This is a genomic window from Lysobacter auxotrophicus (genome assembly GCF_027924565.1).
In the GTDB taxonomy this organism is placed as follows: Bacteria; Pseudomonadota; Gammaproteobacteria; order Xanthomonadales; family Xanthomonadaceae; genus Lysobacter_J; species Lysobacter_J auxotrophicus.
Genome location: NZ_AP027041.1, coordinates 738,438 through 851,184, shown reverse-complemented (window position 1 = coordinate 851,184; position 112,747 = coordinate 738,438). Strand labels below are relative to the sequence as shown.

Genomic DNA, 112,747 nt, shown 5'->3' with positions numbered 1-112,747 from the left:
CGGGTTCACGACGCGGTTGTTCTCCCACACCTCGAAGTGCACGTGGGCGCCGGTCGAGCGGCCCGTGGAGCCGGCCTTGGCGATCTCCTGCCCGGCGCGCACCAGCTCGCCGACCTTGCGGGTCAGGCGCGAGTTGTGGGCGTAACGGGTGACGTAGCCGTTGCCGTGGTCCACTTCGATGACGTTGCCGTAGCCCGAGCGCACGCCCGAGTAGCTGACCACGCCGTCGGCCACGGCGAGCACCGGGTCGCCGACGTTGGCCTTGAAGTCGATGCCCTTGTGGTTGGCATGCCCGCCACTAAAGGGATCGGCGCGGCCGCCGAAGCCGGAGGTGATGTAGCTGTTGGCGATCGGCTCGCGTCCCGGCACGGCGTTCATGTCGAGCTGGCGGTTGAAGAGCAGCGATTCCAGGACCGACAGCTGCTCGCCCGACGCCTTGAACTGCGCGCCCAAGGTCGCCATGCCCTCGTCCAGCTCGGGCTTGGTCATGTCGCGAACGGGGCCCACGCCGCCGACGCCGACCGGCTTGTCGAAGTCGAACTCGCCGTCCTGCAGCTGGCCGATGCGCGTCAGGCGCTCGCCCAGGGCGTTGAGGCGGTTGGCCTCGGCCTGGAGCTCGCCCATGCGGGCGGCCAGGGCGTTGATCTCACGCTGGGCGTCGCGACGGGTCGCTGCGATCAGCGCCTCCTGCCGGTCGGCCTTGCTGCGCAGCATGGCGTTGTCGGCCAGGGTGACGCCCGCGCCGAGCGCGGTGCCGGTTCCCAGCAGAAGCGCCATCGCCAGCGCCGGGCGCTGCGCGCCCCAGTAGCCCGCACGCTGCAGCAACGACGAAAGCTGCACGCGGGTTTTGTTTAGGATGGTTGAATACGTCATGTCCAGTTCTGATTCCAAGCCCCGGTCGCGCAAAGGCGGCCCTTCGACTCCACGCGCCGCGCTGGATGCGCTGCTCGCCGAGCCCGCTGGCGGTCCGGTGCGCCGTGCCCTTTGGCTCGACGAACTGGACCAACGGTTTCGCCCGCTCCTGCCACCTTCGCTGGCCGCGCATGCGCGACTGGCCAATTACGAGCGTGGCGGCAGGCTCGTGTTTGTCGTCGATGCCCCGGTGTGGCGGGCCAAGATGCGGCTCGCTGCCCCTGAACTGCTCGACGCGGCCCGTTCCGTCGGGCTGGATGCGGCTGAACTCATCGTCAAAACGACAACGCCGGTGACTGCCTCCCCGCAATCGGACCGGAAAGCCAAACCCATCTCCGCTACTGCACGCAAAGCCCTGCAGTCGGCGGTGGAACTGCTGAAGGAGCCCGGTTCCACCGGATCCAGCGGTTCCCCCTGAGATTTCTTCGCGTTGGCAGGTTTGTCGCCGCCACGTCGATACGCCAGGGTTCGGGGCATGCTAAAGGCCTAACCCCTTGAATTTGTTAAGAGGTTAGAAACCTTTCGGAAGAAATTCGTTAAATAAACGTTAAGGCGTCACGCGAAGTTCACGTCTGTGACGTCCGCCCAATTCATGAAAACGCTTGCGGCGCGTGGTCAGCCGCAGCGTCCGGGCCGCTCAGGCGGTGGCGGGAATCCCGTAGGTGACGGGCGCTTCGTACGCATCGGACTCGGTGAAAGTCACCTCGTCCCAGGCCGAACGTTCGGCGAGCAGGGCGCGAACGAGCTTGTTGTTGAGCGCATGTCCGGACTTGAAACCGACATACGCGCCGATGATCGGACGGCCCGCGAGGTACAGGTCGCCGACGGCGTCGAGGATCTTGTGGCGCACGAACTCGTCGGCGTACCGCAGGCCGTCGTCGTTCAGCACGCGGAACTCGTCCAGCACGATCGCGTTGTCCATCGAGCCGCCGAGGCCGAGGTTGCGTTCGCGCATGTATTCCAGGTCGCGCATGAAGCCGAACGTGCGGGCGCGGCTGACTTCCTGGATGTAATTGGCGGTGGAGAACTCCACCACGGCGCGCGACTGCGAGGCCGGGATCGCGGGGTGGTCGAACTGCACCGTGAAGTCGAGGCGGAAGCCGTCGTACGGCTCGAACCGCGCGACCTTGTCGCCCTCGCGCACTTCCACCGGCTGGCGTATGCGGATGAAACGCTTCGGCGCGTCCTGCTCGTAGATGCCCGCCGACTGCAGCAGGAACACGAACGGACCGGAGGAGCCGTCCATGATCGGCACTTCGGCCGCGGACAGTTCCACATATAGATTGTCGACACCCAGGCCCGCGAGCGCGGACAGCAGGTGTTCGACGGTCTGGATCTTGGCCGGGCCGCAGGTCAGGCCCGTGCACAGCGTGGTCTCGGTGACCAGCTCGGCGCTGGCCGGCACTTCCACCACCGGGTCGAGGTCGACGCGACGGAACACGATGCCGGTATCGACCGGTGCCGGGCGCAGGGTGAGAAAGACCTTCTCGCCACTGTGCAGGCCCACGCCGGTGGCGCGGATCACGTTCTTGAGGGTGCGCTGACGCAGCATGGGAGGCGACCTTGGGGGGCGGCGTTCTTCTTGATTACATGTGTGCGACCGCAGGCGGATGCAAATGGTTCTCGCCTGAACGGCCGGCAAGAATAGCACCGCGCACCCTGAACCATGACGGAAACATGTCACGGTCCCGTGAAGGCAAGACGGCCGGCCGGACCCGCTTCGCGGACCGGCCGACCCTGCCCCATCCGGGGCCAGAAGACGACGGCGACGGCCTTCCCCATGGCGAGGGAAGACCGTTTGAACCCGGTCCGACAAGGCCGCCGGAGCGGACTACATCAGTCCGCCTGGCGGCGCAGGAATGCCGGGATGTCGAGGTAGCTGCTGTCGCTGCCGAAATCGGCGACGGCCGGCGTCGACGACGGTTCCACGCTGCGGCTGCCGGCGCTGCCGCGCAGGCTGTTGCCGAAGCTCGGACGCGCGGTCGGCATTTCGTCCATCGCCGAGAACTCCGGCTGGCCGGTGGTCGCGTTGCGGACCAGCGAGATCGGGGCGCGCTGCGCCTCGCGCTCGTTGCCGCGGACCGACTGGCGCGCGACGGCACGGTTCAGGCCCGTGGCGACCACGGTGACCTTCACCTCGTCCTGCATGTCCGGATCCAGCACGGTGCCGATGACGACGGTCGCGTCTTCCGAAGCGAAGTTCTCGATGGTGCGGCCGACTTCGTCGAACTCGGCCATCGTGAAGTCCGGACCGGCGGTGATGTTGACCAGGATGCCGTTGGCGCCCGACAGGTTCACGTCGTCCAGCAGCGGGTTCTGGATCGCCGCTTCCGCCGCCGCCTGCGCGCGGTCATCGCCACGCGCCGCGCCGGTGCCCATCATCGCCAGGCCCATCTCGCTCATCACGGTGCGCACGTCGGCGAAGTCGACGTTGATCAGGCCCGGACGCACGATCAGGTCGGCGATGCCCTGCACGGCGCCGAGCAGCACGTCGTTGGCGGCGCGAAACGCCTGGATCATCGTCGCGTTGCGACCGAGCACGGTGATCAGCTTCTCGTTCGGGATGGTGATCAGCGAGTCGCAGTGGTGGCTCAGTTCCTCGATGCCCTTCAGCGCGACCTGCATGCGGCGGCGGCCTTCGAACGGGAACGGCTTGGTGACCACGGCCACCGTGAGGATGCCCATTTCCTTGGCGAGCTGCGCCACGACCGGCGCGGCGCCGGTGCCCGTGCCGCCGCCCATGCCGGCGGTGATGAACACCATGTCGGCGCCGGTCAGCGCGTCCATGATGCGTTCGCGGTCTTCCAGCGCGGCCTGGCGGCCGACTTCCGGATTCGCGCCTGCGCCCAGGCCCTTGGTGACGTTGCTGCCCAGCTGCAGCTGCAGCTTCGCGCCGCAGTTCTTGATGGCCTGCGCGTCGGTGTTGGCGGTGATGAATTCCACGCCATCGACGTTGCCGCTGACCATGTGCGCCACGGCGTTGCCGCCGCCACCGCCCACGCCAACGACCTTGATGACCGCGTTCGGGGCCATTTTTTCAACCAGTTCGAAATGTGCCATGTCGTCGTCCTCGTTATGTAGTGCTAGTTATTTGCTTTCGAATCGTCGTGTTGCCGGAACCGCAAGTACCGCGTCATCGCCTCGCCTGCTCACTGGACCCAGGCCCTGCCCGGATCGGGAACCGGCGTCGGCCCATGCCGCGTCGATTCCTTGAAGCCTTGCGCGCATCGCGTCGTCAGAACTCGCCGCGATACCAGTTCTTGAGCTTGCTGAAGAAGCTGCCCGCGCGACCGGTCGGAATCACCGGACGCCGCGGGTTCTCGATCTGGCTACCCATCAGCAGCAGGCCGACGCCGGTGGCGTGCACTGGATTGCCCACCACTTCGCCCAGCCCCGTCACGTGCTGCGGAATGCCCACGCGCACGGGCATCTGCAGCATTTCCTCGGCTAGTTCGACCACGCCTTCCATCTTCGCGGCGCCGCCGGTGAGCACCATGCCGGCGCGCACGTGCTGCTCGAAACCGCTGCGGCGCAGCTCGGCCTGGATCATTTCGAAGATCTCCTCGTACCGCGCCTGCACGGCCTGCGCGAGCGACGCGCGCGGCATGCGGCGCGGCGGGCGATCGCCGACGCTGGGCACCTGGATGGATTCTTCGGCCGTCGCCATCTGCGCGAGCGCGCATGCGTAGCGAACCTTGATCTGTTCGGCTTCCGGCGTCGGCGTGCGCAGCATGTGCGCGATGTCCTCGGTCACCTTGTCGCCGGCGATCGGCAGGCTTGCGCTGTGCGCGATCGCGCCGCCGACGAACACCGCGATGTCGGTCGTGCCCGCGCCGATGTCGACCAGCACCACGCCGAGTTCGCGCTCATCGGAGGTCAGCACGGCCTGGCTGGATGCGAGCACGCTGAGGATCAAATCATCGACCTGCAAACCGCAGCGCTGCACGCACTTGCTGATGTTCGCCGCCGCCGACTGCGCGCACACGACCAGGTGCGCGTGCACTTCCAGGCGCACGCCGGTCATGCCGACGGGGTTGCGGATGCCTTCCTGCGAATCGTCGAGCACGTAGTCGCGCGGGATCGCATGCAGGATCTTCTGGTCGGCCGGGATCGCCACGGCCTTGGCCGCTTCGAGCACGCGGTCCAGATCGCCGTAGGTCACTTCGCCGTCGCGGATCGGCGCGATGCCCTGCGAGTTGCGGCACTGCACGTGGTTGCCGGAGATCGACGCGTAGACCGAACGGATCTCGCAGCCGGCCATCAGCTCGGCTTCCTCGATGGCGCGCTGGATCGACTGCACCGTGGATTCGATGTCCACCACGACGCCGCGCTTGAGGCCGCGCGATTCGTGCGAGCCGATACCGATCACCTCGATCGGGTTGCCCGGCGAGTATTCACCCACCAGCGCCACCACCTTCGAGGTGCCGATGTCGAGGCCGACGATCAGCGACTTGTCACCCTTGCGATTCATGATTGTCCCTGCTGTTGCGGTACCGCCGCCGGCGCCGGCACGGGCGCCCACGTCAATGCAAAACCATTGGTGTAACGAAGGTCGGCGAGCTTGAGCACCTGCGCCTGCTGCGTGAGCAACTGCGGCAGCAGACGCACGAAGCGCGACAGCCGTGCGCGCGCTTCGCTGCGGCCGACCACGATGCGTGCGCCGTTGTCGAGGCCGAGCGTCCAGCTACCGCGCGGATCGAGCCCGACCTCGCGCACCTCAAGACCGATCGGCGCGAACATCGCGCGCGATTCGTTGTAGAGCGCCACGACCTCGCTCACGCGCGCCTCGGGACCGCCGAGTTGCGGCAGGCCCTTCGGCACGTCGATGCCCTTCGCCGGGAACAACTTGCCCTGCTCCGACAGCAGCAGGCCGCCGCTCCAGCGAGCGAACGGACGATGTTCGAACACCGTCACTTCCAGCACGTCGGGCCAGCGCTTGCGCACTTCCGCGCGCTCGACCCACGGCAGCTTGGACACCGCGTCCTGCGCGCCGGCCAGATCCACCGCGAAGAACCCGCGCTGCGCGTACGGCAGCAGCGTCTTCTGCAGCAGCGCGCCGTCCACGCGTTCGAACTCGCCGGTCGCGCGCAGCTTGGTCAGCGGCCAATGGGCCGCGCCGATCCAGCCGTTGAGCACGGCGACGACCGGCAGCACGACCAGTGCCAACGCGAGAATCCATCCGACGAGGCGAAGCATGGCGTTCACGCCACCGCACCTCCTCGTTCGGCACCGGCGAGGCTGGACTCGAGCACGCGCCAGCACAGCTCGTCGAATTCGATGCCGATCTGACGCGCGGCCTTGGGCACGAGCGAGTGGCTCGTCATGCCCGGCGCGGTGTTCACTTCCAGCAGGTACAGCTGGCCGGTGGCGCGATCGCGCATGAAATCCACGCGACCCCAGCCGCTGCACCCGGCGGCGATGAAGGCTTCCGACGCGATGCGCGCGATCTCGACCTCTTCCGCGCCTTCCAGTCCCGGGCACAGGTACTGCGTGTCGTCGGAGATGTACTTGGCGTGGTAGTCGTACCACTCGCCCTTCGGAACGATACGGATCGACGGCAGCGCGATGTCGTTCAACACCGGCACGGTGAGTTCTTCGCCGACGATCAGCTGCTCCATCAGCATCTCGCCGGGATAGTTCGCGGCGAGTTCGACGGCCGCATCGAGGTCGGCGTCGTCGAGCACGCGCGAAACGCCGACGCTGGAGCCTTCGCTCGACGGCTTGATGAAGACCGGGAGCCCGAGCGAACGCGCGGCCGCGTGGACGTCATCGCCCTTCGACAGGCGCACGTAGCGAGGCGTCGGCAGGCCGATGCTGAGCCACACCTGCTTGGTGCGGATCTTGTCCATGGTCAGCGCGGAACCGAGCACGCCCGAACCGGTGTACGGCACGCCGAGCGCTTCGCACAGGCCCTGCAGCACGCCGTCTTCGCCGCCGCCCTTGTTGCCGTGGAGGATGTTGAAGACGCGATCGACGCGGCCGGCGCGGATCGCCTCGAGCAGCGCGGGGATGCCGTCGATCGCGAACGCGTCGACGTTGCGCGAACGCAGCGCGTCGAGCACGTTGCGCCCCGAATCCAGCGAGACTTCGCGTTCGGCGCTGGTGCCGCCCATGAGCACGGCGACGCGGCCGAACGCGGCCGGATCGGTGATCCGGGTCGGACCAAGCTTCGCCGCTGCGGACTGCGCGCTCACTTCTTCTCTCCGTTGGAACCGTTGAAACCGTTCGCCGCGATCTGCTGCGCGGCGTAACCGATGTCGCCCGCGCCCATCATCAGCAGCAGGTCGCCGTCGTTGAGGACGTCGGGCAGCACGCTCGACAGATCGGCGGCGCCGCTGACGACGACGGGGTCGATGCGGCCGCGCGCGCGGATGGCGCGCGCCAGCGACTTGGCATCGGCGCCGGCGATCGGCGCTTCGCCCGCCGGATACACCTCGGTCAGCACGAGCACGTCCACCGTCGACAGCACCGCGGCGAACTCGTCGAACAGATCGCGCGTGCGGCTGTAGCGATGCGGCTGGAACGCGACGACCAGGCGCTTGTCGGGCCAGCCGCCGCGCGCCGCGGCGAACACCGCGTCGAGTTCCTTCGGGTGATGGCCGTAATCGTCGACCAGCTGCACCGTCGCGCCCTTCGACGTCGTCGGGCTGGCGAGCAGGTTGAAGCGGCGGCCGACTCCGGCGAAGTTCTGCAACGCGCGCGCGATCGCATCGGCGGCGACGCCGAGCTGCCATGCAACCGACGCGGCGGCGAGCGCATTGAGCACGTTGTGGCGACCCGGCAGCGCGAGCGTGATCGGCGTGCGCGTGGCATCGGGCAGGCACAGCGTGAAACGCATGTTCGGCCCGTCCTGCTGCACGTCCTCGGCGCGCACGTCGGCCTCCGTGCTGAAGCCGTAGGTCATCACATGGCGCGGCGTCTTCGATGCGAGCGCGGCGACTTCGGCATCGTCGATGCACAGCACCGCCAGGCCGTAGAACGGCAGGCGGTGCATGAACTCCTCGAACGCCGCCTGCACGCGGGCGAAGTCGCCGCCGTAGTTTTCCAGATGATCCGCGTCGATGTTGGTGACGATCGCGATCTGCGGATTCAGGCGCAGGAAGCTGCCATCGCTTTCATCGGCCTCGGCGACGAGCCATTCGCCCGTGCCCAGGCGGGCGTTCGCGCCGGCGGCAAGCAGCTGGCCGCCGATGACGAAGGTGGGATCGATGCCGCCTTCGGCGAGCACGCTTGCCGCGAGCGAGGTGGTCGTCGTCTTGCCATGCGTGCCGGCGACGGCGATGCCGCGCTTGAAGCGCATGAGCTCGGCGAGCATTTCCGCACGCGGCACCACCGGAATGCGCTGCGCGCGCGCTTCCATCAGTTCGGGGTTGTCGGGCTTGATCGCGCTGGACACGACGACGCAGTCGGTGCCGAGCACGTTCGCCGCGGCATGGCCTTTGTTCACGCTGACGCCGAGCGAGGCGAGACGCCGCGTCACGGCGTTGTCGGCGTTGTCCGAACCGGACACCTGGTAGCCGAGCGTGCACATGACTTCGGCCAGGCCGCTCATGCCCACGCCGCCGACGCCCACGAAGTGGACGCGCGGAAACGCCTTGGCGAGGTCGCCGGTGTGCTGCAGGCGGCGACGCAGGGCCGTACTCATTCGACTTGCTCCAGAACCAGTTGTGCGACGCGTTGTGCCGCGTCGGGTTTGGCGATCGCGCGCGCGGCCTGCGCCATCTGCAGCAGGGCGCCGCGTTCGCCAAGAATTTCGAGGGTGGCCGACAGGCGCTGGGCGAGATCGCCCGCCGTGCCTTGCGGCACGAGGTGCGCGGCGCCGCGATCGACGAGGTATTGCGCGTTCTTCGTCTGGTGGTCGTCAACCGCCTGCGGGAACGGCACCAGCACGCTGCCGACGCCCACGGCGCACAGTTCGGCAAGCGTGAGCGCGCCGGCGCGGCACACCACGATGTCGGCCCACGCGTATGCGGACGCCATGTCGGCGATGAACGGTTCCACCGAGGCCTGCACGCCCGCTTCGGCGTAAGCGCGCTCGGCTTCCTCGCGCAGCTTCTCGCCGCACTGGTGGCGCACTTCGCACTCGATACGGCCACGCAGGCCGGCGATGGCCTTGGGCACGGCGGTGTTCAGCGCACGTGCGCCCTGGCTGCCGCCGAGCACGAGCACGCGCAGCGCACCGGTACGGCCGGCGAAGCGCTGCTCCGGCGACGCGACGGCGGCGATCTCGGCGCGAACCGGGTTGCCGACGACTTCCTCGTTCGCGAACGTATCCGGAAAACCCGTCAGCACGTGACGCGCGAAACGCGCCAGCACGCGGTTGGTCAGGCCCGGCGCGCGGTTCTGTTCGTGCACGATCAGCGGGATGCCGGCGAGCTTCGCCGCGAGGCCGCCCGGCCCGGCTGCGTAGCCGCCGAAGCTGATCACCGCGCGCGGCTGGCGCTCGCGCAGCGTCTGCATGGCGGCGCGCACCGCACCGATGAGGCGGAACGGCGTCGCCAGCAGCGTGGCGATGCCCTTGCCGCGCATGCCGCGCACGGCGATGGTGTCGATTGCGATGCCGTGTTGCGGCACCAGGCGCGTTTCCATGCCGCCTTCCGCGCCGAGCCAGAGCACCGGCACGCCGCGCTCGCGCAGCGCCTTCGCCACGGCGAGGCCCGGGAAGATATGCCCGCCGGTGCCGCCGGCGAGGATCATCACCGGATGCAGATCGGAGTCGGTCGCGGCATGCATCACGCGATCCTCCCCAGGGTCGGCTCGACGCGCTGCTGCAGTCGGCTGGGGCCACGCGACGCGCTCGCGGCGACAGCCGGCGCCGGCTTGCGCGAAGGCATCGGCGCAGCGTTCGGCGTCGGCGCGCTCGAATCGTTCGCGGCCACCGGCGGCGACGAGATGTCGTTGCGCACGCGCGCCACCTGGCGCTGCGCACGGTCGAGTTCGTACGACACGCGCAACAGGAGGCCGAGCGCGACGCAGGTCATGATCACGCTCGAACCGCCGTAGGAAATCATCGGCAGCGTCAGGCCCTTGGTCGGCAGCAGGCCGAGGTTCACGCCGATCGACACGAAGCTCTGCAGGCTCATCCACAGCGCGATGCCGAACGCGCAATAGCCGGCGAAATGGCGGCGCATCTCCACGCACTTCAGGCCGAGCCAGAACGCGCGACCGGCGAGGGCCGCGTACAGGCCGACCACGACACACACGCCGATGAAGCCGAATTCCTCGGCGATCACCGCCATGATGAAGTCGGTATGCGCTTCGGGAAGGTACGAGAGCTTCTGCACCGACGCGCCCAGGCCCACGCCGAGCCATTCGCCGCGACCGACCGCCATCAGCGCGTTGGTCAGCTGGTAGCCGGTCTTGAACGGGTCCTGCCACGGATCCAGGAACGAGGTCAGTCGCACGACGCGATAGGGTTCGGCGATCGCCACGACCGCCAGCACCGGCAGGCCGATCAGCACCGGGCCGAACATGCGCGGCATGTTCACGCCGCCCAGCACGAGCATGCCGGCGGTGATCGCCAGCAGCAGCGACGACGAACCGAAGTCCGGCTGCAGCAGCAGCATCGCGACGAGCGCGACCGCCACGCCGATGGGCTTGAGCATCGCGCCCCAGGTGGCGGTGACTTCCTCGCTGTAGCGCTTGAGGTAGCTCGCCAGCCAGACGATGTAGAGCAGCTTCACCGCTTCCACCGCCTGGAAGTTGGAGACGCCCAGGTTCAGCCAACGGCGCGCGCCGTTGACGCTGCGGCCGATGCCCGGCATGAACACCGCGATGAGCAGCACGAAGCACACCAGCAGCAGCCACTGGTTGTGCTGCTCGATCGTCTTCAACTCCGTGCGCATGATCCACACCGCGCCGACCAGGCCAATGGCGAGGAACACGACGTGGCGGGTGAGGAAGTAGAACGGGCCGACATCGTGGCCGTCGGCGACGCCGATCGAGGCCGAGCCGACCATCACCACGCCCAGGCACGCGAGCGCGCACGAGATCCCGAGCAGCCACGGGTCGAAGTGGCCGCCGATCGCGTCGAGTCGTGTTGCCTGGCGCGCGGAGTCGCTCATCAACGTACCTTCAGCGTGGCCAGGCCGACGAGGACGAGCACGACGGAGATGATCCAGAAGCGCACGATCACGCGCGGCTCCGGCCAGCCCTTGAGCTCGAAGTGGTGGTGGATCGGCGCCATGCGGAACACGCGCTTGCCGGTCAGCTTGAACGACGCGACCTGGATCATCACCGAGAGCGTCTCGATGACGAAGATGCCGCCCATCACGACCAGCACGAGTTCCTGGCGCACGATCACCGCGATGGTGCCGAGCACGGCGCCGAGCGCGAGCGCGCCGATGTCGCCCATGAACACCATCGCCGGGTAGGTGTTGAACCACAGGAACCCCAGGCCCGCGCCGGCGATCGCCGCGCAGATGATCACCAGTTCGCCCGCCCCCGGCACCGCCGGAATCTGCAGGTACTTGGAGAACTCGGCGTGGCCGGATGCATAGGCGAAGATGCCCAGCGCGCACGCGACCAGCACGGTCGGCATGATCGCCAGGCCGTCGAGGCCATCGGTGAGGTTCACCGCGTTGGAGAAGCCGACGATCCAGAAGTAGGCGATCGCGACGAAGCCCACGCCCGCCAGCGGCAGCGCGATGGACTTGAAGAACGGCACGTAGAAGGTCGTCGCCGTCGGCACGTCGGCGAAGAACCACAGGTACAGGCCGGCGGCGAGACCGAAGACGGATTGCGCGAGGTATTTCCAGCGCGACTTCAGCCCGTTGGGATCGCGCCTGACGATCTTGATCCAGTCGTCGTACCAGCCGATCGCGCCGAAGGCGAGCATCACCAGCAGCACGACCCACACGTACTTGTTGCGCAGGTCGCCCCACAGCAGCACCGAGGCCATCACGGTGAACAGGATCAGCGCGCCGCCCATCGTCGGCGTGCCCGCCTTGGAGAAGTGCGACTGCGGGCCGTCCTTGCGGATCGGCTGGCCGCCCTTGAGCTGGCCGAGCTTGCGGATCACCGCCGGGCCCCACCACAGCGACAGCGCGAGCGCGGTCAGCGCGCTGAGGATGCCGCGGAAGGTGAGGTAGCCGAACAGGCCGAACAGGCTTTGCAGTTGTTCGAGCCAACGCGTGAGTTCAAGCAGCATGGGTGTCCCCTTCTTGCGGGCCCACGAGCGCGGCCACGATCCTGTCCATCGCGCTTCCGCGCGAGCCTTTCACCAGTACGCGCACTCCTTCGCGCAGTTCGTTCCCCAGCACGTCGGCGAGCGCCGCATGCGTCTGGAAATGCGTGGCGCCATCGCCGAACGCCTGCGACGCCGCCGCGCTGTACGGCCCCAGCGTGAACAACCGGCGGATGCCGCCGGCCTTCGCGCGACGACCGGCTTCGGCGTGCATGGCCTCGGCGTCCGCGCCGAGTTCGCGCATGTCGCCCAGCACCAGCCACGCCTCGCCGCCGCCGCCGGCGAGCGTGTCGATGCCCGCCGCGAGCGAGCCCGGGTTCGCGTTGTAGCTGTCGTCGATCACCACCGCGCCGTTGGGCAGGCGATGCGTGATCAGGCGGCCGGCGACGGGGCGCGCGGCGTTGAGTCCGTCGGCGACCTCGGCCAGCGTCGCGCCGACGCTCAGCGAAAGCGCCGCAGCGGCGAGCGCGTTGCTCACGTTGTGACGACCCGGCAACGTGAGCGAGATCGCGGCCTCGCCCTGCGGCGCGACAAGCGTGAAGCGCGACCCGTCGGGCAGCGCCTGGATGTTCCGTGCGGTGATCTCGGCGCTGGATTCCAGACCGAAGCGCAGCAGCCGGCGGCCGTGCGCGCGCTCGGCGAAGTACGGCGCGAACGCGTCGTCGGCGTTGATCACCGCCACGCCCTCGCCCGGCAGCGCGTCGTAGATCGCGGCCTTGGTGTCGGCGACGCCGAGCAGGCTGCCCATGCGTTCCAGATGGCCCGGCGCAATGTTGTTCACGATGGAGACGTCGGGACGCACGATGTCGGTGAGATAGGCGATATCGCCCGGCTTGCCGGCGCCCATCTCGTAGATCGCGAAGCGCAGGTCTTCCGGCGCGTCGATCACCGCCAGCGGCAAGCCGATCTCGTTGTTGCGGTTGCCCGGCGTCGCGTACGTCGCGCCGACGCGTTCGAGGATCGCCAGCGTCAGCGCCTTCACGCTGGTCTTGCCGTTGCTGCCGGTGATCGCGACGACCTTCTGGGCGCTTGCGCCCTCGATGCGCTCGCGATGCACCGCTGCAGCGAAATCGGCCAGCGCGCGTTCGGTGTCGGCTACCACGATCTGCGCCACCGGCGCATCGACTTCACGCGACACCAGCGCGGCGGCAATGCCGGCCTGCGCGGCGTTCGCGACGTGGTCATGGCCATCGAAACGTTCGCCCTTCAGCGCGACGAACAACGCGGCGCCGTCCTTCGGCAGCGCGCGCGTGTCGGTGGCGATGGCGTCGACCGTGCGGTCTTCGCCGACCAGCCGGCCGCGGGTCATGCGGGCGATATCGGAGAGCGTGCGCGCCTTCACTGTCGTGCCTCCAGCGCGGAGCGCGCGACCTGCGTGTCGTCGAAGGGATGCTGCACGCCCTGGATGTCCTGGTACGGCTCGTGGCCCTTGCCGGCGATGAGCACGATGTCGTTCGGCCCCGCCGTGCCCACCGCGTGCGCGATCGCCGCGGCGCGGTCGCGCTGCACGGTGACGCGCTCCGGATGCGCGAAGCCTTCCATGATGTCCGCCACGATGACGTCGCCGTCCTCGAAACGCGGGTTGTCGTCGGTGACGATGACCACGTCGGCGTGCTGCTCGGCGATGGCGGCCATCTGCGGGCGCTTGCCGCGGTCGCGGTCGCCGCCGCAGCCGAACACGCAGACCAGGCGCGCCTGCACGTGCGCGCGAAGCGAGCTCAATGCCTGCTCCAACGCATCGGGCGTGTGCGCGTAATCGACGACGACCAGCGGTGCGCGACCGTCGCCGCCAAGGCGGTTCATGCGGCCGTGGATCGGCTGCAGCGTCGCGAGCGTTTCGGCGACCTGCGACGGCGCATCGCCCAGCGCGAACAGCACGCCGGCGACCGCCAGCAGGTTGTCGACGTTGAAGCGACCCAGCAGCGGCGACTGCACCGCGTGCGACTGGCCATCGACCACGAGGTCGAAACCGATGCCGGCGTTGTCGAAGTGCAGGTTCGTCGCCTGCAGGGTCGCCGACGCATCGCCGCGCGAACTCACGCCGATCGCGCGCACGTCGCGCGGCAGCGTCGCGATGAGTTCCCGGCCGAACGCGTCGTCGAGGTTGATCACGGCGGATTTCAGGCCGTTCCATGCGAACAGGCGCGCCTTGGCTGCGCCGTAGGTCGCCATGTCGCCGTGGTAGTCGAGGTGGTCGCGCGTGAGGTTGGTGAACACCGCGACGTCGAAATGCACGCCGTCCACGCGACCCTGGTCGAGCGCGTGCGAGCTGGCTTCCATCGCGATGGCCTGCGCGCCGTCGTCGTGCATCCTCGCCAGCAGTTCATGCGTCTGCAGTACGAGCGGCGTCGTGAAACCGGTCGGCACCACGTGCCCGTACAAGCCGGCGCCGAGCGTGCCGACGCTGCCGCTGACGATGCCGCGCGCGTGCCACGCCTGCGTGAGCAGCTGCACGGTCGAGGTCTTGCCGTTGGTGCCGGTGACGCCGACGACCGTCATCGCTTCGGTCGCACGCCCGTGGAATCGATCGCCCATCTCGCCCAGGCGCGAACGCAGGCCCGGCACGGCGATGGCGTCGTCCGGTGCCGGCAGATCGTCCGGCGCGGGCGGCTCGAACAGGATCGCCGCGGCGCCGGCGGCACGCGCCTGGTCGACGAAGCGCAGCCCGTGCGCGCCGAAGCCGGCGATCGCGACGAACGCGTTGCCCGGACGCACGGCGCGGCTGTCGAGCACCAGGCCGGTGATGGTCAGCTCCGGCGGAATCCCGGCGACGTCGGGCAGCAGTTCGGCCAGCGGCATGAGGCGGCTCATCGCGCACCTCCGCTGGGAGCGGCGAGACCCGGCGCCACGACGCCGACCGGGGACGGCAGCGCGGCCGATGCGTGCGTCGGCGCCGGCAGCACGGTGCCGGTCGGCTTGCCGCCGTTGGCCTTCGCGCGCTTGGCTTCGGCGGCGGCCTGCGCGGCCATCCAGGTGTCGATGTCGTCGGGCGCCACGTCCATCAGGCGCAGCGAACCTTCCATCACGCTCTTGAATACCGGGCCGGACACATAGCCGCCGAAGTAGCCCTTCGCCGGATCCGGATCGTTGATCACCACCACCATCGAGAAGCGCGGGTTGTTCACCGGCACGACGCCGGCGAAGAACGACACGTAGCGGCGCGAATAGCCGCCGAATTCGTTGAACTTGCGCGCGGTGCCGGTCTTGCCGGCGACGTGGTAGCCCAGGATCGCCGCCTGCGTGGCGGTGCCGCCGGGCTCGGTCACGGTCTGCATCATGCGCATGATGGTTCCGGCGATCGCCGGGTCGAGCACCTGGACCGGCTCGTGGCGCTCGCCCTTCACGAACGTCGGCGCGATCAGCTTGCCGCCGTTGCCCAGCGCGGCGTACGCCTGCGCGATCTGCAGCGGCGTTGCCGACAGGCCGTAGCCGTACGACATGCCTTGTTTAGTGGTGCCGCTCCAGCGCGACGGCGGCGCCAGCACGCCGGACGACTCGCCAGGGAACCCGCTGTTGGTCTTGTGGCCGTAACCGAAGCGCTTGAGGAACTCGTAGTACTGCTGGCTCGGCACCTTCGCGACGATCTTCGCCACACCGACGTTGGAGCTCTTGGTGATCACGCCGGTGGTGTCGAGCACGCCGTAATTGCGGTGGTCGGTCGTGCGGTACTTGCCGTTCGGCATCCAGCCCGGGTTCGTGTCGAACGTGGAGTGCGCGGTGATCACGCCCGCTTCCAGCGCAGCGGCCACGGTGAGCGGCTTCATCGTCGAGCCCGGCTCGATCACGTCCGTCACCGCGCGGTTGCGCTTGGTGTCCAGGTTGCCGCTGGCGGGTGCATTGGGGTTGTAGGTGGGCAGGTTCGCCATCGCCAGCACTTCGCCCGTGGCGATGTCGAGCACGACGGTCGAACCGCTGCTCGCGCCGGTGCGCTCCAGCGCGCTGCGCAGTTCGCGCATCGCCAGGAACTGGATGCGGCGGTCGATGGTCAGCGTGAGATCGCGGCCGGGCTCGGCGCCCTTCACCAGGTCCACGCTTTCGACGATGCGGCCCGCGCCGTCGCGGATCACGCGCTTGGCGCCCGGCCTACCGCGCAGCCAGTCGTCGAACGCGAGCTCCAGGCCTTCCTGGCCGAGGTCATCGATGTTGGTGAAGCCCAGGATGTGCGACATCGCCTCACCCTGCGGGTAGAAGCGACGGAATTCGCGCTGCGAGAACACGCCCGGGATCTTCGCCGCGAGGATGCGCTTGGCTTCATCCGGGTTGATGCGGCGCTTGAGGTAGACGAATTCCTTGCCGGCGCGCTGGCTCAGCTTGCGCGTGAGCGCGTCCGGGGAAACGCCCAGCGCCTTGGCGAGCTGCGGAATGCGCGCCGGGTTCTTCAGCAGTTCCTGCGGGTTCGCCCACACCGATTCGACCGGCGTCGATACCGCGAGCGGCTCGCCGTTGCGGTCCGTGATCATGCCGCGCGAGGTCGGGATCGGGATCTCGCGCAGCGAACGCGCGTCGCCCTGCTGGCGGTAGAAATCGTTGCTGATGACCTGCAGATCCAGGGCGCGGCCGACCAGCGCGATCGAGCACAGGCCGAGCGCGCCGCCGACCAGGATCAGCCGGTTACGCAGGTTGAACGACGCGCGGCCACGGCCCTTGCCGGCGACGCGATCGCCGCCGCCGAACTTGTCGCGCAGCGCGAGCACGGCGTCGAGCGGGCCGCTGCGACCGCTGCGCGAACCGGCGTTGCGCGGATTGCGGGAGGCGCCGTTCATGGACGGATCACCACGGTCTCGGCGCCTTCAGGGAACTTCATGCCGAGGCGGTCGCGAGCGACCTGGTCGATGCGGTTGCTCTCCGACCACGTGGCCTGTTCGAGCTGCAGGCGGCCGAATTCGATGTTGAGCTCGTCGCGCGCGCGCTCCAGGCGGCTGAGCTGCACGAACAGCTGGCGGTGTTCATGGCGCGCCTGCACGACGGCCAACGCCGAGACGACGTTGGCCACCACGAGCACGCTCAGCAGGAGGCGAAGGACGCTCATGCGCGCGCCTCCCCACCAGCCGGGAATCGGGTTCGGGGAAGGCGGACTGCCTGGAGGTCCGGCTCGCGGGGCGCCATCGCTTCCCACCGGTCTCCACGGCCCGTTGCCGGCTGTGCCGTGTCGGAGACGCCGTCCGATGCGTTCGCGCCTTCCTCGTTCCCGATTCCCAGCTTCTCCGCCACGCGCAGCACCGCACTGCGGGCACGCGGATTCGCCGAGGTTTCCTCATCCGCCGCCTTCTGCGCGGACCCAATGGCGCGCAGGACGGGCGTGAAGGCCACTTCCACCGGCATGCGGCGGTTGGCCGGCGGCGCCTTGCTATGGCGCGCGATGAACTGCTTGACGATGCGGTCTTCCAGCGAATGGAAGCTGATGACCGCAAGGCGGCCGCCGGGCTTCAGGCGCGCGAGCGCGGCGTCCAGGCCGGTTTCCAGATCCACCAGCTCGCGGTTGATGAAGATGCGGATGGCCTGGAAGCTGCGCGTGGCCGGGTGGATCTTCTGGTCGCCACGCGGCACGACCGATGCGATGAGATCGGCCAGCTGCGCGGTGCGCTCGAGCGGCTGCGCGTCGCGACGGGCGACGATGGCGCGCGCGATCTTGCGGCTCATGCGCTCCTCGCCGTACGTCCACAGCACGTCGGCGATCTCGCGGTCGTCGGCGCGCGCGAGCCATTGCGCCGCGCTTTCGCCGCTGTCGGGGTCCATGCGCATGTCGAGCGGGCCGTCCTTGCCGAAGCTGAAACCGCGCTCGGCGACGTCCAGCTGCGGCGAGGACACGCCCAGGTCGAACAGCACGCCGTCCAGGCCGGCGACGGTTTCGTCCCAGTGCGCGAGTTCGGCGAAGCTGCCACGGAAGACCGCGACGCGGGCGTCCTGCGCGAACTCGCGCATCGCCACCGCAATCGCTTCGGGGTCCTTGTCCATGAGCAGCAGGCGGCCTCCGGGGCCGAGTCGTTCCAGCACGCCGCGCGCGTGACCACCACGCCCGAACGTGCCGTCCAGGTACGTTCCATTCCCGCGCACGTTCAGGCCGTCGAGCACCTGCGCGTACATCACGGGAAGGTGGCCGGACAGCGCGCCGCGCTCCATGCCACCCACCGTCACAGCTGAAGGTCGAGCAGCTCCTCGCTTAGATCGGCGTCAGAGATCGTCTGACGGATCTGCGCGTGGTGCGCCTGCTCGCTCCAAAGTTCGAACTTGTCGCCCATGCCCAGCAGCACGGCCTTTTTCTCGATGCCGACCGCCGCGCGGTGGCTCGCCGGAATGCTGATGCGCCCATTGCCGTCGAGCTCGACGAACGCCGCGGCGCCCACGAGCTTGAGCTGCATGCTCCGGTTGACCGCCTTCGCCTTGGGCAGCGCATTGACCTGGTCGCGCAGCCGCTCCCACGCGGCCTGCGGATACAGGTACAGCGAGCCGGACTCGAAGGGGTTGTAGGTGATGACCAGGCGGTTTTCGCACTCGCGCGCGACGGCATCCCGGTAGACGGTGGGTACCGCCAACCGGCCCTTGTCGTCGATCGTGATGGCGGTCTCGCCTTGGAACATTGCGCACCTGTTGGGGGCCGCCTCTACGGACGGCTTGTTCACGGAAAACCACAAAAAACCCGGTTTTCCCTCAGATGCCCACCTTAGGCACGCCCCACAGGGTTGTCAACAAGTTTTGAAGGGGAAATTCACCTGTCGCGTCAATGACTTGCGAAGAACTTCACAGGTTTGTTCAAGACTTATCCACTAGCTATTGTTTCGTCTCAAATTTTGAGACGGACGGCTTGAATCGCCAGCAGCCTACGGCCACGATCCGAATGCCGGCCGGCGCATGCTGCCCCGCAGCATCCGCACGTCCATATGCGAAACAGATCGGAATCGACGAGTCGATAGGCCGGGGTAATCCGGCGGCCAACGGCTGCCTCGCCGAAGCCACAGCCCCCTTTAGTAAAGGGGGCGCGGCGGCAGCCGCGGGGAATTGGAAGCTCCGGAGCCGGGGCCCGAAGTTTTGCCGAGGCAAAACTTTGGGGCGTTTCGACGCCGCGAAGCGGCAAGAAAAAGCGCGAAGTCGGCCGATAAGCCGGGTTCTGTCGTGGACAGTCATTCCTCTAGGCGCCGCGTCACCGCGACGCTCAAGCAACCTACCCGGAGACACCGCGGGCCGCGGCATAGTCTCCCTATTTGGTTTTGCTCCCGGTGGGGTTTGCCGTGCCGGTCCGTTGCCGGACTCGCGGTGCGCTCTTACCGCACCGTTTCACCCTTACCACGCACGTCTTGCGACGCCGTTCGGCGGTCTGCTCTCTGTTGCACTTTCCGTCGGCTCTCGCCGCCCAGGCGTTACCTGGCACCGTGCCCTGTGGAGCCCGGACTTTCCTCGGCATCCTTTCGGATGACGCGACTGCCTGGCCGACTCCGCGGGCTGCATTCTACTGCTTTGCAGTTGAATGCCACCCCCAAAGTTTCGCTGGGCGAAACTTCGGGCCCCGCGCCGCTGCCTCCAAATCCCTGCCGCTGCCGCGGCGCCCCCTTTACTAAAGGGGGCTGTTTGCTTCGTTGGAGGCTCAACTTCGTTGTCAAGCTTGAGCCCCTCTCCCACCGGGAGAGGGGTTGGGGTGAGGGGTAACGAAGGGTCAACGGCAAATCATCCCTGCGGGGCCGCGCTGCGATGTTGCTCTCGCGCTATCACTCCTCGGCGCCGTACAACGCCTTGCGCGGTGCCCCGCTCAACTCGGCTGCGAGCTTCGCCGCCTGCGAGGGCTTCAGGTATTCGGTGAGCTTCGCGTACAGGCGCTTGCCTTCGGCGATCGACGCATCGGCGTCTTCGCCGGCGCCCTCGACGATCACGACGAACTCGCCCTTGCGCTGGTTCGGGTCGGCGCCGACGCGCTGGCGCAAGTCGGCCAGCGTGCCGTCGAGCACCGTCTCGAACAGCTTGGTCAGTTCGCGCGCGATCGTGCCGCGACGCGCCTCGCCGAAGGCGGCGGTGAGGTCGTCGAGCGATTCCTCGATGCGATGCGCCGACTCGTAGAAGATCAGCGTGCGGACCTCGCCAGTCAGGCGCGAGAGGCGTTCGCGTCGCGCGGAGGCCTTCGCCGGCAGGAAACCTTCGAACACGAACCGGTCGCTCGGCATGCCGGCGACACTCAATGCGGCGATGGCCGCACACGCGCCCGGCACGGGCGAGACGCGAAGGCCCGCGGCGCGTGCGGCGCGAACGAGGCGGAATCCGGGATCGCTCACCAGCGGCGTGCCCGCATCGGACACCAATGCGAAGCTTTCTCCCGACTGCAGACGTGTGACGAGCTGCGCGGCCTGCGCATCCTCGTTGTGCTCGTGCAGCGCGATCAACGGACGCTCCAGCCCGAAGTGCGACAGCAACTGGCGCGAGTGGCGCGTGTCCTCGGCGCAGATCGCATCCACGGTTTTCAGCGTTTCCAGCGCACGGGCGGAGAGATCGCCGAGGTTGCCGATGGGCGTGGCGACGACGTGAAGCGTGCCGGGGGCGTTCGAACCGCCCGCTTTCAGGGAGGCGGCGGGAACGGCGGACTGGGGCGTTTGCATCGTGCGTCTGCGGTGGGGCCGGGTAGAATCCTAACCGGTCCCACAGGAACGCCGCGTCGCGGCATTGCATGCAGATGATCCGAGCTTCCAACCGTTGGGCGATGAAGTGGATGTGCGCGGCGGCGCTCAGCGCGATGCTGCTGGGCGGTTGCGCGACCGTGTCCACCACCGGCACCACGGCCTCGCAGCAGAGCCGTAACGCGACGATCGCCCAGGCCGGCGAGCTCGCGCGGGGCGGCGCCGCCCTCTCCGGCGCGCAGCGCACGGCGAACGACCGCGAGATCGAACGCCTGCTGTCGACCCTCGACAACGCCACCCTGTCGCGCGAAGCGGCCTCGCTCGCCGCGGGCGATCCGCTCTACAACCACGCCGGCCAGGCCCTGTTGCGCCGCGGCCTGCCGCTGCCCCGTCCGTTCGATCGCACCGGCTGGAACTTCGACGCCGCCGGCCGCCCCGCCGCCGAACAGGACGGCTATCGGCCGCCGGTGAAGCTGGCCGTGCTGTTGCCGATGTCGGGCACTCTCGCCGTGGCTGCCGCGCCGGTGCGCGATGGTTTCCTCGCCGGCTACTACGGCGAACCGCGCCGGCGCCCCGACGTGAGCTTCTACGACACCGCCGGCACGCCGGGCGGCGCGCTGGCCGCATACGATCGCGCCGCGCTGGAAGGCAACGACTTCGTGGTCGGCCCGCTCGGCCGCGACGAAGTCAATGCGCTGTTCGCCAAGGGCGCGCTGCAGGTGCCGGTGCTCGCGCTCAACCGCGGCGACGGCGAACCGCCTGCCGGCAACGCCAGCTTCTCGCTGTCGCCGGAAGACGAAGGCATCGCCGCCGCCGAACACCTGCTCAGCCTCGGCGCCAAGCGCGTGCTGGTCGTGGCCGCGGTCGACGACACGCAGCAGCGTGCGGTCGCGAGCCTTCGCGAACGCCTGACCGCGCGCGGCGCCACGGTGACCGACGTCGCCGGCGAAGGCACGTCCGATTTCATCCCCTTCGCGCAGAAGGAAGGCGGCGTGGACGCCCTCTTTCTCGCGGTGAAGGGCAGCAGCGCGCGGTTGCTGATGCCGAAGCTTGCGCTGGCCGGTCTGGCCGGCAAGCCGCGCGTGGCGACTTCGCAGTTGCTCTCCGGCACGGGCAAGGCCGAGGAAGACCGCGTGCTCGACGGCATCGCCTTCCCGAGCGAAACCTGGACCACGCGCGGCGTCCCGGGCCTGCCGCCGGCGAGCATCGCCGGTTCGCAGCTCAACAACGCAAAGGGCCCGGCCGCGCGCCTGTTCGCGTTCGGCTTCGACGCGTGGCAGATCACCGCCTTCCTGCAGCGCCTGGCGACCACCGCCGATGGCCACGTCGACGGCGCCACCGGCACGCTGCGCCTGGACGGCTTCGGCAACGTGCAGCGCACGCCGTCGTGGTCGACCTTCAGCGCGGGCCTGCCGACGCCGCTGGCGGATGCCGCCCTTCGCTGATCGCCGCGCACGCGGTGCGGCGGTGGAAGCCGCCGCCCGCGCGTACCTGGGCCGCGCCGGACTTCGCGACGTCGCGGCGAACGCGAACTACCGCTTCGGCGAACTCGACCTGGTCATGCTCGACGGCGCCACCCTGGTGTTCGTCGAAGTGCGCTACCGGCGCGATGCGCGCTTCGGCGGCGGCGCGGCGTCGGTCGACGTGCACAAGCGCCGCAAGCTCGTGCATGCGGCGAGTGCGTTCCTCGCGCACCATCCCAAATATGCGAATGCCCCCTGTCGCTTCGATGTCGTCGAAGCCGACGGCGACCCTGAATCGCCCCGCCTGAACTGGGTAAAAGACGCCTTCCGCGCGGACGACGCGTAGGCGAATATCCGCCAACCCCGATGGGCGCGCACATGCGTTGGATATCCAGCGCGCCATCGGGCCGCGCAATTCCACGACGCGATCAGGGGACGATGATGCGAACGGCAATCCGGATGGCCGTACTGGCCTGTGCATGGACGTTGGTGCTGGGTGGTTGCTCCCGCAAGGAGGAAGCGGCGGACGCAGCGGCGTCGGCCGAACTCCCGCACGTCAACCTCGACAAGCCGGCAGGCGCGTGGCCTCCCTCGCGTCCCCAGACGCCAGTTGCGCCGCCCGATACGCAGACGCAACTGCAATCGGCGGCGAATACGCAGACGCAGGACGGCCGCCGCTTCATCCGCACCGCGAGCGTCGCCTTCAGCGTGCGCGACGTGTACCGCTCCGCGCTGTCGATCGAGGATCTGGTCGCGAAGTACGGCGGCTTCGTCGAGCGCAACGACATCCGCACCGAAGTGAACGACACGCGCTCGCACGCGCGCCACGACGGCATGCGCGTGGAACTGACCACCTACACCCTGCAGGGCGTGCTGACGGTGCGCGTGCCGAGCGATCGCACGCAGGAATTCCTCCGCGCGCTCGCCGGGCAGATCGAGTTCCTCGATACGCGCAACGTCGAGGCGACCGACGCGCAGTTCGACCTGCTGCGCCAGCAGCTCGCATTCGCGCGCCACCAGCAGGCGCAGCAGGCGCTCGCGCAGGTCGCCAGCGCGCCCGGAAAAACAGGCGAGAGGGTCGACGCCGTCAGCACACGCGCCGATGCGCAGACGCAACGCGACGAGGCGACCGTCGCGCGTGCCGAACTGGAAGACCGCATCGCATTCGCGCGCATCGGCCTCGCGATTCGCCAGGCCCCGCAACTGCGCCGCACCGAGCGGCCGGACCTGGAAATCGCGATCCGTCGCGAAGGGCCGGGCTTTTTTGCGCGCATCGGCGAGGCCTTGGCGGAAGGCTGGCGGCTCGCGCTCGACGTGATCGTCGGCCTCGCATACCTGTGGCCGCTGTGGCTTGGCGCCGTGCTGGCGGTGGCCGGCCTGCGCGCCTGGCGCGGGCGCCGTCGCTGACGTGCCGACGATCTTCACCCATGCGGTGGTGCCGTTGGCAGTCGGCATCGCCTGCGGCCAGCGGCTCGTGCCGCGGCGGCTTGTCGCCGCGGGCATGCTCGCCGCGATGCTGCCCGATGCCGACGTCGTGGCATTCAAGCTCGGCATCGCCTATGCGGACGACTTCGGCCATCGCGGCGCGAGCCATTCGCTGTTCTTCGCCGGCGTCGTCGCGATGCTCGGCGCGTGGTTGCATCGACCGCTGCAGACACGTCCATGGATCGCCGCGGCGTGGCTGTTCGCCTGCGTCGCCTCGCATCCGCTGCTCGATGCGCTCACCAACGGCGGCCTCGGCGTGGCCTTGTGGTGGCCGTGGTCGGACGCCCGCCTGTTCGCGCCCTGGCGTCCCATCGCCGTATCGCCCATCGGCGCCGGGTTCTTCAGCGCGCGCGGTCTGGCGGTGATGGCGTCGGAGCTGCGCTGGATCTGGTTGCCGTGCGCGTCGATCGCCGCGGCGGGCCTCGCGATGCGGCGGGCGGTATCCTCGCGGCCATGACGCCGTTGCCGCCCACGCTCGATTCCGAACTCCGCTCCCTGCTCGGCGATGCGTGGCGTACCGACGAAAGCGAACGCCTGACCTACGCCTACGACAACTCGCGCCGGCAGGCGCTGCCCGACGCGGTCGCATTGCCGACCACGCGGGAACAGGTCGTCGGCCTCGTGCGTGCGTGTCGCGCCGCGCGCGTGCCGGTGATCGCGCGCGGCCGCGGCACCAACACGACGGGTGCCGCGGTGCCGGTGGCCGGCGGCGTGGTGGTGTCGTTCGAACGCATGAACCGCATCGTCGACATCCGCCCGGGCGACCGCTGCGCGGTGGTCGAACCCGGCGTGCTCAACGGCGACCTGCAGGCGGCGTTGAAGCCGCATGGCCTGTTCTGGCCGCCCGATCCCACCAGCGCCGGCTACAGCAGCATCGGCGGCAACCTGGCGTGCAATGCCGGCGGTCCGCGCGCGGTGAAATACGGCGCCACGCGCGACAACGTGCTCGCGCTCACGGCCGTCACCGGCACGGGCGAGTTGATCCACTGCGGCACCGCGACGACAAAAGGCGCGACCGGCTACGACCTCCAGCGCCTGCTGGTCGGCAGCGAAGGCACGCTCGCGCTGATCGTCGAGGCGAGCCTGCGTCTCACCCCGGCGCCGAAATCGCGGCGCGCGCTGCGGGCGATCTATCGCGACGTATCGTCCGCCGCGCAGGCGGTCGCGCGCCTGATGGCGCAGCCGGTCACGCCGTCGATGCTCGAATTCATGGACGCCGACGCGGTGCGGCTCGCGCGCGACGTCGGCGGCGCCGACCTGCCGCGCGACGCCGGCGCGCTGCTGATGATCGAAGCCGATGGCGATGCGCAGACGCTGCCGCACGACATGGAAGCGCTGATGCGTGCGGCCGATGGCGAGGGTCTGGTGTCGCTGGACGATGCCGCCGACGAAGCCGCGCGCGAGAAGCTCTGGGCCGCGCGCAAGGCGTTGTCGCCTTCGCTGCGCACGCTGGCGCCGGGGAAGATCAACGAAGACGTCGTCGTGCCGGTATCGCGCATCCCGCAACTCGTGGACGGCGTGCATGCGCTCTCACGCGAATTCGACCTGCCGATCGTCTGCTTCGGTCACGCCGGCAACGGCAACCTGCACGTCAACCTGCTCTATCACCCCGACGACGCCGCGCAGTCCGCGCGTGCGCATGCGGCGATGGCACGCGTGTTCGCACTGACGTTGTCGCTCGGCGGCACGCTGTCGGGCGAGCACGGCATCGGGCTGGCGAAGCGTGAGTTCATGCCGCAGGCGATCGACGCGCCAACGCTGGCGATGATGCGCGCGGTGAAGGCGGCGTTCGATCCCGACGGCATCCTCAACCCGGGCAAGCTGCTGCCCGACTGAGCGTCAGAGGAACTGGTCGAGCTTGCGCATGACCAGCATCATGCCGACCACCCAGCACAGGATGACGAGCAGCACGGCACCCCAGTTGCTGCCGACCTTGCCACGCCTGCGCTGAACCCAGAAGCCGATCGCGAGCAGCACGGTCGGCACGATGAAGAACAGCATGCCGATCAGGAACCTCGTTTCCACGCGCATCCTCCTTGGGCAAGGGACACCGGCGATGGGCTGATCTTACGCTGCTGGCGGGACGCTTCAGCGACGGGCGCTTTCGCCTTATGGCCGCTCGGCCCGAGCCCCTCTACCCTGGGGAGACGGCTCGGTGAGGGGCAACGGAGTATTCGCGGTGATCGGTAGGCGCCGCGAGCGCGCCGCGATTCCCTCTTCAAGTTGAAGCGCGTTTCGTTTTTTTCCTCGCTTCAGCGCTCACGCGAAATGCTGATAGCCCACCTGCGCGGATTCCCACGGCGCACCGAGCGCATCGACCGCCCGCACGCCCTCGCCCGCCTCAATGCGACCGATACGCGCGACAGGCGTTCCGGTCTCACGCGCGATCCGCTCGATCTCTTCCCGCATCTGCGACGCAGCGGTGAAACACAGTTCGTAATCGTCGCCACCGGTGGCTTGCCAAGCGTGGCGCGTCGCATCGTCGAACGCAGCGCGCAGCGCATCCGATGCAGGCAGACGATCGAGTTCCACCCGCGCACCGACACCGCTCGCACGCGCGACATGCGCGAGATCCGCCAGCAGCCCGTCGGACACGTCGATGCATGCGTTCGCCACGTCGGCGAGCGCCGCGCCGAGCGCGAGACGCGGCGTCGGTCGATCCAGGCGCGCACGCAGGAACGCATCGCGCAGCGACCCTGCGCGCCATTGCGCCAACGCGCCGGCCGCATCGCCGAGCGTGCCGCTGACCCAGACGTCGTCGCCGACGCAGGCCGCCTCCCGTCGCAGCGCGCGATTGGGCGCGACGAAACCGTGCACGGTCACGCTGATCGAAAGCGGGCCGCGGGTCGTGTCGCCGCCCACCAGCGCGACGCGGTGCGCGTGCGCGAGTTCCAGGAAACCGTCCAGGAAACCGTCCACCCAATGCGCATCGCCGCCGGGCAGCGACAGCGACAAGGTGCACCACGCGGGCTCGGCGCCCATCGCGGCGAGATCGGACAGATTCACCGCGAGCGACTTCCAGCCGACGTCGGCCGGCGCGGTGTCTTCCGGGAAGTGCACGCCCGCGTTGAGCGTGTCCGCGGCGACGACCAGCCATCGGCCTGCCGGCACCTGCAACAACGCGGCGTCGTCGCCGATGCCGAGCACCACGTCATCGCGCGAATGCACGCGGCGACGGATGCGCTCGATCAGGTCGAATTCGCGTGCGTCGCGATGCGGATCACTCACGGGCCACTCCGGCGTGTGCGGTTCGACGCTGCCACCGCGACCGCGTTGCGCGGCCGCGGCGATGCCGCCCTCATCGCGGGCGCGGCGCCTTCACTTCGGTCGCGCGCCACTCCGCGGCCGCGTGGTCGAGCACGCCGTTGACGTAGGTGTGGCCGTGCTCGGCGCCGAAACGCTTCACGGTTTCGATCGCCTCGTTGATCACCACGCGGTACGGCACGTCCGGGCGCATGCGCAGCTCGTACGCGGCGATGCGCAGCGCGGCGCGCTCGATGGCGTCGACCTGTTCGATGTCGCGGTCGAGGAACGGCTTGAGCGCGTCATCCAGCGCTTCCACGTTCGTCTCCACGCCACGCACCAGGTCCTCGAAGTACTCAAGGTCCGCCTGTTCCTTGGCCTGTTCGTGGGCGAACTGCGCGATTACCTCGCGCGCGCTCGAGCCCGACATCTGCCACGCGTAGACGGCCTGCAGCGCGCGGCGACGCGCACGCGAGCGGGCAACGGGATCGATTCCATCCGGACGACGACGGTTCATGGCAATTGCCCCAGCAGATGACTCATTTCAAGTGCGGCCAGCGCCGCTTCCTCGCCCTTGTTGCCGTGCGTGCCGCCGGCGCGGGCCTCGGCATCCTCATGGCGTTCCACCGCCAGCACGCCGTTGGCGACCGGCAGGCCGTAGTCGAGCTGCACGCGCATCAGCCCGTCGGAACACCCATCGGCGACCTGCTCGTAATGACGCGTGTCGCCACGAACGACGCATCCCAGCGCGACCACGGCCGCGTGCCGACCGGCCTTGGCCAGCTGCACGGCGACCACCGGGATTTCCCAGGCGCCCGGCACGCGGATGACGTCGACCGCGGACTCGTCCACGCCGTTTTCGGCGAAGGTCTTGCGCGCACCGGCAACCAGCGTATCGGTGATGCGCGGGTTCCAGCGGCTGGCGATGATCGCGAATCGCGCGCCCGGGGGGCTGCGCAGGTCGCCTTCGAAGTGGGTCATGGGGCGTTCTTGGTGAAGGGCGGGGATTCTAACCCGGACGAGCCCGGAGGCTTTTCGGACTCCCCCCCTGCCTGCAGGGAAGGGCCGGGAGGGGTAGCGAAGCCGCCTTCGGGCGAGCTTCGCGCAGAGCGGGTCAGTGCGGCGTCTCGACGTACTCCACGACCTCCAGCCCGAAGCCGGCCAGGCCGATCTGCTTTCGCGGCGTGCCCAGCACGCGCAGCTTGCCCAGGCCCAGGTCGGCGAGGATCTGGCCACCCGCGCCGTTCCGACGCCATTCGGCCAGCGCATGACCGCGGCTGGAGGCCGCATCATCCGCGTGCTGGGGCGCGCGGATGCGGGCCAGCAGCGCGTCCGCATCGGCCTGGTCGGCCAGCAGGACCAGCGCACCGCGGCCTTCGGCGGCGATCGCCTTCAGCACGTCGCCCACCGCCGGGCCGAAATCCGGTCGACGCCAGTGCAGCGCGTCGGCGAGCGGGTTCTGCATGTGCACGCGGACCAGCGTCGGGGCGGCGGGATCAGGCGTGCCCCGGCGCAGCGCGAAGTGCAGCGCATGGCTCACGCGGTCGCGGTACGTGAACAGCTCGAACGCGCCGTGCTCGGTCTCGATCTCGCGCGCATCCACGCGCTCGACCGTGTGCTCGGTCTCCAGCCGATAGCGGATCAGCTCCTCGATCGAGCCGATCTTCAGACCGTGCTCGGCGGCGAAGGCCTCCAGCTCCGGCCGGCGCGCCATGCTGCCGTCGGGGTTAAGGATCTCGACCAGCACGCCCGCGGGCTCCAGGCCGGCCAGCAGGGCCAGATCGCTCGCCGCCTCGGTATGCCCCGCGCGATTGAGCACGCCGCCGGGCTGCGCCTGCAGCGGGAAGATGTGGCCGGGCTGCGAGAGGTCGCTGGCCGACGCATCCGGCCGCACCGCCGTGCGCACGGTATGCGCGCGATCGTAGGCGCTGATGCCGGTGGTGACGCCTTCGGCCGCCTCGATGCTGACGGTGAAGTTGGTGTGGTGCGGCGAGGTGTTGTCGCGGACCATCGGCGGCAGGCCGAGCTGGCGGCAACGTTCGCGCGTGAGCGACAGGCACACCAGGCCGCGCGCGTGCGTGACCATGAAGTTGATGTCCTGCGGGCGCACGAGTTCGGCGGCCATGATCAGGTCGCCTTCGTTCTCGCGGTCTTCGTCGTCGACGATGACCACCATGCGGCCGTTGCGGATCTCTTCGAGCAATTCGGGAATCGGGCTGAAAGGCATGTCGTTCCCCTTATTCCGCGCGACCGGCGAGCAGCCGTTCGACATAACGCGCCACCAGATCGATTTCCAGGTTCACCGCATCGCCCACGTTCGTATGCGCGAAACGCGTGTGCGCGACGGTATGCGGGATCAGCGCGACCTCGAAGCCGGCGTCGTCGACTTCGTTCACCGTGAGGCTGACGCCGTCTACGCAGATCGAACCTTTCTTCGCGATGTAACGCAGCAGCGGCGCAGGCGCGGCGAAACGCCAGCGCTGCGCACGCGCGTCGGGTTCGATGCGTTCGACCCGACCGAGTCCGTCGACGTGGCCGCTGACCAGGTGCCCGCCGAGGCGATCGGTCGGACGCATCGCGCGCTCCAGGTTCACCGCGTCGCCGACGGCGAGCGCGCCGAGCGTGGTGAGCGCGAGCGTTTCGTTCGACGCATCGGCCGCGAAACCGCGCGCGTCGAATTCGACGACGGTGAGGCACACGCCGTTGACGGCGATGCTCTCGCCAAGCTGCACCGCGTCGAACGCGAGCGTGCCGACGTCGACGGTGAGGCGGACGTCGCCACCGCGGTGTTCGAGGGATGCGAGGCGGCCGACGCCTTCGATGATGCCGGTGAACATCAGCGCGCCTCCATCGGTCGATGGCCGGTGCTGCAGGCGGACGATGCGTTTCCTGGAATTCCCGCGCTTGTCCGTGCGGGCTGTTGCAGAAGGAGCTGCATATGAAACGTTTCCCGTTCAAGAAGATGAGCGAAAAACGCCTCAAGGCATGAGGCAGGCGCACGGCGCGGGGCCGTGTGCGGCTGTCTTCTTTCATCCGGACTTTCCGGGAAGCTCGCGCTTTCCGACCGTCGGCTCCGGCATTGGACCGGATCTGCTGACCCTCTTCGCCAGTGGCGACGAGGCGCTCGCGGGCTCGTGCGAACGCCGGAACCCGCGCGATCGCACCTACCGCCGGTGGGGAATCTCACCCCGCCCTGAAGACGTTACGTATTGTGGTTGCCGGCGAACCGGCGGGCGGATTCTAGCATCCGGGCCCGGGAAGGCCCGCCGGACGGAGTGTTCCGCGTCTGGCGCCCTGCCCGGCGCCGCTTGCCTTCAGGCCTTCTGCCGCAGGTGCAGGAACAGCGGCCAGCGGATCGTCCGCGTCTCGTCGGCGTCGCCCCACGCCGCCGCGAGTGCGGGACCATACCGGGCGACCGGGTCATCGAAGGTGTCGGCCGTGCAGCGCGCGACGGCCGACATGCTCGACAGATAGCGCAGGAAGTGCGCCAGCGACCACTCCGCCTCCAGCCAGAGCGACGGCGCGGGCAATGCAGGAAACGGCCAGTTGTAGCCGGCGTAGTGCGCGTCGATCTGTTCGCGTTCCGGCGGCCAGTACGGGTCGATGCGGCTGCGGAACGCTTCCACTTCATCGACCATGCCTTCCGGCGCGATGAAATCCGCATAGCCCCACGCGGCGAGCACGCCGCCCGGCGCGAGCACGCGCTCGCATTCGGCGAAGAATGTCGTGCGATCGAACCAGTGCAGCGCCTGCGCGACGGCGATCAATCCGACGCTCGCATCGGCAAGCGATGTGCGCTCGCCCGGCTCCACCGCGAGACTCACCTTGTCCGTGCCCGGTTGCGCCCAATGCTGCGCGAGCTGCTTCGCGCTGGGCTCGGTCGCGTGCACGTGCGCGAAGCGCGCGGCGAGCCCGCGCGTGGCCTGCCCGCTCCCGGCACCGGGTTCCCAGACGCGTGCCTCGCGTGGAACGACGGCGGCGATCGCATCGAACAGGTCGTCGCCGTACTCCGGGCGCGCCTGCGCGTACGCATCGGCGATGCCGGAGAAATGGTCCTTGAAGTTCGCGCCGCTCATGTGCGTCTCCTCGGCGAAATCTGGATCGACAGCGGTTACGCGGAAGGCCCCGGGCGCAGCAGCAGGCGGATGTCCTGCCCGATGTAGCGCGACTCCACGATCGCCATCTTCAACTTCTGCGTCATCGTGTCGATGGCGAGGCCGTCGAACATCGGCCGTGCGCGTTCGCCCAGCAGCACGGGCGCGACGTACAGCAGCACTTCGTCGACCAGGCCCGCGCCGAGGAATCCGCCGGCGAGCGTCGCGCCGGCTTCGAGCTGGATCTCGTTGACGCCGCGCTCGGCGAGCAGGTGCAACACGGCATGCAGGTCGAAGCGTCCGTCGCGCAACGGCACGGCCGCATGCTGCGCGAGCAGGCCGCGCGGCGGCTTGGCGTCGGGCGCATGCAGGTACAGCGTTGGCGCGTCGCCTTCGCGAACGCGGCCGCGCGCGACAGTGGCGAGACCCGGATCGAGCACCACGCGCAGCGGCGGCACGAACGGCGTGTCGTCGCCCATGCGCACGGTGAGTGCGGGATCGTCGGCCAGCACCGTGCCGGCGCCGGTGACGATCGCGCCGCTACGCGCGCGCCAGTGCTGCACGTCCAGGCGCGAGGCCTCGCCGCTGATCCACTTCGATTCGCCGTTCGCGAGCGCGCTGCGTCCGTCCAGGCTGGTGGCGAGCTTCACGCGCAGCCACGGCCGGCCGCGTTCGACGCGCGAAAGGAAACCGCGGTTGAGCGCGCGTGCCTGCGCTTCCATCAGGCCCGACGCGACGTCGACGCCCGCCGCGCGCAGCTTTTCGAAACCCGCGCCGTCGACCTGCGGGAACGGATCGCGCATCGCCGCGATCACGCGCGACACGCCGGCGGCGATCAGCGCATCCGCGCACGGCCCGGTGCGACCGGTGTGCGCGCACGGTTCAAGCGTTACGTAGGCGGTCGCGCCTTTCGCGCGTTCGCCTGCGTCGCGCAGGGCATGGACCTCGGCGTGCGGTTCGCCGGCGCGCTGATGCCAGCCTTCGCCGACGACCTCGTCGCCATGCGCGATCACGCAGCCGACCATCGGGTTAGGTTTGGTCGTGTACGCGCCGCGCTCGGCGAGCCGCAGCGCGCGCGCCATCATCGCGTGGTCGGTGGCGGTGAACGCCGCGATCATCAGCGCTTGCCCTTACGCGGCGACGGTTCGGCTTCCTCGTCGAGCAACGGCAACTGCCCTTCGGCGGACGCGTCGCTTTCCAGGCGGTCGAGTTCCTCGCGGAAATCGGCCACGTCCTGGAACGCGCGATACACCGAGGCGAAGCGCACGTAGGCGACGTGGTCGAGCTTGCGCAGTTCGGTCATCACGAAATCGCCGACACGGCGCGACGGCAGTTCGCGCTCGGCGGTCATGCGCAGGTGATGCACGACGGCGCGCACGGACGATTCGATCTGTTCTTCCGACACCGGACGCTTCTGCAACGCGCGGTCGAAACTCGCGCGCAGCTTGCGGGCGTCGAACGCTTCGCGGCGGCCATCGCTCTTGATGATCAGCGGCAGCTTGAGCTCGATGGTTTCCTGCGTCGAAAACCGCTCGCCGCAAGCTTCACAGACGCGACGACGGCGGATCGTCGCGCCGTCGTCGGACACGCGCGAATCGATCACGCGCGTGTCGGGGTGCTGGCAGAAGGGGCAGTGCATCAGAGAGCCGGCGAAGGAAAATGGGGAATGGAGAATCGGAAAGCGAAGCCGAAGCGGCGGACTCCTGCTCCAGCCATTCCCAAGTCCCGATTGCCGATTCCCGTATCAGCCATACACCGGGAACTTCGCGCACTGCGCCGTCACCTTTTCGCGCACGGCGGCGATGACGGTCTCGTCCTTCGGCGCGTCCAGCACGTCGCAGATCCAGTTCGCCAGCTCGATGCAGTCGGCTTCCTGGTAGCCGCGGGTGGTGACGGCCGGCGTGCCGATGCGCAGGCCGGAGGTGACGAACGGCTTCTGCGGGTCGTTCGGCACCGCGTTCTTGTTGACGGTGATGTGCGCGCGGCCGAGCGCGGCTTCGGCGTCCTTGCCGGTCACGCCCTTGCCGATCATGTCGATCAGCATCAGGTGGTTCTGCGTGCCGCCGGAAACGATCTTGTAGCCGCGCGCGATGATCGTCTTCGCCATCGCCTGCGCGTTCTTCACCACCTGCTGCTGGTAGGCGGTGAATTCCGGCTCGAGCGCTTCCTTGAAGGCCACCGCCTTGGCGGCGATGACGTGCATCAGCGGACCGCCCTGGATGCCCGGGAAGACGATCGACTGCAGCTTCTTCTCGATCTCCTCGCCGGCGCCCTTGGCGACGATGATGCCGCCGCGTGGACCGCGCAGCGTCTTGTGCGTGGTGGACGTGACCACGTGCGCGTGCGGCAGCGGGTTCGGGTACACGCCGGCGGCGACCAGGCCGGCCACGTGCGCCATGTCGACGAACAGGATCGCGCCGACCTTGTCGGCGATGGCGCGGAAGCGCGCCCAGTCGATCTGCTGCGAATACGCCGAGAAACCGGCGACGACCATCTTCGGCTTGTGTTCCAGCGCGAGCTTCTCGACCTCGTCGTAGTCGATCAGGCCCTGGTCGTTCACGCCGTACTGGACCGCGTTGAACAGCTTGCCGCTGACGTTGACCTTCGCGCCGTGGGTCAGGTGGCCGCCGTGGGCCAGCGACATGCCGAGGATCGTGTCGCCCGGATTGAGCAGCGCGAGGTAAACGGCCTGGTTGGCCTGGCTGCCCGAATGCGGCTGGACGTTCGCGTAATCCGCGCCGAAGAGCTGCTTCAGGCGGTCGATCGCGAGCTGTTCTGCGACGTCCACGTACTCGCAGCCGCCGTAGTAGCGCTTGCCCGGATACCCTTCGGCGTACTTGTTGGTCAGCACGCTGCCCTGGGCCTCCATCACGCGCGGGGAAGCGTAGTTCTCCGAGGCGATCAGCTCGACGTGGTCCTCCTGGCGGCGCGCCTCGTTGGCGATGGCCTGGGCGAGTTCATCGTCGTAACCGGCGATGCGGGCGGAGCTGGGGAACATTCGGCGAACCTCGGGCGTGGGTGGGCGGGGGCCGGCGAGGCCCGGGAAGCTGGCGCGGCCGGGTCGAAGATGGTAGCCCAGGCCTTAAAATGCGGCCAGCGAGCAGCCGGCCATGCGGCCGTCAATGCGAGCTTTCCGCTCCCACCCCACAGGGAATCCTTCGACCGTGAAATGGGTCTTCGTCCTGCTGTTCCTCGCCAGCGCGGTGTACGTGCACTACCGCGGCCGGGTACGGCATCGCCTGGGCCGGCAATTGCTGGACCACTCCACCTTCATGGCCCCGATCAACGTGCTGATGTACGCGTTCTCGCGCGTGCCGACCACGCCGTTCATCGCCGATCCGGGCCGCCACTTCCCCGAGCTGGAACCGCTGCGCCAGAACTGGCAGGCGATCCGCGCCGAAGCCCTGCGCCTGCGCGAGCTGCAGCAGATCAAGGCCGCCGACGGTTACACGGACGTGGGCTTCAACTCGTTCTTCCGCCGCGGCTGGAAGCGCTTCTACCTGAAGTGGTACGACGACGCGCACCCGTCGGCGGCCGAGCTGTGCCCGCAGACCACCGCCCTGCTGAAGCAGATCCCCAGCGTGAAGGCGGCGATGTTCACCGAACTGCCGCCGGGCAGCGAGCTGCGTCCGCACCGCGATCCGTATGCCGGTTCGCTGCGCCTGCACCTGGGCCTGGAAACGCCCAACGACGACGGCTGCTTCATCGAGGTCGACGGCCAGCGCTACAGCTGGCGCGACGGCGAGTGGACGATGTTCGACGAGACCTACATCCACAGCGCCCGGAACGAGACGCAGGGGAACCGGATCATCCTGTTCTGCGACGTGGAGCGGCCGCTGCACACGGCGCCGGCCCGCGCCTTCAACCGCTTCGTCGCGCGCAACCTCATCGCCGCCGGCGCCTCGCCCAATCAGGAGGGCGACAAGACCGGCGGGTTCAACCGGCTGTTCAAGTACTTCTACGCGCTGCGCCTGAAGGCCAAGGGCCTGCGCGAGCGCAACAAGTCGCTGTATTACGGGCTGAAATACGCCGCGGTGGCGCTGGCGGTCGGGTTCATCGTCTGGATCTGAGGCTGGCTAGCCCCTCTCCCGCATGCGGGAGAGGGGTTGGGGTGAGGGCGCCCCAGCCACGTGGCCGCCCTGCCCTCATCCGCCCTGCCGGGCACCTTCTCCCGCGAGCGGGAGAAGGGAGCACCTCCGGCGGACCCGGATTCGAGCTGAAGCCCGCCAGCGACCGCGCTGGGAAACCCGCCCCTTCTGCGGGATAATCGCCGCTTCCATCCGCCCGACCAGGCCACTCCCGGCCGGCATGGGCGCGTCCCGGTTCCGGAGAGCGCATGCAATACATCTACACCATGAACGGCGTCAGCAAGGTCGTGCCGCCGAAGCGTCAGATCATCAAGGACATCTCGCTGTCCTTCTTCCCGGGCGCCAAGATCGGCCTGCTCGGCCTGAACGGCGCCGGCAAGTCCACCGTGCTGAAGATCATGGCCGGCGTGGACACCGATTTCGTCGGCGAAGCGCGTCCGCAGCCGGGCATCAAGGTCGGCTACCTGCCGCAGGAGCCGCAGCTGGATCCCGAGATGACCGTGCGGCAGGCCGTGGAAGAAGGCGTGGGCGAAGTGCTCAACGCACAGGCCGCGCTGGAAGCCGTCTACGCCGCCTACGCCGAGGAAGGCGCCGACTTCGACGCGCTCGCCAAGGAACAGGAGCGCCTGGAGGCGATCCTCGCCGCCGGCGACGCCCACACGCTGGAAAACCAGCTGGAAGTCGCCGCCGACGCGCTGCGCCTGCCGCCGTGGGACGCGAAGATCGGCAACCTGTCCGGTGGCGAGAAGCGCCGCGTCGCGCTGTGCCGCCTGCTGCTGCAGAAGCCGGACATGCTGCTGCTCGACGAACCGACCAACCACCTCGACGCCGAATCGGTCGAATGGCTGGAGCAGTTCCTCGCGCGCTACACCGGCACCGTGGTGGCCGTCACCCACGATCGCTACTTCCTCGACAACGCCGCCGAGTGGATCCTCGAACTCGACCGCGGCCGCGGCATTCCGTGGAAGGGCAACTACACCGAGTGGCTGGTCCAGAAGGACGAGCGCCTGAAGCAGGAAGAGAACCAGGAAAAGGCGCGCCAGAAGGCCATCCAGAAAGAACTGGAATGGTCGCGCCAGAACGCGAAGGGCGGCCGCTCCAAGGGCAAGGCGCGCCTCGCGCGCATGGAAGAGCTGCAGTCGGTCGATTACCAGCGCCGCCAGGAAACCAACGAGATCTTCATTCCGCCGGGCGAGCGCCTGGGCAACAAGGTCATCGAGTTCAAGAACGTCAGCAAGAAGTTCGGCGACCGCCTGCTCATCGACAACCTGTCCTTCTCGGTTCCGCCGGGCGCGATCGTCGGCATCATCGGCCCCAACGGCGCTGGCAAGTCGACGCTGTTCAAGATGATCACGGGCCAGGAAAAGCCGGATTCGGGCGAGATCGACATGGGCTCGACCGTCAAGCTGGCCTACGTCGACCAGAGCCGCGACAAGCTGGAAGGCAACCACAACGTGTTCCAGGAAGTCTCCGGCGGCCTGGACATCCTCAACATCAACGGCATCGAGATCCAGTCGCGCGCGTACATCGGCCGCTTCAACTTCAAGGGCCAGGACCAGCAGAAGATGGTCGGTTCGCTGTCGGGCGGTGAACGCGGCCGCCTGCACATGGCCAAGACGCTGCTGCAGGGCGGCAACGTGCTGCTGCTCGACGAACCGTCCAACGACCTGGACATCGAAACGTTGCGTGCGCTGGAAGACGCGCTGCTGGAGTTCCCGGGCAACGCGTTCGTGATCTCGCACGATCGCTGGTTCCTGGACCGCATCGCCACCCACATCCTCGCCTTCGAAGGCGACTCGCACGTGGAGTTCTTCCAGGGCAACTACCGCGAGTACGAGGAAGACAAGAAGCGTCGCCTCGGCGCCGAAGGTGCGCAGCCGCATCGCCTGCGTTTCAAGGCACTGAAGTGACGAACCGGCGCGTCCGCGCGTAGCGCGGGCGCCTTTGCCGGTTCGTCATCCCGGCGAAAGCCGGGATCCAGTGTCGTTGCGGTTACGCGTCGGTCCTGCGGGCGCAGGATCGACGCGCGTCAACAAGATCCATCGAATGCCGAGGCCAGCATGACCTTCATGTCCTCCCTGAAACAGCGCTGGAGCGCCGCCGACTCGCTCGTCTGCGTCGGCCTCGACCCGGAACCGGCGAAATTCCCGGCGTCGTTCGCCAATGACAGCGATGCGGTTTTCGCCTTCTGCCGCGACATCGCCGATGCCACCGCGCAGTACGCCTGCGCGTTCAAGCCGCAGATCGCGCACTTCGCCGCGCTGCGCGCGGAGGACGCGCTTGAACGGCTGATCGCGCACATCCACGAACATCACCCCGGCGTGCCGGTCATCCTCGACAGCAAGCGCGGCGACATCGGCAGCACGGCGCAGCATTACGCGGCCGAGGCGTTCGATCGCTACGCCGCCGATGCGGTCACCGCCAATCCGTACCTCGGCCGGGATTCGGTGCAGCCGTTCCTGGATCGCGCCGATCGCGGCGTGGTCATCCTGTGCCGCACGTCCAATCCGGGCGCCGGCGACCTGCAGGATCTCGTCATCGACGGCCGCCCGCTGTACCAGCACGTCGCCGAAAAGGTCGCGCGCGAATGGAACACGCACGGCAATTGCTCGCTGGTGGTCGGCGCGACGTGGCCGGCGCAGCTGAAGGACGTCCGCGCGATCGTCGGCGACGACGTGCCGTTCCTGGTGCCGGGCGTCGGCGCGCAGGGCGGCGACGTGGAAGCGGTCGTCACGAATGCGAAGAGCACCGACGGCACGGGCCTGATGGTGAGCAGTTCCCGCGCGATTCTGTATGCGTCGAAGGGCGCCGATTACGCGGAAGCGGCCGCGAACGCGGCGCGTGAATTGCGGGACCAGATCAACCGGTTTCGTTGAACCGGCGTTTCGCTGTTCGCCTTTGTAGCCCGGGTAAGCGAAGCGCACCCGGGTCAGGCGTGACAGACCTCGGGTGCGCTTCGCTTACCCCGGCTACAAGAGCCGGTTGATCCGTTATTGGAACCCACTTGCTTTGCACGGTGCTAATTGCGTCGGACGAGGCAACTGCAGCGCTGCCCGGCACCGCCGATTCAACACGTTCGCTTCGTTGCCCCTCACCCCAACCCCTCTCCCGGCGGGAGAGGGGCTAGAGCGCCATGCCCCTCCTTCCGATGGAAGAGTGGCCCTACTGCGCCTTATCCCAGGAATCCCAACTTTGAGTTGAAGTTCTCGATCCCCGGGAAGATCGTGCCCACCTCGCCGGCCGGCAGGCCGAACCACTGCGCAAGCGTCGAGCCCATCTGGCTGACCGACATCGTCGGCACCATGCGGCCGCGGCCCACGGCCTGCGCGCCGTCGAGTTCCAGGATCGGGTAGTTGCCCCACACCTGCTGTCCGCGCAGCGCGCCGCCGTTGTTCGACGACCCGCCCATCACCAGCTGCACGCCGCCCCAGCCGTGATCGGTGCCGTTGCCGTTGCTGTTGAGCGTGCGCGCGAAGTCGCTCATGGTGAAGGTCACCGTGTCGTTGAGCGCGTTGATCTCCGACAGCGCGGTGCGGAACGCGGCCAAGCCTTCGGCCAGCTGCTGCAGCAGGCGACCGTGGCCGTTCGGCGCCATCTGGTTCTGGTGCGTGTCGAAACCGCCCAGGCTCACGAAGTAGATCTGGCGGCGATGGTTGATCGCCGAGGTACGCGCGGCCTTGATCATGCGCGCGACCATGCGCAGCTGCGAGGCGACGCCGCTGCCCGTCGGGAACACGGTGGCGATGTCGCCGCCGTTCTCCGGATCCAGCGCCACGCGCAGCGTGTCGTTGAGGTTGATCGCGCTGTCGCCGATGACGGCGTACTGGTCCTGCAGGATCGGGCTGTGCGAGGACTCGATGATCCCGCGCAGCGACTCGTAGCGGATGCGGTCGGCGGTGCTGTTGTTGTTGCGGAAGCGGTTGATCGTCGTCGCGCCGCCGGAGCCCATGGCGAACGGCAGCGTCGTGCGACCGAACTGGAACAGGTTGCTGCCGGCGATCGAGATCGACGGCGGCAGCGATTGCAGGCCGAGGTTGGACGCCTCCGCGCGATCGCCGAGCAGGCCGCCCCAGCCGGTGACGCCGGCGCGGTTGGTGTGGCCGCGCATCCACTGCTTCTGCTGGTCGTTGTGCGAATACAGGTACGGCGGCAGCGTTTTCAGGCGCTTGGTGACGTCTTCCTTGGTCAGCGGCACGGTGAGCGAGCCGACGTTCGCCAGGAACGACAGCTCGCCCGCGTCGAACAGCGGCTTCATCGCCGCGCACGAGGGGTTCAGGCCCCACACCTTGCCGTTGGTGTCGGCCACCTGCACCAGCGCGTCGCGCGCATAGCCCAGGCCGAACGGATTGGTGGTGGCGTCGTACACGCCGCCGCGGCTGGTGAGGTACGTCGCATGCTCGGCCGCTTCGTGCGGGATCAGCATGTTGAACGAATCGCTACCGCCGAACAGGAAGATGCAGACCAGCGCCTTGTAGTCGTTGCCGGGCAGCGGCTCGGCGGCGAACGCGCGGCCGACGAGCTCCAGCTGCGGCATCAGCGCGTACGCGGCGCCGCCGGCGATCACGGCCTGCACGCGACGCAGGAACGCGCGGCGGTCTTCGCGAATGGGACGGGACATGACGGGCTCCTAGCGCTGGATCGCGAATTCGGGAGAGGCCATCGCCAGCAGCACCAGCGACTTGGCGCGGTTGGCGGCGGAATCCTTGGCCGTGGCGAGGCGGTCGAGCATGGACACCATCGCCTGCGCGTTGGCGTTGCTCAGCGCTCCGTGGAACATCAGCAGGTTCACCTGCTGCACCATGCCGGCGTGGTCGTTCGCCTCGGCCAGCGTGGTCAGCTTGCTGAGGTCGAGGTACGGCGCGTTCGTCGTCGCGGTCGGCGCGGCGGCGGCGTTGTTCCACACCAGCGAATCGTGCTGGTTGAGCATGCTCAGGTACGTCGCCTCGGTGAGGATCTGGAACTCCGGCGCGAACATGCCCTGCACGCCGTCGGCGGCCGGCAGGCGGTAATCGGGCTCGAAGAAGTTGAACACCGACGGCGCGCGCTGCGAGTCCTGCTGCAGCGAGTTGGCGAGGTCGCCCGCGTTGGAGAAGGCGAACTTCACCTCCCCCATCGCGCTGGGCACGTACTTCGCGTCGAACGCGCGCCACAGCGTGGCGAGCTTCACCAGCGGCTCGCGCGGCTTGCCGTACGACGCGTCGGTCGGCGGCATGCGCGCTTCGGTGTCGAGCAGGATCGCGCGGATCACCTTGCCCATGTCGCCGGTGCTGGTCGTCCACACGTTGGCGACGCGCTCGACGTACTGCGGGCTCGGGTTGCTGGTGACGAAGCGCTGGATCAGCTGCCGGCTGATGAACGGCGCGGTGTTGCTGTGGTTGGCCAGCGCGTCGAGCGTCTTGCCCATGCTCGCCACGCAGTTGTTGCCTTCGCTGACGACGATGCCGTCGAAGATCTGCTTGGGCTGGTCGTCATGAAACGCGGTGTGGCATTCCATCGGCGCGTAGCTGGTGTTGTCGCCGCGGCCGAACTGCGCATCCGTCTGGCCCGCGTAGGTCCAGCCGGTGAACACGCGCGCCATCGCGCTCACGACCTGCTCGTCGTAGGTCGGGATGGTCTGGCCGTTGGCGTCCAGCACCGGGCTGAAGTCCTTGTTGCGCTTCACCAGGCCGATGGAGAACAGCTGCATCACCTCGCGGCCGTAGTTCTCGTCCGGCGTGATGTTGCGGCGCGGATCGGCCTTGCGGTTGCCGACGTGGCTGAGGAAGTAGCCCATCGCCGGATGCACGGAAACCTTCTCCAGCAGCGCGCGGTAACTGCCGAACGCGCCGCGTGCGAGCGTGTCCTGGTAGTCGGCGATGCGGAACACGGTCGCATTGCCGTCGGCGACTTCGCGATCGGACACCACCATGATCTCGCTCAGCGCGAAGGCCATGCGCATGCGCAGCTGGTCCGGCGCATTCGCCGCCTGCCACAACCAGTAATTGCGACGATGCTGCGGCGTCGGCGTGGTCACGCCGTTGGCGACCAGCTGCTGCAGGTGCGGCAGCATGAGCGTCGGCGTCTGCGCGAGCTGTTCGTCGATCCAGCGCTTGTAGCCGATCTGCTTCAGCCGCGCGATCTCGGTCGCCGTCGGGCCGAACGTCGCCTGCGTCAGGAAGCGCGCGGCGTCGGCGTTGGTCGCCGGGATGTCGGGATACGGCGCCGGCGGTTTCGGCGCGGTCGGCGTACCGCCGCCGCCACCGCCGCTGGCCGGCGGCGGCGTGCCCCCTTCGTCGCCGCCACCGCCCCCGCCGCCGCACGCGGCAAGCACGCACAGCGCGAGCGCGAGCATGCCGGCCCGCGCACCCTGCCTGATGTTCATCGGTTTTCCCCTGTCGGCCGCGAGCACGCGGCGAGCGGTGCGCAAGGTAGCGCCCGCCTCGCTTCCACAATCGGCGGTCCGTCCGCTTTTGAAGATGCTGAACGTGACGGCGTCCACAAGTCCGGCAGGAAATGTGTGCAACGCGTGACGAAGCCGCCATCCAGCGACAAGAAACTGGAGCGGACCCATCTCCGGCCTCACGCCGCGCGGGCGACGATTTCCCGATGCTGGGCCCACCGGCGCGGGCTAACCTCCCCGGTTCCCCTGCACTTCCCGCCCCAGGATTCCGCCATGGCCCGCCCCGCTCCGCTGGACTCGCTGTTCAGGCTGCGCCAGCACGGCACCGACGTGCGCACCGAACTGGTCGCCGGCGTGACGACGTTCCTGACGATGTCCTACATCGTGTTCGTGAACCCGAGCGTGCTGGGCAACACCGGCATGGACACTGGCGCGGTTTTCGTCGCGACGTGCCTGGCCGCCGCGATCGGTTCGCTGGTGATGGCCTTCGCCGCCAACTACCCGGTCGGCATGGCGCCGGGCATGGGGCTCAACGCGTTCTTCGCCTTCACCGTGGTCGGCGCGATGGGCTACACGTGGCAGCAGGCGCTGGGCGCGGTGTTCGTCTCCGGCGTGGTGTTCCTGCTGCTCAGCATCACCGGCGCGCGCGCGTGGCTGATCGCGGGCATCCCGCATTCGCTGCGCAGCGCGATCACCGCCGGCATCGGCCTGTTCCTGGCGATCATCGCGTTGCAGAAATCCGAGCTGATCGTCGGCGACCCCGACACGCTGGTGGCGCTGGGCGATCTGCGCGAACCCGAGCCGCTGCTCGCGGTCGCGGGTTTCCTGCTGATCGCCGTGCTCGAAGCCTGGCGCGTGCGCGGCGCGATCCTGATCGGCATCCTCGCCGTCACCGCCGTCGCGCTGGTGTTCGGGCGCGTGCAGTACCACGGGATTATCGACGTGCCGCCGAGCCTGGCACCGACGTTCATGCAGCTGGACATCCGCGGCGCGCTCGGCGGCGGCGACGGCTTCTCGATCGCGGCGATGCTGCACGTGGTGATCGTGTTCGTGCTGGTGGAGGTGTTCGACGCAACCGGCACGTTGATGGGCGTCGCGCGCCGCGCCGGCCTGCTGCCGCCGGATGATGCATCGGCCGCGCAGCAGAAGCGGTTCGGCCGCGCGTTGTTCGCCGACAGCACGGCGATCCTGGCCGGCTCCATGCTCGGCACCAGCAGCACGACGGCGTACATCGAAAGTGCGTCCGGCGTGCAGGCCGGCGGCCGCACCGGGCTGACGGCGCTCGTCGTCGCCGCACTGTTCCTGCTTGCGCTGCTGTTCTCGCCGCTGGCCGGCATGGTGCCGCCCTACGCGACCGCGCCGGCGCTGTTGTTCGTCGCCGGGCTGATGCTGCGCGAGCTGGGCGACGTGCACTGGGACGACCTCACCGAAGCGATCCCTGCCGCGTTGTGCACGCTGGCGATGCCGTTCACCTACTCGATCGCGAACGGCCTCGCCTTCGGCTTCATCGCCTATGCCGTGCTGAAACTCTTCACCGGTCGCGCGCGCGAAGTGCACGCGGCGGTGTGGGTGGTGGCGGGGCTGTTCGTGGTGCGGTTCGCGTTGGAGTAGACCTCAGCGCCGCGCTTTCGCTTTCAGGTACGCCACCGGGAACCGGAGCCAGATCGCCGCGAACACCGCCGCACTCATGCCCGCGCTGCGGCGCGGCGCCTCGAACTTGCGGTAGTAGCGCCACAGGCCACGATGCTTGTGCCATTCGACGAAGAACGGTCGCGAGCGGCTCGACACGCCACGCACGTGCAGCACGCGTACGTGGTTGGCGACGGCGACCAGCGCGCCGGATTCGCGCGCACGACGCGAGAGGTCGAGGTCTTCGGCGTGCAGGCGATAGCCTTCGTCGAAACCGTGCAGGCGCTCGAACAGCGCGCGCGGCATGAGCATCAGCGCACCCGACACCGCCTCGACCTGCTGGAGCGCGCGCGTGTCGTCGATGGGAAGTTCGAGCTTCGGCGCGGGCGTGCCGCCGAGCGCGGCGGAGAGCATCGCGCCGAAGTCGGGGTCGCGGCGTCGTGCGGCGCCGTCGCGCACGCCACCGTCGTCGACGAGATCGGCACCGAGCAGCGCCTCGCCCTGGTGCGCGGCGAGCGCACGCAGGCGCGATAGCGTGTCGCGTTCGACCATGCAATCGGGATTGACGAACGCCAGCCATTGCACGCCCGCCTCCACATCGCGCGCGCCCTGGTTGCAGGCCATGCCGAAGCCGGGGTTGTCCGGGTTGGCGATGAAGCGCACGCGCGCGTCGCTGCTGGCATGGCGCTGCACGATCTCCAGCGTGCCGTCGTCGGAGTTGTTGTCGACCACGCGGATGGCGTCCACGCCGTCCGCCGCGCGCAGGCGCGCGAGGCAGTCGTCGATGGTGTCGGCGCTGCGGTAGGTCACCACCACCGCGGCGATGCCGGCGCTGGCGTCAGACGAAGAGATCACGTTGCGGTTCCGGTGGTCCGAGGTGTTCGAGCAGCGTCGCCAGCTGCACGCGCGAGGCGCGCAGCGGATCCTGCATGAGGTAATGCGCGAGCCGCGCGTGCCAGTCGGGCCAGCGCGCGGCGAGCGCGTCCATGTCGCCATCGAACGGCCCGCCCTCGCCACGGCGTGCGACGAAGGCGGTATCGCACAGCGCGTTGCGCCAGCCCAGGCCCGCGAGCCGCAACGACAGGTCGATCAGCGCGGCGTACCACGACGCGTAGCTGCTCGCGTCCAGGCCGCCCGCACGACGTCGCGCCGCGCCGCGGATGAGCACGGCGTGGCTCACCGCGGCGGGAAGTTCGGGATGCAGCGCGGGCATCGCCTTGGCGGCGCGCGCGATGCGTTCCAGGTCGTCCGGCACCGGATCGATCTCGCCGATGCGCGGCCACGCGGCGGCTTCGCCCGCGTTGCTCCACGGCGTGGCGGTGGCGATCGCGCCGTCGCTCGCCAGCCCGGTCGCCAGGCGCGACAACCAGCCCGGTGCGGGAATCGCATCGCTCGCGAGCACGGCGACGTCGGCATCGCCGCACGCGGCCAGCACTTCGTCCAGGTGTGCGACTTCGCCGACGCTGCGCTGCCGGCGCGTGTAATCGGCCTTCAGCGCGGTGCGCGCGATCCAGCGCTCGATGATCGCGTAGCCACGCGGGCCCGCCTGCGCGTCGTCGGCCAGCCACACCGGAGTGCCCGGCGCGGTGGCGGCGTCGAGGGCGGCCAGGCAGGCATCGAGCGCTTCGTCGTCCGTGCCGACCGGGACGACGACGATGGGCCCGACGACCGCCGGCGAGGCGGCCGCCTGGGTCACTGTTGCTGGCCCGGGCGGCGCGGTTTCTTCTGCAGCGGTTCCATCGCACGGAAGCGGCGCGTGTAGTCGTCCGTCAGGTCGCGCGTCTCTTGCGGATTGCGCACGATGGTCGGCGTGAGCAGCACGATCACCTCGTTGCGCGTCTTGCTGGAACGCTGCTGGCCGAACAGGCCGCCGATCACCGGAATGCGGCTCAGCCCGGGGAAACCCGACGCGCCCCGCTCGACGGAGTCGCTGATCAGGCCCGCGAGCATCACCGTGTCGCCGCTCTGCACGGCCGCTTCGGTCTTCAGGCGGCGCGTGTCGATGCGCACGTTGCCGTTGCGATCCGCCGTGGACTGGGCGCCGGGTGAACTGACTTCCTGCACCATGTCCAGGAACACCATGCCGTCCTTCGCAACACGCGGGCGCACTTTGAGGATGATGCCGGTATCGAGGTATTGGACTTGGCTGTAGGTGTTGTCGCTTCCGGTGGTCGGGTTGAACGTCACCGACGAAATCGGAATCTTGCTGCCGACGTTGAGTGTGGCTTCGGCGTTGTTTCGCACCATCACCGACGGTGTCTGCAGGAGTTGCAGGTCGGTGATCTCGTCCAGCGCGCTGATGATCGCCGCCGCGTTGCGGCCGAGGAACGTCCAGGACAGACCGCCACCACCTTCCCCGTTACCCGGCACGATGCTGCCTGCCAGCGTGCTCCACGTCGTGCGGCCCACCGCATCCGGCAGGCCCGCGTCGGTGACGGCGCGTTCGAAATACCAGTTCACGCCGTACTTGAGGTCGCCCGCGAGCTGCACTTCGACCACCTGCGCCTCGATGTGCACCTGCATCGGCATGACGTCCAGGCGCTCGATGACGTCGCGGATCGACTTCCACGCCGACGGGCTGCTGCGCACGATGATCGAGTTGGTTTCCTCCACCGCCGACACGCCGACGCGATCGCCGTTGACGTCCAGCGTGAGGCTCGCGTTGCCGGTCTGCTGCTGGTTCAGCGCCAGCGTGCCGTTGCCGCCGGTGCCGCTTCCGGACCCCGTGTCGCTGCCCAGCGTGGCGGTGCTGCCGCTGCCGTCGCTGCTGTCCTTCAATTCGACCGATTCCAGCCCCGGCATCAGCGACGGCGGACCACCGCCCTCACCCGACGTTCCGCCGCGTCCGGAGCCGAACACGTCGGCGAGACGATCCGCGAGGTCCTTGGCCTTGATGTACTTCAGCTCGTACGAATACAGCTGCACCGTGCCGCCCGCGCTGTCGATGCGCTCCAGCCACTGCTGGATGTCGTCCAGGTAGTTCGGCTGCGAGGTGATGACGAGCACCGCGTTGGCGCCGTCCAGCGGCATGAAACGGAACATGCCCGCGACCGGCGACTTGCTCTGCTCGCCGAACACTTTTTCCAGGTCCGCGACGACCTTCGTCGCCTTGCCCGACTGCAGCGGGAACACGCCGACCGACATGCCCGACAGCCAGTCGACGTCGAACACTTCGATCGTGCGCAGGTAGTTCTCCAGCTCGGCGCGGCTGCCGCCGACGGTGATGACGTTGCGCGAGTTGTCGACGTTGACGATGGCGTTCGGGCGCGCGTACGGCTTGAGGATCTTCTCCATCTCCGTCGCCGACACGTACTTCAGCGGCACGGTGCGCACTTCGAAACCGCGTGCGGTGCTCGCCTCGCCCGTGCGGGCGGCGACGTTGCCGGGCAACGCCTGGTCGCCCGGCACGATGTTGTAGCGGCCGCCGCTGTAGACCAGGCGCGCGTTGTTCCAGCCCAGCACCATCTCCAGCAGGTTGAGCGCTTCGGCCGGGCTCACCGGCTTAGGCGTGGCCAGCGTCACGGTGCCCTGCACGCCCGGCGCGATGACGTAGTTCTGGCCGAGCATGTCGCCGAGGATCGCCTTGACCACCGCGTGCAGCGACTCGCCTTCGAAATTGAACGTCGCCGAGCCGGTCGTCGCGCCCAGGCCCGGCGGCGGCGAGGCGGCGGCGCTGCGGTTGATCACCTGGCCGGTGCCGCGACGGATCTGCGGGCGTGCATCGCCGGCGTCGGTGGATTCGGGCAGCGGTTCCTGCGCCGTCGCGCCGCGCGTGCCGCTGGCGGCGCCGGGCTGCGCGGCGGAGGTGTCCGCTCGCCGGATGTTCGGCACCGGCGCGGTCGCGCACGACGCCAGCAGGCTGGCGATGGTCGCAATCGCGATCGCCTGCGCTAGGGGGCTTTGGCGGGTCTTGATCGAAGGGGAATTCATGCGGTCTCTCAAGGCGTCTGGGCCGGGGGTTGCGCGGATTGCTGCTGCCGCATCTGTGCACGACGTGCTTCGATCCGCTTGCGGATGGCTTCCATCTGCGCCTCCGGCGTCATCGGCGTGTTTTCGCTGGGCTCCGGCGCGGGCGGCGGCGCCGGCGTCTGGGCGTTGTTGTTCGCGTTGCGGTTGGGCGAGGCGTTGTTGCCGACGGGCCGTGCGTTGGCGGGAACGTTGCGGCCACCGTTGGCCGCCGCCGCGTTCGCCGCGGCGGGCGGCACCGGCACGCCTACCGGCTGCGTGCGGTTCGCGCCCGGCGCATTGCTCACCGCGGTCGGCGGCTGGCCGCCCTGGCCGTCGAACACGCGCAGGGTCATCTCGCGCCGGCCTTCCGGACCTTCGAACACCGCACTGCGCGCGTCGAGCGAGGTCAGGCGCCACGCGGGATGCGATTCGGGCACTTCGCCGAGCTTCACGCGCACCGATTCGCTGCCGTCGGCCGGCTGCAGGATCGCCATCTTCAGCGTCGGCGTGATCAGCACGCTGGTCAGCACGTAATCGAACGCCGTCTGCTGGCTTTCGCCTTCGCCGCCGCCCTGCAGGAAGAACGGCTTGGGCTGGCGATCCTGCGAGAACAGCGGGCGCTGCGCGATCGCGGCGTACTGCGACAGCGGGCCGAGGCGCTGCGCCGCCGGCGGGCGCGCATTGGGCAAGGGACGCAGCAGGCCGGGATCGGCGTCCAGCGCCTGCGCATGCCGGCCCATGCCGAGCACCGCCAGCAGCCAGGCGATCACCGCCCAGCCCGCGACGGTGGCGAGCAACCAGGTGCGCGGACCGGCGTCGTCAAGGCGCACGCGGTACCTCCGACACGTTGGGCAACGGACGCAGGTAGCCGTAGAGATCGAACGTCACGTCCAGGCCGCCGTCGCCGCTGGGCTGGTTCGCGCCCGGCAGGAAGTAGCCGCGCGAGGACAGCAGGTTGAGGTTGCCGACGAACAGCCGCGGCGAACCGCTTTCCAGCGCGTAGAGCACGCTCATCAGTTCCGGCGTGCCGCAGCGCAGGCGCACCTGCACGATCACGCGCGCATAGCGGTCGCGACGCGGCTCGCTCAGCGGCGAACGGTTGCTGATCGCGCAGCTGCGGTTGCCCGGGCTCGCTTCGGCGACGACGCGCTCCAGCCGCTGCACGAGCCCGGCCGTCGCCAGTTCCGCGCTGCTTTCCGGAAGGAAGCCCGGCGAACGCGCCTGCTGCGCGCGCACCTGCGCGAGTCGCTGCTGCACCTGCGGCGCCTGCTGCAATTGCATGCGCTGGCGCAGTTCGCGCTGCTGCAGGCTTTCGACGCGGTCGTTGGCTTCCAGCATCGGCGCGGTGAACCACGGATGCACGAGCACCAGATAGCCCAGCAGCAACGCGGCGAGCAGCAATCCGAGCGCGAGCCACTGGTCGCGACCGATGCGGGGCGGCGCTGTGGCCGACGGCGCCTGCGGACGGGCGTGCGTCGGATCAACCGCCATCGGCGTCCTCCGGTTGCGGCGGCGGCGTGGTGCGCTGTCCGGTGGACGTGGGCGCGCCGAGTTCGGCGGTCAGCGTGAAGCGGTCGCGTCCGCTGACCGGATCGGGCATCAACGCGCCGGTGAGCGACGGCGCGCGCCAGAGCTTCGACCCTTGCAGGCGCTGCACCAGCGACGGCGCCTCGCGACTGAGGCCGATCATCAGCAGGTTGGTGTCCTCGATGGCGAGCTTTTCCAGGTACGTGCTGTCGGGCAGGCGCTGGGTGAGTTCGTCGAGCACTTCCACCGTGGTCGGTCGCTGCGCGCGCTCGCGGTCGAGGAAGGCCTGGCCTTCGATAAGGTCGATCAGCGCCTGCCGTTGCGCGGCGGCAGCGCGCGCGGCGGTCGCCTGGCTGGCGATGCGCGCTTCGAGTTCGTCCGCGGCGGCCCGGCGATTGGCGAGCAACTGCCACATCGTCGCGGCGACGGCGATGACCGCCAGCGCGGCGAGCGCGAGGTTCCAGTAGCGGAACGCATCGCCATGGCGGCGGCGCAGCGCCGGATCGAGCAGGTTCACGCCCAGCGGCTGGCCGTTCTCGGCGCACAGGTCGATGCCGGCGAGCGAGCCGGCCAACGGGCCCAGCGCCGCCACCGGCGCATCCAGGCGCTGGCGCGGAACGACGACGAGCTCGGCCTCGATCATGCCGTCGGCCTCGCGACGGCCGAGCAGGCGCGCATCGAAGGCGACGTTGTCGGCAGTGAACGGCGTCTGGCGGTCGATCTCGAAACCGACGACGTCGCGAAGGCGGTCGCCGGCAGCGGCCGGCAGGGTAAGCGGTCGACGCAGCCCGGCGGCGGCGGGCAGCAGCAGCCAGCGCGGAAGATCGGTGAGTCGCGGCGGAAGCAGCGTCGCCAGCGGATCGACGGGGGCGACGATGGCATCGCCATCGGGCAGCGCCAGCTGCGGGACGGCGCCGAGGTCGCGAAGGTCGCCGGCCTGCTGGAGGCGCAATTGCACCGCATCGCCCTGCACCTGCAGCAACAGGCGGCCGCGGTCGAAACCGAGCACGCGGCGCACGCGCGCCGGCAGCCACGCGGCGAGGTTGTGCGCCCACCAGTGCGCGAACCCGCCCGCGCCCGGCGCGAGACGCGCCCCCAGGCGACGCAGCCGGTCCTGCGCCCAGTCGGCGGCAGGCCGGTTCTGTGGCCGGCTTTCGCTCCTTGCGTTCATCGCGGTGATGCTCCCTCCTCCCAGCGCAACGGCACGTACGCCATGCCAGGCAAGCCCCCTCCGCCCGTGCGAACCACCGCTCGCAGCAGCGACTGTCGACCGTCGGGGAGCCGCGCGCGGCTGTCGATACTATAGGTGCCGCTGCCGGCGCCGACCATGCTTGCGCCTGGCAGGGCGCCGTCCACCGGCAAGGCGCCGGCCGGTCGCCCGCGTTGTGCGACCAGGTCCGCGCCGTTCAAGCCCATCGCATCGAGCAGTTCTGCAGACGCATACGCCGGATCCGGCTGTGCGCGGCCGCTGTAGACCGTCAGGTCCGGCTCGAGTTTCGCGAACAGCGCCGGCGTCATGCCCAGCACCTGCAGCAGTTCGGCCACGCTTTCGAAGTCCGCGTCCTTGGCGCCGTACGGCCGGCCGGCGGCCTCGTAGTCGCCGTCCTCCGCGCCACCAGCGGGCTGCGTCAGCGGGTCGGGATCGCGCCAGTCCACGATCGCCCCGGCGATGCGCCCAGCCTCGGACGCCTCCACCCCATGGCGCTGGATCAGCGCGGCGATGAGCGGATGCGGCGCCTGGTTGAGGTCGAGCTTGCCGTTCTCGTCGACGATCTTCACCTCGACCTGCGCGTCGCCGAAGCGCCAGCGATGCGCCGTGCCGTCGGGCTTCCATTGCAGGCGCGCGTCCGGCAGCGCGACGCGCGTGAGCGAATACTCCAGCCCGGCACGCGCGGCGTTCGACGCGACCAGGCCGCGCACCAGCACGCGACCCTGCAGCGATTCCACGCGTGCGGCCAGTGCGAAGCCGCCAATCAACGCGGTGAGCAGCACGATCAACCACAGCACGAGGATCAGCGCCGCGCCGCGCGACGTCGATCGCGCAGTGGTCATCCGATGCACGGCGGTCATTGCGTCTGCACCGGCTGCGCGAAGCCGCTGATCGCCGGCGCGAGCGGCAACGACACCACCAGCGGCGGCCACGCCGCGCCGTTGCGGTCGATCATCGTCACTTCCACCAGCAGCGGCAGTTGTTCGGTGGCTTCCCACGTGTCGAGCCAGTCGCCGAGCCGGCCTTCCTGATCGAGCGCGCGATAGCGGAAACGCACCTCGCGCAGGCCTTCGACCAGCAGTTCCGGCGGACGAGGATCGCGTTCCTCCACGGTCGTGCCCGCCTGCACCATATTGAGCGCGAGCGTCATGCGCACGCCGTCGCCGGCATCTTCCACCTTGAAGTCGTGCAGGTACGGGCCGCCGCGCCCGAGGTAATCGGGAATATCGGCCACGAACCGCATGCGCTCGCGTTCGCCGATGAACCGCACGGCGATCGCGCGCGTCTGGTCGATGTCGAACGGAACCGGGCGCGCGCCGGTGAGGCGCGTTCGCAGAAAGCCTTCGACCGCGCGCATGCGCTCGCTGTGGTCGGCCATCGCTTCACCGCGCGCGGCGGTGCGCGTCGCCGCGCCCAGCGTGGCGAAGGCGAGCGCGAGGCCCGCGACGAGCAGCACCATCGCGATCAGCACTTCGATCAGCGTGAAGCCGCGCGATGAACCATGCACGCGCGTCATTGCAACGTGCCTCCGCTGCCGGCGGCGGCGATGCGCAGCGTGCGCAATTGCAGGCGTTGGCCGGGGCCGTCGCCCCACTGCATCGCCAGCGTGATCTCGAACAACTCCGGCCCACCGAGCGCCATCGGCTGGCCGCTCGCGGCGATCGCCGGGTCGCGCCACGGCGACACGCGCAGGCGCCAGCGGTAACGGCCCTGTTCGAATTCGCCATTGCGTTCGCTCCCGGCCAGGCGTTCGCCGACGCCGACCTGGTCCATCAGCGATTGCGCGTACATCGCGGCACGTCCGGCGTCCGCCGATTGCCGCACCTGCCGCGCCGAGCCGGACAGGATGCCCAGCAGCAGCGTCAGCGCCATCGCGAGCAACGCGAAGGCGACGATGACTTCGAGCAGCGTGTAGCCGCGTTGATGCGAGGAAAGGGAAATGGGGAATGGGCATCGCGGCGGCGCGTGTCCGCCTGCGCGTTGCGCCTGCTCGATGCTGCGCTGCGCGCGTGCCTGCTTCACGGCGAAACCTGCGCGCGTTTCAACTTCACCTCGCCCGTGAGCCACGCGACGTCGATGTTCCAGGCCGCCTGCCGCGCACCGAGCTGCACGCGGCCGCCGGTGCTCGCGCCATCGGGAAAGAACACGATCGCGCCTTCGCCGCGCGTCGGTTGCACTTCGCGCGCGCCGGTGAAGGTGATGCGCAGGTTCGGCGGCACCTTGCCGCCGCGGCCCATCGGCGCGGTCCAGGTGTGTTTCGCCGGATCGATCGTGAAGCGCTGCGGCGCGCCCGAGCCGATGGCATGGGCGCGGGTGAAGCGCAGCGCGGTGGAGACTTCCTTCGCGGTGGATCGCAGCTGCATGCCTTCGCGGCCGCCGCTCATCGCCGCCAGCGCGAGCACGCTGATGGCGGCGATCAACGCGATCACCAGCAGCATCTCCAGCAGGGAAACGCCGCGTGCGCGATGCATGGCAGCTCCGACGGGCCGCTTACTCGTACTTGATGTCGCCATCGACGCTGGTGCCGCCGGGCTTGCCGTCCTTGCCCAGGCTCACCAGGTCGAACGGGCCGCCTTCGCCCGGCGCGCGGTACTCGAGCGCATGGCCCCACGGGTCCTTCAGTTCGGTCGCCTTGGCGTACGGGCCGAGCCAGCCGTTCACGTCGCTGGGCTGGGTGACCAGTTCCTCCAGCGAGGTCGGCAGCCGGCCGGTGTCCATCTGGAAGGACTCGATCTTGCCGGCCATCGTCTGCACCTGCGCCTTGGCGATGTTGTAGTCGCCGCGATCCTTGCCGCCCAGCACGCGGCTGCCGACGAAGGCCAGCACGGCGCCGATCAGCACGATCACGATGATGATCTCGATCAGGCTCATGCCGCGCTGGCGGGCGGCCGATGGCGAACGGGTCAGGGAACGACGGTTGCGCATGGGGGTTCCTTTGGAAGGTGCATCTGGAAACAGGGGATGTTTACCCGAAAACGGTTGCCAGTGGTCTGACTGCGGGGGCCGATGTTCAGTTCCTGCGACGCGGGTGTGAAGGGGGGAATGTCGCCTGGGGTGGCCGGGGCGGTTCGTTCGGCGATCCGGTCCTTATAAGCGGGACATCGGCAGGCCGCGCGGCAGTCCCGCGTGAACCGCTCCGATGCACTCGCGCACGGCCATCCATGACGGGACGTTACCGGCTCCGGAATGCCCTGCCCGGCCATCCATGGCCGGGCGTTCGGCAGGCCACGTGGCAGTACCGCGTGCAACCGCTCCGATGCACACTCGCACGGCCATCCATGGCGAGACGTTACCGGCTCCGGAATGCCCTGCCCGGCCATCCATGGCCGGGCGTTCGGCAGGCCACGCGGCAGTGCCGCGTGCAACCGCTCCGACGCTCTCGCGCACGGCCATCCATGGCGGGACGTTACGGCTCCGGAATGCCCTGCCCGGCCATCCCTGGCCGGGCGTTCGGCAGGCCACACGGCAGTGCCGCGTGCAGCCGCTCCGATGCACTCGCGCACGGCCATCCATGGCGGGACGTTACCGACTCCGGAACGCCCTGCCCGGCCATCCATGGCCGGGCGTTCGGCAGGCCACGCGGCAGTGCCGCGTGCAAGCGCTCCGATGCACTCGCGCACGGCCATCCATGGCGGGACGTTACCGACTCCGGAATGCCCTGCCCGGCCATCCATGGCCGGGCGTTCGGCAGGCCACGCGGCAGTGCCGCGTAAGCGGCCTGCCTCACCCAATCGCATTGGTTAGGCCGTATAGCGGCATGAGCACGGCCATCACGACGATGCCGACCACCCCCGCCAGCACGATCGTCACCACCGGGACCAGGGCGGCGAGCATGCGGTCGAGGGCGATGGAGGTTTCCTGCTCGAAGGTTTCGGCCGCCTTCACCAGCATGGTGTCGAGCGCGCCGGATTCCTCGCCGACCTGGATCATCTGCAAGGCCAGTCGCGGATAGCGCTTGCCGCGGCCGAGCGCCGTCGAGAGCGCGACGCCGTTCTTCACTTCCTGCGCGGCGGCATCCACGTCCGCCGCCAGCACGCGGTTGCCGAGCACGTTGCGGCCGATGCCCAGCGCGGTGATCAGCGGCACGCCGTTGCGCACGAGCGTGCCGAGCGTGCGCGCGAGGCGCGCCGTCTCCGCCTTGGCGACGAGCCCGCCGACGAAACGGCGCTGCAGCAGCCATGCGTCGAAGGCTTCGCGGAACACCGGATCGCGGCGCTTGCGATCGAACCACCACAAGCCCAGCGCCGGCACTGCGAGCAGCACGATCCACCAGTCGCGCACGAACAGGCCGATGCCGAGCACGATCCTGGTGAACAACGGCAGCTCGGCGTCCAGGCTTTCGTACATCGCGCCGAATTGCGGGACGACGTAGCCGAACAGGAACAGCAGGCTGCCGCCGACCATCACCAGCAGGATCGCCGGATAGATCAGCGCATTCACCACGCGGCCCTGCAGCGCGCGCGTGCGTTCGAGGTAATCGGCCAGTCGCGCGAGCGTTTCCTGCAGGCTGCCGCCGGCCTCGCCGGCGCGCACCATGTTCACGTACAGGCGCGAGAACGTGCCGTGCTGGCGCTCAAGCGCCGTCGAGAGCGAACTGCCGCCGCGCACCGCATCGCGCACGTCGCCGATCGTGCGTCGCGCGGCTTCGTCTTCGGGCAGTTCCAGCAGGATGGTGAGCGCGCGATCCAGCGGCTGCCCGGCGCCGAGCAGCGTTGCAAGCTGCTGCGTGAACTGAACCAGCCGCGCGCCGGCGAACGGCTTGGGCTTGAACAGCCCTTTCCAGACCGACGCACTGGATGCCTCGCTCGCGAGCTTCGCTTCGACCGGCAAATGCCCCTGCTCCTGCAATCGCGCCACGACCTCCGCGCTGCTGCCGGCTTCCATCTGGCCATCGAGCAGCTCGCCGCGCGGGTTGAGGGCTTTGTAGTGGTAGAGGGGCATGGGTGGGATGGGAGTCGGGAGTCGGGGACCAGGGTTCTGCGATCCGGGATCTGGGTTTGCTTTTGCTCGTCATTCCCGCGAAGGCGGGAATGACGACCGCGAAAGCGCGAATAGGCTCGTCCCGCTACGCATCCTCCGTAACCCGCAGCACTTCCTCGATCGTCGTCTCGCCGCGCAGGGCCTTCGCGATGCCGTCCTCGTACATCGTGCGCATGCCGTGCTGGCGCGCGATCTGTTCGATCTCGCCCATGCCGGCGTGGCGCATCACCGCGCGGCGCAGTTCGTCGTTCATGACGAGGAATTCCATGATCGTCGTGCGGCCGTGGTAACCGGTCGGCGCGATCGGCGACGGCATCGGGTGGTACAGGAAGATCTCGCCTTCGGGCTGGTAACGGCGCAGGTCGAAACGTTCGATTTCCTCCGGCGACGCGGGATAGCGGCGCGCGTGCGTCAATTCCAGGCGACGCACCAGGCGCTGCGCGAGGATGCCGTTGATGGTGGAGGTCAGCAGGTAGTCCTCCACGCCCATGTCGAGCAGGCGCGTGATGCCGCCCGCGGCGTTGTTGGTGTGCAGCGTCGACAGCACCAGGTGGCCGGTGAGCGCGGACTGGATCGCGATGCGGCACGTCTCCAGGTCGCGCATTTCGCCGATCATGATGATGTCCGGATCCTGTCGGACGATGCTGCGCAGCGCGTGCGCGAAGTCGAGCCCGATCTGCGGCTTGGCCTGGATCTGGTTGATGCCTTCGATCTGGTATTCGACCGGGTCCTCGACCGTGATGATCTTGACGTCCGGCGTGTTGAGCTTGCTCAGCGCGGTGTACAGCGTGGTCGTCTTGCCCGAGCCAGTCGGGCCGGTGACCAGCAAGATGCCGTGCGGCTGGTCGAGCACCTTCTGGAACTGCGGCAGGAACGCGTCGGTGAAGCCCAGCCGCTTGAAGTCGAACACCACCGTTTCGCGATCGAGCAGTCGCATCACCACGCTTTCGCCGTGCGCGGTCGGCACGGTGCTCACGCGAAGGTCGAGTTCCTTGCCCTGCACGCGCAGCATGATGCGGCCGTCCTGCGGCAGGCGGCGTTCGGCGATGTTGAGCTTGGCCATGATCTTGATGCGGCTGATCACGGCGGCGGTGAGGTTGGCCGGCGGGCTTTCGCCTTCGCTCAGCACGCCGTCGATGCGGTAGCGCACCTTCAGGCGGTTCTCGAACGGTTCGATGTGGATGTCGGAGGCGCGCAGCTCGACCGCGCGCTGGATGATCAGGTTCACCAGCCGGATGACCGGCGCTTCGGATGCCAGGTCGCGCAGATGCTCGACGTCGTCGAGGTCGCCGCCGGCGCCTTCGCCTTCCGCGGTTTCGATGATCGCGCCCATGGCGCTGCGGCCCTGGCCGTACCAGCGTTCGACCAGGTCGCCGATTTCCGAACGCAGCGCCACGGCGGGGCGGATGTCGCGACCGGTCGCCAGGCGCAGCGCGTCGACGGTGTAGGCGTCCTGCGGGTCGGCCATGAGCACGTCGACCGCGGTCTCGTTCTCGCCGACCGGGCACACCGCGAACTGCTTCATGAAACGCGTCGACAGCGCGACGCCTTCAGGCGGCAGTTCGGGCGCGTCCTTGATGGCGACCAGCGGCAGGTCCAGCACCTCGGCGCAGGTCTCGGCGTGGTCGCGCTCGGACACCAGGCCCAGCCGTGCGAGCAGGGCCAGCAGGCTGCCGCCGGTTTCCTCCTGCAGGCGGCGCGCGCGGGCGAGGTCCGCATCCTTGAGGCGGCCGCGCGCGAGCAGTGCATCGACGATACGGGCCTCGGCGTCCGAGGGGGGAATGAGGTCGTTGGCGACGGCGTTCACGCTAATCAGGTCGTTTCCGACCTCCTCCGCGACGGGTCCGGGGACTGTAGCAGGCCGGCGTTTATGCCAGCGCGTACGACCCGTTCGGAACGGCGGTTTTGTCTACGCCGTCCGTTTCGACCGTGGCGCCCGCCGATCGTTTAGCCTTGCCGCACTCACAGGGGAGTCAACGCATGAAGATCCGCCACGCCGCAGCCGCGGCCGTTGTCGTGTTCATCGCCGGTGCCGGCGTCGGTTACACCGCGCAGAAGCAGCAGAAGACCACGACGCAGATGTATCACGCCAAGGCCAACCAGGACGCGGCGAAGGAACTGCTCGCGGTCGCGAAGCTCCAGGCCGGCAAGGGCAGCTGGGAACAGATCGCGGTGGGTCGCGTGTACTACCTCGGCGGCTTCAAGGCCGAAGGCCAGGCGATCTTCGACGCGATCCTGGCCGGCAAGCACGAGGACAGCGACGTGTTCCGCATCGCCCGCGTCTACAGCGAGGCCGGCGAATGGGACAAGGCCAAGCCGCTGTTCGCGCGCTATTTCCAGGGCACCGACGACGACGGCACCGGCTACGCCGAAGTGGGCGCGCTTTACGTCATGCGCGGCGACCGTGCGATTGGCGAGGAGATGTTCGATCGCTCGGTCGCGCTGGAATCCAACGACCTGTGGGCGACGCTGCACATGGCCGGCGCCTATCTGAACGTCCGGCCGCAGGAATAACGCGACGCGTCCGCCGGCGATCGCATGCGATGCGGTCGCCGGTTATCCACGTGGTCGCTGTCCTCGCGTGGCGATCGTAGCCCGGGTAAGCGAAGCGCACCCGGGGAGCTTCACGCACGAGATCGCTGCCGATACTCGCATTGCCAACGCGTACCGCGTCGCGGTGAACGCAACAGGCGCCTTCGCCTGTCGCGTTCATCGGCCCATCAGCCGACCCACACCCGCGCGTTGCGGAACATCCGCATCCACGGCGAATCCACGCCCCAGTCCGCCGGCGCCCAGCTCAGGTTGGCCGTGCGCAGCGTGCGTTCGGGATGCGGCATCAGGATGGTCGCGCGGCCGTCGCGGCTGGTGAGGCCGGCGATGCCGTCCGGCGAGCCGTTCGGGTTGAGCGGATAACGCGTGGCCACGTTGCCGTTGCCGTCGACATAGCGCAGCGACACGTTCGCGGCCGTCTGGTCCAGCGTGCTGTCGAAGTCGGCGCGTCCCTCGCCATGGGCGATCGCCACCGGAATGCGCGAACCCGCCATGCCGCGCAGGAACAGCGACGGCGACTCGACCACTTCCAGCAGGCCCGTGCGCGCCTCGAACTGCTCGCTGCGGTTGCGCAGGAACGTCGGCCAGTGTTCGGCGCCCGGGATGATCGGCTTGAGCTGCGAGAGCATCTGGCAGCCGTTGCACACACCCAGCGAGAAACTGTCCTCGCGCGCGAAGAACGCCTCGAAGGCATCGCGAAGCGCGTTGCGTTCCAGCACCGACGTCGCCCAGCCGCGGCCCGCGCCGAGCACGTCGCCGTAGCTGAAACCGCCGCAGGCGGCGATGCCCTTGAAGTCGGCCAGCGCGACGCGGCCGGCGATGAGGTCGCTCATGTGCACGTCGACCGCTTCGAAGCCGGCGCGCGTGAAGCCCAGCGCCATCTCGATCTGGCCGTTGACGCCCTGCTCGCGCAGGATGGCGACCTTCGGCCGCACGCCGGTGTTGACGAACGGCGCGGCGACGTCGTCGGCCGGATCGAACACCAGCTTCGGCTTCAGGCCCGGCGCGTTGAAATCGCGCGCGACGGTGCGTTCCTCGTCGGCGCCTTCCGGGTTGTCGCGCAGCTTCTGGATTGCGTGGGTGGTGGACCACCACGCGTCGAAGAGTTCTTCCCAGCGCCATTCGACGAGCGTCCGGCCGTCGTCGCGCACGCGGATCGCCGGCGCCGTGGTCGGGCGGGCGATGCGCTGGGCGCAGTCGATCAAGCCGTGGCGCGCGACGAGGTCGGCGAATTCGGCGCGATCTTCCAGCGAAACCTGCACGATCGCGCCGAGCTCCTCGTTGAACAGCGTGCGGAACGGATCGTCGCCCCAGCCGTCCAGCGTAATGTCCAGGCCCACGCGCGAGCAGAACGCCATCTCGCACAGCGCCGCGAACGCGCCGCCATCGGAACGGTCGTGGTACGCGCGCACGAGGCCGGCCTCGCGCGCATCGCGGATCAGTTCGAAGAAATCGCGCAGGCGCTGCGGGTTGTCGAGGTCCGGCACGCCGAGCGGACCGGAGAACGCGGGCAACGAGCCCTGGCCGTCCGCGGCCTCGGGATGGCACTGCGCCAGCACCGAACCGCCCAGGCGCTGCTTGCCGGCGCCCAGGCCGATCAGCCACAGCTCGGAGTCGTCCTCGCGCGAAAGCAGCGGCGTCAGCTGCGCGCGCACGTCGACGACCGGCGCGAACGCGCTGACGATCAGCGACACGGGCGACACCGACTTGTGCGCTTCGCCGTCGGCATGCCACTGCGCCTGCATGGACAGCGAGTCCTTGCCGACGGGAATGCTCAGGTCGAGTTCGGGGCACAGCTCCAGGCCGACGGCCTTCACCGCATCGAACAGGCGCGCGTCCTCGCCGTCGTGGCCGGCGGCGGCCATCCAGTTGGCGGAGAGCTTCACGCGGTTCAGCGATTCCACCGGTGCGGCGCACAGGTTGGTGATCGCCTCGCCGACGGCCATGCGTGCGGCGGCGGCGGCATCGATCAGCGCCAGCGGCGTGCGCTCGCCGATCGCCATCGCCTCGCCGACGAACCCGTCGAAGCCCGACAGCGTGATCGCGCAGTCGGCCAGCGGCAGCTGCCACGGGCCGATCATCTGGTCGCGCGCGGTCAGGCCGCCGACGCTGCGGTCGCCGATGGTGACCAGGAAGTTCTTCGACGCGACCGAAGGATGCGCCATCACGCGCAGCGCGGCATCGCGCAGTTCCAGGCCGTCCCAGCGCAGCGCGGGCCACGGCGCGGCACCGGGGCGGCGCGTGTCGCGGTGCATCTTCGGCGGCTTGCCGAACAGCACGTCCATCGGCAGGTCGATCGGCCACTCACGACCGGCTTCGCGCGCGGTCTCGCGCGTGGCGCCGTAGCCGACGACCAGGCGCTCCTCCGCCGTGGCGAAACCGACCGCGGCGAACGGGCAGCGCTCGCGCTCGCAGATGGCGGCGAATTCGGCGACGCGGTCGGCCGGAATGCCGAGCACGTAACGCTCCTGCGATTCGTTGCACCACAACTGCATCGGCGACAGGGACGGATCGTCGCTGGGCACCTTCGCCAGATCGATGATGCCGCCCAGGCCGGAGTCGTGCAGCAGTTCGGGGATCGCGTTCGACAGGCCGCCCGCGCCGACGTCGTGCGCGGTCGCGATGGGGTTGTCCTCGCCGCGCGCGACGCAGCGGTCGATAACTTCCTGGCAGCGACGCTCCATCTCCGGGTTGTCGCGTTGCACGCTGGCGAAATCCAGTTCCTCGTGGCTCTCGCCCGAGGCGACCGAACTCGCCGCGCCGCCACCCAGGCCGATGAGCATCGCCGGGCCGCCAAGCACGATCACCGCATCGCCCGGCTGCAAGCCGAGTTTCTTCACCTGCACGCGGTCGATCGCGCCCAGGCCGCCGGCGAGCATGATCGGCTTGTCGTAGGCGCGCGCCTGCGTGCCTTCGTCCAGCTCGAAGCTGCGGAAGTAGCCGGTGAGGTTCGGGCGGCCGAATTCGTTGTTGAACGCGGCGGCACCGATCGGGCCTTCGATCATGATCTCCAGCGCCGAGGCCATGCGCGGATTGAGCGCGCGCGGGCGCTCCCACGGCTGCGGCAGCGTCGGAATGCGCAGGTGCGACACGCTGAAACCGGCCAGGCCGGCCTTCGGACGACCGCCGCGACCCGTCGCGCCTTCGTCGCGGATTTCGCCGCCGGCGCCCGTCGAGGCGCCCGGGAACGGCGCGATGGCGGTGGGGTGGTTGTGCGTTTCGACCTTGATCGCGAAGGCCGAATCGACCTGCGCTTCCTCGCGGTACGCGTGCGTGTGCGGGTCGGGACGGAAGCGGCGGCTCGCGTAGCCTTCCACCACCGCCGCGTTGTCGCTGTACGCCGAGAGCGTGTGCTCGGGCGTGGTCGCGTGCGTGTGCTTGATCATCTTGAACAGCGAGGTCGTCTGCTCGACGCCGTCGATGGTCCACGATGCGTTGAAGATCTTGTGGCGGCAGTGCTCGGAATTGGCCTGCGCGAACATCATCAGCTCGACGTCCGACGGTTCGCGGCCCAGCGCGGCGTAGCGCTCGCGCAGGTAGGCGATTTCGTCGTCGGCCAGCGCCAGGCCCAGGCGTGTGTTGGCCAGTTCGAGGTCGGACAGCGGGATGCGTTCGAGCTCGCCGCGCACCGGCACGGAGAACAGCGCGATGGCGTCCTCGCGCGCTTCCAGCAGCGACTGCGTCATCGGGTCGTGCAGCACCTTCGCCAGCGCGCCCTGCGTCGGCGCGTCCGTCGGCCAGCCGGCCAGGTCGTAACGCGTGCCGCGCTCGACGCGCTTCACCGGGAGTTCGGCGCCGTGCAGCAGTTCGGTCGCCTTGCTCGCCCAGGGCGACAGCGTGCCCAGGCGCGGCGTGACGTAGCGGGACACCGCGTCGTTCGCGCGCGGCGCGGCGTCGGGTTCGGCCTGGAGGATGCGGCGCAGCGCATCCGCATCGGGCGTTGCGCCGGGCTCCGGCTCGACCCAGTAGACGGGCCACGCGCCGAGGAGGCGGACAGACGGATGGAGGGCTTGCAGTCGGGCTTGGAGCCGTTCCAGTCGGAACGGCGACAGGGCGGAAGCGCCCTCGAGGACGATCATGTCCGGGGAACCGTGCAACGTCGGGCCCGACATTGTACCCAAGCGCCCCGCGCCCCGCCGCCGGAACCGGCCGATCCGGGGTCCGAAAACGCCGACGCCGCCCATCGGGCGGCGCCGGAGCGGCTTGTCGGAACGCTCAGGTGCCCGGCTTGGCGGGCGCCGCGGACGCGGTGCGGGCGTTCTCGGCGGCCAGCTTGTCCAGGGTCTCGCGCAGCGCGGCCGGCGGGACGTAACCGCCGACCTGGACGCCTTCGGCGGTCACGATCATCGGTGTGCCCGTCAGGCCCACGCGCTGGCCGACGTCGTACTGCTGGTTCACGCTGGTCTTGCAGTCGGCCTTGGTCGGGCCGTGGTCGCTCTTGGCGGCGGTGAGCGCCTTGCGGCGATCGGGCGCGCACCAGACCGCGACCATCTTGCGGTAGTCGTCGCTACCCAGGCCCATGCGCGGGAAGGCGAGGTATTCGATGGCGATGCCTTCGCGGTTGTATTCGGCGATCTGGCTGTGCAGCTTGCGGCAGTAGCCGCATTCCACGTCGGTGAAGACGGTGACGGTGTATTTGGGCTTGGCCGGCGAGAAGACGATGCGCTCGCTGGCGGGGATGGTGGCGATCAGCTGCTTGCGCAGGCCGGCCATCGCGTCTTCGCTGAGGTTCTTCTTCGCGGCGACGTCGAACAGGGCGCCGCCGGAGCCGGGCAGGAACAGATAGCGGCCGTCGTCGCTGACGTAGACAACCTGGCCGGCGACGATGGCTTCGCGGAAGCCGGGCATCGCCGCGGCGGCGACGCGTTCGACTTCGACCTGCGGATTCAGCGCGCGGACGGCCTCGATGGCGCGCGCGTCGGGCGTGCCGGCCGCGGGCTTGGGGGCGGCGATCGGCGCGGTGGCGGCGGCGGTGGTCGCCGCGGGGACGGGGTCCGTGTTGCCGCCGGGGGCCTGCGCGCATGCGGAGAGGCTGATGGCGCCGAGCACGGCAAGGACGAGTCGTTTCATTCGCAATCCTGTCGGGCGGCCGGGGCCGCGAGGGGGAATGGCCGATTGTGGCACGGGGTCGCGGTGGGTCGAGTGTCGTAGGTCCCGGTGTGGGGACGGGGTTTGGGTGGGGTTATGGGGTGGCGTTTCGGGGCCATGGCCGGGTTGTCGCCACAGCCCTGCCGCACGAGGCCGATGTTCGGCTGGGTTTTGGGCTGTTGCCGTGGTAGCCCGGGTAAGCGAGGCGCACCCGGGGCGCGGTCGCCTCCCGTCCCGGGTGCGCTGGAGGAACATCACCCTTGGAACGTCATCCCAGAAGATCGTCATCCCGGCGAACGCCGGGACCCAGGCTCGCAACGTTCGGGCACTCCCTTCCCGGTGAACCATTCCACCGTCATTCCAGCGAACGCTGGAACCCCTTGCTGTTGCCGCTGTTGCCGACCCCGCCCTTGCCGGGATGACGATCAAGCGCAAGGCAACTGCAATGCAACTTGCAACTTGCAACTGCAAACGCAACCGCAAAAGCGCAGCTTCGATGCGCGCTTCGCTGCCATCCATGGCGGCACGCCGCCGGCTCCGGGCCGCCCTGCCCGGCCCTCCATGGCCGGGCGTTCGCGGCCGCGCGGCAGTGCCGCTTGGCACGGGTTCGATGGTGGTGCGGCTGCCATCCATGGCGCGACGTAGTGGGCTTCGGATGGCCCTGCCCGACCCTCCGTGGTCGGGCGTTCGGCAGGCCACGCGGCAGTGCCGCGTAAGCGGCCTGCCTCACCCCCTCGGATGGTGCTTTGCGTGGAGTTGCTTGAGCTGCTCGCGCGCCACCAGCGTGTAGATCTGCGTGGTGGACAGCGAGCTGTGGCCCAGGAGCATCTGCAACGCGCGCAGGTCGGCGCCGTGGTTGAGCAGATGCGTGGCGAAGCTGTGGCGCAGGCCGTGGGGACTGATGCGATCGGGATCGATACCCGCCGCCGCGGCGTATTTCTTCACCAGCAGCCAGAACTGTTGGCGCGTCGGCGCTTCGCCGTTCGACGAGAGGAACAGCGGTGCCAGCGCGCGCTTGCCGGCCAGCTGCGGACGCGCCTTGGCGAGGTAGCGTTCGAGCCAGTGCTGCGCTTCCTCGCCCAGTGGTACCAGGCGCTCCTTGCTGCCCTTGCCCATCACGCGCAGCGCGCCCTGGCGCAGGTTCACCGCGGTTGCGGGCAGGTTCACCAGCTCGCTCACGCGAAGGCCGGCGGCATACATCAACTCGAGCATGGCGCGATCGCGAAGTCCCAGCGGCGTCGCGATGTCGGGCGCGGCGAGCAGCGCCTCGATCTGGCTCTCGGCCAGCGCCTTCGGCAGGGAACGCGGCAGTTTCGGCGGATCGAGCAACGCGGTCGGGTCGTCGGAACGCGCGCCGCGCCGCACCAGCCACGCATAGAACGCGCGCAACGCCGACAGCAGGCGCGCGTTGCTGCGCGGCGAATACCCCTGCTGCGAACGCCATGCGAGGTAGTCGAACAGCGCCGCGCGATCGGCTCCGGCCAATGCGCCGGCGCGCCCGCTGCGATAACGGGCGAGCAGTTCCAGGTCGCGGCGATAGCTGTCGAGCGTGGGCTGCGCGAGGCCGTTTTCGGCCCAGATCGCATCGAGGAAACGGCCGATCAGCACGGCGTCTTCGTCGGGAAGCGGCGGCAACGCCATGGCGATGGAGCGGCGTTGCGCGGGCGTGCGTGCGGTCATCGCCGCAGCTTAGCGGCTATCCTGATGCGATGGCATCGACTCCCGCATCGTCCCGCCCTTCCGCGCTCATCGGCTGGCGCGTGCTCGCGCTCGTCTACGACATGTGGCCGGTGATCGCGATGTGGATGGTGGCCTCGCTGGTGTTCACCGTCGGCTACACGATGAGCGGGCACGCGAGCCGCGAAAACATCGCGCCATTCAGCGCCGTGCAGTGGGTGCTGTGGCTGGTGTGCTGGCTGATCACCGGCGGCTACGCGCTGCTGAGCTGGCGCCGTGGCGGGCAGACGCTGGGGATGCGCCCGTGGCGTTTGAAGGTCGTCGCGGACGATGGGGTTTCCGCACCGCAGCTTCGTGCGCTGGTTATCCGGTTCGCCGTCGGCAGCGCGTCGCTGCTGCTCGCGGGGCTCGGGTTCTGGTGGGCGTGGGTGGATCGTGATCGGCTCACCTGGCACGACCGCGCGAGCGGGACGCGGATGGTGCGGTTGCCTAAGCGGTAGGTTTTACCCGGCGTTTGTAGGCTGGGTAGGCGGAGTGCAGCCCGGGTTTGCTTGCGTGTGGCTCGTCGTGCAGGGCAAGAGCGCTCACTTCGATGAGGGGCTTGCTGCTCTGCATGGCGTTTCGCAGCCGCGCGGAGCAAAAGCGCTCACTTCGATGAGGATGCCGCTGCCATCCATGACGTCACGCTTTCGCCTTCGGGTGGCCCTGCCGACCATTCCGTGGCCGGGCGTTCGCGGCCGCGCAGAGCAAAAGCGCTCACTTCGATGAGGATGCCGCTGCCATCCATGGCGTCACGCTTTCGCTTCGGGTCGCCCTGCCCGACCATTCCATGGCCGGGCGTTCGCGGCCGCGCGCGCCAGTGGCGCGCAAGCGCGGCCGCTCACCCACTCCTCCTTCTGAAGAGGAAGCTGGAGACACCGAGCATGATCATCGTCGGCAACAGGTACGCGATGCGGTAGTCGAACTTGTACACCGTCGCCAACTTCACGAATTGCGTCTGCAGCAGCCAGAAGCCCAGCGCGAACACGATGCCGATGAACAACCGTTTCCCCATGCCGCCGCTGCGCAGCGTGCCGAAGGCGAACGGCACGGCCGCCAGGCACAACGCGAGCACGTTGATCGGGTAGAACCAGCGGCCCCAGTAGTGTTCCTCGAACTCCGACGCGTCCAGCTGGTTGCGCTCGCGATACTCGATCGCGGCACGAAGGCTCGCCGCCGAGAGATAGCGCGGGCGCTCGGTCCCCGCCGACAGCGCGGCGGCATCCAGCTGCGATTTCCAGCGTTCCTCGGGCACCTTCACCTGCCGCACCGAGCGCTCCTCGAACGTGTTGCGCGTGACGTCGCGCAGCAGCCAGCCGCCGGGGCGATGCTCGGCGATGCGCGCATGCGCGAGGGAGCGAAGGTGCCCGTCGGGCGCGAACTCGAACAGTCTCACGTCCGTCAGTTCGAGGAACCGGTCGCCGTTGCGCTCGCGCTCCTGGCCGCCGGTCGCGCTGAGGATCGTCTCGCCTTCGCGCGCCCACAGACCCGTGTACTGCGCGACGACCGTGTTGCCCGACTTGGCGCCGGATTTCAGCGCGTCCGCGCGCTGTTGCGTCCACGGCGCGACGCTCTCGCCGTTGACCACCATCAGCGCCGTCAGCAGGGCCAGCGCGCCGGCCACCGCGAGGCCGAGGCGGCGACGGGACAGTCCCAATGCGCGTAAGGCGGTGAGTTCCGACGTTGCCGCCAACTGGCCCAGCGCCATCAGCGAACCGATCACCGCGGCGTAGGGAAACAGGTAATACAGCCGTCGCGGAATGCTCAGCGCCATGTAGACGAAGGCTTCGGAGATGCCGTACTTGCCCTTGCCGATGTCGCCGAACTCGCTCACCAGGCCGAGCATCACGTCGAGGCCGGCCAGCACCGCCCAGGTCAGCGCGACCGTGCCCAGCACGACGCGACCGACATACAGGTCGTGGATCTTCGGAAACGGCTTCATGCGGCCGCTCCATTACGCGTCGGCGCCGTCTTGCGACGACCCAGGCGGCCATCGGTGAAGTACAGCCACAGCGCGATCGCCATGATCGGCACCACCAGCCACCACAGGCCGAGGCCGCTGGCGATCTTGCCGTCTTCCAACCAGCCGCGGCCGGCGGTCATCAGGTTCTGGCCGATGAGGTACGCCAGGAAACCGATCAGGATGCGGCCGTAACGCGCCTGGCGCGGCATGCTGCGCGCGAGCGGCACGGCCATCAGCGCGAAGGCCAGCGCCAGCAGCGGCGGCGCGATGCGGTAATGCAGCTGCGCGCGCGCCTCGCGGCTGTCGTCGCCCAGCAGCGTCAGCGTGGGCTGCATTTCCGGCGCGTCGGGGTCGAAGCGCTCGTCGTTGGCCGGCAGCAGGATCTCGTTGCGCGCGTAGCGCATCAGGCGGAAATCCTTCGGCCCGTCCGAGCGGCCTTCGATCTGGAAGCCGCGGGTGAGCGTGAGGTAGCGATGGCCCGCTTCATCCACCGTGAGCTTGCCTTCGTTGGCGGTGACCACGTCCAGCACGCCCTGGCCGTTGTCGCGATAGACGAAGATTTTTTCCAAGCCGCTGCCATCTTTCGACATGTTCGACACGTAGATCACCCCACCGCCGCCCGGGATGCCGGTGAACGTTCCCGGCTCCAGCCCGGCCATGACCAGGCTGCGGTTGGCGTCGTTGATCATCTGCTTGGATACCCGGTCGGCCCACGGCCCCAGCCACAGCGAACACGCCGCGACGATCGCGACCAGCGGCCCGACCACGTACAGCAGCGGCTTGAGCATGCGGCGCGGACCCACGCCGATGGAGGCGATCACCGGCATTTCCGAATCGCGGTACAGCCGGCCGACGCCCATCATCAGGCCGAGCATCAGGGCCAGCGGCAGGATCAGGGGCAGCCACTTGAGCAGCACCAGCCCCAGCTGGGCGAGCATCAGCCCGGCCGGCACGCGGCCGCGGGCGATGTCCTGGAGGACGTCGGTGAAGGCGCCGCCGACGGTGACGATCAGCAGGACGATCAGCGTGGCGAGGATCGCCTGCGCGAATTCGCTGATGAGATAGCGGTCCAGCTTGGGCATCGGGTCGGTCGGGCCTGGGCGTTTCGGGGGTGGACGGGCCAGTGTGAAGCAGGAGCGGTGAAGCAGGCGGACGCAAGCGTCGCGCGGACGTCGTGCGGGCCGTGTCGCGCCCGCCGTCGTCGCCCCGGCCGCCCCGACGGCCAGCGGGCCGTTGGGTGCGGCCTGCTAGAATCGCAGTTTCGTCCGAGGGCGTGAGGTGGCAGCGCGATGCGCGGCCCGGGATCGGATCCCCCTCACCGCCCAATTGTACGGAACTGTCGTACTCCGTACGGAACTCCCGTACGGAACCGCCTCTCAATCTGCTTCGGGAATCTGTTGGATGGCCCTCGAATTCGACCTGAACCGCGACGCGCCTGCCGGCGCCCACACCGACTGCATCGTGGTCGGCGCCTTCGCCGACAACAGCCTGACGCCCGCGGCGAAGGCCCTCGACGAGGCCAGCAACGGCCGCATCCGCGCGCTGCTCGAACGCGGCGACGCCAGCGGCAAGACCGGCAAGACCGCACTGCTGCACGACCTGCCGGGCGTGACCGCGCCGCGCGTGCTCGTGATCGGGCTGGGCGATGCCGCCAAGTTCGGCGTGCCGCAGTACCTCAAGGCCGTCGGCGACGCGGCCCGCACGCTGAAGAGCGGCCCGGTGTCGACCGCGCTGTTCACGCTGTCCGAACTCGACGTCGCCGGCCGCGACAAGGCCTGGAACATCCGCCAGGCCGTGATCGCCGCCGACCACGCCTGCTACCGCTACACCGCGACGCTCGGCACCTCGCGCAAGAAGGACGAACCGGGCCTGCGCGCGTTCTCCGTGCTGGGCGACGACGCCGTCGCGCTGGCGCAGGGCCAGGCGATCGCCGCCGGCGTGCAGTTCTCGCGCGAGCTGGGCAACCTGCCGCCGAACATCTGCAATCCGGCCTACCTCGCGCAGCAGGCGCAGGAATTCGCCGGCCGCTTCCCGACCACGTCGTGCGACGTGCTCGACGTGGCGCAGATGCAGGAACTGGGCATGGGCTCGCTGCTGGCCGTCGGCCGCGGCTCGGCCAACCCGCCCAAGCTCATCGTGCTCAAGTACACCAACGGCGGGGACGCCAAGCCGTACGTGCTCGTCGGCAAGGGCATCACCTTCGATACCGGCGGCATCAACCTGAAGACGCAGGGCGGCATCGAGGAAATGAAGTACGACATGTGCGGTGGCGCCACCGTCATGGGCACCTTCGTCGCCGCGGTGGGCATGCAGTTGCCGGTGAACCTGGTCGTCATCGTGCCGGCCGTGGAGAACATGCCCGACGCCGACGCGTACCGTCCGTCCGACGTGCTCACCAGCATGTCCGGCAAGACGATCGAAGTGGGCAACACCGACGCCGAAGGCCGCCTGATCCTGTGCGATGCGCTGACCTACGCGCAGCGTTTCGAGCCGCAGGCGCTGGTAGACGTGGCCACGCTGACCGGCGCATGCATGGTCGCGCTGGGCAAGTTCGCCTCGGGCCTGATGAGCAAGCACGACGACCTCGCGAACGAGCTGCTGGACGCCGGCGAGAACGTGTTCGACCGCGCGTGGCGCCTGCCGCTGTGGGACGAGTACCAGACGCTGCTGGAATCCAGCTTCGCCGACGTCTACAACATCGGCGGCCGCTGGGCCGGCGCGATCACGGCCGGTTGCTTCCTCGGCCGTTTCGCCGAAGGCCAGCGCTGGGCGCACCTGGACATCGCCGGTTCCGCATCGGATGAAGGCAAGCGCGGCATGGCGACCGGCCGTCCGGTCGGCCTGCTGAGCCAGTGGCTGCTCGACCGGGCCGGGAATTGAGAAACGGGAATCGAGAATCGTGAAACGCACGCACCACGCAGGTGGACTCGCTACGAGTCGTGAGGCCTGCCGCTTCCACGATTCCCCGTTCTCTTCTGCCCCATACCGATCCTGATGGCACGCGCCGACTTCTACCTGATCCAGAAGGACCGGTTCCGCGAGGAGCCGCTCCTGCTGGTGTGCGAACTGGCGCGCAAGGCGCACGACGCGAACCTGTGGACGCTGGTGCTGGCGCGCGATGCCGAGCAGGCCGAGCGGCTGGACGAGCTGCTGTGGGAGTTCGACGAGGACGCCTACATCCCGCACCAGCTGGCCGGCGACGAAGAGGACGAACTCGCGCCCGTGCTGATCGCATCGCCCGAGAGCGACACGCCGATGCGCGCGCTGGTGATCAACCTGCGCGACGAACCGGTCAACGGCAGCTTCGAACGCGTGCTGGAAGTGGTGCCCGCCGACGACAGCGCACGCGGCCCGCTGCGCGAGCGCTGGAAGCAGTACCAGTCGCGCGGGCTGGAGTTGAAGAAGTACGACATGTGAGGAGCCGTGATGGGCGATTCGTGATTGGTGATTCGATAAAGCCAAGCCGCACGCCGATCCTGCTCCCGCTTTTGCGAATCACGAATCACTAATCACGAATCACGGCCCCATGTCCCTCGCCTCCTCCTACGATCCCAAGCAGTTCGAAACCCGCCTCTACCAGGAGTGGGAATCCAGCGGCGTATTCCAGCCGCGCGGCGAAGGCGAGCCGTATTCGATCCTGCTGCCGCCGCCGAACGTGACCGGCACGCTGCACATGGGCCACGCGTTCCAGCACACGCTGATGGACGCGCTGATCCGCTACCACCGCATGCGCGGCTACGACACGCTGTGGCAGATGGGTACCGACCACGCGGGCATCGCGACGGAAATGGTGGTCTCGCGCAATCTCGCCGCCGAAGGCGCGGGCGAGACGCGCGATTCGCTCGGCCGCGACGGCTTCATCGCCAAGGTCTGGGAGTGGAAGCAGCAGTCGGGCGACACGATCGAGAAGCAGATGCGCCGCATCGGCGCGTCCGGCGACTGGTCGCGCAGCGTCTTCACGATGGACCCGATGGCCGCCGACGCGGTGATCGAGGCCTTCGTGCGCCTGTACGAGGAGGGCCTGATCTATCGCGGCCAGCGCCTGGTCAACTGGGACCCGGTGCTGAAGACGGCGATCTCCGATCTCGAAGTCGTCAACGAAGAAGAAGATGGTTTCCTGTGGTCGATCAGCTATCCGCTGACCGACGGCAGCGGCGAACTCACGGTCGCCACCACGCGTCCGGAAACCATGCTGGGCGACGTCGCCGTCATGGTGCATCCGCAGGACGAGCGCTACACGCATCTGATCGGCAAGACGGTCACGCTGCCGCTGACCGGCCGCGAGATTCCCGTCATCGCCGACGACTACGTCGATCGCGAGTTCGGCACCGGCGTGGTGAAGGTCACGCCCGCGCACGACTTCAACGACTACGCCGTCGGCCAGCGCCACAACCTTGCGCTGATCAACATCTTCACGCCGGTCGCGGCGGTGAACGACAACGCGCCGGAAAAATACCGCGGCCTCGACCGCTTTGATGCGCGCAAGGTCGTGCTCGCCGACCTTGAAGCCGAAGGCCGCCTGGTCGAAACCAAGCCGCACAAGCTGCAGGTGCCGCGCGGCGACCGCACCGGCCAGGTGATCGAGCCGTACCTCACGGACCAGTGGTTCGTGAAGATGGACGGCCTCGCCGCGCGCGGGCTTGAACTGGTCGAGAAGGGCGATGTGAAGTTCGTCCCGGCGAACTGGATCAACACCTACCGCCACTGGATGGAGAACATCCAGGACTGGTGCATCAGCCGCCAGCTCTGGTGGGGCCATCGCATCCCGGCGTGGTACGACGACGAAGGCAAAATCTACGTCGGCCGCACGGAAGAGGAAGTCCGCGCGAAGCATTCGCTTGCTTCGAGCGTCACGCTCTCGCAGGACAGCGACGTGCTGGAGACGTGGTTCTCCTCGCAGCTGTGGCCGTTCTCCACGATGGGCTGGCCGGACGAGCAGGCGATGGCGCAGCGCGGTTTCGACCGCTACGTGCCGTCGAGCGTGCTCGTCACCGGTTTCGACATCATCTTCTTCTGGGTCGCGCGCATGATCATGGCGACCGACCACTTCACCGGCCGCGTGCCGTTCCGCGACGTCTACGTCACCGGCCTGATCCGCGATTCGCACGGCCAGAAGATGTCGAAGTCGAAGGGCAACGTGCTCGATCCGCTCGACCTCATCGACGGCATTTCGCTCGACGATCTCGTCGCCAAGCGTACCGGCGGGCTGATGCAACCGAAGATGGCCGAGAAGATCGAGAAGGCCACGCGCAAGGAATTCCCGGACGGCATTCCCGCCTTCGGCGCCGACGCGCTGCGCTTCACCATCGCCGCGCTGGCGACGCACGGCCGCGACATCAAGTTCGATCTCGGCCGCGCCGAGGGCTACAAGAACTTCTGCAACAAGCTGTGGAACGCCACGCGCTTCGTTCTGATGAACACCGAGGGCGCGAACTTCATCGGCGCGCCCGAGCCGAAGACGGATGCGGAGCGCTGGATCCTCTCGCGCCTGGCGAAGGTGTCGGCCGAAGCGGAACAGCATTTCGCCGGCTACCGCTTCGACCTGCTTTCGCAGGCGCTCTACGAGTTCGCATGGAACGAGTTCTGCGACTGGTTCGTCGAACTGGCCAAGCCCGCGTTGCAGGGCGACGACGCGATCGCCGCGAACGGCACGCGCCACACGCTGCTGTTCGTGCTCGAACGCCTGCTGTCGCTGCTGCACCCGCTGATCCCGTTCGTGACGGAAGAGCTGTGGCAGCAGGTCGCGCCGAAGCTCGGCGTGACCGAGAAGACGATCATGCTGCGCCCGTATCCGCAGGCGTCGGACTTCGCCGGCCAGGATTACACCGCGGCCGAGAGCGACGTCGAGTGGCTCAAGGCGATGGTGACGTCGCTGCGCAAGATCCGCAGCGAGCTCAATGTCGCCCCGTCGAAGACCGTGCCGCTGCTGCTCGCCGATGCGAGCGCGAGCGACCGCGAACGCGTGGCGCGTTTCGATTCGCAGCTGCGCTTTCTGACTCGCCTGGACAGCATCACGGTGCTCGACGACGCGAACGCCGCGCCAGCCGCCGCCACCACGCTGGTGGGCGAGCTGAAGTTGTTCGTGCCGCTGGAAGGCCTGGTCGACCTCGGCGCCGAACGCACGCGCCTGGACAAGGAACTCAAGCGCGTCGAGGGCGAGATCGCCAAGTGCCACAACAAGCTGGCGAGCGAGACCTTCGTCGCCAACGCCCCGCCGGCGGTGGTCGAACAGGAGCGCAAGCGCCTGGCCGACTGGAACCTGCAGCGCGATGCGCTGGCCGTGCAGCGCGCGAAGCTCGGCTGACGCGTTCGACCGGCTGCGTCATCCCGGTGGAAGCCGGGATGACGAGCGGCGCCACGAAGCGCCGCGTCGCCGCTACTTCGCCGTTTCGTCTTCGAACGCCGTTCGCGAACTGACGTTCTGCGGCTTGCCGTCGCGCGAGCGCGCCTCCAGCTCGGCGACGGACAGCGGCGTCAGCGAACACTGCGCCAGCGCTTCCGGCGACAGGTGGATCGCGGCCCCGCGCAACTTCACGTAGACCGGCTTGCGGCTCTGCTTGCCCGAACGGGTGAAGTACACGCCTTGGTGCATCCGCAGCACGACGGCATTGGCGCCGCGCTGCTGCGCCGCGGCCGCCAGCTTGTCCATGGCCCGCCCGTAATCGACGGTCGGCACGTTGGTGTCCTGCGTGATCTCGCTGACTTTCTCGCCGATCGTGATCTCGATGGCGCCGAGCTTCTCGTGCTCGCACGCCGGCGATTCAAGGATCAGCGGAACCTGCGTCGCCACCGCTTCGACCCGCTCCGCGTTGGCGGGCGCGCGTTCGTGCTCTCCGGCGTGCAGCGGCGCGACCAGGGCCAGCGCAAGGCACGCGGGCCAACTCGACAACAGGTTCATCCCTACCCCCGTCAGGCGTCCTGATCGCAGGATGCCACACCCGGACGGGGATCTATGCGCTCACTGCTCCGGCGGCAGCAGCTCGATCGCCATCACCAGTGCGTCCTCCCGGCCGTCGCGCGCCGGGTAGTAACGCGGCCGGCGGCCGATCTCGTTGAAGCCTTCCGAGTGGTACAGCGCGATCGCGCCGGCATTGGACGGGCGCACTTCCAGGAAGACGCGCTCGGCGCCGCGACCGCGGGCAACCCGCACCAGCGCGCGCAGCAGCTGCCGGCCGAGGCCCTGCCCCTGGAAACCGGGGTCGATGCAGATGTTGAGCACGTGCGCCTCGTCGGCGGCGATGCTCATCAGGAAGTAGCCGATGATGCGGCTTTCGTGCTGCATCACCCACGCCGGGTAATCGGCGCGCAGGCAGTCGCGGAAGATGCCGACGGTCCACGGGAATTCGTATGCGCGTATCTCCACCGCATGGACGGCGTCGAGATCGTCCTCCCGCATCGGACGCAGCGCGCCGGGAAGCGGGCGATGGCCGGCGTCGGAGGCGAGCGCGTTCATCCGCGCGATTCCCGGCGCAGTGCGCGCAGTCGCGGCCACAGCGCACGTTTGGCGGCCGCGTTGCCGCGCAGCGCCGCGATGTCGCCGACCAGCTCCATCACGCGTGCTTTGTCGACGCCGCCGGCCGCGCGCAACAGTGCGTGCGTCAGGCGGTCGCCAGCCGGGCGTCCTGGCGCGGGGCGGGCCGCCGCAGAGCGGGCCTGCACCGGTGCCGGACGCGCCGGGCGTTCGTCGCGCGCGAGCAGCGCCGCCGCTTCGCGCATGGCGCCGCGGGGGCCCGAGGATGCGGACGCGTCAGCGCCGCGGGTGTCCGGCTCGCGCTCCGCCGCGAGCGCGTCGGCTGGGGCGACGGACCACACCGTGTGGCCCATGGCCTGCAGCCATTCGCGCTGTTCGGCGGTCCACGGCTCGCTCATGGGGCGGCCTCGGTCACCGGCGCGCGGCGCAGGCGGCGGAACGCCGCGTAGGCCGGGCCCGACAACGCATACAGCGCGCCGATGGCCAGCAGCACGCGCGGCGGATCGATGGCGATGCCGACCAGCACCGCGAGCACGACGACGATGGCGAGGAACGGCACGCGATCGTGGCGCGGACCGCCGCCCTTGAAGCTGAAGTAGCGCAGCCGGCTGACCATCAGCAGGCCCGCGGTGACGGTCACGCCCAGCGCCAGGTAGCGCAGCTGTTCGCCGGTGAACCCCAGGTCGTCGCAGGTCCACACGAAGCTGGCGACCAGCCCGGCGGCGGCAGGGCTGGCCAGCCCGATGAACCAGCGCTTGTCCACCGTGCCCACCTGCGAATTGAAGCGCGCCAGCCGCAGCGCGGCGCACGCGGCGTACACGAACGACGCGACCCAGCCGATCTTGCCGGGGATCGCACCGTCCAGCCGCATTTCCTGCAGCGCCCAGTGGTACATCACCAGCGCCGGCGCGAGGCCGAAGCTGACCAGGTCGGCCAGCGAGTCGTACTGCACGCCGAACTCGCTCTGCGTGTTGGTCAGGCGCGCCACGCGCCCGTCCAGGCCGTCGAGGATGCCGGCGACGAACACCGCGATGCACGCGTCGTCGAAGCGTCCCTGGGTCGCGGCGATGATCGCGTAGAAGCCGGCGAACAGGCCGCCGGTGGTGAACAGGTTGGGCAGCAGGTAGATCCCGCGGCCGCGTGGGCGCGGGGTCGGTTGCGTGTCGTCCATGTGGGGGGCGTTGACCATTCGGATCGGGAAAGCGGCGGACCGCGACTGGAAAGTGTAAGTCCATCGGCGGGCGACCCGGCATTCCCCTTCCGCCGGCCCGGTCGCGCCGACAACGAGACCGCCTCCACATATGTCGACGCTCCCGTCACGCGGCGCTTGCCTGCGGCCGGGCGCGGTGCTGCAATCCCGGCCATCCCCTGCCCTTTCCGAGCCCGGAGCCCCGCATGTCCAAGCTTGTCCGCCTGCTGCCCGGCCTCGTGGCCGGCCTGAGCCTGCTCCTCGCCACGCCGGCCTTCGCCGCGAAGGTGTACCAGTGGAAGGACGACAAGGGCGTCACGCACTACTCCGACGCCCCGCCGCCGGACCAGAACATCAAGGGTCGCAATGTCGCCGACAAGGGCGGCACGCAGCCCCAGGGCGCCCAGCAGGCGGCAGCCAAGCCGGTCGCCAACGCCAACTGCTCCAACGCGCGCAGCAACCTGTCGGTGCTCCAGGGCGCCGGCGACGTCGGCGTCGACGAGGACAAGGACGGCAAGCCCGATCGCAGCCTCAACCAGACCGAGCGCGCAAACCGCACCGCGCTGGCCGAAGCGCAGATCAAGACCTACTGCGATGGCCCGGCGGTCGCCAGCGGCGCCTGACCGCCCGATCGTCCGCTCCACCGATGCACGAACGAAGCCGGCCTCGCGCCGGCTTCGTCGTTTCGGAAGGCCGGCCGCCGCGCGCCGGCGATGCGGGGAACGCATGGCAGAATGGCCGCCTCCCTTACGTTCGAAAGCCCCACGCCGATGCGCCTGTCGCAGTTCCACCTCCACACCAGCAAGGAAACCCCCGCCGAGGCCGAGATCGCCAGCCACAAGCTGATGCTCAAGGCCGGCATGATCCGCAAGCTCGCCGCCGGCCTGTACACCTGGTCGCCGCTGGGCCTGCGCGTGCTGCGCAAGGTCGAGCGCGCGGTGCGCGAGGAAATGAACGCCGCCGGCGCGATCGAAGTGCTGATGCCGGCCGTGCAGCCGAAGGAACTGTGGGAAGAGACCGGCCGCTGGGAGAAGTTCGGCGGCCAGCTGCTGAAGATCAAGGACCGCAAGGACGCCTGGTACTGCTACGGCCCCACGCACGAGGAAGTCATCACCGACTTCGCGCGCAACGAGCTGTCCAGCTACAAGCAGCTGCCGGTCAACTTCTACCAGATCCAGACCAAGTTCCGCGACGAGATCCGCCCGCGTTTCGGCGTGATGCGCGCGCGCGAGTTCCTGATGAAGGACAGCTACTCCTTCCATGTCAGCGAAGAGGACCTGGGCCTGGAATACAAGAACATGTACGACACCTACGGGCGCATCTTCACGCGCCTTGGGCTGAAGTTCCGTGCCGTGGCGGCCGACAGCGGCGCGATCGGCGGTGCGGTGTCGCATGAGTTCCAGGTGCTGGCCGATTCGGGCGAGGACGCGATCTTCTTCTCCGACAGTTCCGACTACGCGGCGAACGTCGAGCTGGCCGAGGCGATCTCGCCCGGCCCGCGCGCGGCCGCGAGCGAAGCGATGCGCCGGATCGACACGCCCCACCAGAAGACCTGCGAGGACGTCGCCGCGCTGATGGGGATCACGCTCGATCGCACGGTGAAGTCCGTCGCCCTCATGGGCGCCGATGCCGAAGGCAACCCGCAGTTCGTGCTCGCGCTGGTGCGCGGCGACCACGTCGTCAACGAAGTGAAGCTCGGCAAGCTCGCGGGCCTGGCGGCGTATCGCCTGGCGACCGAGGCGGAGATCGCCGAACACCTCGGCAGCGAACCGGGTTTCCTCGGTCCCGTCGCGCCGAAGAAGGCGATCCGCGTCATCGCCGACCGCAGCGTCGCGGCGATGGCCGACTTCGTCGTCGGCGCCAACGAGAAGGGCTACCACCTCGCCGGCGTGAACTGGGGCCGCGACCTGCCCGAGCCCGATGAAGTCGCCGACATCCGCAACGTCGTCGAAGGCGATCCCTCGCCCGACGGGAAGGGCACGCTGCAGATCGCGCGCGGCATCGAGGTCGGCCACGTGTTCCAGCTCGGCAACAAGTACGCGCAGGCGCTGAAGCTCACCGTGCTGGACTCCAACGGCAAGGCCACCACGCCGGTGATGGGCTGCTACGGCATCGGCGTGTCGCGCATCGTCGCGGCGGCGATCGAGCAGAACTTCGACGAGAACGGCATCGTCTGGCCGGAACCCATGGCGCCGTGGCAGGCCGTGGTGTGCGTGATCAATCCGAAGAACGATGCCGCCGTGGCCGAGGCCGCGCAGTCGCTGTATCGCGACCTCAACGCTGCCGGCGTGGAAACCGCGCTCGACGATCGCGGCCTGCGTCCGGGCGCGATGTTCGCCGACATGGAACTGATCGGCATCCCGCATCGCGTCGTCGTGTCCGAACGCGGCCTGGCGGCCGGGACGTTCGAGTATCGCCATCGCCAGGCGAGCGAGTCGGAAAACCTCGATCGCGCCGGCGTCTTCGCGAAGTTCGGGAAGTAAACGCCTCGCCCATGCCCTGTCCCGCACGCGGGACGGGGCGGGGCGAGCTATCCACGCGGGTACGCGGGAAAGCGTCTTCGTTTACGCCGCCCGAGCCCGGCGATTATCATCGGGAAAATGCGCCGGTTACCCGGCCGCGGTAAATCCGCGATTTTCATCCTGATTTTCCCCCGATATTCCCGCAGGCTCCGGAGGTCATATGTCGATCGATCTCGATTCCCTCTCCGCGAAGGAACTCGACGCGCTGATCAACCAGGCGAAGAAGCGCAAGACCACGCTCAGCAAGCGCAAACCGATCGCCGTGGTGCGCAAGAAACTCACGCAACTGGCGAAGGCGGAGGGTTACAGCATCGCCGAGCTGTTTGGTGGAGCCGCTCCGGCTGCGCCGGCCCGCGCGCCCAAGGCCGCCGCGCGCAAGGTGTCGAAGAACGCCGGAAAGTCGGTCGCGCCGAAATACCGCAACCCCGCCAATCCCTCCGAAACCTGGGCCGGCCGCGGCAAGCAGCCGCGCTGGCTGGCGGCGCAGACGAGCGCGGGGAAGAAGCTCGAGGATTTCCTGATCCGCTGATGCGGATCCGCTGATCCGCGCGGATCGCTCGAGTTGCCAGAACGCCGGCCACGTGCCGGCGTTTTTTCTTCGTGATGGAGCGTTTGTAGCCCGGGTAAGCCAAGCGCATCCGGGCAGAGCGCTAAGGCGCCATCACGGACAGGCCACCGGCCTGGATCCCGGCCTTCGCCGGGATGACGGCAAAGAAGCCTCCGGGAGTCGGCTACACAAATCCCGCTTCCCGCTTCCCGCTTCCCGCTTCCCGCTTCCCGCTTCCCGCTTCCCGATTCCCGATTCCCGATTCCCGATTCCCGATTCCCGATTCCCGATTCCCGATTCCCGATTCCCGATTCCCGATTCCCGATTCCCGCTTCCCGAATCACGAATCACGAATCACGAATCACGAATCACGAATCACGAATCACAAAAAGCAATCAAAGATTCCGCCGAGCCGGCAGCAACAGGTTGCCGAACAGGAGCCCCGCGATCAGCGCCAGCAGGATGTTGAGCACGCCGAGCATCGCGGCCTGGCCGGCGTCGATGTCCTGCTGCTGGATCAGCGTCAGCAGGCCGCGCAGGCTCACGCTGCCGGGCACCAGCATGATGATGCCGGGCACGCGCAGGATCGCGCCGGGGCGGTTCCACCAGCGCGCGTAGGCATTGCCCGCGGCGGTGAGCACGAGCGCGGCGAGGAAGATGCCGGCGGGACTGCCGAAGGCCTGCCCGCCGTAGCGTGAGATCAGGTACCCGCCGGCGGCGGCGGCCATCACCTTCGGGTAGTCGCGCCACTGTGCGCGGAACAGCACCGCGAAGGCGAACGACGCGGTCGCCAGCGCACCCCACTCCACCCACACCGGCTGCGGTCGCGACGCGCGCACCTGCGCGTGCAGGCCGATCACGTTCGCCAGGTACAACGCGATCACCGTGCCGATGGCGAGCTTGAGTACCGTGGTCACCGCGCCGGAGAACCGGGCCGTGCCCGACACCAGGTGCTGGCTGGTCAGTTCGTTCACTGCATTGGTCAGCGCCATGCCGGGCAGCAGGACGATGAGCGAGGCGATGATCACCGTGTTCTGGTTGAGCGGCGCGACGTACGACGCCACCAGCAGGGTCACCATCGCGGCGAACATCGCCGTCACCGCTTCCAGCGCTTCCTTGAAGCGCGGGTGGAGTTCGGACCACTGCACGAGCAGGCCGATCATCAGGCCGTTGATCCCCGCCACGCCGATGTCGAGCCACGGCAGGCGCAGCACGCCGGCGATGCCGAGCGCCGCCATGCCATAGGCCAGCACCTGCATCGCGCGCGAACGCCACGTCGGCGGCGTGTCGAGCGCGCTCATCTGTGCATGCGCGTCGACCAGGCCGAGCCGGCCGGCGAGCACTTCCTCGGCGATGCGGTCCGTTTCGGCCAGCCGATGCAGGTCGGTTTCGCCCGGCGGCATGCGGATCACGCGCGTGGTGTCGCTCTCGCCCGGCTCGCGCTGCGGATCGGAGAAGGTGAGGATCATGCCGGTCGGGTTCGACCAGGGTTCGCACTCCAGCCGCAGGCGATGCGCGACCGCGGTGATCGCGCCTTCCAGGCGCTGCGCGGTGGTGCCGTAGGCGTGCAGGCGCTCGGCCAGCTCGATCACGAAGTTCATCCGTGCGGCGTAGCTGGCGGCGCTCAGGGGAGGCGGATTCGACATGCGCGAAGCATCGCACGCGACCCCGCCGCTTGGCAGCGGGCCCGATGCGCGCCTGCGCCTTCGCGCCACGTTCGCGGCGGCCACGATACGCAGGCTGCTATTCTCCGCGAATTGCCCTGGCCCGCCCGATGACGGACACCACCGCGCACCCGCCGCAGATCGACGCCGACGGTTCCTCGCCGTCGCGGTTGCGGCTGTCCGGTTCCTGGACGCTCGACTACGCCGGGCAGATCGGCACCGCGCTGGGCGGCGCACCGGGCAGCGTCGATGCCATCGACGCCACGAGCGTCGAGCGCCTGGACTCGGTCGGCGTGCTGCAGTTGCTGCGTTTCGCGCGCCGCGCCAACCTCGACTTCGACGTCTTCACCTTCCACGAGTCGCACCAGGCGCTGGTGTCGGCCATCGAGGACGTCGCCGACGACCGTCCGCGCAAGAAGCGCGAGTACGGCGTGAGCGCCGCACTGGAACGACTCGGCCGCGCGGTGCACAACAACTGGCGCGAGGCGATGGCGCTGGTCGGCTTCCTCGGCGAGACGCAGATGAAACTGCTGCGCATGTTCAAGGAGCCCAGCCGCTTCCGCCCCACCGCTACCGTGCACCACATGGAGCAGGTGGGCCTCGACGCCGTGCCCCTGGTCGCGCTGCTGTGCTTCCTCGTCGGCGCGGTGGTGGCGTTCCTCGGCGCGAACATCCTGCGCGACTTCGGCGCGGAGATCTTCGTCGTCGAGCTGGTCAACATCTCGTTCCTGCGCGAATTCGCCGTGCTGCTCACGGCCATCGTGCTCGCCGGCCGCACCGCGAGCGCGTTCACCGCGCAGATCGGCGCGATGGTGAGCCGCGAGGAAGTCGACGCCATCCGCACGCTGGGCATGGACCCGATCGACCTGCTGGTGATCCCGCGCATGCTCGCGCTGCTGGTGATGCTGCCGATGCTCACCTTCATCGCGATGATCTTCGGCCTGCTCGGCGGCCTCACGGTCGGCGCGTACAGCCTGGACATCCCGCCGCAGCAGTACCTCACGCGCATGCACGAGACCATCGAGCTGCGCCACTTCCTCGTCGGCCTGGCGAAGGCGCCGGTGTTCGCGCTGCTGATCAGCCTCATCGGCTGCCTGGAAGGCCTGCAGGTCGAAGGCACGGCGCAGTCGGTGGGCGAACGCACGACGTCCAGCGTGGTGCAGTCGATCTCGATGGTGATCATCCTCGACGCGTTCTTCGCCATCTGGTTCATGGAGATGGGCGTGTGAGTAGGATGTCGAAGACCCCGCCCGGCACGATGCGCAACGGCGCGAACGCGATGCATCCGCTGTGCCCTACACCGCAGAGCGGCCGTCCGATCGTGAGCGTGCGCGGGCTGGTCAACCGCTTCGGCGAACAGGTCGTGCACGACGGACTGGACCTGGACGTGCGGCCCGGCGAGATCATCGGCGTGGTCGGCGGATCGGGCACGGGCAAGTCGGTGCTGATGCGCGCGATCCTTGGCCTGCGCGAGCCGCAGGAAGGCCGGATCGAGGTGCTGGGCCTCAACGCGCTCACCGACGATGCGACCCAGCGCCGCGCGATCGAACGCAACACCGGCGTGCTGTTCCAGGACGGCGCGCTGTTCTCCTCGCTGACCGTCGGCGAGAACGTGCAGGTGCCGCTGAAGGAGTACCACGGCGACCTGCCCGATTCGCTGCGCTACGAGCTGGCGCTGCTCAAGGTGAAGCTCGCCGGCCTGCCGGCCGATGCGCTGAACAAGTTGCCGTCGCAGCTGTCGGGCGGCATGCGCAAGCGCGCGGGTCTGGCGCGCGCGCTGGCGCTGGATCCGCCGCTGCTGTTCCTCGACGAGCCCACCGCCGGCCTGGATCCGATCGGCGCCGCCGCCTTCGACCGCCTGATCCGCACGCTGCAGCAGGCGCTGGGGCTGACGGTGTTCCTGATCACACACGATCTCGACACGCTTTACGCTATCTGCGATCGGGTGGCCGTGCTCGCCGACAGGAAGGTCGTGGTGTGCGCGCCGATCCAGGAAGTCGAACGATTCGAACACCCGTGGGTGCAGGAGTATTTCCACGGACCGCGTGCGCGCGCCGCACGCACCACCCGCGACGCGACGAGCTGAAGTCATGGAAACCCGGGCCAATTACGTCCTCATCGGCGCCTTCACCATCCTGGTGACGCTGCTGTTGCTGCTGTTCGCACTGTGGGCGGCGAAGTACTCGTCCGAGAAGGAATGGCGCACCTACGCGGTGCTGTTCAACGAACCGGTGACGGGCCTGACCGAAGGCAGTTCGGTGCAGTACAACGGCATTTCGGTCGGCACCGTGCAGAACCTGAGCCTCGCGCCGGACGATCCGCGACGCGTGATCGCGATCCTGCGCCTGCAGGCCAACGCGCCGATCAAGACCGACACGCGCGCCAAGCTGTCGATCCAGGGCATCACCGGCAGTCCCTTCATCCAGCTCACCGGTGGCGATCCGCGCAGCCCGTTGCTGGCCGACACCGACCATCGCGAAGTGCCGGTGATCCAGACCGAAGCCTCCGCGTTGCAGAACATCGCCGACACCGCGAACCGCCTGGTCGCGCGCATGGACCAGGTGCTGAGCGACGAGAACGTCAAGCGCGTGTCGAACACGCTGGCGAACATCGAATCGATGACCGGCTCCATCGCCGACCAGCGCGAGGACCTGCGTGCGCTGATCGTCAACGCGCGCAAGTCCAGCGAGCAGCTGTCGGCCACGCTCGACAACACCAATCGCGCCGTGCAGAGCGTGGATCGCGAACTGGTGGACAAGCTGCCGGGCCTGATCGCCAAGCTCGACAGCACGCTCACGCGCCTGGATTCGGCGGCCAACAACGCCAACGGCCTGCTCACCGACAACCGCGCCGCGATCAACAGCTTCGCCAACGACGGCCTGGCGCAGCTCGGCCCCACGCTCGCCGAACTGCGCGGGCTGGTTCGCGACCTGCGCCGCATCAGCGACCGCCTCGACGGCAACCCGACGCGCTATCTCCTGGGCCGCGACGGCCCCAAGCAGTTCGACCCCGCGGAATTCAAACCCGAATGACCACGCGCGCCGACATGACGACGACCGCCTTCCACTTCGCACGCCCCTTTGCGCGCCACGCGCGGCTCGCCGTGGCTGCCGGCATGATGCTGGCGCTGGCGGGCTGCTCGATCCTGGGCGACAAGCCCAAGAGCAACAACACGATCTTCGCGCCGGAGCCGGCCGTGCAGGCCGATCCATCCTGGCCGAAGGTGGACTGGCAACTCGTGATCGCCCCGCCCGCGGCCGCGCGCTTCGTGGACAGCCTGCGCATCGCCGTGCGCCCGACGCCGGGCGAGGTGCAGGTGTACCGCGATGCGCAGTGGGCGCGCCCGCCGTCGGACATGCTCGTCGACACCGTGCTGCGCGCGCTGGAGGACTCCGGTCGCATCGGCGGCGTCGCGCGCCAGGGCATGGGCGTCGCCGGCGAGTACAAACTCTTTTTCGAAGTGCGCCGCTTCGAATCCGACTACGCGGGCGGCCCCGTGCCGTCGGCGACGATCGAGGTCAGCGCCAAGCTGCTGCACGTGCAGCAGCAGAAGGTCGCCGCGTCGCGCGTGTTCACGCAGTCGACGCCAGCGGCGAGCACGGCCGTACCCGACGTCGCGCGCGCGTTCGAGCAGTCGCTGTCGAAGATCGGTGGCGAAATCGCCGGCTGGACGCTGGTCAGCGGCGAAGCCTATCGCCGCACCTTGCCGCCGCCCGCTGCGCCGTAAGCGTCGTTCGACGCGTCAGCGCGCTGGCGCGAGGATCCGCCGGAACGTCAGGTTGATGCGCGCGCCGATCGGCCGTGTCGTGCGCGGCAACGCGTGGCGGTAGTGGCGCTGCGTCGCGCCGGACATCACCAGCAGGCTGCCGTGCGGCAGGTCCAGCGCGAGCTTGCGCGTGGGATCGTCGCGGTGCTTCAGCGCAAAACGTCGTGTGGCACCCAGGCTGATCGATGCGATCACCGGCGCCGGCCCGAGTTCAGGCTCGGCATCGCTGTGCCAGCCCATCGCGTCGTTCCCGTCGCGATACAGGTTCGCCAGCACGCTGTCGAAGGCGATGCCGAGCGTGCGCTCCAGGCGCTCGCGCACGGGCCGCAGCGCATCCGGCCACGGATGCGGCTCGAACAGCGTCCCCGAATAGCGGTAACGCGCGTCGGGATCGCCGATCCAGCAACTCAGCCGGGGCGAATCGACCTCGCGGCCGAAGATGCGGATGCGGTGTGTTTCCCAGTGGATATCGCGGCCTAGCCCGGCGAGCAGCGCATCGGCCTCCAGCGGCCCGAGCCAGTGCGGATCGAACTGCAACTGCGCGTCGGGCAGCGGAACGGGGGCGAGCACCATACGCCACGCTAGCACGGCGTATCGCCGGTGCCACTGGATTTACCGGCCAAAACTTGGCGTGGGCCGCGCAAACCCGCGACAATCCACCCTTGCAACGTCCCACGCGATCAGCCAGCCGCTGTACGCCAGCCCGTCTTGGAGTCCCCCCATGAGCCAACCCGATCCGAACGCCGTCGAACGCGACGTGATGGAGTACGACGTCGTCACCGTCGGTGCCGGTCCGGCCGGGCTGTCGTTCGCGATCCGCCTCAAGCAGCTTAATCCGGAGCTGTCCGTCTGCGTGATCGAGAAGGCCTCCACCATCGGCGCGCACATCCTGTCCGGCGCGGTGATCGAACCCGGACCGCTGGACGCGCTGCTGCCGAACTGGCGCGAGAATCCGCCGCCGGTCTGCGTGCCGGCGAAGGAAGACGAGTTCTGGCTGCTCACGCATGAAGGCCATCGCCGCCTGCCGATTCCGCCCGGCATGCACAACCACGGCAACTTCATCGTCAGCCTCGGCGCGATGTGCGCGTGGCTCGCGCCGCAGGCCGAGGCGCTGGGCGTGGAGATCTACCCCGGCTTCGCCGCCGCCGAGACGCTGCACGACGACAGCGGCGCCGTGGTCGGCGTGCGCATCGGCGACATGGGCGTGGCGAAGGACGGCTCGCACAAGCCTGGCTACACGCCGGGCATCGACATCCGCGCGAAGGTCACGGTGCTCGCCGAAGGCGCGCGCGGCCATCTCACCAAGCGCCTGATCAAGCAGTTCAAGCTCGACGCCGACAGCGATCCGCAGGGGTATTCGATCGGCATCAAGGAGCTGTGGCAGGTGCCGGAAGACCGCGTGACGCCGGGCAAGATCGTGCACAGCTTCGGCTGGCCGGCGGACAACGCCATCTACGGTGGCGGCTTCCTGTACCACCTGGACAAGGGCCGCATCGCGCTGGGCTACGTCAGCGGCCTGGATTACAAGGATCCCGAATACAAGCCGTGGGAGGCCTTCCAGCAGTGGAAGAACCACCCGCTGTTCAAGCCGCTGCTGGAAGGCGGCACCATCCTGTCGGCCGGCGCGCGTGCGATCGTGACGGGCGGTTACCAGTCGCTTCCGAAGATCGACATGCCGGGCGCATTGCTGATCGGCGACACCGCCGGCCTGCTCAACGTGCCCAAGATCAAGGGCACGCACCAGGCGATCCGTTCGGGCATGCTCGCGGCCGAGCACCTGGTCGCCTCGCAGCTGTCGCCGAAGGGCTTCGACGCGAAACTGCGCGAGTCCAACATCATGGCCGAGCTGAAGAAGGTCCGGAACATCAAGCCGGGCTTCAAGCGCGGATTGTGGTTCGGCATCCTGAATTCGGCCTGGGAAACCGTCACCGGCGGCCTCTCGCCGTGGACGCTGAAGAACAAGCCCGACTGGTGCGCGCTGGAAAAGGTCGCCGATTACGAAAGCCCGAAGCGCGACTACATCGACCGCACGCTCGCACCGCGCGACCGCCTGCAGGGCGTCTATTACGCCGCCACCGAACACGACGAGGACCAGCCCGTGCACCTGAAGGTGCGCGACACGTCCATCTGCGTCACGCGCTGTGTCGAGGAATACGACAACCCCTGCACCCGCTTCTGCCCGGCGGGCGTGTACGAGATCGTGCAGGACGAGGCGGGAAAGCGCCTGCAGATCAACGCCGCCAACTGCGTGCACTGCAAGACCTGCGACATCAAGGACCCGTACGAGATCATCGACTGGGTGACGCCGGAAGGCGGTTCGGGGCCGAATTATCAGAATCTGTGAGGCACCGCGCCTGCGGGGAATTTCCTCGCAGGCGCCCGGCGGACATCAGTAGCGCGGATTGCGATGCCAGCGCCACGCGGTGTCGATGATGTCCGCGATATCCGTATAACGCGGCTGCCACCCCAGTTCACGGCGCGCCTTCCCGCTTGAGGCGACGAGCCGGTCCGGATCTCCCGCGCGCCGTGGAGCGATCTCGAACGGGATGGGTTGCTTCGCCACCTCGCCCGCGGCATGGATCATCTGCATCACGCTGAACCCCGCGCCGTTGCCGAGGTTGAACGCGTGCGCGCCTTCGTTCGATGCCATGAAATCCAGCGCGCGCGAGTGCGCATCGGCCAGGTCGTCGACATGCACGTAATCGCGCACGCAGGTGCCGTCGGGCGTGGAGTAATCGTTGCCGAAGACTTTCAGCGAGGGCGCATCGCCGTTGGCGGCACGCAGCATGTTTGGAATCAGGTGCGTCTCGGGCGAATGCGACTCGCCGATGTCGCCCTGCGGCGATGCACCCGCCGCGTTGAAATAGCGAAGCGCGACCGAGCGCAGCCCGTACGCGCGCGCCGCATCTTCCAGAATGGTCTCGACCATCCGCTTGCTCGCGCCGTAGGGATTGATCGGACGCGTCGGATGCGATTCGTCGATCAGCTCCGACTCGGGATGACCGAACACTGCCGCGGTGGACGAGAACACGAGCTTCCCGACGCTGGCATCGCGCATCGCCTGCAGAAGGTTGAGCGTACCGGCAACGTTATTTTCGTAGTACGCGTAAGGCTGCTGGACGGATTCGCCGACCAGCGAGCGCGCGCAGAAATGCATCACCGCGTCGAAGCGATGCTGCGAGAACAGATCGCGCAGCTGCGTCGCATCGAGCAGATCGCCGCGCACGAAGGCGGTGTCGCCGACCGACTCGCGATGACCGGTGGAAAGATTGTCGAACACCACCGTGGAAACACCGTCGCCGACGAGGTGACGCACCATGTGTGAGCCGATGTAGCCCGCACCTCCGCAAACCAGCACTTTCATGCAGCGGTCGACCTCACGCGGCGCGCGAGAACGACACGCCGGTCTTCTCGCGCAGCTCGTCTTCGCTCACGCCCGGCGCCAGCTCGACCAGCTTGAGCCCGTCGTCGGCCACGTCCATCACCGCAAGGTCGGTGATGATGCGATTCACCACGCCCACGCCGGTCAGCGGCAGCGTGCATTCGGGCAGGATCTTGTGCTCGCCGTTCTTCGCGGTGTGCTCCATCAGCACGACGACGCGCTTCACGCCGGCGACCAGATCCATCGCGCCGCCCATGCCCTTCACCATCTTGCCGGGCACCATCCAGTTGGCGAGATCGCCCTTTTCGGTGACCTGCATCGCGCCGAGGATCGCCAGGTCGATGTGGCCGCCGCGGATCATCGCGAACGAATCGTGGCTGCCGAAATAGCTGGCACCAGGACGGGCGGTGACGGTCTGCTTGCCAGCGTTGATGAGGTCGGCGTCGACTTCGGCTTCGGTCGGGAACGGGCCGATGCCGAGCAGGCCATTCTCGCTCTGCAGCCACACGTCCACGCCGTCGGGAATGAAGTTGGCCACCAACGTCGGCAGGCCGATGCCGAGGTTGACGTAGGCGCCGTCGGTGAGTTCCTGGGCGGCGCGCTGCGCCATCTGGTCGCGGGTCCAAGCCATGTCGTTAGTCCTGTGTTCGATGGGGTCAGTCGGCGCGCACGGTGCGCTGCTCGATGCGCTTCTCGGGCGTGGCGTTCAAGACGATGCGGTCGACGTAGATGCCCGGAAGGTGCACATGGTCCGGATCGATCTGGCCGGTTTCCACCAGCTCCTCCACTTCGACCACGCACACCGCGCCGGCCATCGCGCACGCCGGGTTGAAATTGCGCGCGGTCTTGCGGAACACGAGGTTGCCCGCCCTGTCGGCCTTCCACGCCTTCACCAGCGAGACGTCGGCCTTCAGCGCGGTTTCCATCACGTAGTGGTGGCCGTCGAATTCGCGCGTTTCCTTGCCTTCGGCGACGACGGTGCCGTAGCCGGTGCGCGTGAAGAACGCCGGAATGCCCGCGCCGCCGGCGCGCAGGCGTTCGGCCAGCGTGCCCTGCGGGTTGAATTCGAGTTCGAGTTCGCCCGACAGGAACTGCCGTTCGAACTCCTTGTTCTCGCCCACGTAGGACGAAATCATCTTCTTGATCTGCCGCGTTTCCAGCAGCAGGCCCAAGCCGAAACCGTCCACGCCGGCGTTGTTCGAAATGGCGGTGAGGCCCTTGACGCCGCTGTCGCGCAGCGCGCCGATCAGCGCCTCGGGAATGCCGCACAGCCCGAAGCCGCCGACGGCGAGCGTCTGCCCGTCGGCGACGATGCCCTCGAGCGCGGCCTTCGCGCTGGGGAAAAGCTTGTTCTTGCCGTTTTGCGTCGCGGCCACGTCGGACTCCGTTCGGTTCTGCGCAATGCCCCGGAGTTTACCGTGACCGCGGGCGCGTCCCCCACCGTACGTTCGGGCAGGTGGCGGCATGCGATGTGCGGACATCGCGCGGCGCGGGGCCCAGCGTCTAGACTCCGGCCATGACCCGCATCGCCCTCGTGACCGCCATCGCCGCCGCGGGCGTGGACGACGACCTGGATCCCCTGCTGGATGCCTGCGCCCGCGCCGGATTCGCGGTGCAGGTTCGCGCCTGGGACGACTCGACGGTGGGATGGAGCCGTTTCGATGCGGCGATCCTGCGCTCGCCCTGGGACTACGTGCCGCGCCTCGGGGAGTTCCTCGACTGGTGCACGCGCGTGTCCTCACAGACGCGGCTGATCAATCCATTGCCCGTCGTGCGCTGGAATACCGACAAGCATTATCTCGCCGACCTCGCGGCGCGCGGCGTGCCGGTCGTACCCACGGCATTCGTCGAGCCGGACGGCGAAGCGTTGCCGGCGCTGCAGGATTTCCTGGCCGCGCACGCGGATGCGGCGGAGTTCGTGGTGAAGCCCAGCGTCGGCGCGGGTTCGAAGGATGCGCAGCGTTACGCGCGATCGCAGGAGTTCGCCGCTGCGAACCACCTCGCGCGACTGCTCGACGCCGACCGCAGCGCGATGCTGCAGCCGTATCTGACGTCCGTCGACGAACACGGCGAAACCGCGCTGATGTACTTCGCCGGTGAGTTCAGCCACGCGATACGCAAGGGTGCGTTGCTGCGGCGGGACGAAGGCGCGACGAACCACCTGTTCGCCGCCGAGGCGATCACGCCGCGCGTCCCCTCGCAGGACGAACTGGCGCTCGCCGAACGGGTGATCGCCGCAGCGCGCGACGCGTTGGGACTGGACCAGGCGCCGCTTTATGCGCGCGTGGATCTCATACGCGACGAAGCGGGCAACGCCTGCCTGCTCGAACTGGAGCTGTGCGAACCGTCGTTGTTCTTCGCCCATGCGGCGGGGAGCGCGAACCGGTTCGCGGCCGTGCTGGCGAAGACCTTGGGCGGCGCGGCCACCTGACGAAACGCCTCAACAAAAACGCCCCGATGGTCGGGGCGTTTTCGATCGAACCGGCTGTTTCAGGAACGCCCGTAGACGTCTTCGAGCCGGACGATGTCGTCCTCGCCCAGGTAACTGCCGGACTGCACCTCGATCAGTTCCACCGGCTCGGTGCCGCGATTACGCAACCGATGCACGCTGCCCAGCGGGATATAGGTGCTCTCGTTCTCGTGGAGGTCGAACACGCGATCGTCGCAGGTGACTTCGGCGACGCCGGAGACGACGATCCAGTGTTCGGCGCGATGCGCGTGCTTCTGCAGGCTCAACGCGGCGCCGGGCTTCACGACGATGCGCTTCACCTGGAACCGCTCGCCCACGCCGATCGAATCGTAACTGCCCCACGGGCGGTACACCTTGCGGTGGAACAGATGCTCCTGGCGACCGGCCGACTTCAATTTGTCGACGACCGCCTTCACGTCCTGCACGCGGTCCTTGCGGGCGACCAGCGTGGCGTCGGGCGTATCGACGATCACGAGGTCTTCCACGCCGATGGTCGCGATCATGCGCCGCTCCGACGCGCGCACGAGGCTGCCCTGCGTGTCGACGGCGATCACGTCGCCCTCGTAGCGGTTGCCGTCGCCGTCGCGCTGCGCGACGGACCACAGCGACGACCACGAGCCGATGTCGCTCCAGCCGCAACTGACCGGCACCACCGCGGCGCGGTCCGTCTTTTCCATCACGGCATAGTCGATCGAATCGCTCGGGCTCGCCGCGAAGGCGTCGTGGTCGACGCGGGTGAAGTCCAGGTCGGCCTTTGCCGCGTCCATCGCCGCGCGCGCCGCGTCCAGGATGGCCGGCGCATGGCGCGCCAGTTCGTCGAGATACCGCTGCGCGCCGAACAGGAACATGCCCGAGTTCCACGCGTAGGTGCCTTCCGCGAGATAACGCTCAGCGGTGGGCTTGTCGGGTTTCTCCACGAAACGCTCGACGCGGAATCCACCTTCGCCCAACGCGTCGCCGCGCAGGATGTAGCCGTACCCGGTCTCGGCGTATTCGGGCCGGATGCCGAAGGTCACCAGCCAGCCTTCGTGGGCGAGCCCCGTTGCGGCCTCGACGGCGGCGCGAAAGGCCGCCTCGTCCTCGATGAGGTGATCGGCCGGCATGACCAGCAGCGTCGCTTCGCCGTCGCGCGCGAGCGCATGCAGCGCGGCGATGGCGATGGCCGGGGCGGTGCTTCGGGCCGCGGGCTCCAACAGGATGCCGCCGCTGCCGATGCCCACCGCCTGCAGCTGCTCGCCGACCATGAAGCGATGGTCGTCCGCGCAGACGGTGATCGGCGGTTGCGCCCCGGGGAGCTTGCTCGCCCGCAGGACCGTCTCCTGGTACAGCGAGCGGTCGCCGACCAGCGCGAGGAACTGCTTGGGCTGGTTCTGGCGGGACAGCGGCCACAGGCGCGTGCCGCTGCCGCCGCTGAGAATGACCGGATGAAGCATTTGGACTCCGCCTTTTGGGGAACGAGCGCGGTGAAGGTTAACGGATCGGGCTGCCCCGCCCGAAGCGGTGGGACTTCCAGATCATGAACGGAGAGCGGGCACTCGACCGTCCGCGCCGGCGACCGTGAACGACCACCATCCGCCTGCGTAGGGAGCGCCCTCTCGGCTAGAATCGGCGGTTCTCGGCCCGCTTCCGGCCGCGCAACCATAGGAATCCCCGCACGATGAAGATCCTCGTCGGCTACAAGCGCGTGGTGGACTACAACGTCCGCATCCAGGTCAAGCCGGACGGCTCCGGCGTGGTCACCGACGGCGTCAAGCTGTCGGCCAACCCGTTCGACGAAATCGCGCTCGAAGAAGCCCTGCGCCTTCGCGACAAGGGCATCGCGACCGAGGTCGTGGTCGCCACCATCGCCCCGGCCGACGCCCAGGCGCACCTGCGCAACGGTCTGGCGATGGGCGCCAACCGCGCCATCCACGTCGTGTCCGACCAGCCGATCCAGCCCCTGACCGCCGCACGCACGCTGCTCAAGCTCATCGAGAAGGAGCAGCCGGATCTCGTCATCCTCGGCAAGCAGGCCATCGACGACGACGCCAACCAGACCGGCCAGATGCTCGCCACGCTGTGGGGCCGTCCGCAGGCGACGTTCGCCTCCAAGCTGGAGGTCGAAGGCGGCAAGGCCACGGTCACGCGCGAAGTCGACGCGGGCCTGGAAACGCTGGAAGTCGACCTGCCGGCGGTGGTCACCACCGACCTGCGCCTCAACGAGCCGCGCTTCATCAAGCTGCCAGACATCATGAAGGCCAAGAGCAAGCCGCTGGAAACCGTGCAGTTCGCCGACCTCGGCGTGGACGCCGGCGAAGGCCTGAAGACCACCCACTACGCCGCGCCGGGCAAGCGCACCAAGGGCGTGATGGTGAAGGACGCGGCCGAACTGGTCGCCGCACTCAAGCAGAAGGGGCTCCTGTAATGAGCAAGATTCTGATCGTCGCCGAACACCTGGACGGCAAGCTCAACGCCTCCACCGCCAAGTGCGTTTCCGCCGCGCAGGCGCTGAATCCCGAGTCGATCGACATCGTCGTGCTGGCCTCCGATCCGGCCGCCGTCGCGGGCGACGCGGCGCAGATCGCCGGCGTCGGCAAGGTGCTGACCGTCGCCAACGCCGCCAACGCGAACGCGGTCGCGCAGGTACTGGCGCCGCAGGTGGCCAAGCTCGCCGCCGGCTACACCCATGTCTTCGGCCCGAGCACGACCTTCGGCAAGGACCTGATGCCGTGCGTCGCCGCGCTGCTGGGCGTGTCGCAGGTGTCCGACGTCATGGCCGTGGAGGGCAGCCACACCTTCAAGCGCCCGATCTACGCCGGCAACGCGATCATCACCGTCGAGGCGCCCGCCGGACAGACCGTGGTCGCCACCGTGCGCACGGCGTCGTGGCCGGAAGCCGCCAAGGGCGGCAGCGCCACCGTCGAAGCGGCCTCCGTCGACGCCGCCCTGCCCTCGCACACGCGCTTCGTTGGCCTCGCGGCCGGCAAGTCGGATCGCCCTGACCTGCAGTCGGCGCGCCGCGTCGTCTCCGGCGGCCGTGGCGTCGGTTCGGCCGAGAACTTCAAGGTCATCTACGCGCTGGCCGACAAGCTCGGCGCCGCAGTGGGCGCCTCGCGCGCCGCGGTGGACGCGGGCTACGTGCCGAACGAACTGCAGGTCGGCCAGACCGGCAAGATCATCGCGCCGGAGCTGTACGTCGCCGTCGGCATTTCTGGCGCGATCCAGCACCTGACCGGCATCAAGGACGCCGGCACCATCGTCGCCATCAACAAGGACGGCGACGCGCCGATCTTCGAGATCGCGGACATCGGGCTGGTGGGGGATTTGTTCACGCTGTTGCCTGAGCTCGAAAAGGCCATCGGCTGAAGCACAAGTCCACAAGGGAAGCGACCTTACAATGAGCAAGAAAGTGATGGTGGTGTTCGGCACGAGGCCGGAAGCCATCAAGATGGCGCCGGTGGTGGAAGCCCTCCGGAACCTGCCTGGGCTGGAAACCGTGGTCGCAGTGACCGCGCAGCACCGGCAGATGCTTGACCAGGTCCTGGAATTGTTCGGCATCCAGCCGGACGAAGACCTGGACGTCATGCAGCCGGGCCAAACGCTCGCACAACTCACAGGCCGGATCCTGCAGGGCATGACGGACCTTATCGCGCGTCAGCAGCCGGATCTCGTGCTGGTTCATGGCGATACGACGACGACGTTCGCAACCGCCCTGGCTGCCTTTTACAATCGAACCGCCATCGCCCACGTTGAAGCGGGTCTACGTACCGGCGACCTGTATTCGCCGTGGCCGGAGGAAGCCAACCGTTGTCTCACCGGAAAGCTCGCGCGCCTGCACTTCGCGCCCACCGATCAATCGCGACGGAACCTGCTGGACGAAGGCATGTCCGAAGCGGATGTGCACGTGACGGGCAACACAGTCATCGACGCGCTCCTGTCGGTGGTGGACCGCTTCCAGCGCGACGCAGAACTCTCGGGGAAATTGGCGGACCGCTTCCCGTTCTTGGATCCAAGCAAGCGGCTCGTGCTGGTCACGGGCCACCGGCGCGAGAACTTCGGTTCCGGGTTCGAGCAGATCTGCGAGGCGTTGAAGCAGATCGCCTCACGCGGAGACGTGCAGGTGGTTTATCCGGTGCATCTGAACCCGAACGTTCGGGAACCGGTCAATCGCATCCTGGCCGATGCAGACGACGTACACCTGATCGAACCGCTGGATTACCTGCCGTTCGTATACCTGATGTCACGCTCGTACATGATCATCACCGACTCTGGTGGCATCCAGGAGGAAGCACCTTCTCTAGGTAAGCCGGTGCTCGTCATGCGCGATACCACCGAGCGACCCGAGGCCGTCCAAGCCGGCACCGTCCTACTCGTGGGCACGGACAGTGCTCGCATCGTCGAGGAGACCAACCGTCTGCTCGATGACGCCTCGACTTACGAGGCCATGGCACGTGCGCACAATCCCTACGGCGATGGGCAAGCCGCGACGAAAATCGCAGCTATTGTGCGGTCCACCCTTGTGCCTCAATAACCGCGTTAAGGGCTAGCGAACATCGAATGGGGACAACGTCCCCATTCGAATGGTCTACACGCGCACGAGCTGGCGGCAGGACTCTCATAACCTAGCGAGAGGTCCCTCCGGATCAAGGCGGCGCGTCGAAGAAGAAGTCGGGCCTGCCCGACCATTTCTCGCCGAAATGCGCAGAGTTGCGCTTGAAGAGGACTTGATACGCGGCGTTATCTTGTGAGGCCGAAGTGGTCTGGTGGGCCTGGTGACGGATACTTTGAAGATCGCGATACGCCAGCAGATACCCCTGGCCTTTGATAGCCAGTGAAAAGTCGGTGTCCTCAAAGCAAGTGGGATCATAGAACTCATCGAATCCCCCGGCCTGATCGAATACCTCCTTAGACACGAACAGGCCGCCCGAGCCGAGATAGGCGATGTCGGTCCGGTAACCGAGGGCCTGATACTCAGGGGCTGTGGTGCCACGCCGAGGCAGGTAGTCGACAATTGGCCCGCCAAAGGTGTCACTACCGTCAGCAAACCAACCGGCTGCCCAGCCGACAGCTCCGACTGCAGGATTTCGTTCGAGGATGGAAAGTGCTTCTTCGAATGCTCCCCGACCAGTGATCCATTGGTCCGAGTCGAAAAACGCCAGGTACTCTCCGGAGGCAGCAGCAGCACCGAGGTTCCTGCCCGAGCTGCAACCGTTCTTGTCATTGATGATGAGTTTCACATCAGGGAATTTCTCCCTCACCAACTCGGGGCCGCCGTCGGAACTCGCGTTGTCGACGACGATCACCTCCTTGACGTAGGCCGACGCGTGCGCACTGAAACTCTTGAGGCAGCGCTCGATAATGTCCACATTGTTGTGTATGAGGATGACGACCGTCACTACACGCCCGTATGACAATGCCGGGACCATCTGATCGAGACGCCCTGCCCAACAATTCTCGATCAGGAAATCATCGACCTTGGTGGGATCCGCGACCAGCGGATCTGAGCACAGACGCGCGAAGTCGTCCGTGGAACGAGCGACATGAACATTCGGATAGCCGGCGATTTCTGGCAGTTCGTTGGCCACAACGGGAACGCCCATCGCCAGGTACTCGAAGATCTTGATCGGCGAAACGGCATCGGAGATGTGACCCGGGCGGAACGGAAGAAGTGCGATATCGCAATGCTGCAGATACTTGGGAAGCTCTTCTATCTGCCGCCCACCCAGAAAGCGAACATTAGGCTCGACTTCGCGATTCGCGGGCGGGTCTCCAATGAGGTATATCGCCGCATCCTTGCAACTCCGGGCTGCGGCATTCACACATTCCCAGTCGAACCACTCACCGTATAACGAGCCGAAGTACAGCAGCGCACGCTGTCCGTGCACGTACTCGGATGGGCGCGGATACTCTCGGTAACTGTCGAAAATGCTTTCGTTAACCGCATTCGGCAGATACCTTGCGTCCGGCCTCCCCATCTCGATCAGTTTGTGCTGAAGGATCTTCGCCGTCCCAACAACAACCTCGCTTTGATCGACGTATGCCTGCATGACGCTTGCATCAAACCAGTCGCCGCCTAGCGAGCTGTCCCAGGCGTCAATCAACTCGAACACGCGACGCACGCCCAACTCACCCAAACGCGAGAAGTAGGGCAGGAAAGCCGGATGGGGAAGTTCGAAGAGCGCAACGTCGGCAGCTGTAGCGCCACCCAGCACGTCATCCATCGAAGTACGATCCAGGAACAGGTGACGCATTCCCTCGGCTTGATAGCCACTCTCGACTGGCTGCCCATTTTCCCACTTACGATAGGCGTACACGTAAGTAACCTGCTCACCCCGAGCCAGCAAAACCCGGGCGAGTTGTGCGGCACGCTGTCCACCTCCGATATCGTCGAAAGGAACACCGGTAAAGATGTAGATCGTACGGGTGCCGCCCCCAACCTGAACAAGGCCAAGCGAAGAAGAGCGGAGCGATGCAAGGCGCGTGGAGAGGTCCTCAATTCGGGACTCATCTGCCTCCAGGGCCAGTTCCGGCACGCACAAAACCTCCGAGTTGACACCCTTCAGCGATGCGACCGTCTTTCGCAATGGTGCCGTAATGCGCCAGCTATTACTGGCTGCGACCTGAGCAAGGTCCGCGCTCAGCTTCCGATTTTTGCTCATGATGCTTTCGGCTGCTGCCTGAAAGCCTTCGGCGACATGGATAAAGCGCATGTACGACTGCGTGAGTTCATGATTGCGCAGTCCTCGCAAGCGCCTCAACTTCTCTAGAAGCGCGGCCTTCTCGGCGATGGCATTGGCCGCAGCGTCAGACTGCGCGCGCAACTTCGATTCAAGCGCACCACGCTCAGCGGCGAACTGCTCCGCTTGCTGCCGGAGCGTCTCCTCGACCGAGGCTTGCTGGGCGGCGGCAGCCGCCCGTTCGTCTCGCAGCGCACTCTCGAGGCTGGTGATTTTTTCAGCAAGCGAATCGCGTTCCGCGATACGCGCGAGCGCCTCGCTTTGCTCGAAACGGGCTCGCTGCTCGAATTCGGCCGCATGCGTGCGGGCCAGGGCCTCCTGCTCCTTGGCGTGAGCAAGCTGGGCATGCAATTGCTCGACACTCGCCTGACCGACAGCTGCTGCACGCCCCCCAACCGCATGCTCCAAGCGCATTCCGCGGTACATCGGATCGTCGCGATCGACGTAAGCCAGAAAGATCTGCGCCCCGGTCCACTCGGTGGCATGCATATCCGAGACGTCTAACGCGCGCCAGTAGGCCAAGTGGAAGCGATCAGCAATCACGAGCGGCACGTTCTCAGGCAGGAACGTGTAGTGATGCTCATCAATCCTGTTGATCTCCTCGTAAGGAAGTAACAGCAACACGCCACGGGACGCGGCCTTCGCAAGAGTGTCCAACACTTTCCAAGGCTCGTGAAAGTGCTCGAGCGTGTTCGAGCTAAACACGAAGTCCCAGCTTTCCTGCGTTGAATCAGAAGTGGTTAGGTCCCTGCACACAAACCTGTTGACAGGGTATGTCTCCGCAGCGCGGCGTATGGCCTCTTCTGAAAAGTCGCAACCCGTCACTTGCGCGCCAGGCAGCGATTGGGCGAGGAGTTCCGTGCCGTCACCCAGGGCACAACCCCAATCAAGAATGGACGCGCGCGTGCTGGTCAAGTTCCACTTCAACCAATCGGGCATCATGCTGAGCGCGAGGGACGAGAAGAACCGACTTTGAGTCCTGCCGCGGTTGGCCTCCCAATCAGTCTCAAAGCGCCGATCCCAATAATCCTTGCTGTTGATGGCAGTCATTAGCTCTTACTCACTGATACCGCGACGGGCACGTTGAACAAGCCGAAACGACGGGCCTGGCTCGTCACCGAAAAATAATGTGCCCCTTCGATGTACTCGAAGTATTGGATCGCTTCAGTCGATCTATCTTCCAACGCGATGACCAAGAGGTATTTACCCTCCGTCAGCCGCATGACGAACTCGAAAGCCACTTTGCAAGCCCCTGAGATTCCACCGAATGCGCCGCGATTTTCGTCGTGCGTACTCAACACCAACAGATCGGTGCCCTTCAAATCCTTGATGGAGAGTGAAACGGCCAGGTGCGCGGGGTCAAATCCGGCCGGAGCGGTGAACTCCACTTCGAGGCACACGTTCTCGCCGTACTCCACGACGGAAGCGTTCTCCGATAGCGCGCGAAGATTCCAGCGCCTGATGGAGCCGACATGAGAGCCCCAGTGGTTCAATGGCGCAAGTTGCGGCCTGACTGGTTCCACCGCCTCATCATTGCCAGTTACATCCGGCAACGACGCAGGCGGGTCGTCAGTGTCCTCAAACATCCGCTCCATGTACTTGGAGGTGACTGTGAATACATCCCCCATAGCCACGGGCCGTCCCGATTCCAGCCATAGCGCGCGATCGCACAGAGTGCGAACAATTCCGACGTCATGACTGACGAAGAGGAGCGTGCATCCAGACTCGCGCAGCGCACGGATTCGCTTGATGCACTTGGCTGAGAAGCGCGCGTCGCCGACCGCCAGCGCCTCGTCGACGACGAGTACGTCTGGCGACACATGCGAGGCAACCGCAAACGCCAAACGCACGAACATGCCGCTTGAATAGGTTTTCACCGGTTCATCGAGGAAACGCCCGATCTCTGCGAAGGCGGCAATCTCGTCGAACTTGGCTTCCGTTTCTTCTGCAGTGAGCCCTAACAGGGCTGCATTCAGGAAGACGTTTTCCCGTCCCGTGAAATCGGGATCGAATCCAGCACCAAGCTCGAGCAGGCTTGCGATCCGGCCGTTCCGTTGAACCGTCCCTTCCGTGGGAGGCATGATGCCGCATATCAATTGCAGGAGCGTGCTCTTACCGCTGCCGTTGCGGCCGATTATGCCAACCGACTCGCCAGGGCTAAGGGAAAAGCTAACCCCACGAACAGCCCAGAACTCATCTAGTTGGACAGCTTGCCGCTTCAGCAGCAATGAGCGAAACAAAGCTCCCGCAGCCGGCTTGAGCGGATAGGCTTTTCCTAGATTACTGACTTCAAGAATCGTCATTAAAGGACGTCCGCGAACCCGGGACGCAGTCTGTTAAAGAAGAATAGGCTGCCCACCGCGAACACGGCGCTGATCGCGAGCAGCAGCGGGTACAAAGTGAGATCCAGATGTGCCGGCCACAACAACGCCGCGCGCGACCACTCGATTGCATGAGTGAGGGGGTTGATCATCATCACGAGCTTGAGCGCATGCGGCACGCTAGAGGACGGGTAGAAGATCGGCGACAGGAACATCAATGCGATATTTATCGTCCCTACCACCTGATCGGTGTCACGAAAGTAGGCGCCCAAGGCAGCGAGGACCCAGCAAGCACCCATGCAAAACAGGATGAGTGGAAGCCACAGCAGTGGGAGCGCGATGATTGCCCACGGCACCGCGCCCTTGATCGCGACGAAGAATACGACCCACACGGCCAGTGCGATCAAAGAGTGGTACATGCTGCTACCTAACGACACGCCCGGCAGCAGGTTCAGTGGGAAAACCGCCTTTTTCACCAGATTGATGTGGCCCCGCATCGATGCGGTAGCCATCGCCATCGACTCGGTTACGAAGAGATAGGGTACTTTCCCAAGAAAAAGGATGAGCACGTAGTCCCAAGGGCTCTCCACGGCAGGCCATCGGGGTTTGAAAATAAGCCCGAAAACGATCGTATAGATGCCGATCATCAACAGCGGCTGCAGTATCGCCCAAGCCATACCGCCAAAGGTCGCCTTGTAGCGCCGCTCGATATCGCGCTTGACGAGTTGACGAAAAAGATAAAACCGCTGACGTAGAACTTCCGTGCGAGACACCGTGTGCGTATTCATAGAGCCGTGCTGATGTCCTGCTGGAGGTCCGCCACATCCTCCACACCCACGCTCAACCGAACCAGGTTGTCCGCGATGCCAAGAGCAGCACGGCGCTCTGCCGGCACGGACGCATGCGTCATGATCGCCGGGTGGTTGATCAGGCTTTCCACGCCGCCGAGCGACTCGGCGACGGCGAAGAGCTCGCAGCGCTCCATCATGCGGCGCGCCGCGGCTTCGCCGCCCTTGACGTAGATGCTCACCATGCCGCCGAAGCCATGCATCTGGCGCCGGGCGAGTTCGTGCTGCGGGTGCGACTTCAGGCCCGGGTAGATGACCTTCTCGATCTGCGGGTGCGTTTGGAGCCACTCGGCCAGCGCCTGCGCGTTCTCGCAGTGCGCCTTCATGCGCAGATGCAGCGTCTTCAGGCCGCGCAGCGCGAGGAAGCTGTCGAACGGCCCCTGCACGCCGCCGATGGCGTTCTGCAGGAAGGCCATCTGGTCCGCGATTTCGGCGTCGTCGCCGACCACCGCCATGCCGCCGACGATGTCGGAGTGGCCGTTGAGGTACTTCGTCGCCGAGTGCATGACGATGTGCGCGCCCAGCTCGAGCGGGCGCTGCAGGATCGGCGAGCAGAACGTGTTGTCGACCACGACGATCAGGCCGCGCTTGCGGGCAATCGCGGCGATCTGCGCGATGTCGACCAGCTTGAGCAGCGGGTTGGTCGGCGTTTCGATCCAGACCATCTTGGTTTCGGGGCGGATCGCCGCCTCGAACGCCGCTGCGTCGCTCAGGTCGACCCAGCTGAAATCAAGGCCCGCGGAGCGGCGACGCACGCGCTCGAACAACCGGTAGGTGCCGCCGTAGACATCGTCCATCGCGATGACGTGACTGCCCGAATCGAGCAGTTCCAGGATCGTCGAGGTCGCGGCCAGGCCCGAGGCGAACGCGAAACCGCGCGTGCCGCCTTCCAGCGCGGCGACGCAACGCTCGTAGGCGAAACGGGTCGGGTTGTGGCTGCGCGAATACTCGAAGCCCTGGTGCACGCCCGGGCTGCTCTGGGCGTAGGTCGAGGTCGCGTAGATCGGCGTCATCACGGCGCCGGTGCTCGGGTCCGGAGCCTGCCCCGCGTGGATCGCCAGGGTACCAAGACCGGGCTTCCCGGCCCCGCCGTCGGCATGTCGTTCAGTCATTGCGTCCTTCCGTCTTTTTTCCCGCTAGCCCGGCTAGCATGGGCGGTCGCCGATTCTAGCATCGCCCATGAGCCCTCCCCGGCGTTTGCCCCCGGACTTCAGCCGAAGTGCAGCCTATCCGCTGTTCGCAATCGACCCGGCGCAGAACCGGGCCTGGGTGCTGCATTTCGAGGCCGACGACTACCGGCGCGCGAGCTTCCTCGACCAGCGCGCGCTCGGGCGTCGCGAGGTCTCCGGATGGACCCTGGACCGGTCGGAACTCGAGGCCGCACTGGCGCCTTCGCCGCCACTGCGCGAGGTGCACTGGCTGTTCCATATCGGCCACTGCGGGTCGTCGCTGGTCAGCCGGCTGCTGGACCTGGTGCCGGGCGTGCTCGGGCTGCGCGAACCCCTGCCCCTGCTCGCCCTCGCCCACGGCCGCGACGACCCATCTGCGGCCTCGTGGGAAACGCCGGTCCTGGCGCTGCTCGCCCGGGGATTCCCGGACAGTCGGGCGGTGATCGTGAAGCCGACCAGCGTGGTCACCACGCTCGCCGATCGGCTGCTGCCGACCACCGGTCGCGCATGCCTGCTGTGGGTCGACCTGCAGACCTGGCTGGCCACCATGCTGCGCGACGCCCGCCTCATCGAAGGGGCGCTTTCGACCGAGCCGCTCCGGCTGGCTCGGCAGCCGGCCCTCCCGCCGGCGGACAGCGAAGCCGCCCGCCTCGCCCGGGCCTGGCTCATCGAACAACTGCGATGGCGCGCGCTCGCGGCGGACCCGACCCTGTCGGAACGACTCATCGATCTGGATTTCGCCGACGTACTTCGCGATCCCGCACCGGCGACGGCGCGCCTGGCCGCGCATTACGGTCTCGACGTGCCGGACGACTGGGCGCAGCGGATCAAGTCCTCCGAACTGCTCAGCCGCTATGCGAAGGACGGAGACGCGCATTTCGACGCGAACGCGCGTCGGCGCGAGCTCGCGGCCGCCGCCGAGAAACATGCGGACGGCATCGTCGAAGGCCTGCAGTGGGCGCAGGAAGCGATCGAATCGGCGGGCGTCGCGGATCTCGCCCCGCGCCTGCGCCCGCGCGCCTGATCAGGCCAGGAAAGTCGTCATCGCGTAGCGCGTGCCGCGCATCACCGGCCGCACTTCGTGCAGCATCGAGCACGAAAACACCAGCGCCGCGCCCGTCGGCGGCGAGAACAGATGCGGCCCGAATTCGGGATAGCGGAATTCGCCGCCCGTGTAGTCGCCCTGGTTGAGGTTCACCGACAGCGCGAAGCGCCGATGCGCGACGTCCGGCGTTTCGTTGTCGCGATGCGCACGGAAGTAGCCCGCGTTTTCGGGATACGCCAGCAGCTTGAACGGATCGCGCCGACGCACTTCGAAATTGAACACGCGCGCGATCTCGGGCAGCGCGCGGCGCATGAGACGCTCGTGCATGCGCGCTTCGAGCTGTGCATCGCGGGGTATCGCCTCGCGACGCTGTTTGATGTCGGGATCGACCTGCAATCGCTGCTCGCCGTCCTGCATGACCAGCACGGCGGACACGTCGCCGCCGGCGCAGTCGACATCGAGGTGGCGAATCAGCGCCGCGCACAGTTCCGGTTCGAACACGCCGGGGATCTGCAGGACGGGAGCGATTGCGAACGTGCGTTCGCCGGGCAACGGTTCGACCGATGGCGTCGTCGTCGGCACGCTCTGCGGTGGCAGGGGCACCGGCGCGCACAGACGCAGGTTGGCATCGACCAGCCACAGCAGACCCGCGCCAACGCCTTCGCACCACCTCGCGTCAGCGGCGAACGCGCGCCATCCCGCGGGCGCGCCCTGCGGCGCCTGCGGTCCGACGCACAGCGCGAGCGTCCCCGGCGGCGGGACCGGCAGCAGCGCGGCGGCATGCGCATCGGTAGGCGTCGCGAGCCAGAGCGGCGCGCCGGCGAATTCGGCGTGCAGCGTGCAGTTGGTGCCGTCGTCCGCCCGCAGGCGGACGTCCGGCAGGCGGTCGCCCGGCAACCAGTGCGCGGACGCCGCGGCGTTCATCACTGCACGCGCCTGCGCAGGTAGTTGAGCAGGTCGATGCGCGTGATCAGGCCGATGAACTTCTCGCCGTCTACGACGATGGCGACATGGCCGCGATCGAACACCGGCAGCAGCGATTCGATCGGCGAACGCACGTCGATCTTGTCCAGCTTGCTCACCATCGCGGTCGACACCGGATCGCGGAAACGCGACTCGTCGCCGTACACGTGCAGCAGTACGTCGCTTTCATCGACGATGCCGACGATGTTGTCGCCGTCCATCACCGGCAGCTGCGAGACGTCGTACAGCTTCATGCGCTGGTACGCGGTGACGAGCAGATCGTTTGGACCCACGACCACCGTGTCGCGCTGCGAGAACGGGCGCAGGATCAGGTCGCGCAGGTCGCCGCTGGATTGACGCGCCAGGAAGCCGTTGTCCAGCATCCAGTAGTCGTTGTACATCTTCGACAGGTACTTGTTGCCGGTGTCGCACACCAGCGTCAGCACCTTCTTCGGCGTGGTCTGCTCGCGGCAGTACTTCAGCGCCGCGGCGAGCAGCGTGCCGGTGGACGAGCCGCCGAGGATGCCCTCCTTCTCGAGCAGTTCGCGCGCGGTGAGGAAGCTCTCCTTGTCGCTGATCGCGTAAGCCTTCTTCACCCGCGTGAAGTCGGAGATCGGCGGGAGGAAGTCCTCGCCGATGCCTTCGACCATCCAGCTCGCCGACTTGTCCGACAGCGTGCCGCGGTTGATGTATTCCTCGAGGATCGAGCCGACGGGGTCGGCGAGGATCAGTTCGGTGTGCGGCGATTCGCTCGCGAAGAAGCGCGACAGGCCGGTCATCGTGCCCGAGCTGCCGCAGCCGAACACGATCGCATCGAGCCCGCCGACGTCGTTCATCTGGCGCAGGATTTCCGGGCCCGTTCCGAACTCGTGCGCGGCCGGGTTGTCCGGATTGCCGAACTGGTTGATGAAGTACGCGCCCGGCGTTTCGCGCGCGAGGCGCTCGGCGAGGTCCTGGTAGTAGTCGGGATGGCCCTTGGCGACATCCGAACGCGTGAGCACGACCTGCGCGCCCATCGCCTTGAGGTTGAAGATCTTCTCGCGGCTCATCTTGTCGGGCACGACGAGGATCAGCTTGTAGCCCTTCTGCTGCGCGACCAGCGCCAGGCCGATGCCGGTGTTGCCGGCGGTGCCTTCCACGAGCGTGTCGCCGGGGCGGATCTTGCCGGCCTTCTCGGCGGCTTCGATCATCGACAGGCCGATGCGGTCCTTGATGGAGCCGCCGGGGTTCTGCGATTCGAGCTTGAGATAGAGCTCGCAGACGCCGGTGTCCAGGCGCTGCGCCTTGATGATCGGCGTGTCGCCGATCAGTTCGAGTACGGATTGATGGATGCTCATGGGGCCAGTGTAAAAGGCCCGCGTGAAGCGCGGAAAGAGCGCACCGGCTCGTGGACGCGGCCGGGGACCCATTTGCCTCCGACTTGGCGCCGGACCGCACGCACGCCGAGGGGCGCCCGGCCATGCGGGCGCCTGCGGGAGGGAGAGGAGATTCCTTCGCACCGGGGCGGCTGCTGGGCGCAGCCGCCCCGGTTCAGTAGACGCGGGCGGAGAGACCGACGAGGAAGTCGCCGCCCACGGCGAGGAAAGGGGTGGACGTCAGTGGCGTTGCAGGTCGTACATGCGGACCAGTCGGTCCTTCGCAGCCAGTTTTTCGCGCTTCATCTGCGCCAGGGTGATGTCGTCGATCGGTAGCACGCCCAGTTCGGCGTCCATCACTCTCTTGTCGAGATCCTTGTGGCGTTGATACAGCTGCTTGAATTCGGGGTTGGCCTTCATCAGCGCCTCGATCTCCGGCTGCGGTCGTTCTTCGAACATGTAGAGCCTCCTTCAGCGGGTATGGAAGCCCCGGCGCGAGGCCGAGGCCCGTGCGGAAGGCCCCGCAGACGAAAACGCCCCGGTCCTCGAAGGACCAGGGCGTCGTGCGGGGTCGTGGAAGAGCAGGTCGGGGTCGGCGGCCTCACAAGGACCGGCCCCGTACTGACGTGGGGCTGCGGGGTCCTTCGAAAGGGGCGTTGACGTCATCGACCAGGCTCATCGCCAAGCGGAAAACAGGCCGCTTGGAGTACCGACCCTACTCCTCCCCACCGGGGTCGGCAAGGGCGGCGGGACGGGGATGTGCGCTGCGTCGTGAAGGTCGCGACGAGCGGAAGGCTGCAAATGCCGGCCTTCCACTGTTATCGGCCAAGTGACTGATTCAACTACGTTTACTTGGACTGAACGACAAGCTCGGTGCGCTCTGACTTGCCCGCCTTGCCGCTCACCTGGACCTGGCCCTGCGGCCAGCCACCGGCAACCAGCGCGTCACGCACGGCCTCGGCACGGCGCTGCGCCAGCTTGGCGTCTGCGGCCGTGACATCCACCCGGACGCCCGGTGCCGACGACGCCTGCGCGTACGCCGCCACGGTCTTCACCGTGTTCTGCGCGCCGCTGCCGAGGCTGGCCTTGCCGGAGCCGAAGCTGCCCTTGTCGAGCGCGAAAACCTCACCGCGGCTGTCGCGCTTGGACGAGGGCAGCTTGCCGCCCGTCACCAGCTCGGCTTCCTCGCGGGCCAGCTTGGCCTGGCGGTCGCGGGCGGCATTGAGGCGCGCGGTCTGCGCGCCGGCGACGCCCTTCAGCGCGCTTTCGACGTCCTGCATCGCGGCGGCGTCGGCCTCGCTCTGCTGGCGCAGGCGCTCGGCTTCCTCGGCCTGCATCTGGGCCTGCAGGCGCAGGCGTTCGTTTTCGGCGCGCGCGCGGGCGGCATCGCGCTGGCTGGCTTCGACCAGCAGCTCGGCACGTTCGCGATCGAGCTGGTCAACCTGGCGCTGCATAGCTTGGGTGCGGGCCGCCGACTCGGCCACTGCGACGCGACGCTCGGCGACGTACAGCGCGCCGGGGCGATCGCGCTTGGCGGCCTGGTCGAGGGTGCTGACGGCCTGCCGTGCCTGAAGGCGCTCATACGCAGCGAAGGTGTTGAGGGTGGAATCGGCATCCAGCGCGGTCAGGCGCTGCGAGAGCCGGGCGGCATCGGGGTTGTCGGCGGCGCTGGCGGGCGCGGCGGCAACGCAGGCGACCAGCGCGGCCGCCAGGAGCATCGGGCGAAGGTTCACGGCTGGGCCTCCTGGAGACGGCGGCGCAGCTCGTCGACTTCCGCGCGGCGCTGGTTGAGTTCGGCCGTGGCCAGCGCCTCGCGGCTCCTGGCGTAGGCGAGGTCGGCATCGGCGGCGGCGGCGAGCGAGAGGCGACGCGCCTCGTCCTGGTCGCCGGCGCTCATCGCGGCCTGGGCCTGCGACAGCTCGGTGCGAGCCGTGCCCAGTTCCTGCGGCGCGTACTGGTCGGCGTCGGCGTCTTCGGCGCGGGTCACGGCCTGGCGGGCCGATGCCAGCTCGCCGGTCGGCGGGGGTAGCGACGCGCACGAGCAGAGTGCGGAAGCGAGAACTGCAGCCAGCAGCGGAAATCGGATTTGTGCGAAGCTTGGACGCATTGGGGAGGCCGTGCCTGAGATAGGTACCCGGCCATTGTCGTAAAGCCGCAGCCACGCTTGCAACGGGAAGGGTTCCGGGCGTGACGGCGCAAGAATAGGGGTTGCTTGCATGGACATCGGCTATTTCCTGAAGCTGATGACGGAAAAGAACGCGTCGGACATGTTCCTGACGACGGGCGCACCGGTTTATATCAAGGTCGAAGGCAAGCTGTACCCCCTCGGCAATACGGGCCTGCCTCCGGGCATGGTCAAGAAGATCGCCTACTCCCTGATGGACGAGGGACAGGTTCCGCTTTTCGAGCGTGACCTCGAACTGAACATGGCGCTCGCGCTGCCCGAAGCCGGCCGGTTCCGCATCAACGTGTTCAAGCAGCGCGGCGAAGTCGGCATGGTGATCCGTGCCATCCGCAGCGTGATCCCGTCGATCGAGGAACTGCAGCTGCCGCAGGTGCTCAAGGACATCATCATGGCCCCGCGCGGCCTGGTGCTGATCGTCGGCTCCACCGGCTCGGGCAAGTCGACCACGCTCGCGTCGATGATCGACTACCGCAACAGCAATATTTCCGGTCACATCCTCACCATCGAGGATCCGATCGAATATCTGCACAAGCACAAGAAGTCGATCGTGAACCAGCGCGAAGTCGGCCTGGACACGCACGCCTTCCACAACGCGCTGAAGAACGCGATGCGCGAGGCACCGGACGTCATCCTCATCGGCGAAATCCTCGACGCCACGACGATGGAAGCCGCGATCGCGTTCGCCGAAACCGGCCACCTGTGCCTGGCGACGCTGCACTCCAACAACGCCGACCAGACGCTGGAACGCATCCTCAACTTCTTCCCGGAAGCCGCGCACAAGAACGTGCTGATGAACCTCGCGCTGAACCTGCGCGCGGTGGTCAGCCAGCGACTGGTCGTCGGCACCGATGGCCGTCGCGTGCCGGCGGCGGAAGTGCTGATCAACACGCCGCACATCCGCGACCTCATGCGTCGCGGCCAGGTGCACGAGATCAAGCAGGCGATGGAGGAGTCGCTGGAGGAAGGCATGGAGTCGTTCGACCAGTGCCTGTTCCGCCTGCACAAGGAAGGCCGCATCGACATGGAAGAGGCGCTCAAGGCCGCCGACTCCCGCGAAGGCCTGGCGCTCAAGTTCCGCCTGTCGGAAGGCTCCACCGGCGAGCACGATCCGTACGCGGACATCTACGACACGGCGACGCAGTAAGGTCGCCAGAATCGCCGTTGCGGAGCAACGCTTCGGCGGTTGTAGCCCGGGTAAGCGAAGCGCACCCGGGAATGCACCATCACGGCGGCCACCCGGGTGCGCTTCGCTTACCCGGGCTACCAAAGCAGCAATTGCCTGCAGACGCCGAAGCGGTTATGTCACCGGCGCATCCGGCTGCTTCTCCGGCCGCGCGGCATCGAACGCCGGCAACGCCAAACACGCTTTTTCGATGCGCATGATCGTCGGGTACGCCGACAGGTCCACCGCGAAGCGTCGCGCGTTGTAGACCTGCGGCACCAGGCAGCAATCGGCCAGCGTCGGCGAATTCCCCTCGCAGAAGGTTCCTGTCGACGGATGGTCGGCCAGCATCGCCTCCAGCGCGGCGAAGCCCTCCTGCACCCAGTGCTGTACCCACGCATCGCGCTCGGGCTGCGGCACGTGCCAGTTGCGGTCGAAGTGCTGCAACACGCGCAGGTTGTTCAGCGGATGGATGTCGCAGGCAATCACCTGCGCCAGTGCGCGCACGCGCTGGCGATCGCGTGCCGCGGCCGGCAACAGCGGCGGCTCCGGCCAGGTTTCGTCGAGGTATTCCAGGATCGCGACCGACTGCCGCATCACGCGGTCGCCGTGCTGCAGCACCGGAACGAGTTCCTGCGGATTGACGTCCTTGAACGCGGCCGAGTGCTGCTCGCCGCCGTCGCGGATCAGGTGCACCGGCACCGTCTCGTACGGCAGCGACTTCAGGTTCAACCCGATGCGAACGCGGTACGCCGCGCTCGAACGCCAGTACGAATACAACCGCAGATGCTCAGCCGCCATGCCGTTCCCCGCGAAGTGGACCTGGATCGTGCACGGACTGGCCGTGCACGCTGTGTGCGTTACGCGTTGCCGCCCTTCTCGATGCGCTGCTCGATCGCGCCGAACACGCTCTCGCCGTCGCGCGACAGCATTTCGATGCGGACCGTATCGCCGAAGCTCATGAACGGCGTGATCGGCTTGCCGGTTTCCAGCGTCTCGACCGTGCGCTTTTCCGCGAAGCACGACGCACCCAGCGACGTGTCCTCGTTGGCGACGGTGCCGGAGCCGACGATCGTGCCGGCCGACAGCGGACGCGTCTTCGCCGCATGCGCGACCAGCTGCGCGAAATCGAACTGCATGTCCACGCCTGCTTCCGGCGCGCCGAACCACTCGCCATTGATGTGCGTGGTCAGCGGCAGGTGCACCTTGCTGCCCTTCCACGCGTCGCCGAGCTCGTCCGGCGTCACGAACACCGGGCTCAGCGCCGAACGCGGCTTGGACTGCAGGAAGCCGAAGCCCTTCGCGAGTTCGTTCGGGATCAGATTGCGCAGCGAGACATCGTTGACCAGACCGACGAGCTGGATGTGCGATGCGGCCTGTTCGGGCGTCGCCGCCATGGGAACGTCATCGGTGACGACGACCACTTCGGCTTCCAGGTCGATGCCGTACTCCTCGCTCGGCACGCGCACCGGATCGCGCGGACCGTAGAAGCCGGCGCTCACCGCCTGGTACATCAGCGGATCGGTGTAGAAGCTTTCGGGCACTTCCGCGCCGCGCGCGCGGCGCACGCGCTCGACGTGCGGCAGGTACGCGGAACCGTCGACGAACTCGTACGCGCGCGGCAGCGGTGCGGCGAGCGCGACCATGTCGAGATCGAATGCGCCATCGGCGCTGCCCTCGTTGAGCGCGTCGTACAGCGCATTGAGGCGCGGCGCGGTGTTCGACCAGTCTTCCAGCGCGCGCTGCAGCGTGTCAGCGATGCCGGTGGCGCGCACGCCGCGCGACAAGTCGCGCGAGACCACGATCAGCGTGCCGTCGCGACCGCCTTCCTTCAGAGAACCAAGCTTCATCGAAACTCCCGGATTTCCAGCGCTGCCGCGCGATGGTTTCAATTGTAACGACTGCGCGCGGCCTGGCGAGACATGTCATCAGAACGCAAACCGAGCGCGGATTCTGACAGCGTGCGCGACCGGCGGCACATTGGAAGTCGCGTGTCATCGATGCGTCACGATGCGGGTCGTAGCGACCAACAAACTGCAGGCAACAAAAAACCCGCCTTGCGGCGGGTTTCTTGTTTTGTCTGGCAGCCCCGGATGGATTCGAACCACCGAATGCCTGAGTCAGAGTCAGGTGCCTTACCGCTTGGCGACGGGGCTATGGAACAAATTGTAACCCAAAAACGATTAGCGCTTCGAGAACTGCGTAGCGCGGCGGGCCTTGTGCAGACCGACCTTCTTACGCTCGACTTCACGCGCGTCGCGGGTCATGAAGCCGGCCTTGCGCAGGTCGGTCTTCAGGGTTTCGTCGTACTCGACCAGCGCGCGGGCGATGCCCAGGCGGATCGCACCGGCCTGGCCGGTGATGCCGCCGCCGGCGACGGTGACGACGACGTCGAACTTGTCGGTCGACTGGGTGAGTTCGAGCGGCTGGCGCACGATCATGCGCGCGGTTTCGCGACCGAAGAACTCATCCAGCGGACGCTGGTTGACGGTGATGTTGCCAGCGCCCTTGCGCAGGAACACGCGGGCGGTGGAGGACTTGCGGCGGCCGGTGCCGTAGTTCTGCTGGATTGCCATGGGATGTCTCTAGAAAAGGGTCCGAATCAGAAGTCCAGCGCCTGCGGCTGCTGGGCGGCGTGCGGGTGCTCGGAGCCCTTGTAGACCTTGAGCTTGCGGTACATGGCGCGGCCGAGCGGATTCTTCGGCAGCATGCCCTTCACGGCGATCTCGATGACGCGCTCCGGATGGCGCTCGAGCGCCTGGGCGAGGGTCTCGGTCTTGAGGTTGCCGATGTAGCCGGTGAAGCGGTGGTACTGCTTGTCCTGCAGCTTCTTGCCGGTGACGGCAACCTTCTCGGCATTGATCACGATGAGGTAGTCACCCGTATCGACGTGCGGGGTGAACACCGGCTTGTGCTTGCCGCGCAGACGGCGGGCGAGTTCGGAAGCGAGGCGACCGAGGGTCTTGCCTTCGGCGTCTACGACGTACCAGTCACGCTGGACGGTCTCGTTCTTGGCGGTAAAAGTCTTCATGACTGGTCTTTGATGGTGTTCCGGTCGGGCTGGTTCCGTACTCGTTTCCGGCAAGGCCGGACCGGCGGAACTTCGCCACGCGTTGTAGAGGGGGTAAAACGAAGAGGCGGAATGATAGCCGGCTCGTGGTCCCGCTGCAAGTCGCGGGGTCGGGGCCGCTAGAATCGCGCCATGCCGCCCGCCGCTCCCTCGCCCCGCCCCGCCGCGCCCGATCCGCTGGTGGCGCTGGCCGATCGCTGCGTGCAATGCGGATTGTGCCTTCCGCCCTGCCCCACTTACGCCGAATCCCGGCTCGAAGCGGAGTCTCCCCGCGGCCGGATTGCCCTCGCGCGCGCCTGGGCGCTGGGCACCGTGGCGGCCACGGCCACGGGCGAAACCCATCTGGACCAGTGCCTGGGCTGCCGCAGCTGCGAGGCCGTCTGCCCGGCGGGCGTCGAGTACGGCGCCCTGCTGGTGCAGGCCCGCGCGCGGCAGCGCGAACGGCGGCCGGCGGGCTGGCGGCAGCGGGCGATCGAGTCGCTGGTGTCGCACCCCCGCCTCCTGCATGTCCTGCTGCGCACGTATGGGCGCCTGCATCCGTGGCTGCCTGCGCGATGGCGCCTGTTGCCGCCGCCACCGGCCCCACCGTCCGGCGCGATCCCGACGCCTCAAGCGGAAGCGGAGCGCGTGTCCATGTTCGTCGGCTGTGCGGCGTCCGCGTACGAGGCGGGCCTTCGATCCGCGGTGGTCCAATGCCTCGCGATGCTGGGCGTCCGCGTCGACGCGCCGCCCGGACAGACATGCTGCGGCTCCGTGCACGCACACGCCGGCGACCTCGAAGGCGCGCAGCGCCTCGCCCGCCGCAACCGCGACGCGTTCGGCCCGGCCGGGACGGTCCTCACCTTCGCCAGCGGCTGCCACGAGGCCGTTTCGCAGGCGCTGGAGGGCGATCGCAACCGTTCCGTCGACGCGATCGAATTCCTCGCCGGGCAGCTTCGTGCCCGTCCCGAACGCTGGCGCTGGCGCGGCGCCCCCGAGCGCGTCGCGCTGCACCTGCCGTGCACGCAGCGCAACGTCGTGCGTTCGGCGGGCACGTTGCGTGCGTTGCTGTCGATGGTGCCGGAGCTGGAGGTCGTGGAATTGAACGCCTCCGGCTGTTGCGGCGCCTCCGGCACGCAGATGCTCGAAGATCCCGTGCGTGCGGCGACATTCCGCGCGCCGCTTCTGCGCCAGGTCGAGGAAAGTGGCGCGACGCGGCTGCTCAGCGCGAACCTGGGCTGCCGGTTGCATCTGGCCAACGGCACGCCGGTTCCGGTGGAACATCCACTGGAGTTCCTGGCGGCGCGCATCGAAGCGGTGCCTTCACCGCGGACGGTTTCCCCCTCCGCGTAAACTGGCGGCATGGACACGACCCGCCAGCTCACGCCCCTCGACCGTTTCCTCACCGACACCCAGCGCGCGCTCGACACCGTCTTCGGCGCACCCGGCGCGCAACGTGACAATCCCGCGCGTGACGTCGCGCAGATCGAACTCGACGAAGACGAGCGCCGCCACGCGAGCGGCCTGATGCGCATCAACCATGTCGGCGAAGTCTGCGCGCAGGCGCTTTATTGCGGGCAGGCGGCAGTTGCCCGCGACGACGCGACGCGCGCGCACCTGCTTGCGGCCGCGCAGGAAGAGACCGACCACCTTGCGTGGTGCGCCGACCGGCTTCGCGAACTCGACAGCCGGCCGAGCCTGCTCAACCCGGTGTGGTACGCCGGCAGCTTCGCGATCGGCGCGCTCGCCGGCCTGCGCGGCGACGGCTGGAACCTCGGCTTCGTGGTGGAAACCGAACGCCAGGTCGAGGCGCATATCGACGAACACCTCGACTCGCTTCCCGCCGCCGACGCGCGCAGCCGCGCGATCCTGCAGGTAATGAAGGCCGACGAAGCCCGCCATGCCGACCACGCCGAAGCCGCTGGCGCGCGCGTGCTGCCGCCCCCGGTGCCGACATTGATGGCGGCCGCTTCAAAGGTGATGAAAGCGGTGGCGTACCGGATCTGAGCTTTCCAGATTCGGGATCCGGACGGCGCAAATGCGCCGAGGCAAAAAGAAAGGGCCCGCGTTGCGGGCCCTTTGCTTTACCGAATCACGAATCACGACCGTTAATCGGCCAGGTTGCGCCCGTGGTAAAGCTCCTCGATCTCCCGCTTCAGGCGCGCTTCGATCTTCATGCGCTCCTTGAACGACAGGTTCTTGGCCTTCTCCTCGAACAGGTACGTGTCGAGGTCGAACTCCTTCAGGTGCATCTTCGTGTGGAAGATGTTTTCCTGGTAGACGTTCACGTCGAGCATCTCGTAGCGCGACTTGATGTTCTTGGCCAGGTAGTCCTGGATCGAATTGATCTTGTGGTCGATGTAGTGCTTCTTGCCCTTGATGTCGCGCGTGAAGCCACGGACGCGGTAGTCCATGATCACGATGTCCGACTCGAGGCTTTCGATCAGGTAGTTCAACGCCTTCAGCGGCGAGATCACGCCGCACGTCGCCACGTCGATGTCGGCGCGGAAGGTCGCGATGCCGTTGTCCGGATGCGTCTCCGGATAGGTGTGCACCGTGATGTGCGACTTGTCCATGTGCGCGACGACGGCGTCGGAGATGATCTCCTTGCCGGCATCCTTCTTGTCGATCACGGGCTCCTCGGAGATGAGGATGGTCACCGAAGCGCCCTGCGGGTCGTAGTCCTGGCGGGCGATGTTGAGGATGTTCGCGCCGATGATCTCGGCGACATCCGTCAGGATCTGCGTCAGGCGGTCGGCGTTGTACGCCTCGTCGATGTATTCGATGTAGCGACGACGCTCGTCCTCCGACGCCGCGAAGCAGACGTCGTAAATATTGAACGAGAGGGCCTTGGTGAGGTTGTTGA

At 68.0% G+C, this 112,747-nt stretch carries 101 protein-coding genes, 1 tRNA gene, 1 other RNA gene, 1 pseudogene and 1 riboswitch (2 of these 105 only partly in view); of the genes and pseudogenes, 31 read left to right on the top strand and 73 right to left on the bottom strand.

Translation table 11 applies throughout. The annotated features are described in order from the left end of the window. Positions 1-777: the 5' portion of a M23 family metallopeptidase gene (locus LA521A_RS03775; protein WP_281782000.1), read on the bottom strand. 51 nt of this gene lie to the left of the window's left edge; the window shows 777 of its 828 coding nt (coding positions 1-777); the start codon lies at positions 775-777; its stop codon lies beyond the left edge, outside the window. A gap of 94 nt (positions 778-871) precedes the next feature. Between LA521A_RS03775 and LA521A_RS03770 the strand changes: the two genes are divergently transcribed. Further along, a complete protein-coding gene (locus LA521A_RS03770) occupies positions 872-1,330 on the top strand; it encodes a DciA family protein (protein ID WP_281781040.1) in 459 nt (152 codons plus the stop codon). 219 nt (positions 1,331-1,549) lie between these two features. Here the strand turns inward: LA521A_RS03770 and lpxC are convergent, their stop codons facing one another. From lpxC to rsmI, 17 genes are all read right to left on the bottom strand, one after another. Further along, a complete protein-coding gene (gene lpxC, locus LA521A_RS03765) occupies positions 1,550-2,464 on the bottom strand; it encodes a UDP-3-O-acyl-N-acetylglucosamine deacetylase (RefSeq protein WP_281781039.1) in 915 nt (304 codons plus the stop codon). 284 nt (positions 2,465-2,748) lie between these two features. Then, positions 2,749-3,972 (bottom strand): cell division protein FtsZ, encoded by a 1,224-nt coding sequence (gene ftsZ / locus LA521A_RS03760; protein WP_115841422.1) that lies wholly within the window; start codon positions 3,970-3,972, stop codon positions 2,749-2,751. A gap of 175 nt (positions 3,973-4,147) precedes the next feature. Further along, complete coding sequence (ftsA, locus tag LA521A_RS03755; RefSeq protein WP_281781038.1) at positions 4,148-5,383, bottom strand: cell division protein FtsA; 1,236 nt, start codon at positions 5,381-5,383, stop codon at positions 4,148-4,150. Continuing rightward, positions 5,380-6,117, bottom strand: coding sequence for a cell division protein FtsQ/DivIB (locus LA521A_RS03750; RefSeq protein WP_281781037.1), 738 nt, complete (start codon positions 6,115-6,117; stop codon positions 5,380-5,382). Before LA521A_RS03750 ends, ftsA begins: the two co-directional genes overlap by 4 nt. After that, a complete protein-coding gene (locus LA521A_RS03745) occupies positions 6,114-7,106 on the bottom strand; it encodes a D-alanine--D-alanine ligase (protein WP_281781036.1) in 993 nt (330 codons plus the stop codon). The genes LA521A_RS03750 and LA521A_RS03745 overlap by 4 nt, the downstream gene beginning before the upstream one ends. Next, the gene (murC, locus tag LA521A_RS03740) at positions 7,103-8,545 is read right to left on the bottom strand and encodes a UDP-N-acetylmuramate--L-alanine ligase (RefSeq protein ID WP_281781999.1); all 1,443 of its coding nucleotides are present in this window, start codon (positions 8,543-8,545) and stop codon (positions 7,103-7,105) included. Before murC ends, LA521A_RS03745 begins: the two co-directional genes overlap by 4 nt. A gap of 8 nt (positions 8,546-8,553) precedes the next feature. After that, positions 8,554-9,645, bottom strand: coding sequence for an undecaprenyldiphospho-muramoylpentapeptide beta-N-acetylglucosaminyltransferase (gene murG / locus LA521A_RS03735; RefSeq protein WP_281781035.1), 1,092 nt, complete (start codon positions 9,643-9,645; stop codon positions 8,554-8,556). Next, a complete protein-coding gene (gene ftsW, locus LA521A_RS03730) occupies positions 9,645-10,976 on the bottom strand; it encodes a putative lipid II flippase FtsW (protein WP_281781034.1) in 1,332 nt (443 codons plus the stop codon). Before ftsW ends, murG begins: the two co-directional genes overlap by 1 nt. Continuing rightward, a complete protein-coding gene (mraY, locus tag LA521A_RS03725) occupies positions 10,976-12,061 on the bottom strand; it encodes a phospho-N-acetylmuramoyl-pentapeptide-transferase (RefSeq protein WP_281781033.1) in 1,086 nt (361 codons plus the stop codon). The genes ftsW and mraY overlap by 1 nt, the downstream gene beginning before the upstream one ends. After that, on the bottom strand, positions 12,051-13,439 hold the full coding sequence (locus LA521A_RS03720) for a UDP-N-acetylmuramoyl-tripeptide--D-alanyl-D-alanine ligase (protein ID WP_425494560.1): 1,389 nt from the start codon (positions 13,437-13,439) through the stop codon (positions 12,051-12,053). The genes mraY and LA521A_RS03720 overlap by 11 nt, the downstream gene beginning before the upstream one ends. Continuing rightward, complete coding sequence (locus LA521A_RS03715) at positions 13,436-14,908, bottom strand: UDP-N-acetylmuramoyl-L-alanyl-D-glutamate--2,6-diaminopimelate ligase (RefSeq protein WP_281781032.1); 1,473 nt, start codon at positions 14,906-14,908, stop codon at positions 13,436-13,438. Before LA521A_RS03715 ends, LA521A_RS03720 begins: the two co-directional genes overlap by 4 nt. Further along, entirely contained in the window at positions 14,905-16,860 is a 1,956-nt protein-coding gene (locus LA521A_RS03710) for a peptidoglycan D,D-transpeptidase FtsI family protein (protein WP_343226707.1), read from the bottom strand. Before LA521A_RS03710 ends, LA521A_RS03715 begins: the two co-directional genes overlap by 4 nt. Further along, a complete protein-coding gene (ftsL, locus tag LA521A_RS03705) occupies positions 16,857-17,126 on the bottom strand; it encodes a cell division protein FtsL (RefSeq protein WP_232338521.1) in 270 nt (89 codons plus the stop codon). Before ftsL ends, LA521A_RS03710 begins: the two co-directional genes overlap by 4 nt. Next, a complete protein-coding gene (rsmH, locus tag LA521A_RS03700; RefSeq protein WP_281781031.1) occupies positions 17,123-18,217 on the bottom strand; it encodes a 16S rRNA (cytosine(1402)-N(4))-methyltransferase RsmH in 1,095 nt (364 codons plus the stop codon). The genes ftsL and rsmH overlap by 4 nt, the downstream gene beginning before the upstream one ends. A gap of 11 nt (positions 18,218-18,228) precedes the next feature. Continuing rightward, a complete protein-coding gene (gene mraZ / locus LA521A_RS03695) occupies positions 18,229-18,675 on the bottom strand; it encodes a division/cell wall cluster transcriptional repressor MraZ (protein WP_206860013.1) in 447 nt (148 codons plus the stop codon). 500 nt (positions 18,676-19,175) lie between these two features. Further along, positions 19,176-19,529, bottom strand: an RNA gene (gene rnpB, locus LA521A_RS03690) — RNase P RNA component class A. A gap of 268 nt (positions 19,530-19,797) precedes the next feature. After that, positions 19,798-20,676 (bottom strand): 16S rRNA (cytidine(1402)-2'-O)-methyltransferase, encoded by an 879-nt coding sequence (gene rsmI / locus LA521A_RS03685; RefSeq protein ID WP_281781030.1) that lies wholly within the window; start codon positions 20,674-20,676, stop codon positions 19,798-19,800. 68 nt (positions 20,677-20,744) lie between these two features. Here rsmI and LA521A_RS03680 point away from each other — a divergent pair, with 68 nt between their 5' ends. From LA521A_RS03680 to LA521A_RS03660, 5 genes are all read left to right on the top strand, one after another. Next, a complete protein-coding gene (locus LA521A_RS03680; protein WP_281781029.1) occupies positions 20,745-22,139 on the top strand; it encodes a penicillin-binding protein activator in 1,395 nt (464 codons plus the stop codon). Continuing rightward, a complete protein-coding gene (locus LA521A_RS03675) occupies positions 22,123-22,503 on the top strand; it encodes a YraN family protein (protein ID WP_281781028.1) in 381 nt (126 codons plus the stop codon). The genes LA521A_RS03680 and LA521A_RS03675 overlap by 17 nt, the downstream gene beginning before the upstream one ends. 113 nt (positions 22,504-22,616) lie before the next feature. Further along, a complete protein-coding gene (locus LA521A_RS03670; RefSeq protein WP_281781027.1) occupies positions 22,617-23,564 on the top strand; it encodes a DUF4349 domain-containing protein in 948 nt (315 codons plus the stop codon). A gap of 1 nt (position 23,565) precedes the next feature. Further along, the gene (locus LA521A_RS03665; RefSeq protein WP_281781026.1) at positions 23,566-24,099 is read left to right on the top strand and encodes a metal-dependent hydrolase; all 534 of its coding nucleotides are present in this window, start codon (positions 23,566-23,568) and stop codon (positions 24,097-24,099) included. After that, positions 24,096-25,478 (top strand): FAD-binding oxidoreductase, encoded by a 1,383-nt coding sequence (locus LA521A_RS03660; protein WP_281781996.1) that lies wholly within the window; start codon positions 24,096-24,098, stop codon positions 25,476-25,478. Before LA521A_RS03665 ends, LA521A_RS03660 begins: the two co-directional genes overlap by 4 nt. A 3-nt stretch (positions 25,479-25,481) precedes the next feature. Here LA521A_RS03660 and LA521A_RS03655 read toward each other — a convergent pair whose 3' ends face one another. The 10 genes from LA521A_RS03655 to glyA form a co-directional block, all read right to left on the bottom strand. Beyond that, on the bottom strand, positions 25,482-25,667 hold the full coding sequence (locus LA521A_RS03655) for a hypothetical protein (protein ID WP_281781025.1): 186 nt from the start codon (positions 25,665-25,667) through the stop codon (positions 25,482-25,484). A 234-nt stretch (positions 25,668-25,901) separates the two neighbouring features. Next, complete coding sequence (gene thiL, locus LA521A_RS03650) at positions 25,902-26,870, bottom strand: thiamine-phosphate kinase (protein WP_281781024.1); 969 nt, start codon at positions 26,868-26,870, stop codon at positions 25,902-25,904. A gap of 70 nt (positions 26,871-26,940) precedes the next feature. Next, positions 26,941-27,402: a transcription antitermination factor NusB gene (nusB, locus tag LA521A_RS03645; protein ID WP_281781023.1), complete on the bottom strand. Its 462-nt coding sequence runs from the start codon at positions 27,400-27,402 to the stop codon at positions 26,941-26,943. Further along, positions 27,399-27,866, bottom strand: a complete 468-nt coding sequence (gene ribH / locus LA521A_RS03640) for a 6,7-dimethyl-8-ribityllumazine synthase (RefSeq protein WP_281781022.1) — start codon at positions 27,864-27,866, stop codon at positions 27,399-27,401. Before ribH ends, nusB begins: the two co-directional genes overlap by 4 nt. A 133-nt stretch (positions 27,867-27,999) precedes the next feature. Continuing rightward, a complete protein-coding gene (gene ribB, locus LA521A_RS03635) occupies positions 28,000-29,112 on the bottom strand; it encodes a 3,4-dihydroxy-2-butanone-4-phosphate synthase (RefSeq protein ID WP_281781021.1) in 1,113 nt (370 codons plus the stop codon). 10 nt (positions 29,113-29,122) lie between these two features. Beyond that, entirely contained in the window at positions 29,123-29,722 is a 600-nt protein-coding gene (locus LA521A_RS03630) for a riboflavin synthase (protein ID WP_281781020.1), read from the bottom strand. A gap of 180 nt (positions 29,723-29,902) precedes the next feature. Beyond that, positions 29,903-30,090, bottom strand: a riboswitch (FMN riboswitch). A 109-nt stretch (positions 30,091-30,199) separates the two neighbouring features. Then, the gene (locus tag LA521A_RS03625) at positions 30,200-30,961 is read right to left on the bottom strand and encodes a class I SAM-dependent methyltransferase (protein WP_281781019.1); all 762 of its coding nucleotides are present in this window, start codon (positions 30,959-30,961) and stop codon (positions 30,200-30,202) included. Between the two features lie 35 nt (positions 30,962-30,996). Beyond that, on the bottom strand, positions 30,997-32,097 hold the full coding sequence (ribD, locus tag LA521A_RS03620; protein ID WP_281781018.1) for a bifunctional diaminohydroxyphosphoribosylaminopyrimidine deaminase/5-amino-6-(5-phosphoribosylamino)uracil reductase RibD: 1,101 nt from the start codon (positions 32,095-32,097) through the stop codon (positions 30,997-30,999). Continuing rightward, entirely contained in the window at positions 32,097-32,618 is a 522-nt protein-coding gene (nrdR, locus tag LA521A_RS03615) for a transcriptional regulator NrdR (RefSeq protein WP_281781017.1), read from the bottom strand. Before nrdR ends, ribD begins: the two co-directional genes overlap by 1 nt. A gap of 105 nt (positions 32,619-32,723) precedes the next feature. Beyond that, positions 32,724-33,977, bottom strand: a complete 1,254-nt coding sequence (gene glyA, locus LA521A_RS03610) for a serine hydroxymethyltransferase (RefSeq protein ID WP_281781016.1) — start codon at positions 33,975-33,977, stop codon at positions 32,724-32,726. 124 nt (positions 33,978-34,101) lie between these two features. On the opposite strand from glyA, the gene lpxO reads away from it, so the two are divergent. The 3 genes from lpxO (at position 34,102) to pyrF (ending at position 37,943) form a co-directional block, all read left to right on the top strand. Further along, the gene (gene lpxO / locus LA521A_RS03605) at positions 34,102-35,049 is read left to right on the top strand and encodes a lipid A hydroxylase LpxO (protein WP_425494559.1); all 948 of its coding nucleotides are present in this window, start codon (positions 34,102-34,104) and stop codon (positions 35,047-35,049) included. A gap of 266 nt (positions 35,050-35,315) precedes the next feature. Next, entirely contained in the window at positions 35,316-36,977 is a 1,662-nt protein-coding gene (gene ettA, locus LA521A_RS03600) for an energy-dependent translational throttle protein EttA (RefSeq protein WP_281781014.1), read from the top strand. Positions 36,978-37,127: 150 nt separating this feature from the next. Beyond that, on the top strand, positions 37,128-37,943 hold the full coding sequence (gene pyrF, locus LA521A_RS03595) for an orotidine-5'-phosphate decarboxylase (protein ID WP_281781013.1): 816 nt from the start codon (positions 37,128-37,130) through the stop codon (positions 37,941-37,943). A 296-nt stretch (positions 37,944-38,239) separates the two neighbouring features. Here the strand turns inward: pyrF and LA521A_RS03590 are convergent, their stop codons facing one another. Further along, positions 38,240-39,685, bottom strand: coding sequence for a DUF1501 domain-containing protein (locus tag LA521A_RS03590; RefSeq protein ID WP_281781012.1), 1,446 nt, complete (start codon positions 39,683-39,685; stop codon positions 38,240-38,242). Positions 39,686-39,694: 9 nt separating this feature from the next. Further along, the gene (locus LA521A_RS03585) at positions 39,695-41,428 is read right to left on the bottom strand and encodes a DUF1800 domain-containing protein (RefSeq protein ID WP_281781011.1); all 1,734 of its coding nucleotides are present in this window, start codon (positions 41,426-41,428) and stop codon (positions 39,695-39,697) included. 291 nt (positions 41,429-41,719) lie between these two features. Between LA521A_RS03585 and LA521A_RS03580 the strand changes: the two genes are divergently transcribed. Then, on the top strand, positions 41,720-43,057 hold the full coding sequence (locus LA521A_RS03580; protein ID WP_281781010.1) for an NCS2 family permease: 1,338 nt from the start codon (positions 41,720-41,722) through the stop codon (positions 43,055-43,057). Between the two features lie 3 nt (positions 43,058-43,060). Here the strand turns inward: LA521A_RS03580 and LA521A_RS03575 are convergent, their stop codons facing one another. From LA521A_RS03575 to gspE, 13 genes are all read right to left on the bottom strand, one after another. Further along, positions 43,061-43,927, bottom strand: a complete 867-nt coding sequence (locus LA521A_RS03575; protein ID WP_281782179.1) for a glycosyltransferase family 2 protein — start codon at positions 43,925-43,927, stop codon at positions 43,061-43,063. After that, positions 43,914-44,771 (bottom strand): glycosyltransferase, encoded by an 858-nt coding sequence (locus LA521A_RS03570; RefSeq protein ID WP_281781009.1) that lies wholly within the window; start codon positions 44,769-44,771, stop codon positions 43,914-43,916. The genes LA521A_RS03575 and LA521A_RS03570 overlap by 14 nt, the downstream gene beginning before the upstream one ends. Beyond that, positions 44,768-47,005 (bottom strand): type II secretion system secretin GspD, encoded by a 2,238-nt coding sequence (gene gspD / locus LA521A_RS03565; protein WP_281781008.1) that lies wholly within the window; start codon positions 47,003-47,005, stop codon positions 44,768-44,770. Before gspD ends, LA521A_RS03570 begins: the two co-directional genes overlap by 4 nt. 8 nt (positions 47,006-47,013) lie before the next feature. Next, on the bottom strand, positions 47,014-47,853 hold the full coding sequence (locus tag LA521A_RS03560; RefSeq protein ID WP_281781007.1) for a type II secretion system protein, XpsN-like: 840 nt from the start codon (positions 47,851-47,853) through the stop codon (positions 47,014-47,016). Beyond that, positions 47,843-48,514 (bottom strand): type II secretion system protein GspM, encoded by a 672-nt coding sequence (gene gspM / locus LA521A_RS03555; protein ID WP_281781006.1) that lies wholly within the window; start codon positions 48,512-48,514, stop codon positions 47,843-47,845. The genes LA521A_RS03560 and gspM overlap by 11 nt, the downstream gene beginning before the upstream one ends. Continuing rightward, positions 48,504-49,721, bottom strand: a complete 1,218-nt coding sequence (locus tag LA521A_RS03550) for a PilN domain-containing protein (protein WP_281781005.1) — start codon at positions 49,719-49,721, stop codon at positions 48,504-48,506. The genes gspM and LA521A_RS03550 overlap by 11 nt, the downstream gene beginning before the upstream one ends. Beyond that, positions 49,718-50,602 carry a type II secretion system minor pseudopilin gene (locus LA521A_RS03545; RefSeq protein WP_281781004.1) on the bottom strand — a complete coding sequence of 295 codons (885 nt, stop codon included), beginning with the start codon at positions 50,600-50,602 and terminating at the stop codon, positions 49,718-49,720. The genes LA521A_RS03550 and LA521A_RS03545 overlap by 4 nt, the downstream gene beginning before the upstream one ends. Positions 50,603-50,616: 14 nt before the next feature. Next, positions 50,617-51,276 (bottom strand): prepilin-type N-terminal cleavage/methylation domain-containing protein, encoded by a 660-nt coding sequence (locus LA521A_RS03540; protein WP_281781003.1) that lies wholly within the window; start codon positions 51,274-51,276, stop codon positions 50,617-50,619. Beyond that, positions 51,273-51,782, bottom strand: a complete 510-nt coding sequence (gene xpsI / locus LA521A_RS03535; RefSeq protein WP_425494558.1) for a type II secretion system protein XpsI — start codon at positions 51,780-51,782, stop codon at positions 51,273-51,275. Before xpsI ends, LA521A_RS03540 begins: the two co-directional genes overlap by 4 nt. Next, positions 51,779-52,273, bottom strand: a complete 495-nt coding sequence (gene xpsH, locus LA521A_RS03530; protein ID WP_281781002.1) for a type II secretion system protein XpsH — start codon at positions 52,271-52,273, stop codon at positions 51,779-51,781. The genes xpsI and xpsH overlap by 4 nt, the downstream gene beginning before the upstream one ends. Then, positions 52,251-52,685, bottom strand: a complete 435-nt coding sequence (gspG, locus tag LA521A_RS03525) for a type II secretion system major pseudopilin GspG (RefSeq protein ID WP_281781001.1) — start codon at positions 52,683-52,685, stop codon at positions 52,251-52,253. The genes xpsH and gspG overlap by 23 nt, the downstream gene beginning before the upstream one ends. A 798-nt stretch (positions 52,686-53,483) precedes the next feature. Continuing rightward, complete coding sequence (gene xpsF, locus LA521A_RS03520) at positions 53,484-54,701, bottom strand: type II secretion system protein XpsF (protein ID WP_281781000.1); 1,218 nt, start codon at positions 54,699-54,701, stop codon at positions 53,484-53,486. A gap of 124 nt (positions 54,702-54,825) precedes the next feature. After that, positions 54,826-56,547 carry a type II secretion system ATPase GspE gene (gspE, locus tag LA521A_RS03515; RefSeq protein ID WP_281780999.1) on the bottom strand — a complete coding sequence of 574 codons (1,722 nt, stop codon included), beginning with the start codon at positions 56,545-56,547 and terminating at the stop codon, positions 54,826-54,828. 173 nt (positions 56,548-56,720) lie between these two features. Here gspE and LA521A_RS03510 point away from each other — a divergent pair, with 173 nt between their 5' ends. Beyond that, positions 56,721-57,254, top strand: a complete 534-nt coding sequence (locus LA521A_RS03510) for a tetratricopeptide repeat protein (RefSeq protein ID WP_281780998.1) — start codon at positions 56,721-56,723, stop codon at positions 57,252-57,254. 206 nt (positions 57,255-57,460) lie between these two features. Here the strand turns inward: LA521A_RS03510 and purL are convergent, their stop codons facing one another. The 3 genes from purL to xerD all read right to left on the bottom strand — a co-directional run bounded on the left by purL (position 57,461) and on the right by xerD (position 64,058). Further along, a complete protein-coding gene (purL, locus tag LA521A_RS03505) occupies positions 57,461-61,369 on the bottom strand; it encodes a phosphoribosylformylglycinamidine synthase (RefSeq protein ID WP_281780997.1) in 3,909 nt (1,302 codons plus the stop codon). Positions 61,370-61,505: 136 nt separating this feature from the next. Next, positions 61,506-62,360 (bottom strand): DsbC family protein, encoded by an 855-nt coding sequence (locus LA521A_RS03500; protein WP_281780996.1) that lies wholly within the window; start codon positions 62,358-62,360, stop codon positions 61,506-61,508. Positions 62,361-63,104: 744 nt separating this feature from the next. Beyond that, entirely contained in the window at positions 63,105-64,058 is a 954-nt protein-coding gene (gene xerD, locus LA521A_RS03495) for a site-specific tyrosine recombinase XerD (protein WP_281780995.1), read from the bottom strand. 29 nt (positions 64,059-64,087) lie between these two features. Here xerD and LA521A_RS03490 point away from each other — a divergent pair, with 29 nt between their 5' ends. Then, on the top strand, positions 64,088-64,555 hold the full coding sequence (locus LA521A_RS03490; protein WP_281780994.1) for an RDD family protein: 468 nt from the start codon (positions 64,088-64,090) through the stop codon (positions 64,553-64,555). Positions 64,556-64,935: 380 nt separating this feature from the next. On the opposite strand, the gene lptG is transcribed toward LA521A_RS03490, so the two are convergent. Together lptG and lptF are read right to left on the bottom strand one after the other, a co-directional pair. Beyond that, on the bottom strand, positions 64,936-66,036 hold the full coding sequence (lptG, locus tag LA521A_RS03485; RefSeq protein ID WP_281780993.1) for an LPS export ABC transporter permease LptG: 1,101 nt from the start codon (positions 66,034-66,036) through the stop codon (positions 64,936-64,938). Next, positions 66,033-67,139 carry an LPS export ABC transporter permease LptF gene (gene lptF, locus LA521A_RS03480; RefSeq protein WP_281780992.1) on the bottom strand — a complete coding sequence of 369 codons (1,107 nt, stop codon included), beginning with the start codon at positions 67,137-67,139 and terminating at the stop codon, positions 66,033-66,035. The genes lptG and lptF overlap by 4 nt, the downstream gene beginning before the upstream one ends. A gap of 319 nt (positions 67,140-67,458) precedes the next feature. On the opposite strand from lptF, the gene LA521A_RS03475 reads away from it, so the two are divergent. The 3 genes from LA521A_RS03475 (at position 67,459) to LA521A_RS03465 (ending at position 72,361) form a co-directional block, all read left to right on the top strand. Then, positions 67,459-68,937, top strand: a complete 1,479-nt coding sequence (locus LA521A_RS03475; protein WP_281780991.1) for a leucyl aminopeptidase — start codon at positions 67,459-67,461, stop codon at positions 68,935-68,937. A gap of 114 nt (positions 68,938-69,051) precedes the next feature. After that, complete coding sequence (locus LA521A_RS03470) at positions 69,052-69,474, top strand: DNA polymerase III subunit chi (RefSeq protein ID WP_281780990.1); 423 nt, start codon at positions 69,052-69,054, stop codon at positions 69,472-69,474. Positions 69,475-69,583: 109 nt separating this feature from the next. Then, positions 69,584-72,361 (top strand): valine--tRNA ligase, encoded by a 2,778-nt coding sequence (locus tag LA521A_RS03465; RefSeq protein ID WP_281780989.1) that lies wholly within the window; start codon positions 69,584-69,586, stop codon positions 72,359-72,361. A gap of 72 nt (positions 72,362-72,433) precedes the next feature. On the opposite strand, the gene LA521A_RS03460 is transcribed toward LA521A_RS03465, so the two are convergent. The 4 genes from LA521A_RS03460 to pssA form a co-directional block, all read right to left on the bottom strand. Next, complete coding sequence (locus LA521A_RS03460; protein ID WP_281780988.1) at positions 72,434-72,946, bottom strand: hypothetical protein; 513 nt, start codon at positions 72,944-72,946, stop codon at positions 72,434-72,436. Between the two features lie 69 nt (positions 72,947-73,015). After that, entirely contained in the window at positions 73,016-73,510 is a 495-nt protein-coding gene (gene rimI / locus LA521A_RS03455; RefSeq protein ID WP_281780987.1) for a ribosomal protein S18-alanine N-acetyltransferase, read from the bottom strand. Further along, positions 73,507-73,926: an alanine acetyltransferase gene (locus LA521A_RS03450; RefSeq protein WP_281780986.1), complete on the bottom strand. Its 420-nt coding sequence runs from the start codon at positions 73,924-73,926 to the stop codon at positions 73,507-73,509. The genes rimI and LA521A_RS03450 overlap by 4 nt, the downstream gene beginning before the upstream one ends. Beyond that, positions 73,923-74,699, bottom strand: a complete 777-nt coding sequence (gene pssA / locus LA521A_RS03445; RefSeq protein ID WP_281782177.1) for a CDP-diacylglycerol--serine O-phosphatidyltransferase — start codon at positions 74,697-74,699, stop codon at positions 73,923-73,925. Before pssA ends, LA521A_RS03450 begins: the two co-directional genes overlap by 4 nt. Positions 74,700-74,923: 224 nt before the next feature. Between pssA and LA521A_RS03440 the strand changes: the two genes are divergently transcribed. From LA521A_RS03440 to LA521A_RS03430, 3 genes and pseudogenes are all read left to right on the top strand, one after another. Further along, a complete protein-coding gene (locus tag LA521A_RS03440; RefSeq protein WP_281780985.1) occupies positions 74,924-75,340 on the top strand; it encodes a DUF4124 domain-containing protein in 417 nt (138 codons plus the stop codon). 147 nt (positions 75,341-75,487) lie between these two features. Then, positions 75,488-77,200 (top strand): proline--tRNA ligase, encoded by a 1,713-nt coding sequence (locus LA521A_RS03435; RefSeq protein WP_281782176.1) that lies wholly within the window; start codon positions 75,488-75,490, stop codon positions 77,198-77,200. A gap of 199 nt (positions 77,201-77,399) precedes the next feature. Continuing rightward, positions 77,400-77,762 (top strand): annotated as a pseudogene (locus LA521A_RS03430) (H-NS histone family protein); the annotation flags it as partial. Between the two features lie 419 nt (positions 77,763-78,181). On the opposite strand, the gene LA521A_RS03425 reads toward LA521A_RS03430, so the two are convergent. Continuing rightward, on the bottom strand, positions 78,182-79,432 hold the full coding sequence (locus LA521A_RS03425; protein WP_281780983.1) for a threonine/serine exporter family protein: 1,251 nt from the start codon (positions 79,430-79,432) through the stop codon (positions 78,182-78,184). Between the two features lie 44 nt (positions 79,433-79,476). On the opposite strand from LA521A_RS03425, the gene LA521A_RS03420 reads away from it, so the two are divergent. The 4 genes from LA521A_RS03420 to LA521A_RS03405 all read left to right on the top strand — a co-directional run bounded on the left by LA521A_RS03420 (position 79,477) and on the right by LA521A_RS03405 (position 83,177). After that, positions 79,477-80,679, top strand: a complete 1,203-nt coding sequence (locus tag LA521A_RS03420) for an MlaE family ABC transporter permease (RefSeq protein ID WP_425494557.1) — start codon at positions 79,477-79,479, stop codon at positions 80,677-80,679. A 50-nt stretch (positions 80,680-80,729) separates the two neighbouring features. Continuing rightward, positions 80,730-81,536: an ABC transporter ATP-binding protein gene (locus tag LA521A_RS03415; RefSeq protein ID WP_281782175.1), complete on the top strand. Its 807-nt coding sequence runs from the start codon at positions 80,730-80,732 to the stop codon at positions 81,534-81,536. A gap of 4 nt (positions 81,537-81,540) precedes the next feature. Then, positions 81,541-82,482: an MlaD family protein gene (locus LA521A_RS03410; RefSeq protein ID WP_281780981.1), complete on the top strand. Its 942-nt coding sequence runs from the start codon at positions 81,541-81,543 to the stop codon at positions 82,480-82,482. A gap of 83 nt (positions 82,483-82,565) precedes the next feature. Then, on the top strand, positions 82,566-83,177 hold the full coding sequence (locus LA521A_RS03405) for an ABC-type transport auxiliary lipoprotein family protein (protein ID WP_281782174.1): 612 nt from the start codon (positions 82,566-82,568) through the stop codon (positions 83,175-83,177). Positions 83,178-83,192: 15 nt separating this feature from the next. Here LA521A_RS03405 and LA521A_RS03400 read toward each other — a convergent pair whose 3' ends face one another. Then, positions 83,193-83,789: an alpha-ketoglutarate-dependent dioxygenase AlkB family protein gene (locus tag LA521A_RS03400; RefSeq protein WP_425494622.1), complete on the bottom strand. Its 597-nt coding sequence runs from the start codon at positions 83,787-83,789 to the stop codon at positions 83,193-83,195. Between the two features lie 148 nt (positions 83,790-83,937). Between LA521A_RS03400 and LA521A_RS03395 the strand changes: the two genes are divergently transcribed. Further along, positions 83,938-85,560, top strand: coding sequence for an electron transfer flavoprotein-ubiquinone oxidoreductase (locus LA521A_RS03395; RefSeq protein ID WP_281780980.1), 1,623 nt, complete (start codon positions 83,938-83,940; stop codon positions 85,558-85,560). Positions 85,561-85,605: 45 nt separating this feature from the next. Here the strand turns inward: LA521A_RS03395 and galE are convergent, their stop codons facing one another. From galE to LA521A_RS03380, 3 genes are read right to left on the bottom strand one after another with little or no spacing between them, the layout of a single operon-like run. Continuing rightward, the gene (galE, locus tag LA521A_RS03390; protein ID WP_281780979.1) at positions 85,606-86,580 is read right to left on the bottom strand and encodes a UDP-glucose 4-epimerase GalE; all 975 of its coding nucleotides are present in this window, start codon (positions 86,578-86,580) and stop codon (positions 85,606-85,608) included. 13 nt (positions 86,581-86,593) lie between these two features. Next, on the bottom strand, positions 86,594-87,229 hold the full coding sequence (locus LA521A_RS03385) for a CoA transferase subunit B (RefSeq protein WP_281780978.1): 636 nt from the start codon (positions 87,227-87,229) through the stop codon (positions 86,594-86,596). Positions 87,230-87,254: 25 nt separating this feature from the next. Next, positions 87,255-87,974, bottom strand: a complete 720-nt coding sequence (locus LA521A_RS03380) for a CoA transferase subunit A (RefSeq protein ID WP_281780977.1) — start codon at positions 87,972-87,974, stop codon at positions 87,255-87,257. Between the two features lie 140 nt (positions 87,975-88,114). Between LA521A_RS03380 and LA521A_RS03375 the strand changes: the two genes are divergently transcribed. Next, positions 88,115-89,029, top strand: coding sequence for a D-cycloserine synthetase (locus tag LA521A_RS03375; protein WP_281780976.1), 915 nt, complete (start codon positions 88,115-88,117; stop codon positions 89,027-89,029). A gap of 59 nt (positions 89,030-89,088) precedes the next feature. Here the strand turns inward: LA521A_RS03375 and LA521A_RS03370 are convergent, their stop codons facing one another. Further along, positions 89,089-90,501, bottom strand: coding sequence for a mannose-1-phosphate guanylyltransferase/mannose-6-phosphate isomerase (locus tag LA521A_RS03370; RefSeq protein WP_281780975.1), 1,413 nt, complete (start codon positions 90,499-90,501; stop codon positions 89,089-89,091). A gap of 224 nt (positions 90,502-90,725) precedes the next feature. Here LA521A_RS03370 and LA521A_RS03365 point away from each other — a divergent pair, with 224 nt between their 5' ends. From LA521A_RS03365 to wecB, 3 genes are read left to right on the top strand one after another with little or no spacing between them, the layout of a single operon-like run. Then, complete coding sequence (locus LA521A_RS03365; protein WP_281780974.1) at positions 90,726-91,472, top strand: electron transfer flavoprotein subunit beta/FixA family protein; 747 nt, start codon at positions 90,726-90,728, stop codon at positions 91,470-91,472. Continuing rightward, on the top strand, positions 91,472-92,413 hold the full coding sequence (locus LA521A_RS03360) for an electron transfer flavoprotein subunit alpha/FixB family protein (protein ID WP_281780973.1): 942 nt from the start codon (positions 91,472-91,474) through the stop codon (positions 92,411-92,413). Before LA521A_RS03365 ends, LA521A_RS03360 begins: the two co-directional genes overlap by 1 nt. A gap of 31 nt (positions 92,414-92,444) precedes the next feature. After that, positions 92,445-93,578 carry a non-hydrolyzing UDP-N-acetylglucosamine 2-epimerase gene (gene wecB / locus LA521A_RS03355; protein ID WP_281780972.1) on the top strand — a complete coding sequence of 378 codons (1,134 nt, stop codon included), beginning with the start codon at positions 92,445-92,447 and terminating at the stop codon, positions 93,576-93,578. Between the two features lie 112 nt (positions 93,579-93,690). On the opposite strand, the gene LA521A_RS03350 is transcribed toward wecB, so the two are convergent. The 4 genes from LA521A_RS03350 to LA521A_RS03335 are packed head-to-tail and all read right to left on the bottom strand — an operon-like array spanning position 93,691 to position 100,065. Beyond that, entirely contained in the window at positions 93,691-96,834 is a 3,144-nt protein-coding gene (locus LA521A_RS03350) for a glycosyltransferase (RefSeq protein WP_281780971.1), read from the bottom strand. Beyond that, complete coding sequence (locus tag LA521A_RS03345) at positions 96,834-98,087, bottom strand: ABC transporter ATP-binding protein (RefSeq protein WP_281780970.1); 1,254 nt, start codon at positions 98,085-98,087, stop codon at positions 96,834-96,836. Before LA521A_RS03345 ends, LA521A_RS03350 begins: the two co-directional genes overlap by 1 nt. After that, positions 98,087-98,893, bottom strand: a complete 807-nt coding sequence (locus LA521A_RS03340; protein ID WP_281780969.1) for an ABC transporter permease — start codon at positions 98,891-98,893, stop codon at positions 98,087-98,089. The genes LA521A_RS03345 and LA521A_RS03340 overlap by 1 nt, the downstream gene beginning before the upstream one ends. Beyond that, positions 98,890-100,065: a cystathionine gamma-synthase gene (locus tag LA521A_RS03335; RefSeq protein ID WP_281780968.1), complete on the bottom strand. Its 1,176-nt coding sequence runs from the start codon at positions 100,063-100,065 to the stop codon at positions 98,890-98,892. The genes LA521A_RS03340 and LA521A_RS03335 overlap by 4 nt, the downstream gene beginning before the upstream one ends. A gap of 67 nt (positions 100,066-100,132) precedes the next feature. Here LA521A_RS03335 and LA521A_RS03330 point away from each other — a divergent pair, with 67 nt between their 5' ends. Continuing rightward, a complete protein-coding gene (locus LA521A_RS03330; RefSeq protein ID WP_281780967.1) occupies positions 100,133-101,146 on the top strand; it encodes a sulfotransferase family protein in 1,014 nt (337 codons plus the stop codon). Here the strand turns inward: LA521A_RS03330 and LA521A_RS03325 are convergent, their stop codons facing one another. The 5 genes from LA521A_RS03325 to LA521A_RS03305 form a co-directional block, all read right to left on the bottom strand. Next, positions 101,147-102,091, bottom strand: a complete 945-nt coding sequence (locus LA521A_RS03325) for a 2OG-Fe(II) oxygenase family protein (protein WP_281780966.1) — start codon at positions 102,089-102,091, stop codon at positions 101,147-101,149. It abuts the gene before it with no gap. Then, positions 102,091-103,467, bottom strand: coding sequence for a pyridoxal-phosphate dependent enzyme (locus LA521A_RS03320; RefSeq protein ID WP_281780965.1), 1,377 nt, complete (start codon positions 103,465-103,467; stop codon positions 102,091-102,093). Before LA521A_RS03320 ends, LA521A_RS03325 begins: the two co-directional genes overlap by 1 nt. A gap of 258 nt (positions 103,468-103,725) precedes the next feature. Continuing rightward, complete coding sequence (locus tag LA521A_RS03315) at positions 103,726-103,944, bottom strand: HP1242/YdcH family protein (protein ID WP_115841330.1); 219 nt, start codon at positions 103,942-103,944, stop codon at positions 103,726-103,728. Between the two features lie 389 nt (positions 103,945-104,333). Continuing rightward, positions 104,334-105,203, bottom strand: coding sequence for an OmpA family protein (locus LA521A_RS03310; RefSeq protein WP_425494621.1), 870 nt, complete (start codon positions 105,201-105,203; stop codon positions 104,334-104,336). Positions 105,204-105,214: 11 nt separating this feature from the next. Beyond that, entirely contained in the window at positions 105,215-105,472 is a 258-nt protein-coding gene (locus LA521A_RS03305) for a DUF4398 domain-containing protein (RefSeq protein ID WP_281780963.1), read from the bottom strand. Between the two features lie 229 nt (positions 105,473-105,701). Here LA521A_RS03305 and LA521A_RS03300 point away from each other — a divergent pair, with 229 nt between their 5' ends. Continuing rightward, positions 105,702-106,814: a PilT/PilU family type 4a pilus ATPase gene (locus LA521A_RS03300; RefSeq protein WP_281780962.1), complete on the top strand. Its 1,113-nt coding sequence runs from the start codon at positions 105,702-105,704 to the stop codon at positions 106,812-106,814. A gap of 153 nt (positions 106,815-106,967) precedes the next feature. Here LA521A_RS03300 and maiA read toward each other — a convergent pair whose 3' ends face one another. From maiA to rplM, 5 genes are all read right to left on the bottom strand, one after another. Then, the gene (gene maiA / locus LA521A_RS03295; RefSeq protein WP_281780961.1) at positions 106,968-107,633 is read right to left on the bottom strand and encodes a maleylacetoacetate isomerase; all 666 of its coding nucleotides are present in this window, start codon (positions 107,631-107,633) and stop codon (positions 106,968-106,970) included. 59 nt (positions 107,634-107,692) lie between these two features. Next, positions 107,693-108,682, bottom strand: a complete 990-nt coding sequence (locus tag LA521A_RS03290) for a fumarylacetoacetate hydrolase family protein (RefSeq protein WP_281780960.1) — start codon at positions 108,680-108,682, stop codon at positions 107,693-107,695. Between the two features lie 231 nt (positions 108,683-108,913). Next, positions 108,914-108,988 (bottom strand) — tRNA-Gln (locus LA521A_RS03285). Positions 108,989-109,015: 27 nt separating this feature from the next. Then, positions 109,016-109,408 (bottom strand): 30S ribosomal protein S9, encoded by a 393-nt coding sequence (gene rpsI, locus LA521A_RS03280; protein WP_281780959.1) that lies wholly within the window; start codon positions 109,406-109,408, stop codon positions 109,016-109,018. Positions 109,409-109,434: 26 nt separating this feature from the next. Continuing rightward, positions 109,435-109,863, bottom strand: coding sequence for a 50S ribosomal protein L13 (rplM, locus tag LA521A_RS03275; protein ID WP_281780958.1), 429 nt, complete (start codon positions 109,861-109,863; stop codon positions 109,435-109,437). A 171-nt stretch (positions 109,864-110,034) separates the two neighbouring features. Between rplM and LA521A_RS03270 the strand changes: the two genes are divergently transcribed. After that, the gene (locus LA521A_RS03270) at positions 110,035-111,234 is read left to right on the top strand and encodes a (Fe-S)-binding protein (protein ID WP_281780957.1); all 1,200 of its coding nucleotides are present in this window, start codon (positions 110,035-110,037) and stop codon (positions 111,232-111,234) included. Between the two features lie 9 nt (positions 111,235-111,243). After that, positions 111,244-111,888, top strand: a complete 645-nt coding sequence (gene coq7, locus LA521A_RS03265; protein ID WP_281780956.1) for a 2-polyprenyl-3-methyl-6-methoxy-1,4-benzoquinone monooxygenase — start codon at positions 111,244-111,246, stop codon at positions 111,886-111,888. Positions 111,889-111,989: 101 nt separating this feature from the next. On the opposite strand, the gene speD is transcribed toward coq7, so the two are convergent. Beyond that, positions 111,990-112,747, bottom strand: the 3' portion of a protein-coding gene (speD, locus tag LA521A_RS03260; protein ID WP_281780955.1) for an adenosylmethionine decarboxylase. Its footprint extends 37 nt past the window's final position; only the last 758 of its 795 coding nucleotides appear in the window; its start codon lies off the right edge, out of view; it ends in the stop codon at positions 111,990-111,992.

Excerpts from the sequence above, each read along its gene's own strand:
- ribD (WP_281781018.1), bottom strand. The coding sequence starts at position 32,097 with ATGATCGCGGCGTTCACCGCCACCGACCACGCGATGATGGCGCGCGCG.
- LA521A_RS03545 (WP_281781004.1), bottom strand. The coding sequence starts at position 50,602 with ATGACCACTGCGCGATCGACGTCGCGCGGCGCGGCGCTGATCCTCGTG.
- LA521A_RS03300 (WP_281780962.1), top strand. The coding sequence starts at position 105,702 with ATGGACATCGGCTATTTCCTGAAGCTGATGACGGAAAAGAACGCGTCG.
- LA521A_RS03365 (WP_281780974.1), top strand. The coding sequence starts at position 90,726 with ATGAAGATCCTCGTCGGCTACAAGCGCGTGGTGGACTACAACGTCCGC.
- LA521A_RS03440 (WP_281780985.1), top strand. The coding sequence starts at position 74,924 with ATGTCCAAGCTTGTCCGCCTGCTGCCCGGCCTCGTGGCCGGCCTGAGC.
- rplM (WP_281780958.1), bottom strand. The coding sequence starts at position 109,863 with ATGAAGACTTTTACCGCCAAGAACGAGACCGTCCAGCGTGACTGGTAC.
- LA521A_RS03315 (WP_115841330.1), bottom strand. The coding sequence starts at position 103,944 with ATGTTCGAAGAACGACCGCAGCCGGAGATCGAGGCGCTGATGAAGGCC.
- LA521A_RS03475 (WP_281780991.1), top strand. The coding sequence starts at position 67,459 with ATGGCCCTCGAATTCGACCTGAACCGCGACGCGCCTGCCGGCGCCCAC.
- LA521A_RS03375 (WP_281780976.1), top strand. The coding sequence starts at position 88,115 with ATGACCCGCATCGCCCTCGTGACCGCCATCGCCGCCGCGGGCGTGGAC.
- LA521A_RS03385 (WP_281780978.1), bottom strand. The coding sequence starts at position 87,229 with ATGGCTTGGACCCGCGACCAGATGGCGCAGCGCGCCGCCCAGGAACTC.
- maiA (WP_281780961.1), bottom strand. The coding sequence starts at position 107,633 with ATGGCGGCTGAGCATCTGCGGTTGTATTCGTACTGGCGTTCGAGCGCG.
- wecB (WP_281780972.1), top strand. The coding sequence starts at position 92,445 with ATGAGCAAGAAAGTGATGGTGGTGTTCGGCACGAGGCCGGAAGCCATC.
- rsmI (WP_281781030.1), bottom strand. The coding sequence starts at position 20,676 with ATGCAAACGCCCCAGTCCGCCGTTCCCGCCGCCTCCCTGAAAGCGGGC.
- lpxC (WP_281781039.1), bottom strand. The coding sequence starts at position 2,464 with ATGCTGCGTCAGCGCACCCTCAAGAACGTGATCCGCGCCACCGGCGTG.
- LA521A_RS03395 (WP_281780980.1), top strand. The coding sequence starts at position 83,938 with ATGAGCCAACCCGATCCGAACGCCGTCGAACGCGACGTGATGGAGTAC.
- rsmH (WP_281781031.1), bottom strand. The coding sequence starts at position 18,217 with ATGGAGCGCGGCGCGCTGTCCGGCCACCTTCCCGTGATGTACGCGCAG.
- LA521A_RS03550 (WP_281781005.1), bottom strand. The coding sequence starts at position 49,721 with ATGAACGCAAGGAGCGAAAGCCGGCCACAGAACCGGCCTGCCGCCGAC.
- rimI (WP_281780987.1), bottom strand. The coding sequence starts at position 73,510 with ATGAACGCGCTCGCCTCCGACGCCGGCCATCGCCCGCTTCCCGGCGCG.
- galE (WP_281780979.1), bottom strand. The coding sequence starts at position 86,580 with ATGAAAGTGCTGGTTTGCGGAGGTGCGGGCTACATCGGCTCACACATG.
- ettA (WP_281781014.1), top strand. The coding sequence starts at position 35,316 with ATGCAATACATCTACACCATGAACGGCGTCAGCAAGGTCGTGCCGCCG.
- pssA (WP_281782177.1), bottom strand. The coding sequence starts at position 74,699 with ATGGACGACACGCAACCGACCCCGCGCCCACGCGGCCGCGGGATCTAC.
- gspD (WP_281781008.1), bottom strand. The coding sequence starts at position 47,005 with ATGAATTCCCCTTCGATCAAGACCCGCCAAAGCCCCCTAGCGCAGGCG.
- LA521A_RS03580 (WP_281781010.1), top strand. The coding sequence starts at position 41,720 with ATGGCCCGCCCCGCTCCGCTGGACTCGCTGTTCAGGCTGCGCCAGCAC.
- LA521A_RS03310 (WP_425494621.1), bottom strand. The coding sequence starts at position 105,203 with ATGCTCCTGGCGGCCGCGCTGGTCGCCTGCGTTGCCGCCGCGCCCGCC.
- ribH (WP_281781022.1), bottom strand. The coding sequence starts at position 27,866 with ATGACCCACTTCGAAGGCGACCTGCGCAGCCCCCCGGGCGCGCGATTC.
- LA521A_RS03625 (WP_281781019.1), bottom strand. The coding sequence starts at position 30,961 with ATGAGCGGCGCGAACTTCAAGGACCATTTCTCCGGCATCGCCGATGCG.
- LA521A_RS03510 (WP_281780998.1), top strand. The coding sequence starts at position 56,721 with ATGAAGATCCGCCACGCCGCAGCCGCGGCCGTTGTCGTGTTCATCGCC.
- LA521A_RS03680 (WP_281781029.1), top strand. The coding sequence starts at position 20,745 with ATGCAGATGATCCGAGCTTCCAACCGTTGGGCGATGAAGTGGATGTGC.
- LA521A_RS03320 (WP_281780965.1), bottom strand. The coding sequence starts at position 103,467 with ATGAGCATCCATCAATCCGTACTCGAACTGATCGGCGACACGCCGATC.
- ftsZ (WP_115841422.1), bottom strand. The coding sequence starts at position 3,972 with ATGGCACATTTCGAACTGGTTGAAAAAATGGCCCCGAACGCGGTCATC.
- LA521A_RS03540 (WP_281781003.1), bottom strand. The coding sequence starts at position 51,276 with ATGACGCGCGTGCATGGTTCATCGCGCGGCTTCACGCTGATCGAAGTG.
- xpsF (WP_281781000.1), bottom strand. The coding sequence starts at position 54,701 with ATGCCCCTCTACCACTACAAAGCCCTCAACCCGCGCGGCGAGCTGCTC.
- glyA (WP_281781016.1), bottom strand. The coding sequence starts at position 33,977 with ATGTTCCCCAGCTCCGCCCGCATCGCCGGTTACGACGATGAACTCGCC.
- ribB (WP_281781021.1), bottom strand. The coding sequence starts at position 29,112 with ATGCCTTTCAGCCCGATTCCCGAATTGCTCGAAGAGATCCGCAACGGC.
- lptF (WP_281780992.1), bottom strand. The coding sequence starts at position 67,139 with ATGCCCAAGCTGGACCGCTATCTCATCAGCGAATTCGCGCAGGCGATC.
- pyrF (WP_281781013.1), top strand. The coding sequence starts at position 37,128 with ATGACCTTCATGTCCTCCCTGAAACAGCGCTGGAGCGCCGCCGACTCG.
- rpsI (WP_281780959.1), bottom strand. The coding sequence starts at position 109,408 with ATGGCAATCCAGCAGAACTACGGCACCGGCCGCCGCAAGTCCTCCACC.
- LA521A_RS03465 (WP_281780989.1), top strand. The coding sequence starts at position 69,584 with ATGTCCCTCGCCTCCTCCTACGATCCCAAGCAGTTCGAAACCCGCCTC.
- LA521A_RS03420 (WP_425494557.1), top strand. The coding sequence starts at position 79,477 with ATGCGCGCCTGCGCCTTCGCGCCACGTTCGCGGCGGCCACGATACGCA.
- LA521A_RS03415 (WP_281782175.1), top strand. The coding sequence starts at position 80,730 with ATGCATCCGCTGTGCCCTACACCGCAGAGCGGCCGTCCGATCGTGAGC.
- LA521A_RS03405 (WP_281782174.1), top strand. The coding sequence starts at position 82,566 with ATGATGCTGGCGCTGGCGGGCTGCTCGATCCTGGGCGACAAGCCCAAG.
- LA521A_RS03360 (WP_281780973.1), top strand. The coding sequence starts at position 91,472 with ATGAGCAAGATTCTGATCGTCGCCGAACACCTGGACGGCAAGCTCAAC.
- LA521A_RS03270 (WP_281780957.1), top strand. The coding sequence starts at position 110,035 with ATGCCGCCCGCCGCTCCCTCGCCCCGCCCCGCCGCGCCCGATCCGCTG.
- LA521A_RS03670 (WP_281781027.1), top strand. The coding sequence starts at position 22,617 with ATGGCCGTACTGGCCTGTGCATGGACGTTGGTGCTGGGTGGTTGCTCC.
- LA521A_RS03490 (WP_281780994.1), top strand. The coding sequence starts at position 64,088 with ATGGCATCGACTCCCGCATCGTCCCGCCCTTCCGCGCTCATCGGCTGG.
- LA521A_RS03585 (WP_281781011.1), bottom strand. The coding sequence starts at position 41,428 with ATGAACATCAGGCAGGGTGCGCGGGCCGGCATGCTCGCGCTCGCGCTG.
- LA521A_RS03470 (WP_281780990.1), top strand. The coding sequence starts at position 69,052 with ATGGCACGCGCCGACTTCTACCTGATCCAGAAGGACCGGTTCCGCGAG.
- LA521A_RS03340 (WP_281780969.1), bottom strand. The coding sequence starts at position 98,893 with ATGAATACGCACACGGTGTCTCGCACGGAAGTTCTACGTCAGCGGTTT.
- lptG (WP_281780993.1), bottom strand. The coding sequence starts at position 66,036 with ATGAAGCCGTTTCCGAAGATCCACGACCTGTATGTCGGTCGCGTCGTG.
- LA521A_RS03675 (WP_281781028.1), top strand. The coding sequence starts at position 22,123 with ATGCCGCCCTTCGCTGATCGCCGCGCACGCGGTGCGGCGGTGGAAGCC.
- xpsH (WP_281781002.1), bottom strand. The coding sequence starts at position 52,273 with ATGGCGACATCAAGTACGAGTAAGCGGCCCGTCGGAGCTGCCATGCAT.
- LA521A_RS03335 (WP_281780968.1), bottom strand. The coding sequence starts at position 100,065 with ATGACTGAACGACATGCCGACGGCGGGGCCGGGAAGCCCGGTCTTGGT.
- LA521A_RS03350 (WP_281780971.1), bottom strand. The coding sequence starts at position 96,834 with ATGACTGCCATCAACAGCAAGGATTATTGGGATCGGCGCTTTGAGACT.
- lpxO (WP_425494559.1), top strand. The coding sequence starts at position 34,102 with ATGCGAGCTTTCCGCTCCCACCCCACAGGGAATCCTTCGACCGTGAAA.
- LA521A_RS03435 (WP_281782176.1), top strand. The coding sequence starts at position 75,488 with ATGCGCCTGTCGCAGTTCCACCTCCACACCAGCAAGGAAACCCCCGCC.
- LA521A_RS03325 (WP_281780966.1), bottom strand. The coding sequence starts at position 102,091 with ATGAACGCCGCGGCGTCCGCGCACTGGTTGCCGGGCGACCGCCTGCCG.
- nusB (WP_281781023.1), bottom strand. The coding sequence starts at position 27,402 with ATGAACCGTCGTCGTCCGGATGGAATCGATCCCGTTGCCCGCTCGCGT.
- ftsL (WP_232338521.1), bottom strand. The coding sequence starts at position 17,126 with ATGAGCGTCCTTCGCCTCCTGCTGAGCGTGCTCGTGGTGGCCAACGTC.
- LA521A_RS03330 (WP_281780967.1), top strand. The coding sequence starts at position 100,133 with ATGAGCCCTCCCCGGCGTTTGCCCCCGGACTTCAGCCGAAGTGCAGCC.
- nrdR (WP_281781017.1), bottom strand. The coding sequence starts at position 32,618 with ATGCACTGCCCCTTCTGCCAGCACCCCGACACGCGCGTGATCGATTCG.
- LA521A_RS03410 (WP_281780981.1), top strand. The coding sequence starts at position 81,541 with ATGGAAACCCGGGCCAATTACGTCCTCATCGGCGCCTTCACCATCCTG.
- LA521A_RS03370 (WP_281780975.1), bottom strand. The coding sequence starts at position 90,501 with ATGCTTCATCCGGTCATTCTCAGCGGCGGCAGCGGCACGCGCCTGTGG.
- LA521A_RS03630 (WP_281781020.1), bottom strand. The coding sequence starts at position 29,722 with ATGTTCACCGGCATCATCGAAGGCGTCGGCCGCCTCGCATCCCTCGAA.
- LA521A_RS03425 (WP_281780983.1), bottom strand. The coding sequence starts at position 79,432 with ATGTCGAATCCGCCTCCCCTGAGCGCCGCCAGCTACGCCGCACGGATG.
- LA521A_RS03345 (WP_281780970.1), bottom strand. The coding sequence starts at position 98,087 with ATGACGATTCTTGAAGTCAGTAATCTAGGAAAAGCCTATCCGCTCAAG.
- coq7 (WP_281780956.1), top strand. The coding sequence starts at position 111,244 with ATGGACACGACCCGCCAGCTCACGCCCCTCGACCGTTTCCTCACCGAC.
- LA521A_RS03770 (WP_281781040.1), top strand. The coding sequence starts at position 872 with ATGTCCAGTTCTGATTCCAAGCCCCGGTCGCGCAAAGGCGGCCCTTCG.
- LA521A_RS03660 (WP_281781996.1), top strand. The coding sequence starts at position 24,096 with ATGACGCCGTTGCCGCCCACGCTCGATTCCGAACTCCGCTCCCTGCTC.
- LA521A_RS03450 (WP_281780986.1), bottom strand. The coding sequence starts at position 73,926 with ATGAGCGAGCCGTGGACCGCCGAACAGCGCGAATGGCTGCAGGCCATG.
- LA521A_RS03500 (WP_281780996.1), bottom strand. The coding sequence starts at position 62,360 with ATGAAACGACTCGTCCTTGCCGTGCTCGGCGCCATCAGCCTCTCCGCA.
- gspM (WP_281781006.1), bottom strand. The coding sequence starts at position 48,514 with ATGGCGGTTGATCCGACGCACGCCCGTCCGCAGGCGCCGTCGGCCACA.
- mraZ (WP_206860013.1), bottom strand. The coding sequence starts at position 18,675 with ATGTTCCAAGGCGAGACCGCCATCACGATCGACGACAAGGGCCGGTTG.
- murG (WP_281781035.1), bottom strand. The coding sequence starts at position 9,645 with ATGCATGCCGCGACCGACTCCGATCTGCATCCGGTGATGATCCTCGCC.
- LA521A_RS03290 (WP_281780960.1), bottom strand. The coding sequence starts at position 108,682 with ATGAAGCTTGGTTCTCTGAAGGAAGGCGGTCGCGACGGCACGCTGATC.
- mraY (WP_281781033.1), bottom strand. The coding sequence starts at position 12,061 with ATGCTGCTTGAACTCACGCGTTGGCTCGAACAACTGCAAAGCCTGTTC.
- ftsA (WP_281781038.1), bottom strand. The coding sequence starts at position 5,383 with ATGAATCGCAAGGGTGACAAGTCGCTGATCGTCGGCCTCGACATCGGC.
- gspG (WP_281781001.1), bottom strand. The coding sequence starts at position 52,685 with ATGCGCAACCGTCGTTCCCTGACCCGTTCGCCATCGGCCGCCCGCCAG.
- xerD (WP_281780995.1), bottom strand. The coding sequence starts at position 64,058 with ATGACCGCACGCACGCCCGCGCAACGCCGCTCCATCGCCATGGCGTTG.
- purL (WP_281780997.1), bottom strand. The coding sequence starts at position 61,369 with ATGATCGTCCTCGAGGGCGCTTCCGCCCTGTCGCCGTTCCGACTGGAA.
- LA521A_RS03590 (WP_281781012.1), bottom strand. The coding sequence starts at position 39,685 with ATGTCCCGTCCCATTCGCGAAGACCGCCGCGCGTTCCTGCGTCGCGTG.
- LA521A_RS03715 (WP_281781032.1), bottom strand. The coding sequence starts at position 14,908 with ATGAGCCGCCTCATGCCGCTGGCCGAACTGCTGCCCGACGTCGCCGGG.
- ftsW (WP_281781034.1), bottom strand. The coding sequence starts at position 10,976 with ATGAGCGACTCCGCGCGCCAGGCAACACGACTCGACGCGATCGGCGGC.
- LA521A_RS03710 (WP_343226707.1), bottom strand. The coding sequence starts at position 16,860 with ATGAACGGCGCCTCCCGCAATCCGCGCAACGCCGGTTCGCGCAGCGGT.
- LA521A_RS03400 (WP_425494622.1), bottom strand. The coding sequence starts at position 83,789 with ATGGTGCTCGCCCCCGTTCCGCTGCCCGACGCGCAGTTGCAGTTCGAT.